At 76.2% G+C, this 111,898-nt stretch carries 114 protein-coding genes, 3 tRNA genes and 1 pseudogene (2 of these 118 only partly in view); 55 read left to right on the forward strand and 63 right to left on the reverse strand.

What is annotated here, in order from left to right:
* Window positions 1–3,354: the 5' portion of a transcription-repair coupling factor gene (gene mfd, locus ACFO3M_RS07275; protein WP_387987907.1), read on the reverse strand. Its footprint begins 177 nt before the window's first position; the window shows 3,354 of its 3,531 coding nt (coding positions 1–3,354); its start codon is at window positions 3,352–3,354; its stop codon lies beyond the left edge, outside the window.
* Window positions 3,355–3,508: 154 nt separating this feature from the next.
* A complete protein-coding gene (locus tag ACFO3M_RS07280; RefSeq protein ID WP_387987908.1) occupies window positions 3,509–4,927 on the reverse strand; it encodes a sugar transferase in 1,419 nt (472 codons plus the stop codon).
* Window positions 4,928–5,506: 579 nt separating this feature from the next.
* Here ACFO3M_RS07280 and ACFO3M_RS07285 point away from each other — a divergent pair.
* Window positions 5,507–6,676, forward strand: coding sequence for a YveK family protein (locus tag ACFO3M_RS07285; protein ID WP_387987909.1), 1,170 nt, complete (start codon window positions 5,507–5,509; stop codon window positions 6,674–6,676).
* A gap of 423 nt (window positions 6,677–7,099) precedes the next feature.
* On the opposite strand, the gene ACFO3M_RS07290 is transcribed toward ACFO3M_RS07285, so the two are convergent.
* From ACFO3M_RS07290 to ACFO3M_RS07365, 16 genes are all read right to left on the reverse strand, one after another.
* Window positions 7,100–8,335, reverse strand: a complete 1,236-nt coding sequence (locus tag ACFO3M_RS07290) for an O-antigen ligase family protein (RefSeq protein ID WP_387987910.1) — start codon at window positions 8,333–8,335, stop codon at window positions 7,100–7,102.
* Window positions 8,332–9,591, reverse strand: a complete 1,260-nt coding sequence (locus ACFO3M_RS07295) for a hypothetical protein (RefSeq protein ID WP_387987911.1) — start codon at window positions 9,589–9,591, stop codon at window positions 8,332–8,334. Before ACFO3M_RS07295 ends, ACFO3M_RS07290 begins: the two co-directional genes overlap by 4 nt.
* Window positions 9,592–9,600: 9 nt before the next feature.
* Complete coding sequence (locus tag ACFO3M_RS07300; protein ID WP_387987912.1) at window positions 9,601–11,718, reverse strand: acyltransferase family protein; 2,118 nt, start codon at window positions 11,716–11,718, stop codon at window positions 9,601–9,603.
* Complete coding sequence (locus tag ACFO3M_RS07305; protein WP_387987913.1) at window positions 11,715–12,488, reverse strand: polysaccharide deacetylase family protein; 774 nt, start codon at window positions 12,486–12,488, stop codon at window positions 11,715–11,717. Before ACFO3M_RS07305 ends, ACFO3M_RS07300 begins: the two co-directional genes overlap by 4 nt.
* Window positions 12,485–12,934 carry an FAD synthase family protein gene (locus ACFO3M_RS07310; protein ID WP_387987914.1) on the reverse strand — a complete coding sequence of 150 codons (450 nt, stop codon included), beginning with the start codon at window positions 12,932–12,934 and terminating at the stop codon, window positions 12,485–12,487. The genes ACFO3M_RS07305 and ACFO3M_RS07310 overlap by 4 nt, the downstream gene beginning before the upstream one ends.
* An 82-nt stretch (window positions 12,935–13,016) precedes the next feature.
* Entirely contained in the window at window positions 13,017–14,186 is a 1,170-nt protein-coding gene (locus ACFO3M_RS07315; RefSeq protein ID WP_387987915.1) for a glycosyltransferase, read from the reverse strand.
* Window positions 14,183–14,956, reverse strand: a complete 774-nt coding sequence (locus ACFO3M_RS07320; RefSeq protein WP_387987916.1) for a CDP-alcohol phosphatidyltransferase family protein — start codon at window positions 14,954–14,956, stop codon at window positions 14,183–14,185. The genes ACFO3M_RS07315 and ACFO3M_RS07320 overlap by 4 nt, the downstream gene beginning before the upstream one ends.
* Window positions 14,957–15,216: 260 nt before the next feature.
* On the reverse strand, window positions 15,217–18,768 hold the full coding sequence (locus tag ACFO3M_RS07325) for a PKD domain-containing protein (RefSeq protein WP_387987917.1): 3,552 nt from the start codon (window positions 18,766–18,768) through the stop codon (window positions 15,217–15,219).
* 278 nt (window positions 18,769–19,046) lie between these two features.
* On the reverse strand, window positions 19,047–19,712 hold the full coding sequence (locus ACFO3M_RS07330) for a hypothetical protein (RefSeq protein WP_387987918.1): 666 nt from the start codon (window positions 19,710–19,712) through the stop codon (window positions 19,047–19,049).
* Window positions 19,713–19,756: 44 nt separating this feature from the next.
* Window positions 19,757–21,016, reverse strand: a complete 1,260-nt coding sequence (locus ACFO3M_RS07335) for a DUF1972 domain-containing protein (protein ID WP_387987919.1) — start codon at window positions 21,014–21,016, stop codon at window positions 19,757–19,759.
* Between the two features lie 151 nt (window positions 21,017–21,167).
* Window positions 21,168–22,673 (reverse strand): sugar transferase, encoded by a 1,506-nt coding sequence (locus ACFO3M_RS07340; protein WP_387987920.1) that lies wholly within the window; start codon window positions 22,671–22,673, stop codon window positions 21,168–21,170.
* A 162-nt stretch (window positions 22,674–22,835) separates the two neighbouring features.
* On the reverse strand, window positions 22,836–23,399 hold the full coding sequence (pth, locus tag ACFO3M_RS07345) for an aminoacyl-tRNA hydrolase (protein ID WP_387987921.1): 564 nt from the start codon (window positions 23,397–23,399) through the stop codon (window positions 22,836–22,838).
* Window positions 23,400–23,491: 92 nt separating this feature from the next.
* Window positions 23,492–24,196, reverse strand: a complete 705-nt coding sequence (locus ACFO3M_RS07350) for a 50S ribosomal protein L25/general stress protein Ctc (RefSeq protein WP_387987922.1) — start codon at window positions 24,194–24,196, stop codon at window positions 23,492–23,494.
* A gap of 137 nt (window positions 24,197–24,333) precedes the next feature.
* Window positions 24,334–25,314, reverse strand: a complete 981-nt coding sequence (locus ACFO3M_RS07355) for a ribose-phosphate diphosphokinase (RefSeq protein ID WP_387987923.1) — start codon at window positions 25,312–25,314, stop codon at window positions 24,334–24,336.
* Between the two features lie 12 nt (window positions 25,315–25,326).
* Window positions 25,327–26,838, reverse strand: a complete 1,512-nt coding sequence (gene glmU, locus ACFO3M_RS07360; RefSeq protein ID WP_387987924.1) for a bifunctional UDP-N-acetylglucosamine diphosphorylase/glucosamine-1-phosphate N-acetyltransferase GlmU — start codon at window positions 26,836–26,838, stop codon at window positions 25,327–25,329.
* Between the two features lie 39 nt (window positions 26,839–26,877).
* Window positions 26,878–26,950: transfer RNA gene (locus ACFO3M_RS07365), tRNA-Gln, on the reverse strand.
* Between the two features lie 186 nt (window positions 26,951–27,136).
* Between ACFO3M_RS07365 and ACFO3M_RS07370 the strand changes: the two genes are divergently transcribed.
* Window positions 27,137–28,126, forward strand: a complete 990-nt coding sequence (locus ACFO3M_RS07370; protein WP_387987925.1) for an acyl-CoA desaturase — start codon at window positions 27,137–27,139, stop codon at window positions 28,124–28,126.
* A gap of 29 nt (window positions 28,127–28,155) precedes the next feature.
* Entirely contained in the window at window positions 28,156–28,743 is a 588-nt protein-coding gene (locus tag ACFO3M_RS07375; protein WP_387987926.1) for a TetR family transcriptional regulator, read from the forward strand.
* A gap of 3 nt (window positions 28,744–28,746) precedes the next feature.
* Here the strand turns inward: ACFO3M_RS07375 and ACFO3M_RS07380 are convergent, their stop codons facing one another.
* From ACFO3M_RS07380 to ACFO3M_RS07415, 8 genes are all read right to left on the reverse strand, one after another.
* A complete protein-coding gene (locus tag ACFO3M_RS07380; protein WP_387987927.1) occupies window positions 28,747–29,706 on the reverse strand; it encodes a 4-(cytidine 5'-diphospho)-2-C-methyl-D-erythritol kinase in 960 nt (319 codons plus the stop codon).
* Complete coding sequence (rsmA, locus tag ACFO3M_RS07385) at window positions 29,703–30,530, reverse strand: 16S rRNA (adenine(1518)-N(6)/adenine(1519)-N(6))-dimethyltransferase RsmA (RefSeq protein WP_387987928.1); 828 nt, start codon at window positions 30,528–30,530, stop codon at window positions 29,703–29,705. Before rsmA ends, ACFO3M_RS07380 begins: the two co-directional genes overlap by 4 nt.
* A gap of 48 nt (window positions 30,531–30,578) precedes the next feature.
* Window positions 30,579–31,670 carry a transglycosylase family protein gene (locus ACFO3M_RS07390; RefSeq protein ID WP_387987929.1) on the reverse strand — a complete coding sequence of 364 codons (1,092 nt, stop codon included), beginning with the start codon at window positions 31,668–31,670 and terminating at the stop codon, window positions 30,579–30,581.
* A gap of 322 nt (window positions 31,671–31,992) precedes the next feature.
* Complete coding sequence (locus ACFO3M_RS07395; RefSeq protein ID WP_387987930.1) at window positions 31,993–32,832, reverse strand: hypothetical protein; 840 nt, start codon at window positions 32,830–32,832, stop codon at window positions 31,993–31,995.
* 27 nt (window positions 32,833–32,859) lie between these two features.
* Window positions 32,860–33,750 carry a TatD family hydrolase gene (locus tag ACFO3M_RS07400; protein WP_387987931.1) on the reverse strand — a complete coding sequence of 297 codons (891 nt, stop codon included), beginning with the start codon at window positions 33,748–33,750 and terminating at the stop codon, window positions 32,860–32,862.
* Window positions 33,747–35,543 carry a methionine--tRNA ligase gene (gene metG, locus ACFO3M_RS07405; protein ID WP_387987932.1) on the reverse strand — a complete coding sequence of 599 codons (1,797 nt, stop codon included), beginning with the start codon at window positions 35,541–35,543 and terminating at the stop codon, window positions 33,747–33,749. The genes ACFO3M_RS07400 and metG overlap by 4 nt, the downstream gene beginning before the upstream one ends.
* Before the next feature lie 36 nt (window positions 35,544–35,579).
* Window positions 35,580–36,191, reverse strand: a complete 612-nt coding sequence (locus tag ACFO3M_RS07410) for a hypothetical protein (RefSeq protein WP_387987933.1) — start codon at window positions 36,189–36,191, stop codon at window positions 35,580–35,582.
* A gap of 101 nt (window positions 36,192–36,292) precedes the next feature.
* Window positions 36,293–37,789: an amino acid permease gene (locus ACFO3M_RS07415; protein ID WP_387987934.1), complete on the reverse strand. Its 1,497-nt coding sequence runs from the start codon at window positions 37,787–37,789 to the stop codon at window positions 36,293–36,295.
* A 121-nt stretch (window positions 37,790–37,910) separates the two neighbouring features.
* Here ACFO3M_RS07415 and corA point away from each other — a divergent pair, with 121 nt between their 5' ends.
* Window positions 37,911–39,005: a magnesium/cobalt transporter CorA gene (corA, locus tag ACFO3M_RS07420; protein WP_387987935.1), complete on the forward strand. Its 1,095-nt coding sequence runs from the start codon at window positions 37,911–37,913 to the stop codon at window positions 39,003–39,005.
* A gap of 72 nt (window positions 39,006–39,077) precedes the next feature.
* On the opposite strand, the pseudogene ACFO3M_RS07425 reads toward corA, so the two are convergent.
* Together ACFO3M_RS07425 and rsmI are read right to left on the reverse strand one after the other, a co-directional pair.
* A pseudogene (locus tag ACFO3M_RS07425) lies at window positions 39,078–39,245 on the reverse strand (endonuclease domain-containing protein); the annotation flags it as partial.
* Window positions 39,246–39,325: 80 nt separating this feature from the next.
* The gene (gene rsmI, locus ACFO3M_RS07430) at window positions 39,326–40,162 is read right to left on the reverse strand and encodes a 16S rRNA (cytidine(1402)-2'-O)-methyltransferase (RefSeq protein ID WP_387987936.1); all 837 of its coding nucleotides are present in this window, start codon (window positions 40,160–40,162) and stop codon (window positions 39,326–39,328) included.
* A 54-nt stretch (window positions 40,163–40,216) separates the two neighbouring features.
* Here rsmI and ACFO3M_RS07435 point away from each other — a divergent pair, with 54 nt between their 5' ends.
* The 4 genes from ACFO3M_RS07435 to ACFO3M_RS07450 are packed head-to-tail and all read left to right on the forward strand — an operon-like array spanning window position 40,217 to window position 44,379.
* Complete coding sequence (locus ACFO3M_RS07435) at window positions 40,217–41,749, forward strand: dolichyl-phosphate-mannose--protein mannosyltransferase (RefSeq protein WP_387987937.1); 1,533 nt, start codon at window positions 40,217–40,219, stop codon at window positions 41,747–41,749.
* 44 nt (window positions 41,750–41,793) lie between these two features.
* Entirely contained in the window at window positions 41,794–42,240 is a 447-nt protein-coding gene (locus tag ACFO3M_RS07440) for a MarR family winged helix-turn-helix transcriptional regulator (protein ID WP_387987938.1), read from the forward strand.
* Window positions 42,237–43,526 (forward strand): MFS transporter, encoded by a 1,290-nt coding sequence (locus ACFO3M_RS07445; protein WP_387987939.1) that lies wholly within the window; start codon window positions 42,237–42,239, stop codon window positions 43,524–43,526. The genes ACFO3M_RS07440 and ACFO3M_RS07445 overlap by 4 nt, the downstream gene beginning before the upstream one ends.
* A gap of 58 nt (window positions 43,527–43,584) precedes the next feature.
* Complete coding sequence (locus tag ACFO3M_RS07450) at window positions 43,585–44,379, forward strand: ArsR/SmtB family transcription factor (RefSeq protein WP_387987940.1); 795 nt, start codon at window positions 43,585–43,587, stop codon at window positions 44,377–44,379.
* Between the two features lie 76 nt (window positions 44,380–44,455).
* On the opposite strand, the gene ACFO3M_RS07455 is transcribed toward ACFO3M_RS07450, so the two are convergent.
* From ACFO3M_RS07455 to galU, 5 genes are all read right to left on the reverse strand, one after another.
* Window positions 44,456–44,529 (reverse strand) — tRNA-Ala (locus ACFO3M_RS07455).
* Between the two features lie 73 nt (window positions 44,530–44,602).
* A complete protein-coding gene (gene sepX, locus ACFO3M_RS07460; protein WP_387987941.1) occupies window positions 44,603–45,301 on the reverse strand; it encodes a divisome protein SepX/GlpR in 699 nt (232 codons plus the stop codon).
* A gap of 189 nt (window positions 45,302–45,490) precedes the next feature.
* Window positions 45,491–46,108 (reverse strand): GNAT family N-acetyltransferase, encoded by a 618-nt coding sequence (locus tag ACFO3M_RS07465; RefSeq protein ID WP_387988041.1) that lies wholly within the window; start codon window positions 46,106–46,108, stop codon window positions 45,491–45,493.
* A gap of 1 nt (window position 46,109) precedes the next feature.
* Window positions 46,110–47,504: a molybdotransferase-like divisome protein Glp gene (gene glp / locus ACFO3M_RS07470; protein ID WP_387987942.1), complete on the reverse strand. Its 1,395-nt coding sequence runs from the start codon at window positions 47,502–47,504 to the stop codon at window positions 46,110–46,112.
* Window positions 47,505–47,535: 31 nt separating this feature from the next.
* Window positions 47,536–48,453 (reverse strand): UTP--glucose-1-phosphate uridylyltransferase GalU, encoded by a 918-nt coding sequence (gene galU, locus ACFO3M_RS07475; RefSeq protein WP_387987943.1) that lies wholly within the window; start codon window positions 48,451–48,453, stop codon window positions 47,536–47,538.
* Window positions 48,454–48,510: 57 nt separating this feature from the next.
* Between galU and ACFO3M_RS07480 the strand changes: the two genes are divergently transcribed.
* Genes ACFO3M_RS07480 through ACFO3M_RS07495 form a run of 4 tightly spaced genes read left to right on the forward strand, consistent with a single transcriptional unit; the run spans window position 48,511 to window position 53,228 of the window.
* The gene (locus ACFO3M_RS07480) at window positions 48,511–49,104 is read left to right on the forward strand and encodes a 5-formyltetrahydrofolate cyclo-ligase (RefSeq protein ID WP_387987944.1); all 594 of its coding nucleotides are present in this window, start codon (window positions 48,511–48,513) and stop codon (window positions 49,102–49,104) included.
* A 4-nt stretch (window positions 49,105–49,108) separates the two neighbouring features.
* Window positions 49,109–50,512: an SLC13 family permease gene (locus ACFO3M_RS07485; RefSeq protein ID WP_387987945.1), complete on the forward strand. Its 1,404-nt coding sequence runs from the start codon at window positions 49,109–49,111 to the stop codon at window positions 50,510–50,512.
* 20 nt (window positions 50,513–50,532) lie between these two features.
* Window positions 50,533–51,711: a CaiB/BaiF CoA transferase family protein gene (locus ACFO3M_RS07490; protein ID WP_387987946.1), complete on the forward strand. Its 1,179-nt coding sequence runs from the start codon at window positions 50,533–50,535 to the stop codon at window positions 51,709–51,711.
* Complete coding sequence (locus tag ACFO3M_RS07495; protein ID WP_387987947.1) at window positions 51,708–53,228, forward strand: carboxyl transferase domain-containing protein; 1,521 nt, start codon at window positions 51,708–51,710, stop codon at window positions 53,226–53,228. Before ACFO3M_RS07490 ends, ACFO3M_RS07495 begins: the two co-directional genes overlap by 4 nt.
* Window positions 53,229–53,418: 190 nt before the next feature.
* Here the strand turns inward: ACFO3M_RS07495 and ACFO3M_RS07500 are convergent, their stop codons facing one another.
* Window positions 53,419–53,913, reverse strand: a complete 495-nt coding sequence (locus ACFO3M_RS07500) for a MarR family winged helix-turn-helix transcriptional regulator (RefSeq protein ID WP_387987948.1) — start codon at window positions 53,911–53,913, stop codon at window positions 53,419–53,421.
* A gap of 229 nt (window positions 53,914–54,142) precedes the next feature.
* Between ACFO3M_RS07500 and ACFO3M_RS07505 the strand changes: the two genes are divergently transcribed.
* The 4 genes from ACFO3M_RS07505 (at window position 54,143) to ACFO3M_RS07520 (ending at window position 59,038) form a co-directional block, all read left to right on the forward strand.
* Window positions 54,143–55,423: an aminotransferase class I/II-fold pyridoxal phosphate-dependent enzyme gene (locus ACFO3M_RS07505; protein WP_387987949.1), complete on the forward strand. Its 1,281-nt coding sequence runs from the start codon at window positions 54,143–54,145 to the stop codon at window positions 55,421–55,423.
* 125 nt (window positions 55,424–55,548) lie between these two features.
* Entirely contained in the window at window positions 55,549–57,630 is a 2,082-nt protein-coding gene (locus ACFO3M_RS07510; RefSeq protein WP_387987950.1) for a SpoIIE family protein phosphatase, read from the forward strand.
* Window positions 57,631–57,656: 26 nt separating this feature from the next.
* On the forward strand, window positions 57,657–58,064 hold the full coding sequence (locus ACFO3M_RS07515; protein ID WP_387987951.1) for a DUF1232 domain-containing protein: 408 nt from the start codon (window positions 57,657–57,659) through the stop codon (window positions 58,062–58,064).
* A 74-nt stretch (window positions 58,065–58,138) separates the two neighbouring features.
* The gene (locus ACFO3M_RS07520; RefSeq protein WP_387987952.1) at window positions 58,139–59,038 is read left to right on the forward strand and encodes an alpha/beta fold hydrolase; all 900 of its coding nucleotides are present in this window, start codon (window positions 58,139–58,141) and stop codon (window positions 59,036–59,038) included.
* 12 nt (window positions 59,039–59,050) lie between these two features.
* Here ACFO3M_RS07520 and ACFO3M_RS07525 read toward each other — a convergent pair whose 3' ends face one another.
* Entirely contained in the window at window positions 59,051–59,503 is a 453-nt protein-coding gene (locus tag ACFO3M_RS07525) for an SRPBCC family protein (RefSeq protein WP_387987953.1), read from the reverse strand.
* A 577-nt stretch (window positions 59,504–60,080) separates the two neighbouring features.
* On the opposite strand from ACFO3M_RS07525, the gene ACFO3M_RS07530 reads away from it, so the two are divergent.
* The 6 genes from ACFO3M_RS07530 to ACFO3M_RS07555 all read left to right on the forward strand — a co-directional run bounded on the left by ACFO3M_RS07530 (window position 60,081) and on the right by ACFO3M_RS07555 (window position 64,113).
* Entirely contained in the window at window positions 60,081–60,782 is a 702-nt protein-coding gene (locus ACFO3M_RS07530; RefSeq protein ID WP_387987954.1) for a DUF6544 family protein, read from the forward strand.
* Between the two features lie 11 nt (window positions 60,783–60,793).
* Window positions 60,794–61,471 carry an SRPBCC family protein gene (locus tag ACFO3M_RS07535; protein WP_387987955.1) on the forward strand — a complete coding sequence of 226 codons (678 nt, stop codon included), beginning with the start codon at window positions 60,794–60,796 and terminating at the stop codon, window positions 61,469–61,471.
* A gap of 153 nt (window positions 61,472–61,624) precedes the next feature.
* The gene (locus tag ACFO3M_RS07540) at window positions 61,625–61,789 is read left to right on the forward strand and encodes a hypothetical protein (protein ID WP_387987956.1); all 165 of its coding nucleotides are present in this window, start codon (window positions 61,625–61,627) and stop codon (window positions 61,787–61,789) included.
* Window positions 61,765–61,962 carry a 2-oxo acid dehydrogenase subunit E2 gene (locus tag ACFO3M_RS07545; protein WP_387987957.1) on the forward strand — a complete coding sequence of 66 codons (198 nt, stop codon included), beginning with the start codon at window positions 61,765–61,767 and terminating at the stop codon, window positions 61,960–61,962. Before ACFO3M_RS07540 ends, ACFO3M_RS07545 begins: the two co-directional genes overlap by 25 nt.
* 80 nt (window positions 61,963–62,042) lie before the next feature.
* Window positions 62,043–63,665 carry a hypothetical protein gene (locus tag ACFO3M_RS07550; protein ID WP_387987958.1) on the forward strand — a complete coding sequence of 541 codons (1,623 nt, stop codon included), beginning with the start codon at window positions 62,043–62,045 and terminating at the stop codon, window positions 63,663–63,665.
* Complete coding sequence (locus tag ACFO3M_RS07555; protein ID WP_387987959.1) at window positions 63,619–64,113, forward strand: CPBP family intramembrane glutamic endopeptidase; 495 nt, start codon at window positions 63,619–63,621, stop codon at window positions 64,111–64,113. Before ACFO3M_RS07550 ends, ACFO3M_RS07555 begins: the two co-directional genes overlap by 47 nt.
* Before the next feature lie 177 nt (window positions 64,114–64,290).
* Here ACFO3M_RS07555 and ACFO3M_RS07560 read toward each other — a convergent pair whose 3' ends face one another.
* Window positions 64,291–64,488: a hypothetical protein gene (locus ACFO3M_RS07560; protein WP_387987960.1), complete on the reverse strand. Its 198-nt coding sequence runs from the start codon at window positions 64,486–64,488 to the stop codon at window positions 64,291–64,293.
* Window positions 64,485–64,877 (reverse strand): hypothetical protein, encoded by a 393-nt coding sequence (locus ACFO3M_RS07565; protein WP_387987961.1) that lies wholly within the window; start codon window positions 64,875–64,877, stop codon window positions 64,485–64,487. Before ACFO3M_RS07565 ends, ACFO3M_RS07560 begins: the two co-directional genes overlap by 4 nt.
* 111 nt (window positions 64,878–64,988) lie before the next feature.
* Here ACFO3M_RS07565 and ACFO3M_RS07570 point away from each other — a divergent pair, with 111 nt between their 5' ends.
* The 3 genes from ACFO3M_RS07570 (at window position 64,989) to mscL (ending at window position 66,473) form a co-directional block, all read left to right on the forward strand.
* Window positions 64,989–65,327 (forward strand): FmdB family zinc ribbon protein, encoded by a 339-nt coding sequence (locus ACFO3M_RS07570; RefSeq protein ID WP_387987962.1) that lies wholly within the window; start codon window positions 64,989–64,991, stop codon window positions 65,325–65,327.
* Window positions 65,328–65,411: 84 nt separating this feature from the next.
* Window positions 65,412–66,029 carry a Flp pilus assembly protein CpaB gene (cpaB, locus tag ACFO3M_RS07575; RefSeq protein ID WP_387987963.1) on the forward strand — a complete coding sequence of 206 codons (618 nt, stop codon included), beginning with the start codon at window positions 65,412–65,414 and terminating at the stop codon, window positions 66,027–66,029.
* A 12-nt stretch (window positions 66,030–66,041) separates the two neighbouring features.
* On the forward strand, window positions 66,042–66,473 hold the full coding sequence (gene mscL / locus ACFO3M_RS07580) for a large conductance mechanosensitive channel protein MscL (RefSeq protein WP_387987964.1): 432 nt from the start codon (window positions 66,042–66,044) through the stop codon (window positions 66,471–66,473).
* On the opposite strand, the gene ACFO3M_RS07585 is transcribed toward mscL, so the two are convergent.
* Window positions 66,470–67,168, reverse strand: coding sequence for a YbaK/EbsC family protein (locus ACFO3M_RS07585; protein WP_387987965.1), 699 nt, complete (start codon window positions 67,166–67,168; stop codon window positions 66,470–66,472). The genes mscL and ACFO3M_RS07585 overlap by 4 nt on opposite strands.
* Before the next feature lie 89 nt (window positions 67,169–67,257).
* On the opposite strand from ACFO3M_RS07585, the gene ACFO3M_RS07590 reads away from it, so the two are divergent.
* The 3 genes from ACFO3M_RS07590 to ACFO3M_RS07600 are packed head-to-tail and all read left to right on the forward strand — an operon-like array spanning window position 67,258 to window position 68,851.
* On the forward strand, window positions 67,258–67,620 hold the full coding sequence (locus tag ACFO3M_RS07590) for a VOC family protein (RefSeq protein ID WP_387987966.1): 363 nt from the start codon (window positions 67,258–67,260) through the stop codon (window positions 67,618–67,620).
* On the forward strand, window positions 67,617–68,036 hold the full coding sequence (locus ACFO3M_RS07595) for a PaaI family thioesterase (RefSeq protein ID WP_387987967.1): 420 nt from the start codon (window positions 67,617–67,619) through the stop codon (window positions 68,034–68,036). The genes ACFO3M_RS07590 and ACFO3M_RS07595 overlap by 4 nt, the downstream gene beginning before the upstream one ends.
* Window positions 68,033–68,851 (forward strand): phosphotransferase, encoded by an 819-nt coding sequence (locus ACFO3M_RS07600; RefSeq protein ID WP_387987968.1) that lies wholly within the window; start codon window positions 68,033–68,035, stop codon window positions 68,849–68,851. Before ACFO3M_RS07595 ends, ACFO3M_RS07600 begins: the two co-directional genes overlap by 4 nt.
* On the opposite strand, the gene ACFO3M_RS07605 is transcribed toward ACFO3M_RS07600, so the two are convergent.
* The 5 genes from ACFO3M_RS07605 to ACFO3M_RS07625 are packed head-to-tail and all read right to left on the reverse strand — an operon-like array spanning window position 68,821 to window position 71,812.
* Window positions 68,821–69,783 carry an MSMEG_6728 family protein gene (locus tag ACFO3M_RS07605; protein WP_387987969.1) on the reverse strand — a complete coding sequence of 321 codons (963 nt, stop codon included), beginning with the start codon at window positions 69,781–69,783 and terminating at the stop codon, window positions 68,821–68,823. The two genes, ACFO3M_RS07600 and ACFO3M_RS07605, sit on opposite strands and share 31 nt — an antisense overlap.
* 31 nt (window positions 69,784–69,814) lie before the next feature.
* A complete protein-coding gene (locus ACFO3M_RS07610; RefSeq protein WP_387987970.1) occupies window positions 69,815–70,114 on the reverse strand; it encodes a biopolymer transporter Tol in 300 nt (99 codons plus the stop codon).
* Entirely contained in the window at window positions 70,111–70,965 is an 855-nt protein-coding gene (locus ACFO3M_RS07615; protein ID WP_387987971.1) for an NAD-dependent protein deacetylase, read from the reverse strand. The genes ACFO3M_RS07610 and ACFO3M_RS07615 overlap by 4 nt, the downstream gene beginning before the upstream one ends.
* Window positions 70,966–71,006: 41 nt before the next feature.
* Window positions 71,007–71,444, reverse strand: coding sequence for an SRPBCC family protein (locus tag ACFO3M_RS07620; RefSeq protein ID WP_387987972.1), 438 nt, complete (start codon window positions 71,442–71,444; stop codon window positions 71,007–71,009).
* Between the two features lie 44 nt (window positions 71,445–71,488).
* Entirely contained in the window at window positions 71,489–71,812 is a 324-nt protein-coding gene (locus tag ACFO3M_RS07625; protein ID WP_387987973.1) for a hypothetical protein, read from the reverse strand.
* Window positions 71,813–71,907: 95 nt separating this feature from the next.
* Between ACFO3M_RS07625 and ACFO3M_RS07630 the strand changes: the two genes are divergently transcribed.
* The 6 genes from ACFO3M_RS07630 (at window position 71,908) to ACFO3M_RS07655 (ending at window position 75,739) form a co-directional block, all read left to right on the forward strand.
* Window positions 71,908–71,980 (forward strand) — tRNA-Arg (locus ACFO3M_RS07630).
* A gap of 59 nt (window positions 71,981–72,039) precedes the next feature.
* Window positions 72,040–72,564: a hypothetical protein gene (locus ACFO3M_RS07635; RefSeq protein WP_387987974.1), complete on the forward strand. Its 525-nt coding sequence runs from the start codon at window positions 72,040–72,042 to the stop codon at window positions 72,562–72,564.
* A 75-nt stretch (window positions 72,565–72,639) separates the two neighbouring features.
* Entirely contained in the window at window positions 72,640–72,936 is a 297-nt protein-coding gene (locus ACFO3M_RS07640) for a hypothetical protein (protein WP_387987975.1), read from the forward strand.
* Between the two features lie 258 nt (window positions 72,937–73,194).
* On the forward strand, window positions 73,195–73,515 hold the full coding sequence (locus ACFO3M_RS07645; protein ID WP_387987976.1) for a GNAT family N-acetyltransferase: 321 nt from the start codon (window positions 73,195–73,197) through the stop codon (window positions 73,513–73,515).
* Window positions 73,516–73,563: 48 nt separating this feature from the next.
* Window positions 73,564–74,937, forward strand: coding sequence for a cryptochrome/photolyase family protein (locus ACFO3M_RS07650; protein ID WP_387987977.1), 1,374 nt, complete (start codon window positions 73,564–73,566; stop codon window positions 74,935–74,937).
* Complete coding sequence (locus tag ACFO3M_RS07655; protein WP_387987978.1) at window positions 74,930–75,739, forward strand: Fpg/Nei family DNA glycosylase; 810 nt, start codon at window positions 74,930–74,932, stop codon at window positions 75,737–75,739. The genes ACFO3M_RS07650 and ACFO3M_RS07655 overlap by 8 nt, the downstream gene beginning before the upstream one ends.
* 61 nt (window positions 75,740–75,800) lie before the next feature.
* On the opposite strand, the gene ACFO3M_RS07660 is transcribed toward ACFO3M_RS07655, so the two are convergent.
* The gene (locus ACFO3M_RS07660) at window positions 75,801–76,109 is read right to left on the reverse strand and encodes a putative quinol monooxygenase (RefSeq protein ID WP_387987979.1); all 309 of its coding nucleotides are present in this window, start codon (window positions 76,107–76,109) and stop codon (window positions 75,801–75,803) included.
* A 74-nt stretch (window positions 76,110–76,183) separates the two neighbouring features.
* Between ACFO3M_RS07660 and ACFO3M_RS07665 the strand changes: the two genes are divergently transcribed.
* Both ACFO3M_RS07665 and ACFO3M_RS07670 read left to right on the forward strand, forming a co-directional pair.
* Entirely contained in the window at window positions 76,184–77,590 is a 1,407-nt protein-coding gene (locus ACFO3M_RS07665) for an FAD-dependent oxidoreductase (protein WP_387987980.1), read from the forward strand.
* Window positions 77,591–77,619: 29 nt separating this feature from the next.
* Window positions 77,620–77,961 carry a VOC family protein gene (locus tag ACFO3M_RS07670; protein WP_387987981.1) on the forward strand — a complete coding sequence of 114 codons (342 nt, stop codon included), beginning with the start codon at window positions 77,620–77,622 and terminating at the stop codon, window positions 77,959–77,961.
* Here the strand turns inward: ACFO3M_RS07670 and ACFO3M_RS07675 are convergent.
* Complete coding sequence (locus ACFO3M_RS07675; RefSeq protein WP_387987982.1) at window positions 77,958–79,022, reverse strand: inositol monophosphatase family protein; 1,065 nt, start codon at window positions 79,020–79,022, stop codon at window positions 77,958–77,960. The genes ACFO3M_RS07670 and ACFO3M_RS07675 overlap by 4 nt on opposite strands.
* Window positions 79,023–79,089: 67 nt before the next feature.
* Here ACFO3M_RS07675 and ACFO3M_RS07680 point away from each other — a divergent pair, with 67 nt between their 5' ends.
* On the forward strand, window positions 79,090–80,049 hold the full coding sequence (locus ACFO3M_RS07680; protein WP_387987983.1) for a glycosyltransferase: 960 nt from the start codon (window positions 79,090–79,092) through the stop codon (window positions 80,047–80,049).
* On the opposite strand, the gene ppc is transcribed toward ACFO3M_RS07680, so the two are convergent.
* Complete coding sequence (ppc, locus tag ACFO3M_RS07685) at window positions 80,012–82,819, reverse strand: phosphoenolpyruvate carboxylase (RefSeq protein WP_387987984.1); 2,808 nt, start codon at window positions 82,817–82,819, stop codon at window positions 80,012–80,014. The two genes, ACFO3M_RS07680 and ppc, sit on opposite strands and share 38 nt — an antisense overlap.
* 57 nt (window positions 82,820–82,876) lie before the next feature.
* Between ppc and ACFO3M_RS07690 the strand changes: the two genes are divergently transcribed.
* Entirely contained in the window at window positions 82,877–83,779 is a 903-nt protein-coding gene (locus ACFO3M_RS07690) for an SMP-30/gluconolactonase/LRE family protein (RefSeq protein WP_387987985.1), read from the forward strand.
* Window positions 83,780–83,802: 23 nt separating this feature from the next.
* On the opposite strand, the gene ACFO3M_RS07695 is transcribed toward ACFO3M_RS07690, so the two are convergent.
* From ACFO3M_RS07695 to ACFO3M_RS07705, 3 genes are all read right to left on the reverse strand, one after another.
* Window positions 83,803–84,663: a tetratricopeptide repeat protein gene (locus tag ACFO3M_RS07695; protein ID WP_387987986.1), complete on the reverse strand. Its 861-nt coding sequence runs from the start codon at window positions 84,661–84,663 to the stop codon at window positions 83,803–83,805.
* Between the two features lie 105 nt (window positions 84,664–84,768).
* A complete protein-coding gene (locus ACFO3M_RS07700; protein ID WP_387987987.1) occupies window positions 84,769–85,941 on the reverse strand; it encodes an ABC transporter permease in 1,173 nt (390 codons plus the stop codon).
* On the reverse strand, window positions 85,938–86,867 hold the full coding sequence (locus tag ACFO3M_RS07705; protein ID WP_387987988.1) for an ABC transporter ATP-binding protein: 930 nt from the start codon (window positions 86,865–86,867) through the stop codon (window positions 85,938–85,940). Before ACFO3M_RS07705 ends, ACFO3M_RS07700 begins: the two co-directional genes overlap by 4 nt.
* An 85-nt stretch (window positions 86,868–86,952) precedes the next feature.
* Here ACFO3M_RS07705 and ACFO3M_RS07710 point away from each other — a divergent pair, with 85 nt between their 5' ends.
* On the forward strand, window positions 86,953–87,630 hold the full coding sequence (locus tag ACFO3M_RS07710) for a UdgX family uracil-DNA binding protein (RefSeq protein WP_387987989.1): 678 nt from the start codon (window positions 86,953–86,955) through the stop codon (window positions 87,628–87,630).
* Window positions 87,631–87,689: 59 nt separating this feature from the next.
* On the opposite strand, the gene ACFO3M_RS07715 is transcribed toward ACFO3M_RS07710, so the two are convergent.
* Both ACFO3M_RS07715 and pdxH read right to left on the reverse strand, forming a co-directional pair.
* The gene (locus ACFO3M_RS07715) at window positions 87,690–89,084 is read right to left on the reverse strand and encodes an MFS transporter (RefSeq protein ID WP_387987990.1); all 1,395 of its coding nucleotides are present in this window, start codon (window positions 89,082–89,084) and stop codon (window positions 87,690–87,692) included.
* Entirely contained in the window at window positions 89,081–89,728 is a 648-nt protein-coding gene (gene pdxH, locus ACFO3M_RS07720) for a pyridoxamine 5'-phosphate oxidase (RefSeq protein WP_387987991.1), read from the reverse strand. The genes ACFO3M_RS07715 and pdxH overlap by 4 nt, the downstream gene beginning before the upstream one ends.
* Window positions 89,729–89,890: 162 nt before the next feature.
* On the opposite strand from pdxH, the gene ACFO3M_RS07725 reads away from it, so the two are divergent.
* Window positions 89,891–91,021, forward strand: a complete 1,131-nt coding sequence (locus tag ACFO3M_RS07725; protein WP_387987992.1) for a citrate synthase 2 — start codon at window positions 89,891–89,893, stop codon at window positions 91,019–91,021.
* A gap of 40 nt (window positions 91,022–91,061) precedes the next feature.
* Window positions 91,062–92,177: a phosphoserine transaminase gene (gene serC / locus ACFO3M_RS07730; protein WP_387987993.1), complete on the forward strand. Its 1,116-nt coding sequence runs from the start codon at window positions 91,062–91,064 to the stop codon at window positions 92,175–92,177.
* Window positions 92,178–92,255: 78 nt separating this feature from the next.
* On the opposite strand, the gene ACFO3M_RS07735 is transcribed toward serC, so the two are convergent.
* Window positions 92,256–93,497 (reverse strand): osmoprotectant NAGGN system M42 family peptidase, encoded by a 1,242-nt coding sequence (locus tag ACFO3M_RS07735; RefSeq protein WP_387987994.1) that lies wholly within the window; start codon window positions 93,495–93,497, stop codon window positions 92,256–92,258.
* Between the two features lie 154 nt (window positions 93,498–93,651).
* On the opposite strand from ACFO3M_RS07735, the gene sepH reads away from it, so the two are divergent.
* Both sepH and ACFO3M_RS07745 read left to right on the forward strand, forming a co-directional pair.
* On the forward strand, window positions 93,652–94,545 hold the full coding sequence (gene sepH, locus ACFO3M_RS07740; protein ID WP_387987995.1) for a septation protein SepH: 894 nt from the start codon (window positions 93,652–93,654) through the stop codon (window positions 94,543–94,545).
* A 92-nt stretch (window positions 94,546–94,637) separates the two neighbouring features.
* The gene (locus ACFO3M_RS07745; RefSeq protein WP_387987996.1) at window positions 94,638–95,111 is read left to right on the forward strand and encodes a YflT domain-containing protein; all 474 of its coding nucleotides are present in this window, start codon (window positions 94,638–94,640) and stop codon (window positions 95,109–95,111) included.
* On the opposite strand, the gene ACFO3M_RS07750 is transcribed toward ACFO3M_RS07745, so the two are convergent.
* The gene (locus ACFO3M_RS07750) at window positions 95,108–95,908 is read right to left on the reverse strand and encodes a TrmH family RNA methyltransferase (RefSeq protein WP_387987997.1); all 801 of its coding nucleotides are present in this window, start codon (window positions 95,906–95,908) and stop codon (window positions 95,108–95,110) included. The two genes, ACFO3M_RS07745 and ACFO3M_RS07750, sit on opposite strands and share 4 nt — an antisense overlap.
* A 50-nt stretch (window positions 95,909–95,958) precedes the next feature.
* On the opposite strand from ACFO3M_RS07750, the gene ACFO3M_RS07755 reads away from it, so the two are divergent.
* The 4 genes from ACFO3M_RS07755 (at window position 95,959) to ACFO3M_RS07770 (ending at window position 99,179) form a co-directional block, all read left to right on the forward strand.
* Window positions 95,959–96,912 (forward strand): NAD(P)/FAD-dependent oxidoreductase, encoded by a 954-nt coding sequence (locus tag ACFO3M_RS07755; protein WP_387987998.1) that lies wholly within the window; start codon window positions 95,959–95,961, stop codon window positions 96,910–96,912.
* Between the two features lie 154 nt (window positions 96,913–97,066).
* A complete protein-coding gene (locus tag ACFO3M_RS07760; RefSeq protein ID WP_387987999.1) occupies window positions 97,067–97,792 on the forward strand; it encodes an ABC transporter ATP-binding protein in 726 nt (241 codons plus the stop codon).
* Entirely contained in the window at window positions 97,789–98,565 is a 777-nt protein-coding gene (locus tag ACFO3M_RS07765) for an ABC transporter permease (RefSeq protein ID WP_387988000.1), read from the forward strand. The genes ACFO3M_RS07760 and ACFO3M_RS07765 overlap by 4 nt, the downstream gene beginning before the upstream one ends.
* 53 nt (window positions 98,566–98,618) lie before the next feature.
* Entirely contained in the window at window positions 98,619–99,179 is a 561-nt protein-coding gene (locus tag ACFO3M_RS07770) for a TetR/AcrR family transcriptional regulator (RefSeq protein ID WP_387988001.1), read from the forward strand.
* Here ACFO3M_RS07770 and ACFO3M_RS07775 read toward each other — a convergent pair.
* The gene (locus ACFO3M_RS07775; protein WP_387988002.1) at window positions 99,176–99,991 is read right to left on the reverse strand and encodes a thioesterase family protein; all 816 of its coding nucleotides are present in this window, start codon (window positions 99,989–99,991) and stop codon (window positions 99,176–99,178) included. The genes ACFO3M_RS07770 and ACFO3M_RS07775 overlap by 4 nt on opposite strands.
* Window positions 99,992–100,019: 28 nt before the next feature.
* Here ACFO3M_RS07775 and ACFO3M_RS07780 point away from each other — a divergent pair, with 28 nt between their 5' ends.
* Window positions 100,020–100,988 carry an aldo/keto reductase gene (locus ACFO3M_RS07780; protein WP_387988003.1) on the forward strand — a complete coding sequence of 323 codons (969 nt, stop codon included), beginning with the start codon at window positions 100,020–100,022 and terminating at the stop codon, window positions 100,986–100,988.
* Here ACFO3M_RS07780 and thpR read toward each other — a convergent pair.
* From thpR to ACFO3M_RS07805, 5 genes are read right to left on the reverse strand one after another with little or no spacing between them, the layout of a single operon-like run.
* Complete coding sequence (gene thpR, locus ACFO3M_RS07785; RefSeq protein ID WP_387988042.1) at window positions 100,957–101,541, reverse strand: RNA 2',3'-cyclic phosphodiesterase; 585 nt, start codon at window positions 101,539–101,541, stop codon at window positions 100,957–100,959. The two genes, ACFO3M_RS07780 and thpR, sit on opposite strands and share 32 nt — an antisense overlap.
* A complete protein-coding gene (locus ACFO3M_RS07790) occupies window positions 101,538–101,936 on the reverse strand; it encodes a hypothetical protein (RefSeq protein ID WP_387988004.1) in 399 nt (132 codons plus the stop codon). Before ACFO3M_RS07790 ends, thpR begins: the two co-directional genes overlap by 4 nt.
* Before the next feature lie 35 nt (window positions 101,937–101,971).
* Complete coding sequence (locus ACFO3M_RS07795) at window positions 101,972–103,348, reverse strand: MFS transporter (protein ID WP_387988005.1); 1,377 nt, start codon at window positions 103,346–103,348, stop codon at window positions 101,972–101,974.
* On the reverse strand, window positions 103,345–103,779 hold the full coding sequence (locus ACFO3M_RS07800; RefSeq protein WP_387988006.1) for a MarR family winged helix-turn-helix transcriptional regulator: 435 nt from the start codon (window positions 103,777–103,779) through the stop codon (window positions 103,345–103,347). The genes ACFO3M_RS07795 and ACFO3M_RS07800 overlap by 4 nt, the downstream gene beginning before the upstream one ends.
* Before the next feature lie 29 nt (window positions 103,780–103,808).
* Entirely contained in the window at window positions 103,809–105,338 is a 1,530-nt protein-coding gene (locus ACFO3M_RS07805) for an NCS2 family permease (RefSeq protein WP_387988007.1), read from the reverse strand.
* Between the two features lie 109 nt (window positions 105,339–105,447).
* On the opposite strand from ACFO3M_RS07805, the gene ACFO3M_RS07810 reads away from it, so the two are divergent.
* Window positions 105,448–105,684, forward strand: a complete 237-nt coding sequence (locus tag ACFO3M_RS07810) for a DUF2530 domain-containing protein (RefSeq protein WP_387988008.1) — start codon at window positions 105,448–105,450, stop codon at window positions 105,682–105,684.
* A gap of 12 nt (window positions 105,685–105,696) precedes the next feature.
* Here ACFO3M_RS07810 and ACFO3M_RS07815 read toward each other — a convergent pair whose 3' ends face one another.
* Window positions 105,697–106,485: a DUF3027 domain-containing protein gene (locus ACFO3M_RS07815; RefSeq protein WP_387988009.1), complete on the reverse strand. Its 789-nt coding sequence runs from the start codon at window positions 106,483–106,485 to the stop codon at window positions 105,697–105,699.
* 100 nt (window positions 106,486–106,585) lie between these two features.
* Here ACFO3M_RS07815 and ACFO3M_RS07820 point away from each other — a divergent pair, with 100 nt between their 5' ends.
* Together ACFO3M_RS07820 and ACFO3M_RS07825 are read left to right on the forward strand one after the other, a co-directional pair.
* Window positions 106,586–108,268 carry an MFS transporter gene (locus tag ACFO3M_RS07820; protein ID WP_387988010.1) on the forward strand — a complete coding sequence of 561 codons (1,683 nt, stop codon included), beginning with the start codon at window positions 106,586–106,588 and terminating at the stop codon, window positions 108,266–108,268.
* A complete protein-coding gene (locus ACFO3M_RS07825) occupies window positions 108,265–108,762 on the forward strand; it encodes a DUF2771 family protein (protein ID WP_387988011.1) in 498 nt (165 codons plus the stop codon). The genes ACFO3M_RS07820 and ACFO3M_RS07825 overlap by 4 nt, the downstream gene beginning before the upstream one ends.
* Before the next feature lie 3 nt (window positions 108,763–108,765).
* Here the strand turns inward: ACFO3M_RS07825 and ACFO3M_RS22740 are convergent, their stop codons facing one another.
* Window positions 108,766–109,161, reverse strand: a complete 396-nt coding sequence (locus ACFO3M_RS22740; RefSeq protein WP_456901690.1) for a cold-shock protein — start codon at window positions 109,159–109,161, stop codon at window positions 108,766–108,768.
* A gap of 115 nt (window positions 109,162–109,276) precedes the next feature.
* On the opposite strand from ACFO3M_RS22740, the gene ACFO3M_RS07835 reads away from it, so the two are divergent.
* Together ACFO3M_RS07835 and ACFO3M_RS07840 are read left to right on the forward strand one after the other, a co-directional pair.
* Complete coding sequence (locus tag ACFO3M_RS07835) at window positions 109,277–109,645, forward strand: YidH family protein (protein ID WP_387988012.1); 369 nt, start codon at window positions 109,277–109,279, stop codon at window positions 109,643–109,645.
* Window positions 109,645–109,944 carry a DUF202 domain-containing protein gene (locus ACFO3M_RS07840; RefSeq protein WP_387988013.1) on the forward strand — a complete coding sequence of 100 codons (300 nt, stop codon included), beginning with the start codon at window positions 109,645–109,647 and terminating at the stop codon, window positions 109,942–109,944. The genes ACFO3M_RS07835 and ACFO3M_RS07840 overlap by 1 nt, the downstream gene beginning before the upstream one ends.
* On the opposite strand, the gene ACFO3M_RS07845 is transcribed toward ACFO3M_RS07840, so the two are convergent.
* Window positions 109,934–110,503: a nucleotidyltransferase family protein gene (locus ACFO3M_RS07845; RefSeq protein WP_387988014.1), complete on the reverse strand. Its 570-nt coding sequence runs from the start codon at window positions 110,501–110,503 to the stop codon at window positions 109,934–109,936. The two genes, ACFO3M_RS07840 and ACFO3M_RS07845, sit on opposite strands and share 11 nt — an antisense overlap.
* A gap of 70 nt (window positions 110,504–110,573) precedes the next feature.
* Between ACFO3M_RS07845 and ACFO3M_RS07850 the strand changes: the two genes are divergently transcribed.
* Both ACFO3M_RS07850 and ACFO3M_RS07855 read left to right on the forward strand, forming a co-directional pair.
* Window positions 110,574–111,341, forward strand: coding sequence for an endonuclease/exonuclease/phosphatase family protein (locus ACFO3M_RS07850; RefSeq protein ID WP_387988015.1), 768 nt, complete (start codon window positions 110,574–110,576; stop codon window positions 111,339–111,341).
* Window positions 111,342–111,383: 42 nt separating this feature from the next.
* Window positions 111,384–111,689 (forward strand): hypothetical protein, encoded by a 306-nt coding sequence (locus ACFO3M_RS07855; RefSeq protein WP_387988016.1) that lies wholly within the window; start codon window positions 111,384–111,386, stop codon window positions 111,687–111,689.
* Between the two features lie 12 nt (window positions 111,690–111,701).
* On the opposite strand, the gene ACFO3M_RS07860 is transcribed toward ACFO3M_RS07855, so the two are convergent.
* Window positions 111,702–111,898, reverse strand: partial view of an AMP-binding protein gene (locus ACFO3M_RS07860; protein ID WP_387988017.1) — the 3' end only. Its footprint extends 1,459 nt past the window's final position; 197 of the gene's 1,656 nt are visible here — the last part of the coding sequence; its start codon lies off the right edge, out of view — the gene reads right to left on this strand; its stop codon occupies window positions 111,702–111,704.

Here is a 111,898-nt window from a genome sequence, read left to right on the forward strand (position 1 = left end):
CGACTCCCGCAGCGGCACCGGCGAGACCCGGATGGCGCGGCCCTGCAGCGACACCTCGGTGATGCCCAGCGCCCGCATCGCCGCGCGGAAGCGGGCGACCGCGAGCAGGTTGAGCACCGGCGCCGGCGGGGCGCCGTACCGGTCGGTGAGCTCGTCGAGCACCGCCTGCGCCTGGTCGTCGTCCTGCACCGAGGCGACCTTGCGGTAGGCCTCCATCCGCAGCCGCTCGCCGGGCACGTAGTCGTGCGGCAGGTGGGCGTCGACCGGCAGGTCCACCCGCACCTCGAGCGGCTCGGCCGGCGCCTCCTCGCCGCCGACCTGCGCCTTGTAGTCGGCCACCGCCTCGCCGACCAGCCGCACGTAGAGGTCGAAGCCGACCCCGGCGATGTGCCCGGACTGCTCGCCGCCGAGCAGGTTGCCCGCGCCGCGGATCTCCAGGTCCTTCATCGCCACGGCCATGCCGGCGCCGAGGTCGGTGTTGTGCGCGATGGTGGTCAGCCGGTCGACCGAGGTCTCGGTCAGCGGCCGCGACGGGTCGTAGGTGAAGTAGGCGTACGCACGCTCGCGGCCACGCCCCACCCGGCCGCGGATCTGGTGCAGCTGGGAGAGGCCGAAGGTGTCGGCGCGGTCGACGATCAGGGTGTTGGCGTTGGGGATGTCCAGGCCGGACTCGACGATCGTCGTCGCGACCAGGACGTCGTACTCCTTCTCCCAGAAGCCGACCATGATCCGCTCGAGCTCGTGCTCCTTCATCTGGCCGTGGCCGACGGCGACGCGGGCCTCGGGCACCAGCCGGCGGATCTTCGCCGCGGCCTTGTCGATCGACTGCACCCGGTTGTGGATGACGAACACCTGGCCGTCGCGCAGCAGCTCGCGGCGGATCGCGGCGGCCATCTGCTTGTCGTCCCACGCGCCCACGTAGGTGAGCACCGGGTGCCGCTCCTCCGGGGGCGTGAGGATCGTCGACATCTCGCGGATGCCGGTCAGGCTCATCTCCAGCGTGCGCGGGATCGGGGTGGCCGACATCGACAGGACGTCGACCGCCGTCCGCATCGTCTTCAGGTACTCCTTGTGCTCGACGCCGAAGCGCTGCTCCTCGTCGACGACGACCAGGCCGAGGTCCTTCCAGCGGGTGGTCGGCTGCAGCAGCCGGTGGGTGCCGACGAGCACGTCCACCTCGCCGCGGGCCAGCTCCTCGAGGATCTGCCGGGTCTCGGCGTCGGACTGGAAGCGGGAGAGCACCTTCACCGTCACCGGGAACTGGGCGAACCGCTCGGAGAAGGTCTTGAAGTGCTGGTTGGCCAGCAGCGTCGTCGGCACCAGGACGGCGACCTGCTTGCCGTCCTGCACCGCCTTGAACGCGGCGCGGACGGCGATCTCGGTCTTCCCGTAGCCGACGTCGCCGCAGATGATCCGGTCCATCGGGACCGGGTTCTGCATGTCCGCCTTGACCTCGTCGATCGCGGCGAGCTGGTCGGGGGTCTCCTGGAACGGGAAGGCGTCCTCGAGCTCGCGCTGCCAGACCGTGTCGGGGCCGAAGGCGTGCCCCGAGGTCGCCATCCGGGCGGAGTAGAGCCGGATGAGCTCGGCGGCGATCTGCTTGACCGCCCGGCGGGCCTGGCCCTTGGTCTTCGCCCAGTCGGCGCCGCCGAGCTTGGACAGCGCCGGCTGCTCGCCGCCGACGTAGCGGGTGAGCTGGTCGAGGGAGTCGGTGGGCACGAACAGCCGGTCCGGCGGCTGGTTCCGCTTGCCGGGCGCGTACTCGACGATCAGGTAGTCGCGCTGGCCGCCGTGCACGGTGCGGCTGACCATCTCGACGTAGCGGCCGATGCCGTGCTGCTCGTGGACGACGAGGTCGCCGGGCTGCAGCTGCACCAGGTCGACGGCGTTGCGGCGGCGCGCGGGCATCTTCACCGCGTCGCGCATGGTGGTGCCGCGCTGGCCGGTGAGGTCGTGCTCGGTGACCAGCGCCAGCCCCACGCCGGGCAGCGCGAAGCCGGACTCCAGGCTGCCCTGGGTGATCGAGGTCAGGTTCGCCTCGGGCGCGGACTCGATGCCGGGCACCAGCCGCACGCCGAGGTCGGCGGCGCCGAACTGGTCGGCGGCGCGCTGCGCGGGGCCGGGGCCGGCGAAGGTGACGACGACCCGCCAGCCGTCGCGGGTCCAGCCGCGCAGCGTCTCGACGGCGCGATCGAGGTCGCCGGAGAAGCGCTCGACGGTGCCCGCCTGCAGGGTCACCGACGACTCGTCGTCGACGTCCAGCGTGAACGCGCCGGTGGTCCACCACGGCAGGCCGCGGCCCCGGGCGGCGGCCTCGACGTCGGCCAGCTCGCGGAACGACGACGCGCCCAGGTCCAGCGGCGCCTCGCCGGCCTCGGCGGCGGTGGCCCAGGACGCGGCGAGGAACTCCTCGGCGGTGCGCACCAGGTCGGCGGCCCGGCTGCGGACCCGCTCGGGGTCGGCGACGAGCACGTGGGTGCCGGCGGGCAGCAGGTCGGTGAGCAGCTGCAGCTGCCCCTCGACCAGCGCGGGGGTCAGCGACTCCATGCCCTCGACGGCGATGCCCTCGGCGAGCTTGCCGAGCAGCTCGGCCAGGCCCGGGTGCTGCGCGGCGAGCTCGGCGGCGCGGGCGCGGACGGCGTCGGTGAGCAGCAGCTCTCGGCACGGCGGCGCCCACAGCCGCTCGGGCCGCTCGTCGAGGGAGCGCTGGTCGGCGGCGGAGAAGTAGCGCAGCTCGTCGACCTCGTCGCCCCAGAACTCCACGCGGACCGGGTGCGGCTCGGTGGGCGGGAAGACGTCGAGCAGGCCGCCGCGGACGGCGAACTCGCCGCGCTTCTCGACCAGCTCCACGCGGGTGTAAGCGGCGTCGGACAGCGCGCGGGCGACGTCGTCGAGCTCGGCGGTGCCGCCGGCCTTCAGCTCGACCGGCACGAGGTCGCCGAGGCCGGGGGCCAGCGGCTGCAGCACGCTGCGCACCGGTGCGACCAGCACGTCGATGCCGGTGTCGCCGGGGTGGGTCAGCTCGCGCAGCACGGCCAGCCGGCGGCCGACGGTGTCCGCCCGCGGGGACAGCCGCTCGTGCGGCAGCGTCTCCCAGGACGGGAAGGTCTCCACGCGGCGGTCGGGCAGGAAGCAGCGCAGCACGTCCGCGGCGGCGTCGGCGTCCCGCTCGCCGGCGGTGACCAGCAGCACCGGGACGCCGGCACCCGGCTCCCGCGCGGCCAGGGCGGCGGCGACGAGCGGCTGCACCGGCGGCGGTGCGGTCACGGCGAGCTCGGCGGACCCGGCCGCGGCCACCACGCGCGCGACGCCGGGATCGGTGAGGACGACGTCGAGCACGCCGCGCAGACTCACGGGGGTCTTCCTCCTGGGTGGACGGCCCGCTCCGTGCCGCCGGGTGCGGCGCAGGCCCGGCATCCCAGGCTAGACCGCGGCGGGGACACCCGCCGGGGCCGGACCGGGAGGGCAGCGCCCGGACAGCCGATCCGGCCGGCGCACCGCCGACCGCTCAGTACGCCCCGTCGGCCCGGACCACGGCCCGGAGGGTCTTCCACAGGATCAGGAGGTCCAGCGCCAGCGACCAGTTCTCGACGTACCGCAGGTCGAGGCGCACGGCCTCCTCCCACGTCAGGTCGCTGCGGCCGGAGACCTGCCAGAGGCCGGTCAGCCCCGGCTTGACGAGCAGCCGGCGTCGGACCGAGTCGTCGTACCTCGCGACCTCCTCCGGCAGCGGTGGGCGCGGGCCGACCAGCGACATCTGGCCGAGCAGGACGTTGAGCAGCTGGGGCAGCTCGTCGAGCGAGTGCCGACGGAGGAACTGGCCGACCCGGGTGATGCGCGGGTCACCGGCGACCTTGAACAACAGCCCGTCGGCGTTCTGGTTCCGGGCACCCAGCTCCCCCCGGCGCGCCTCGGCGTCGGCGGTCATCGTCCGGAACTTGAGCATGGTGAACGGCTTGCCCGCGTGACCGATGCGCACCTGGCGGAAGAGCACGGGCCCGCGGCTGTCGAGGCGGACCGCGGCCGCGAGGACGACGAGGACCGGCAGTGCGAGCAGGACGAGCAGGACCGCCCCGATCCGGTCCAGCGACGCCTTGACCAGCCGCTTGGGGCCGGTGAAGTGCGGCTCCTCCACGTGCACCAGCGGCAGTCCGACGAACGGCCGCACGTGCATGCGCGGCCCGGCGACCTCCATGAGCCCCGGCGCGACGAGCAGCTCCACGCCCGTCCCCTCCAGCTGCCAGGACAACCGCCGCAGGTAGGTCGCGGCGGTGTCGCTGCTGCTGGTCACCGCCACCGCGTCGACCTGCCACGCCGAGACGACCTCCGGCACGTGCGCGAGGTCGCCCACGACCCGCACGCCCTCCGCGCGCAGCAGCGACGCGTCGTCGGGTCGCGGGACGCAGGCCGCGACGACGGTCATCCCGCAGTGGCGCTCGCGCCGCACCTGGCGGACGAGCTCGAGCACCGCCCGCTCGCGACCCACCGCGAGCACCGTCCGCATGCACCGGCCGCCGGCCCGGAGCCGGTGCACCCACCGGCGCAGCAGGTGCCGCCCGACCGCGCTGACCACGACCGTCGACGGCACGGCGATCACGACCAGGGCCCGGGACAGCTGCCAGTTCCCCGCGTAGGAGGCGAAGCCGATGGCGGCGAGCCCGGCGAGCCCCGCCTGGAGGATGCTGCGGAACTCCTCGTTGCCGGTGCCGATCGTCGCCGCGTCGTAGCCGCCGCCGAGGGCCACCACCGCCACCCACACCAACGGGAACACGGCCACCGCGACCTGGGTCGTCGAGCCGACCTCGGTGCCGAACCGGATCAGGTGGGCGCCGACCCCGCACACCGCGGCGGCGACGAGGTCGGTCGCGACGGCGGCCGTGACGTACCGGCGCACCCAGCGCAGCGGTCGGCGGCCGACACCGAGCACGCCGGCCGCCGTCGCACCAGGGGGGAGGGGGCCGGACGCCGCCTCGCGAAGCGGTGCCCGAGGTGCCGGGACGGCCGTCGCCCCCACGTCCGGCATGTCCAGCGCCACGTGCGTCGCCCCCCTCCCTGCCATCGCTGACAGGCGCGGACAGCGCTCGTGGACGCCCCCCGCTGCATCCGACGGCGGCCGGGATCCGTGGGGACCGGTCCGCCGCAGGCTGGGTCAGGCCACCAGACGCCGTGACGCAGCGCAACCCCTCCCGGCCCCGACGTCCCTAATTCGGGCCCTAGGTCCCGGATGGCTGGTGCCAGCCTGGTCACAGCGAGTCACGACGCACGAGGAGCCTGAACGATCAAGGACCTGCGCTCCCGGTGGGGAGGCCGAGAGGCGACGATGGTCGGCGGCCTGCGGCCGGACGCAGCGCCGGCCCCTCCCATGGGGTGAGCCGGTGCCGCCGGCCGGGTCCGGTGGAGTCCGGTGCGCCCTAGCCTCGACCGGGGCCACTCCGGGGAGGCCGGGACGGCGCGCTGGGCCGAGGGCCCCACGGGTGCGTCGGTGGGGCTCCAGAGGGTGGGCGAGATGGAACTCCGGGACTACGGGACGGCCCTGCGCCGGTACTGGGCGACGTGGGCGGCGATCGCGCTCACCGGGCTGTTCGTCGCCCTCGTCGTCGTGCTGGCCGTCCGGCCGACGTACACGACCACCGCGCAGGTGTTCGTGGCCAGCTCGGGCGACGGGACGAGCGGGTCGCAGTTCGTCAGCCAGCGCGTGACGACCTACCCCGACGTCGCCCGCAGCCAGACCGTGCTCGGCCCTGTCATCGACGAGCTCTCGCTCGACGAGTCCGTCACCGACCTCCGGGCGCGGGTCGCCGCGGTGAACCCGCCCGACACCTCGCAGGTCGACGTCTCCGTCACCGACGAGGACCCCGCCCGCGCCGCCGCGGTCGCCAACGCCGTCGCCGAGCGCTTCAGCACGGCGGTCGAGGACCTCGAGGAGCGGCAGGACGGCGTCTCGCCGGTGGACCTGACCGTGACCGACCCGGCCACCGTCCCCTCGTCGCCCGTCTTCCCCGTCCCCGGACTGGTGCTGGGCCTCGGCCTGTTCGTCGGCCTCACCCTGGGCGCCGCCGTCGCCGTGCTGCGCAGCCGCGCGGACACCCGGCTGCACACCGTGGACGACGTCCGCACCGCCTGGGGCGCCGGCGGGGACGAGCTGACCGTCCACGCCGTCGCCGCCCGGCGCAGCCGGCGCCGGCGCGGGACCGGCCGGCCCGTGGCGATGCTCGCCCGCCAGCTGGAGCCGGTGGACGACGACGGGTCCGTGCGGGCCGTCGTCCTCGCGGCCTCGCCCGACGAGTCGCAGGCCGCGCACGACCTGGTCACCGCGCTGGCCACCGAGCTCGTCGACGGGGGCACCCCGGTCGTCGTTGCCGAGCCGGGCGAGGACGCGGCGGCGCCCGTCCTGCCGGCCGGCGCCCGCCTGACCGTCGCGTCCGCCTCGGCCCCGGCCCGCGAGTGGCGGCGCCTGGCGCGGGAGAACGACGGCGCCGTGCTCGTCGTCACCGCCGGCCGGACGGAGGCCGCCGACCTGCGCGAGGCGCGGTCGCTGCTCGCCGCCGTGGGTGCGGGTCTCTTCTCGGTCGTCCTCCTCCCGTCCCGCCGGACGGGGCGGGCTGCCTCCGGCGACACCACGCCCGCCCGCCCGGCCGTCCCGGCTGCCGACGAGCGGGTCCCCGCCGGCCCCTGACCGGCCGGCGGTCCCCGCCGCCGCACACCGCGAACGGCCCCGCCCCGCGACCACCGGTCGCGGGGCGGGGCCGTTCCTGTGGGTCCCCACCCGCGGACGCCGCCCACCGCCGCACGACGGGACCGCCGCCGGCCCTGGCGGTACCCACGGGACGGCCCTCGAGGCCCCGCACGGTGCCGACCCCTCCCCACGCCGGGGCGGGTGCAGAGGCCCCGTCCCGGGGACGGGCGAGGGCGGCTCCCCGGGCGCCCGCGCCCGGGGAGGCAGGGACGCCCCCGGGTCCCGGGCCGCGGCCGGTGTCGGCCGGAGCCGGCCCCCGGGGACGTCCGCCGCCGGCGTGCACCGTGCCCGGGACGCCGACGACCCGTCCTCCGCAGGCGGAGGACGGGTCGTGGTGTGCGGTGGCCGGCGCACCGGCGGGTCCTACGCGGGGACCTCGGGCTCCTCGGCGCGCAGCCGATCCCGGGAGCCGCCCTCCGCCAGCAGCGAGACCGCCGTGAACAGCAGGAACGCCACGCTCGCGTCGAACAGCCCGCTCTCCAGCACGCTGCGGCCGAGCAGGAAGACCAGCAGGCCGAGGAACAGGACGCGGTGCTCGCGCGGCGCCTCGAGCACCCCGCGCAGGCTCCAGAGCACCCAGCCGCCGCCGAGGAGGACGCCGACCCAGCCGGCCTGCACGAGCAGCGAGACCCAGCTGCTGTCCAGCGGCTGGGTGTCCCAGTACTGCCCCTGGACGCGGATGATCTTGACCGAGAGGCCGCCGCCGACGGCGGTCTGCCACTGGGAGTCGGCCCAGTCCAGCGCGGCCCGCCAGGCGATGAACCGCGAGCCGAGGGTGCTGGTGCCGTCACCGCCACGGGAGACGAACCCGGCCACGGCCCCGGTGGAGACCACCGTGACGGCCGCGGCCCCGGCCAGCACCAGGCCGCCGACGACGAGGCCGACCCTGGGGCGCCGGATGTGGAGCGCCATGGCGGCCACCCCGAGCACGAGCATGAGCAGGGCCGTGCGCGAGCCGGTCGCCCACACGACGCCGGACAGGACCGCCGCGGTGAGGGCGGCCCGCACCCCCGCCCGGCCGACGACCGTGCGCCAGGCGACGTACAGGACCCCGGTCGAGGCCAGCAGCGCCAGCTCGTTGGGGTCGATGGCGGGCACGCCGCCGGCCAGCCGCCCGTCGGTGTACGAGGGCAGCCCGGTGACGGCGGCGACCAGCGCCACCGCCACGCACGCCCGCACGACCGCCGTCAGCACGTCCACCGCGGACACCGCCCGCAGCAGGAGGAGGACGGTGGCGCCCAGCAGGGCGACGCGGACCGCCACGACTCCCCCGGCGACCAGGTGACCCGCGGTGAGCGCGCCCAGGACCGTGCAGGCCAGCAGCAGGCCCAGCCACCACACCGTCCCGGTCCCCACCCGCCGGCGCGGACCTGCCTGGGCGAGGAGGAAGGCCAGGGCCAGGGCCAGGACGCTGACGCACGCCTTCGCGACGACGACGGGGTCCAGCGACCCGGTGAAGTACTCGCCGCGGCGCCACCCGACGCTGCCGACGACCACGAGCAGCGCGGCGAGGGTCACCAGGGACCGCGACCGGGTGCGCGGCGGGACCGCGGGCGGCCGGCGGTCGGGCCGGACCGGCGCGGGGACGACCGCGGTCACCGGGCGACCGCCCCGGCTGCGGCCCGCGGCTCCGCAGAGGCGGCGCGTTCCGCGCGGACCTGCGGCACGAGCAGCGTCCGGCGCACGGCGACGGCGGCCAGCACCGGCCCGAGCGCCAGGGCCAGGGGGCTCCACGGCACGGCGCCGTCGGCGATCGTCACCAGCAGCGCGACGGCGGCCAGCGACCCGAGCTCAACCGCGCGCAGCGCGAGCACCCGCCGCTGCCGCCCGTGGACCGACGCCAGGCTCGCGTACGGGAGCAGCGCGGCCGCGGCCGCGGCGTGGACGCTCCAGGCGGCCACCGCGCCCACCGGCACGTCGTACCCCCCGCCGGTGAGCAGCGGTCCCGCCCACGGCAGCGCGACGACGGCGAGCACGCCCAGCAGGCCGAGCAGGACCGCGAGGCCGGCGGCGGCGCGGTCGGCGGCGTCCAGGCCGGCGCGCGCACCCCGCGGGCGCAGCGCGACGAAGTGCGGCAGCAGGAAGGACCCGAGCCCGGCGACGAGGACCATCGCCGGGGCGGTGTAGACCCGCGCGGCCTCCAGCGGGCCGTAGGCCGCGGCGCCGGCCACCCCGACGACGAGCAGCCGGAGCAGCGTGAGCTGCGCCGGGCGGATCGTCTGCGCCGCCGCCCGCCAGACGCCGAAGGCGGCGACGGCCCCGAGCGCCGGGCGCCGCCACGGACCGTGCGGCCGCTCCCCGGCCGGGAGCAGCGCCCAGGCGAGCAGCGCCGCGCCGGCCTGCCCGGCGAGCAGGGCGGCGACGAAGGACGCGAGGGTGAGCTCCCCGGCGGACCGGGCGAGCACGAGGGTGGCCAGCGACAGGACGAGGGCGGTGACGTCGACGGCCGGCAGCGACCAGAACCGGCCCGCGGCCATGAGCAGCCGGCGGAGCGCGTCCTCGACGACGAAGGCGACGACGGCGGGCCCGGCGAGCAGCGCCGCCCACAGCGGCAGGGCCCCGCTGACGACGGCGAGCAGGCACCCGGCCGCGCCGGCGGCGCCCGCGACGAGCACCGCGCCCACGTGCAGGCCCGCGCGGATCCCGGGGTCGTGCCGGTCCAGCACGGTGAGCGAGTCGCCGACCAGGCCGCTGGACACGGCGGTGGCCAGGACGAGCGCGCCGTAGGCGAGCGAGAAGACCGCCAGCCCCGCGGCGCCCAGCTCGCGGGCGGCCGCGACCTGCAGGACGAGGCCGGCCAGCGCCTGGGTGCCCTGCCCCACGAGGGCCCCGGCGGCCCGGCCGCGCGGTCCCACGCCGGCCACCTACGCGGTCCCGAGGACGGCCGCCCCCACCTCGGGGGCGATCCGCTCGGCGTACTCGGCGGTCATGTGCAGGCCGTCGGCGTAGACCGGGGTGGACCCGACGACGGCCGGGCACAGGTCGTCGACGCAGAACCAGCGCTCGGGGTCGACGAACGTGGCCCCGGTCGCCTCCGCCACGTCCTCCTCGACGGCCACCTGCTGCAGGAAGCGCCGCGGCGGCTCCTGCACGCAGTCCGCCGGGGTGCTGACCGTGGTCGCGCAGGTCTGCAGGTTCGCGCCCGAGGGCGGGCCGGTCAGCACGACGACGCGCGCGCCGGACCGCTGGACCCGCTGCACCACCGAGGTCATCCCCTGCTCCCAGACGGCCGCCTTGTCGGCGTCCGGGTCGGCGAGCCGGGTGTCGTAGGTGTGGCTGAGGACGACGAGCTCGGGCCGCGTGCGGTCGATGAGGTCCAGGGCCCACTCGCGGTGCTCGGCGCACTCGGTGAACGGCCGGCCCTGGTAGAGGGTCACCGCGTCCACGTTCGGGCACTGGCCCATGGTCAGCGTCCGGATCGACCAGCCCTGCGGCTCCACGGCCGCCCGGAGCGCGGGCAGCCACGCGCCGGCGACCGAGTCGCCGAGCAGCACCGCGGAGTGCGGCGCGCCGGGGTCGCCGAACACGCACCGGTCGGCGTTCCAGTCACCGACGTCGAAGCACCCGCCGCTCCACTGCTCCTCGAGGTAGCCGGGGAGCTCGTCGAGGGCCGGCTGCAGGTCCGCGGGCCAGGCCACGAGGGCGGCCGACGCCCGGAGCTCGCGGGTCAGCGGGTCGCCCTCGGTGGCCGCCTGCGCCGCCGCGCCGGCCGCGGCCACCGCCTGCGCGTCCAGCCGGCCGGGCGGGAAGGCGACGGTCAGCCCGGCGCCGCCGACGACGAGCACGCTCGCCGTCGCGGCGGCGACGAGCCGTCCCCGGCGGCGCACGGCGGCGGCCCGGTGCTGCGGCCCCGGCGGCCGCCCGCCGGGCAGCAGCCAGCCCGAGTGCAGGACCGGCTGCTCGATCGCCGCGTACGAGACCGTGGCGAGGACCAGGGACACGACGATCGCGACGACCGCGGTGGTCGGCGTCCCGGCGCCGAGGACGGCGGCGGTGAGGACCACGACCGGCCAGTGCCACAGGTAGAGCGAGTACGAGATCCGGCCGAGGAACCGGGCCGGCGCGCTGCCCAGCACCCAGCGGGTGCCCGGCCCGCCGGGGGCGTCGCCGAAGGCCACGAGCAGGACGGCCGAGAGGACCGGCAGGGCGGCGACGGAGCCCGGGAAGGGGTCGGCCGAGGTGATCACGGCCGCCGACGCCAGGACACCGAGCAGCCCCGCCCAGGCCAGCGCGGCGCGGAGCACGCCGGGCAGCCGGCGCAGCTGCGTCGCCGTGACGGCGACCAGGGCGCCGGCCCCGAGCTCCCAGGCGCGGGTGAACGTGGAGAAGTACGCGGTCGTCGGTGAGACGGCGCTGGCGTGCACCGACCACAGGAACGACGCGGCGACGACGGCGAGGAAGGCCACGGCCAGCAGCGGCCGCGCGGAGCGCCCCCGTCCGGCGACGGCCACCACGAGCAGGATCAGCAGCGGCCAGACCAGGTAGAACTGCTCCTCGACCGCCAGCGACCAGAAGTGCTGGACCGGCGAGGGGGCCGCCGTCTGCTGGAAGTAGTCGGTGCCCTGCTGCGCGAAGTGCACGTTGGCGCCGAACGCCAGCGCCCAGGCCGCGTCGGTCAGGGTCTCCTGGAGGCGGCCGCCGAGGAACAGCAGCCAGGCCGCCAGCGACGTCGCCGCGAGGGTCGCCACCGCGGCCGGCAGCAGCCGGCGGGCGCGCCGCACGTAGAAGGCGCGGAAGGAGATCCGCCCGGTCCGCTCGCGCTCCCGGACCAGCAGCCCGGTGATGAGGAAGCCGGAGATGACGAAGAAGACGTCGACCCCGATGAACCCGCCGGAGGGCCGGCCGAGGACGTGGTCGAGCAGCACCAGGCCGACGGCGACGGCGCGCAGGCCCTCGACGTCGGCGCGGAAGCGGTGCGGCGACGCCGCCGGGCGCTCCTCCCGCGGCTGCTGCCCGGTGGGCCGCTCGGCGGTGAGGGTCACCGGCCGGCCCCCGCGACCGGGGCGGCCGGGCGCGCGGCGTCGCGGGCGACGGCGCGGCGCAGCCGCACCGAGTGCCGGACCAGGCGGGCGACGAGGTGCGCCCGGGTGTCCCGCGGGGACACGTAGCAGCGCGGCAGGGTGACGCGGTCGCCGGGCTCGTAGTCGCCGGTGACGCAGGCGTTGTCGTAGCCCGCGGCCCGGACGGCGTCGGCCGCGGCGTCGTCGTAGGAGCCGTAGGGGTAGCAGAACCCCGGCACCTCGGCCTGCAGGACGTCCTCGAGCACCCGCCGGCTCTCCCCCACCTCGGCGGCGAGCACCGCGGGGTCGGCCCCGGCGAGCCGGGCGTGGGTGAGGGTGTGGCTGCCGACCTCCTGGCCGGCCGCGGCCACCGCGCGGAGCTGCCCGGCGTCCATGATCCGGAACCGCGGGCCGGTGTCCCAGTCGTTGGTGCCGCCCAGCAGCCCCGCGACCGCGTAGACGGTGCCGGCCATGCCGTGCCGCCGCAGCACCGGGACGGCGTGGTCGAGGAAGTCGGTGTAGCCGTCGTCGAAGGTGAGGCCGACCAGGCCGGCGGCCGCGCCCCGCTCGGCGGCCCGCACCAGCTCGGTGAGCGGGACGCCGCGCAGGCCCAGCCGCCGCAGGAGGCCCAGGTGCCGGTCCAGCCGCGCGGGGTGGACGCGCAGGGCGTGCGGGTCGGGCTCGGCCGACGGGCTGATCGAGTGGTACATGAGGACCGGCGGCAGCGGCAGCCGGGAGCGGCCGCCGGTCACCGGAGGACGCCGCCGTCGACCGCCGTCTGGGCGTCGAGGGCCGCGAGCGCGCGCCGCAGCACCGTGCTCGAGGTGTGCATCGTGTACGGGAAGTAGCGGACCTCCACCCCGACGGCGGAGAAGTCGCGCTCGAGCCGGTCGCCCTTGGGGGTGCCGCGCCAGTCGTCGCCCTTGAAGATGACGTCGAACCCGACCTCGCGCCAGGTGTCGATCTTGTCCGGGACGACCTCGGCGTGCACGTCGTCGACACAGCGCAGGTTGCGCACGATCTCCAGGCGCTCGGGCAGCGGCACCACCGGCAGCCGGCCCTTGGTGAGCAACAGCATCTCGTCGGACACCACGCCCGCGATCAGCCGGTCACAGTGCGCCGCGGCGTGCCTGAGGATGTTCAGGTGCCCGATGTGGAACAGGTCGTAGGCGCCCGGCGCGTAGCCGATCACTGTCATGGCGAGATCCCCCTGGTGACGTTCTCTGCCCGGCGAGTGCACAGCGCGGGCTGACCGACCGTCATCACCCGTGCGGGTCCCGTCACCCGAAGGGAGGGGCGGCCACCGGCACCGGGACCGCCGCGGCGGGCACGCCGACCGCGGCCAGCAGCTCGGCGGTGAACCGCTCGGGGGTGTGCCGGCGGCGGGCCGCGGCGACGGCGGCCACCGCGGCCGCGCGGGCGGCGGGCCAGTCGGCCGCCACCCGGGCGACGGCGTCGGCCCACGCCTCCGGCCGGCCGGGGACGACGGCCTGCACGCCGGGGTAGCCGTCGACCGCCTCCCGCAACCCGCTGTGCGCGCTCACCACGAGCGGGCGGGCGGCGAGCACGGCCTCCACGGCCGTGTTGCCGAAGGACTCGTCCCCCACCGACGGCACGAGGACGACGTCGGCGTCGGCCAGGTGCGGCCACACGTCGGCGCGGAAGCCGGCGAAGGTGACCCGCTCCTCCAGCCCGGCCCCGGCCACGGTCGTCCGCAGCTCCGCCTCGAACCACTCGTAGCCGGGGAACACCGAACCGAGCAGCGTCAGGGAGGCGTCGACGCCGCGGTCGAGCAGGTCCCGCAGCGCGGCGACGGCGACCTGCGGGCCCTTGCGCGGCGACAGCCGGCCGACGTAGAGCAGCCGCACCGGGCCGTCGAGGGCCACCCGCGGGGGCACGACCTCCTCCGGCGCGCGGACGGCGTTGTGCACGACCGCGCCGCGCCGGGCCGGCCGCGGGGACACCTCGGCCAGCGTGTCCAGGGTGAACCGGCTGTTGGCGACCACGCGGTCGGACAGGGCCGGGCACAGCGCCATCCCCCGCCGCAGCAGCCGCGGCGCCGAGCGCTCGGCCTCGTGCACGTGGTCCACCGAGCGCCGGCCGGCCAGCCGCGCCAGCAGCGGCCACGACGGCAGGGTCAGCGTGCTGACGTACACGCCGGCGGGGTGCGCGCGCAGCAGCCTCAGCGCGGGCAGCGCGCCCCGGACGGCGTCGGCGACCAGCCGCAGGAACCCGCGCGGGCGCAGCGCGGAGTTGCGCAGCACCGGCATCGGGCACAGCTCGACCCGCAGCCCGCGGGCCTCCAGCTCGGCGACCAGCGGGCCGGGCCCGGGCAGGGCGACGGTGACGTCGAAGCGGGTGGCCAGCGCGGTCGCCGACTCCACCAGCATCCGGTCGGCCCCGTAGAGCTCCGCGCCGGGGTGCGCCACGAGCAGCCGCGGGCGGCTCATCGCGGCAGCCGGCCCATCTCCCGGAACCACTTCACCGAGGCCAGCGCGAGGAACCCGGCCGCGGCGAGGAAGAGGACCGTGTAGACCGGCACGAACACCGCGGTCCACCCGTAGAGCACGAAGGTGCAGGCCAGCAGGCCGTAGTCGGTCGGCAGCGTCAGCAGGGAGCGGCCGACGCCCACCCGCTGGGCGGTGGGCTGGGCGCGGGTGGCGACGCCGTGCTGCGCGCGCAGCGCCTCGTTGAGCATCGTGCCGAAGTAGGTGACCGCGTCGACGACGCAGTAGCCGAGCGGGACCAGGAGCAGCACCGGGTCGACGTCGGTGGACCGGTACAGCCCGACCAGCACGGCCAGGTGGAGGCCGGAGGCCTTGGCGGCGTCGACCATGTGGTCGAGCCACTCCCCCGCCGGCGAGCCGCCGCCGCGCAGGCGGGCGAGCTGCCCGTCGGCGGCGTCGAGCGCGTAGCCGAGGACGAGGCAGGCGGCGACCGCCAGCGCCGTCGGCACCGACGGCGGCGCGAGCGCGAGCAGGACGATGCCGGTGGCGGTGGTCGCCCCGCTGACCGCGGTGACGGCGTTCGGGGTGAGCCCGGCGTGGAACGCCAGGGCGGCGAACACCCGGCCCAGCGGGCGGTTGACGAAGCGCGAGTAGGCCGGCGCGCCGGCCGCCCCCTTCTGCGCGGAGGACAGCCGGCGCAGCGTCGCGCGCAGGCTCTCGCCGCCGGGCCGTCCCGGGCGCGGGACGACGAGTGCGGCGCTGGAGTGGTCCACCCGGGGGCCTCCGTGGTTCTGCGACCGGGACCGGTCGGGGGACGCCGGCACGGGTGCGCGGCGTCGTGGCTGCCCAGCAGCATCGCCGGGCCGGCGGGGCCGCCGGGAGGGCTGCGCGGGTGCCCTCACCCGCAGGGGGCAGGGCCGCGCGGTCTCCCCCTCCGAGGAGCGAGGCCCGTCACCGTGGGTGACGGGCCTCTGGTCGGACGGAGGGTCGGTCCCGGGCGGGCCGTCGCAGGACGGCCCGCCCGGGAGGGTGCTCACTGCCCGGCGGTCACCGAGTAGGAGGTGAAGCGCACCACCTGGGCGGCGGTCGCGGCGGACGGCCGGTAGGCCGCCAGGCTCACCGACCCCGGGGCCTGCAGGGAGGCCGTGGTGTCGGTGCGGGTCAGCTGCGGCGCGGCCGGCTCGGCGGTGCCCGCACCCCACACCGTCGCGCGGACGGTCGTGGTGCCGGTGCCGCTCACCTGGACGCGCACGTTGAGCGCGTTCCCGGCCGTCCAGGTGCCCGCCGGGAGCAGGACCTCACCGCCCGGCCAGGCCTCCGTGCCGCCGGCCAGCCGCGACAGCGTCAGGCCGACCCGGCCGTCGGGCAGCACCCGGACGCCCACGCGGTACTCGTCGGCGCCGACCCGCCGGCCACCGACGTACACGTAGGTGCCGTTGCCGGTGGGGGTGGCGGCCAGGGTGAAGGCGGTCCGGACGTCGACCGCCGTGGCGGAGACGCCGGCCAGCTGCGCGCCGGTGTTGTTGCCGGCCGCCGGCAGGTTCAGCGCCGCCGCGCCGGGGGTGACGGACAGCCGGGTCGCCCCCGCCGTCGCCGTCCAGGCGCCACCGACGTCGGCGCTGCCCCAGCCGCCGTTCACCGTGCGGGTGAAGGTGTCACCGGCCAGCACCGCCGGGCCGGCCGGTGCGGTGACCGTGACCTCGCGGGTGTTGGTCGCCGTCGCGCCCCGGTCGTCGGTGACCGTGAGCCCGACCGTGTAGGTGCCGGCCGCCGCGTAGGTGTGCGTGGCGGAGACGCCGGTGCCGGTGGCCCCGTCACCCCACTGCCAGGCGTACCCGGTCAGCGTGCCGTCGGGGTCGGTGGAGTCCGCCGCGCTCGCCGCCGCGGTCAGGCCGGTCGCCGAGGCGGTGAACGCCGCGGTCGGCGGCTGGTTGGCCGCCGGCGCGGTGACCGTGACCGTCCGCTCGGTGGAGCCGGTCGCGCCGGCCGCGTCGGTGACGGTCAGCCGCACCGTGTAGGTGCCGCCGGCCGCGTAGGTGTGCTCGGCCGTGGCCCCGGTGCCGGTCGTCCCGTCGCCGAAGGTCCAGTCGTACCGGGCGATCGTGCCGTCCGGGTCCACCGAGGCGCGGCCGTCGAAGGACGCGGTCAGCCCGGTGGCGGCCGGGGTGAACGACGCCGTCGGGGCGGCGTTGGCGCCACCGGTGCCGGTCCGGCCCACGGTCCAGTGCCGCTGCACCTGCGCCGCGGTCAGCTGGGTCCCGTAGACGGCGACCTCGTCGAGCCGTCCGTTGAACCAGTCGGTGCTGCCGACCCAGCGGCCGTCACCGCCGACCCGCCACAGGCCGCGGAAGACCTGTCCGGAGCGCGTGTCCGCCTTGGTGCCGACCAGGGCGCCGTCGACGTACAGGGCCATCCCGGCCGGGCCCATGGTCGCGACGGCGTGGTGCCACGCGCCGTCGTTGTACGCCTGGGTGCTCGAGACGGTGGCGACCGACCCCGGCCACACCGAGAACAGCAGCCGGCCGGAGGGGTCCAGGTGGATCATCCGGTCGTGCGCGCCGCCGGTGCTGCCGGTCTCGACGTTGGTGAAGTCCATGAGCACGCCCCCGGTGGTCGACCGGGTGCTGAACCACAGCTCGGCGCTCATCGTGTCCGGCGCCTGGCTGCGGGTGGACTGGGCACCGGTGCCCTGCTCGGTGCCGTTGAAGGTCGCCGACGCCCCGGGCACGGCGCCGCCCAGCGCCCCGGCGCCACCCTGGGTCACGCCGGTGCCGAACAGCAGGTCGTCGGTGCCGGCCTGGTCGGCGGAGCGGCGCGCACCGGCGGCCTCGTCGAGCCGCCAGTAGTGCCGCGGCGCGTCGGCGAGGACGGTGCCGGCGTAGGCGCTGCCGGCCGGGGCGGCCGAGGCGACCGTGACGGTGGCGTTCGTGCCGGACGCGGTGTTGCCGAACGGGTCGACCGCGACGATCCGGTAGGTGTAGGTCTGCCCGGGGACGACGTCCCGGTCCACCCAGGCCAGCCCCGGCCGGTCCCACCACATCGAGGCGGCGGTGGTCGTGAACACCGGCGCGGTGCGGTCCGAGCGCATGACGCGGTAGGTCAGGTTCGCGTTGTCCGGGTCGGACGTCGCCCGCCAGGCCACGCGCACGGTGCCGACGGCCGGCGACGTGACGGCCGGGTTGAGCACGGGGCCGACCTCGGGACCGATCCGGTTCGGCGCCGACGACGGGAGCGCGAAGCGCACGAGACCCTGCTGCGCGACGCCGTTGACCCGCTGGAACTCACCGCCGTAGACGACGTACTGGCCGTTGCCGCTGACGCTCCAGCCGGCCTGGTACTGACCGGTGTACGTGCCGCTGGGCATGCTCGGGAACCAGGCGAGCTGCGCCGGCGCCGGCTTGCCGACCCAGGCACCGCCGTAGAGCCGGTGCGCGGCGCCGCCGCTGCTGGCCGGGGCCAGCGAGACGGCCATGGCGAACTTGTTGACCCGCGGCGCCTGCTCGGGGAACCCGTCGATCTCGGCGCAGTGGTGCGGGTGGGCGGCGTGGTACAGCGCGCCGTTCATCGGGAAGCTCGAGTACGAGTCGCCGAAGCAGGTGCTCACCCAGTTGATCGCACCGTCGGTGGCGCGGACCGAGAAGGACCCCTCGAGGTTGCCCGGACCCCAGTAGTCGTAGGCGGTGCCGTACACGTTGGCGCCGTCGGTCGACAGGCTGTAGACGGCCGAGTTGATCCCCTGGTTGGTCAGGATCGTGTTGATCTGGTAGCCGCGGTTGGCGCCGGTGACCGGGTCGAGCGCGGTGATCGCCGTGGCGCGCACCCCGCCCATCGTGTCCCAGCGGCCGGCGGCGACGACCTGCGAGCCGTTGCCGGTCACGACCAGTGCCATCGCCGCGTTGCTCGTGGCGGTGTTGCCGTCGCGGTTCCACGGCCGGCCGGTCGGGCCGACGCCCGGCGTCGGCGCCCAGGGCAGCAGGCCGCCGTCGGACGCGCGGACGGCGGCCAGCCGGGTCCGGCTGACGCTGCCGACCGCGGTGAGGCTGCCGCCGAAGTAGACGGTGGTGTCGGTGGCGGCGATCGCGCGCACCTGGGCGTTGACGCTGGGCCGGAACGTGTCGACCAGCGCGCCGGTGCGGGTGTCGAAGGCCGCGATGCGGTTGCGGGTCACGCCGTTGACCGTGGTGAAGTCACCGCCGACGTAGAGCCGGGTGCCGTCCGGGGAGGCGGCCACGACCATCGCCTGCGCGTTGAGGCTCGGTGCGAAGCCCGCGACGAGCTCGCCGGTCCGGATGTCGTAGGCGAGCAGGTTGTTGCGCACTGTCTCGTTGACGCCCGGCGCCGACCCGGCGGGACGGGCCCGGGTGAACTGCCCGGCCGCGTAGACCGTGTTGCCGACGACGACCTGTGACCAGACGACGCCGTTGATCTGCACCGTCGGCAGCCCGTCGGCCGACACCGTGGTCGGGTTCGTCGCCGCCACCGGCGCCGGCGCCGAGTCGGCGTGCGCGGCGCCCGGGACCACGAGGGCCCAGCTGGCTGCGGTCACCCCCAGCGCCGCCATCGCCGCCATGGCGCGCGTGCGCACGCCTCTCCCCACGACTCGCATGAGTCCCCCCGCTCAGTTCCGCTGCGACCACGTCCGATGGGACGGTCGGCGAACACTGTCCGTGACGATCACGGCGGCAGCAAGGGGTGAAGGTGACACCCGATACGGTGGTCAGCTGCGTCTTCGCAGCCGGGACCCTCCCGGCTCGTCACCGAACGTCACCGGAGCTGACCCCGTGGGGGGAGGTCCCGGGAACGCCGACGACCCGTCGCCGCGGGTGCGGCGACGGGTCGTCGGGGTCGTGCGGGAGGCGCGGGTCAGACCGCGCCGGTGAAGAGCAGCAGCGGGGCGCCGGCCTGGTAGCCGACCTCGACGGTGACGGAGTCGCGGACGTCGGCCGGCACGCTGAAGACGTACACGCCCTCACCGGTCGACCCCGGCTCCACCGACCCCACGAAGGGCACCTGGGAGGGGTCGTCCAGCGGGGAGGCCGGGGTGCGCTCGGGGCCGTACGAGAGGTTCACCGCGACACCGTCGAGCGACACGGCCTCGGCGGTGCCGTTCTCGATGCGCACGGTCACCCGCAGCGCCGGGCCGGCGATGTTGCCCGGGCCGACCGCGGTCCCGTCGATCGCCTCGATCGCGCCGATGGTGGCGACGATGCCGTTGCCCACCGCCGCCGGGGCGTCCAGCGGCACCTCCGGCGAGGACGGCGGTGGCTCGTCGACGTCCTCGGTCGGGCCGGTCGGTGTCGGCGTCGCGGGCGGCGGGGCGACCGTCTCCCCTGGTGCCGTCGTCGTCGGCGCGGCGGGTTCGGCCGTCGTCGAGGCGCCCGGTGTGGCGGCCGTGGCCGTGCCGTCGTCGCCCCCGCCGCCGGTCAGCACCAGCACCAGCGCCACCAGGGCGACCAGCGCGGCGCCCCCGGCGCCGAGCAGCAGCCGCCGTCGCGACCGCGCGGTCCCCTTCCCTCCCGGGCCCGTCACGGCGTCCTCCCCCCTGCCCCGCCCGCGGCGGGCGTCGTCCCCGGTCACCGCTGCGCCGCCCGCAGCTCGTCCCACGCCGGCGACGGCGCGGGGACGGGGAGCGGCACCACGGTGCCGCGCGGCGGCTCGGGCGCCGGGCGCGCGAGCGGCCGGTCGGCGTCGGTCCCGGCCCGGCGGCCGCTGGGCCGGCGCGCCGGGAAGCGGCGGGCCGCCAGGTCCAGGGCCAGCCGCTCGTAGCCCTCGGCCACCAGGTCCCAGTCGTAGCCGGCGGCCAGCTCGCGGGAGCGGGCGCCGTCGCGCGCGACGCCGTCGGGGTCGGCCTCGGCGGCGGCCAGCTCGCGTGCGACGTCGGCCGGGGTCCGGAAGAAGCGGCCGGCGTCGGCGACGACCTCGCGGTTGAAGGACACGTCGAAGGCGGTGACCGCCGCGCCGGCGCCGATGGCGCGCAGCAGCGAGGGGTTGGTGCCGCCGACCGAGTGGCCGTGGAGGTAGGTCGCGCAGTTGGCGTAGAGCTGGTCGAGCAGCTCCTGGTCCCAGACGCCGCCGAGGAAGCGGACCCGCTCGTCGGCGAGTGCGTGCACCCGGCGCGTGTAGTCGTCGCTGTAGGGCGCCGAGCCGACGACGACCAGCGGCTTGGCGGCGTCGCTGGCGGCGTAGCCCTCGACGATGACGTCGACGTGGTTCTCCGGCTCGAACCGGGCCACCACCAGGTGGTAGCCGCCGGGCTCGAGGCCGACCTCGGCCAGCCGGTGCGCGCCCGGGGCGATCAGCGGGGCGCCGTAGGTGAGCAGCGTCGTCGGCGCGGCGAAGGCCTCGCGGTAGTACTCGGCGATGCCCTCGGCGTCGGCGATGAGGACGTCGGACCAGCGCACGGCCAGCGCCTCGGCGGTCCGGTAGTAGCGGCGGCCGGCGCCGCCCCACTTGGCGCGCTTCCACTCGAGGCCGTCGACGTGCGTGGCGACCGGGATGCGGGCGGCGCGCAGCAGCGGCAGCAGCGGGGCGTTGGCCGCGTTGAAGACGATCGCGGCGTCGGTGCGGTGGGCCAGCAGGTGCCGGACCGACAGGGCGGTGTGGCTGAGGGTCTCCAGCGACCGGCGGCGGGCGGCGGGCAGGTGCACCAGCTCCATGCCGAGGTGCCCGGCCGGCGGCGGCCCGGCAGCGCCGGGGACCGTGCGGCAGTAGACGACCACCCGGTGCCCGCGCTCGACGAGCCGGCGGCCCACCTCCTCGACCGCCGTCTCGAAGCCGCCGTAGCGGGCGGGGACGCCACGGGTCCCCACCATGGCGATGCTCGTGCGGGCCATCGGTCGGTCCTCCGGGGGTGCGGCGCCTCGCGGGCGCACGGTCGGTACGTCGGACCTCCGCAGGAGGTCCGACGTCGATGCTGGTGAGCGAGGGGGTCCGGGCTCGTCCCCCGACCGGGTGGGTCGGGGGTGAGGCGGGGGTGAGGACGGCTCAGTAGGCGCCGGAGCTGGTGACGACCGCGCGGACGGTCTTGGCGAGGATCAGCGTGTCGAGGGCGAGCGACCAGTTCTCCACGTAGCGGAGGTCGAGGCGCACGGCCTCCTCCCAGGACAGGTCGCTGCGGCCGGAGACCTGCCACAGGCCGGTCAGGCCCGGCTTGACCAGAAGCCGGCGGCTCACCGAGGAGTCGTAGCGCTCGACCTCGGCCGGCAGCGGCGGCCGCGGCCCGACCAACGACATCGACCCGCCGAGCACGTTGAACAGCTGGGGCAGCTCGTCGAGGGAGAACCGCCGCAACCAGCGCCCGACGCGGGTGACGCGGGGGTCGTCCCGCATCTTGAACAGCAGCCCGTCGCCCTCGTTGCGCTCGAGCAGCTCGCCCAGCCGGCGGTCGGCGTCGACGGTCATGCTGCGGAACTTGAGGATGGTGAACCTGCGGCCGTTCACGCCCACCCGCTCCTGGCGGTAGAGGACCGGTCCCGCGCTGTCCAGCTTCACCGCCACGGCCAGTGCGAGCAGGACCGGCGCGAGGAGCAGCAGCGCGACCGCGGCGGCGGCGCGGTCGACGCCGCCCTTGACCAGCCGGCCCCAGCCGCGGAACCGCGGCTGCTCGACCGACAGCAGCGGGAGCCCCTCGAAGGGACGGATGTGCAGCCGCGGGCCGGCGACCTCGATGAGGCCGGGCGCGACGAGCAGCTCGATGCCGGTCCCCTCCAGCTGCCAGGACAGCCGGCGCAGGTACTCGGCGGCGGTCTCGCTGGCGGAGGTCACCGCGACGGTGTCGGCCCCCAGCCGGGCAGCGGTGGCGACGACGTCGTCGAGCCCCGCGACCGGGACGCCCAGGGTGCCGGCGACCCGCGCCCGGCTGTCCGGGGTGACGCAGGCGCCCACCACCTCGAGCCCGGCGAAGCCCTGACGACGCACCGCGGTGGCCAGCTCGACCACGGCGCCGCCGCGGCCGACGACGACGACCCGCTTGGTGCACGCGCCGCGGGCACGCAGCCGGCGCAGTCCGCACCGCGCGGCGTACCGCCCGGCGAGCGTGAGGACGGTGAGCCCCGGGACGCCCAGCAGCACCAGCGCGTGGCTGGGCTGCAGCTGCCCGAGGAACGAGACGACGCAGGTCAGGGCCAGGAGCAGGAAACCCGCGCGGCCGACGCGGCGGTACTCGTCGCTGCCCGTGCCGAACACCCGCTCCTCGTGCGCGCCGGTGCCCACCAGCAGGAGGGGCCAGGCGAGGACGAGCGTGGCGGCGGTGAGGACCACGGGAGACGCGGGCGACGTGCCGGCCGGGTGGGCCAGCACGACGGCGCCGGTGGCCAGGACCGCCGCGGTGAGGTCGAGCAGGTGCAGGACGGCGGAGTAGCGCCCGGCCCAGCGGCGGGTGACGGGACGCCCGACGGCGCGCAGGACCTGCCGCGGTTCGGCGGCGCGGCGCGGGACGGGCAGAGCCCCCGTGACGGTCCCCGACCCGGAACCGGAGTGGTCCAGCAGCACGTCTCCCCCTGTCACTCTGGGTGCACGGGGAAAACGACCGTCACTGACGGTGCATCGTCACGACGCCTTGAGCCGCATCGTGTCCCCCGATACCCAAAGGACACTCACAGAGCGTCATGGAGGGGTCAATGCGGAGAGTGACGGTTCACTCGAAGGGGAGGGTCAGGTGCGCGGGTGGACGACGTTCTGCGCCGCCTCGAGACCGAGGGTGAGCAGCTCCTCGGTGGCGTCGGCCGCCTCGGCGACCAGCAGGTCGAGCTCCTTGCGCTCGGTGGCCGAGAAGTCGCGCAGCACGAAGTCCGCGGGGTCCTGGCGGCCCGGCGGCCGGCCGATGCCGACCCGCACGCGCAGGTAGTCCCTCGTCCCGGCGGAGCGGCTGATCGAGCGCAGCCCGTTGTGCCCGCCCTCCCCGCCGCCGCGCTTGAGGCGCACGGCGGCGAAGGGGATGTCGAGCTCGTCGTGCACGACGACGAGGTCGGTCACCGGCAGCTTGTGGTAGTCGAGCAGCCCTCGCACGGGGCCGCCGGACTCGTTCATGTACGTCGTCGGCCGGGCCAGGACGACGCGGCGGCCGGCCAGGCGCCCCTCACCGGCCAGCGCCCGGGCGCGGGCGCCCTTGCCGGCGGTGAGCTTCACGCCGGACCGGGCGGCGAGCTCGTCGAGCACCATGGCGCCGACGTTGTGCCGGTTGCCGGCGTAGGAGGGGCCGGGGTTGCCCAGCCCCACGACGAGGAAGGGCCCCTCGGAGGGTGCGGACGCCGCAGGGGCGCCGGCGGTGCCGGCGCCCCTGCGGGTCGTGCTCTCGGTCAGCGGGGACCTCAGCTGTTCTCGGTCGACTCGATCGACTCGCCGCTGCCCTGCTCGAGCGGCTCGGGGACGACGTCGCCCTCGCCGGCGGCCTCCTGGGCCGGCGCGGACTCCTCGCGCTCGATGCCGGCCTCGGCCTCGGCCTCGCTGAGCTCGGCGTCGAGCTGCTCGGCGGTCGGGGCGCCCATGACGTTGACGACGAGGGCCTCGGGGTCGGTCAGCAGGGTGGCACCGGACGGCAGCGGGAGGTCGCCGGCGGTCACGCCCTCACCGGCGCCGCGGCCGGTGACGTCGACCTCGATGGTCTCGGGGATGGCGGTGGCCTCGGCCTCGAGGGAGACGGTGTTCAGCTCCACGCTGAGCAGGGTCTCGGGGCCGGACTCGCCGACGGTGACGACGGGGACGTCGACGGTGACGCGCTCGCCCCGGCGGACGACCAGCAGGTCGACGTGCTCGTGCTGGCGGGTCAGCGGGTCGCGCTGCACCGACTTGGTGAGCGCCAGCTGCTCCTGGCCGTCGAGGACGACGGTGATCAGGGCGTTGGTGCCGCCGTTGCGCAGCACCGCGGCGAACTCGCGGGCCGGCAGCGACAGGTGGACGACGTCCTGGCCGTGCCCGTACAGGACGGCCGGGACGCGGCCCGCGCGGCGGGTCCGGCGGGCGCTGCCCTTGCCGAACTCGGTGCGGGCCTCGGCGACGAGGCGGAAGTCAGCCACGGTGGTGTGCTCCTCAACAGCGGGTGGGCCTGGGGCCGGCGGCCGGGCGCGGCACACCTCGCAGGAGCACACGCACGTCGATCACGGAGTACGGGCGACCGTCTCCCTCGCCGGGCGCCGACCAGCGTACCCGGTGCTCAGCTGGCGCCGCCGAAGAGGCTGGTGACCGAGCCGTCCTCGAAGACCTCCTTGATCGCCCGGGCCAGCAGCGGGGCGATCGAGAGGACGGTGAGCTTGTCGAACTGGCGGGCCGGCTCGATCGGCAGCGTGTTGGTCACGATGACCTCGCTGATCTTGCTGTTCTTCAGCCGGTCGACCGCGGCGCCGGAGAGGACGCCGTGGGTGGCACAGACGATGACGTCGGCGGCGCCGGCCTCGAACAGCGTCTCGGCGGCCTTCACGATCGTGCCACCGGTGTCGATCATGTCGTCGACCAGGATGCAGACGCGGCCCTCGACCTCGCCGACGACGCGGTTGGCGACGACCTCGTTGGGCCGCATCGGGTCGCGGGTCTTGTGGATGAAGGCCAGCGGGACGCCGCCGAGCTTGTCGCTCCACCGCTCGGAGACGCGCACCCGCCCGGAGTCCGGCGACACGACGGTGATGTCGCGGTCGCCCCAGCGCTCCTTGACGTGGTCGACGAGCAGGTCGAGGGCGAAGAGGTGGTCGACCGGGCCGTCGAAGAAGCCCTGGATCTGCGCGGTGTGCAGGTCGACCGTCATCAGCCGGTCGGCGCCGGCGGTCTTGAACAGGTCGGCGACCAGGCGGGCGGAGATGGGCTCGCGGCCGCGGTGCTTCTTGTCCTGCCGGGCGTAGGGGAAGAACGGCGCGACGACGGTGATCCGCTTGGCCGAGGCGCGCTTGGCGGCGTCGACCATCAGCAGCTGCTCCATGAGCCAGGTGTTGATCGGTGCCGTGTGGCTCTGGACGATGAAGGCGTCGCAGCCGCGGACGGACTCCTCGAAGCGCACGAACAGCTCGCCGTTGGCGAACTCGTAGGACGCCGTCGGCGTCGGCGTGACCCCCAGGTGCCCGGCGATCTCGGCCGTCAGCTCGGGGTACGCCCGGCCGGAGAAGAGCATCAGGCTCTTGCTGGTGGTCTGCCGGATCGCACTCATCGGCTCACTGCCTCACTGCTCGTGGGTGGCCTCGGGGTCCGCCGGCCGGTCCGGTGCGTCGCCCGCGGGCCGGCTCCCGGCCGGGTCCTCGGCCGCTGCTGCTGTCGCTGCCGCCGCGGCCTGCGCGGCTGCGGAGCCCGGGCGACGGCGTCCCACCCAGCCTGCCACATTGCGCTGCTTGGCCCGCGCCACACCCATGGCCCCCGGCGGGACGTCCTGGGTGATCACCGAGCCCGCGGCCGTGTAGGCACCGTCCCCGACGGTGACCGGCGCGACCAGCATCGTGTCCGATCCCACACGGACGGCGTCGCCGATCGTCGTGTGGTGCTTGGCCACGCCGTCGTAGTTGACGAAGACGGTCGCCGCGCCGATGTTCGCCCCGCGGCCGATCGTGGCGTCGCCGACGTAGGACAGGTGCGGCACCTTCGACCCCTCGCCGACCACGGCGTTCTTCGTCTCGACGAAGGCGCCCACCTTGGACCGCGCCGCCAGCCGGGTGCCCGGCCGCAGGTAGCTGAACGGGCCGACCGCCGCCCCGGGCCCGATCTCGGCCCCGGTGGCGTGCGTGCGCACCACGGTGGCGCCCTCCCCCACCGTGCAGTCGGTCAGCGTGGTGTCCGGGCCGACGGCGGCGCCGGCCGCGACCGTCGTCGTCCCGTGCAGCTGGACGCCGGGCAGCAGCCGGGCCCCCGGCAGGACGGAGGCGGTGACGTCGACCCACGTGGTGGCCGGGTCGACGACGGTGACGCCCGCGACCATGAGCGCGTCGAGGACGCGGTCGTTGAGGGTGCGCCGCCGCGCGGCGAGCTCCCGCTGGTCGTTGCAGCCGAGGACGTCGACCGGGTCCTGCGCCGCGACGGCGGCCACCGGGGCGCCCCCCTCGACCAGCGGCGCCAGCGCGTCGGTCAGGTACTGCTCCCCCTGGGCGTTGTCGGTGGACAGCCCGGCGAGGACCCGCCGCAGCGTGGCGGCGTTCGCGACGTACACGCCGGCGTTGACCTCGCGGATCGCCCGCTGCTGCGCGGTCGCGTCCTTCTCCTCGACGATGGCCCGCGGCGCGCCGTCCTCCCCCCGGACGATCCGGCCGAGGCCGGTGGGGTCCCCGACCTCGGCGGTCAGCACGGTGAAGACGCTGCCCGCCTCGTGGTGGGCCGCCACGAGCGCGGCCAGGGTGCCGGTGGTGAGCAGCGGCGAGTCGCCGTTGACGACGAGCACCGGGCCCTCGAGGTCGGGCACGGCCTCCAGCGCCACCTGCGCCGCGTGCCCCGACCCGCGCTGCTCCTCCTGCACGACGGCGCGGGCGTCCGGGGCGACGGCGGCCAGGTGCTCCTCGACCGCCTCGCGGCCGGACCCGACGACGACCAGCGTGGTGCCCGCCGCCAGTGGTGCGGTCGCGGCGAGGACGTGGCCGAGCATGCTGCGCCCGCCGAGCTCGTGCAGCACCTTCGGGGTGGTCGACCGCATCCGGGTCCCCTGACCGGCGGCGAGGACGACGACGGCGGCGACGGACTGCTGCGGGCTCACGGATCTCCTCGACGACGGGTGGGACCGGGTGGGACGTCGCTGGGGGACTCGGACTCGAACCGAGACCTCCCGGCTCCAAAGGCCGGCGGGCTGCCGATTACCCCATCCCCCACCGCGCGCCGTCTCCGCACGGCAGCGCGTGGGACGAGCCTAGGGGGCGCGTCCGAGGCGGGCACGGGAGCCGCCCGGACCGCGTCGTCCCCTCGGGGAGCGGCCCTCCCTACGGTGACGTAGGTTACGGCCCCGGAGCCGCCGGACGTCGAACCGCGGCCCGCGACGGACGACCCCTGGAGGCCACGTGTCCGCCCCTTCCCTCACCCGGCCGACGGCCTTCCGTCCCGCAGACCCGGACAAGGGCCTGCCGCCCAACGCGCTGGGCAAGGAGAAGGGGCACCTGGAGCAGGTCACGCTCTACGCGTTCGTCGTCGTGCCGTTCCTCGCGCTGGCGGCGGTCGTGCCGGCGGCATGGGGCTGGGGGCTGTCCTGGCTCGACGTCGGCCTGGCCGTCGGCTTCTACTTCCTCACCCTGCTCGGGGTGACCGTCGGCTACCACCGGTACTTCACGCACGGCTCGTTCAAGGCCCGCCGCCCGCTGCGGATCGCGCTGGCGGTCGTCGGCTGCATGGCCGTGCAGGGCCCGGTGGTGCAGTGGGTGGCCGACCACCGCCGCCACCACGCCTTCTCCGACCGCGAGGGCGACCCGCACTCGCCGTGGCGGTACGGCACCGACACCCGCGCGCTGCTCAAGGGCATGTGGCACGCCCACCTCGGCTGGCTGTTCGACCGGCGCCAGACCAACGCCGAGCGCTACGCCCCCGACCTGCTCAAGGACCGCGGCCTGCGGATCACCAGCCGGCTGTTCGTCCTCTGGGCGTTCCTCAGCCTGGCCGTGCCGACGGCGGTCGGCGGCCTGGTGACCGGCAGCTGGACCGGCGCCTGGACGGCGTTCTTCTGGGCCGGGCTGGTGCGCGTCGCGCTGCTGCACCACGTGACCTGGTCGATCAACTCGATCTGCCACGTGGTGGGCAGCCGGCCCTTCGCCTCCCGGGACCGCGCCACCAACTTCTGGCCGCTGGCGGTCCTGAGCGCGGGCGAGTCCTGGCACAACCTGCACCACGCCGACCCGACCTGCGCCCGGCACGGCGTGCTGCGCGGGCAGGTCGACATCAGCGCCCGGGTCATCTGGGTCTTCGAGAAGCTCGGGTGGGCGCACTCGGTCAAGTGGCCCGACCCGGTCCGGCTGGCGGCCAAGCGGCGGGTCCCGGCCGCCGGCGCCGTGTCGTCCTGACCGCCGGCGCGCCCCGGCGACGCGCGCGGATGGACCGCTCCCAGCGGCGCGAGCAGCTGGTGGCGGTCGGCCGGGAGGTGTTCGCGCAGCGCGGCTACGCGGCCACCTCGATCGAGGAGCTGGCCGCCCGCGCCGACGTGAGCAAGCCGGTCCTCTACGAGCACTTCGGCGGCAAGGAGCGGCTCTACGCCGCCGTCGTCGACCGGGAGATGGCGCGGGTGCTCGAGCGGTTCACCTCGGCCCTGGCCGCCGGCGGCAGCCCGCGGGCGCTGCTGGAGCGGGCGGCGCTGGCGCTGCTGGACTACGTCGAGGAGGACACCGACGGGTTCCGCGTGCTCTCCCGCGACTCCCCCGGTTCGTACTCGTCGCTGATCGGCGAGCTGGCCCGCCGGGTCGAGCACCCGCTCGGCGAGCAGTTCGGCGCGCGCGGCCACGACCCGCGGCTGGCCGAGCTCTACAGCCAGGCGCTGGTCGGGATGGTCGCGCAGGTGGGCCACTGGTGGCTGGAGACCCGCTCGCCGGGGAAGGCGGAGGTGGCCGCCCGGCTGGTGGACCTCGCCTACAACGGGCTCGCGCACCTGGACCCCGACCCGGCGCTGCGGCACCGGGACGGCTGAGGCTCAGCCGACCAGGCGGGCCCCCGGCACCGGCCCGTGCACCACGCGGACGGTGCGGAACAGGCCCTCCCCCGCCAGGACGGCGGCCAGCCGCACCGCCGCGTCCTCGTCGGGGGCCAGCGCGGCCACGGTCGGGCCCGACCCGCTGACCACCGCGGCGGCGGCGCCGGCGTCGACGGCCCCCCGCAGGGCGCGGCGCAGCGCCGGGCGCAGCGAGACGGCGGGCGCCTGCAGGTCGTTGGTCAGGGCCGCGGCGAGGGCGTCCACGGGGCCGCTGCGCAGGGCGGCCACCACCGGCTCGGGCGAGGGGAACGCGGCGCCGTCGGGCACCCGGCCCTGGGCGCGCAGCCGGTCGAGCTCGGCGTAGACGGCCGGCGTCGACAGCCCGCCCTCGGCGATGCCGAGCACCCAGTGCGACGGCCGCCGGGCCAGGACGGGGGTGAGCCGCTCGCCGCGGCCACTGCCGAGCGCGACCCCGCCGGCCAGCGAGAACGGCACGTCGCTGCCCAGCTGCGCGGCCAGCGCGGTGAGGTCACCGCGGGTGGCCCGGGTCCCCCACAGCGCGTCGAGGGCCACCAGCGCGGCCGCGGCGTCGGCGCTGCCGCCGGCCAGCCCCGCGGCGGCCGGGATGGCCTTGTCGACGGCGATGGCGGCGTCGGCGGCGACCCCGGCGTGCTCGGCGAGCAGCTCGGCGGCCCGCCACACGAGGTTGCGCCGGTCGGTGGGCACCGGGTCGGGGCCACCGGCGCCCTCGCCGGTCACCGTCACCGACAGCCCCTCGCCGGGGCGCACCGTCACCGTGTCCAGCAGGGAGACGGCGAGGTAGACCGTCTGCAGGTCGTGGAAGCCGTCCTCGCGCAGCGGGCCGACCGCCAGCGACACGTTGACCTTGGCGGGGGCGTGCGCGGCCACGGAGCCGTCGCCGCGGGTGTGCCCGGGGCCGCCCGGGGAGGACCAGCTCACGGAGCGGTCGCCGCCAGCCGGGCGAAGTCGGCCACCGACAGCTGCTCGCCGCGGGTCGCGGGGTCGATGCCCGCCGCCCGCAGCCGGGCCTCGGCGGCGGCCGGGCTGCCGGCCCAGCGGGCCAGCGCCGCGCGCAGGCCCTTGCGGCGCATCGCGAACGCGGCGTCGACGACGGCGAAGGTGGCGGCCCGGTCGCCGGGCGGCGGGTCGTGCCGGTCCAGCGCGACGAGCCCGGAGTCCACGTTGGGCTCGGGCCAGAAGACGCGGCGGCCGACGTTGCCGGCCCGCCGGGCGGTGCCGTACCAGGCCGCCTTCACCGACGGCACGCCGTAGGCGGCGCCGCCCGGCGGGGCCGCCAGCCGCTCGGCGACCTCCGCCTGGACGAGCACCAGCGCCCGGCGCAGGGAGGGCAGCAGCTCGAGCAGGTGCAGCAGGACGGGCACGGCCACGTTGTACGGGAGGTTGGCCACCAGCGCCGTGGGAGGCGGCCCGGGCAGCTCGGTCACCCGCAGCGCGTCGGCCTCGACGACGGTCAGCCGGCCGGCGAGGTCGGGCCGGCGGGCGGCCACCGTGGCCGGCAGGAGGGCGGCCAGCCGCGGGTCGATCTCGACGGCGGTGACCGCGGCGGCGGCCGGCAGCAGCCCGAGGGTCAGCGAGCCCAGGCCCGGCCCGACCTCGAGGACGACGTCGTCGGGCCGCAGCTCGGCGGTGCGCACGATCCGGCGGATGGTGTTCGCGTCGTGCAGGAAGTTCTGCCCCAGCGTCTTGGTGGGGCGCAGGTCGAGCTGCTGGGCCAGCTCGCGGATCGCGGCCGGGCCCAGCAACCCGTCGGCCTGCTCGTGAGGAGTGCTCAGCGGGGTGTTCTCCAGGGGTCAGAGGTGGCGACCGCAGTGCGGCCACGGCGAGGCGCCGCGGGCGGCGTAGAGCCGCTCCCCGATGTCGATCTGCTGCTCCCGGGTGGCCTGGTGCGGGTACTGGGCGTACTGGCCGCCGCCGTTGGACAGCCAGGTGCTCTGGTTGAACTGCAGGCCGCCGTAGTAGCCGTTGCCGGTGTTGATGGACCAGTTGCCGCCGGCCTCGCACCGCGCCAGCGCGTCCCAGTCCAGGCCGCTGGTGGAGGGCTCCGGGGCCGGGCGCTCCTTCGTGCCGATGCTGACCTGCTCGTCGACCGCCGGGCGGGTGACCGTGGTGTTCAGCTGCTCGCGGGCGGTCTCGACGCCGTCGGTGACGGTCACGCGGAAGGTGGTGGCCTGCTCCCCGTCGACGCCGGGCCGGGTGACGGTCTCGTCGCCCTCGAAGGCCTCCGGGTCGTCGGTGCGCACCGTCTGGTGCGGGATCGGGGCGGTGACCACCTGCTCGGTCACCTGCACACGGTAGACCTGCAGCCGCATGGCGTTGAGCAGCGGCTGGGTCGCGAACAGGCTGGTCCGGTCGTGCTCGCCGAGGGTCACGCCCTGCTCGGCGAGCAGGTCGCCGGCGGTGGCGGCGGTGGTGGTCACCACGCGGGTGGCGCCGTCGACGACGAGCGTGACGGCCTTCGGGGTGGTGATCGACAGCGCCATGCCGTCGAGCGGGAGCCGCTCGCTGCGGCTGGCCGACAGCACCATGTCCTCGGCGCGGTAGCCGAGCTGGTCGAGCGCCTCGTCCACCGACAGCGCGGTCACGTAGACCTCGCGGGTGACGCCGTCGACGGTGAGCTGCAGCGGACGGGCGCGGTTGACCACGACCGTGTCGCCGTCGGCCACCGCGGCCGCGGGGCGCGGGAGGACGACGTCGTGCGACTGCGTCCGCAGGCCCTCCTCCTCGAGGACCTCCCCGACGGTGTCGGCGTGGGTGCTGACCTCGCGGGCCTGCCCGTCGACGGTGAGCGTGAGCGACTTCTGCGCGGCGGACCAGGCCACGGAGCCGCCGACCAGCCCGAGCAGGACCAGGGCGAACAGGGCGAGCTTCAGCGTTCGGGGCACGACACTTCCACGGGGTCGAGGGACCGGGCAGGGGGTCGCACACCCGAGCGGCAGCCGACAGCACGGGGGCTCCCGGGACCGTCGGACGCCGTCCGGCGATCCCACCCCGGCTGTCAGTCACGACACGATAACGAGTGCGCCACGTCTAGCAACGGTGCGCAGGAAGTGAACCAGAGGGACGACACGTCGACATGCAGCCGCGCCGACACGAACCGTGAGGGACGCGCCGCGCGTGACAGCGGTGACGGATGCGGTGGGTGAGGTCAGCCGGTGACTGACGTCACGGTGTGACCGGTACCCCGGCCGGGCAGCGCAGCAGGCTTCAGCCGGCGAGCGCCCGCTCGTTCGCCCGCACCGGGCGCAGCCAGGTGAGCAGGAAGCCGGCGACGGCGAGGCCCGCGGCCAGGCTCGCGAACCCACCGGCGACCAGCGCGACCGGCAGCAGGTCGACGTTCTCGGTCACCCGGTCGCCCAGGTCGATGCCGGCGACCAGCAGCAGGGTGCCGAGGGGCAGCAGCGCGAGCACGCTCGTCGCCGCGCTGACCAGGTGCGCGGTCCAGGTGCGCAGCGCCTCGTCGACCGGCACGTCGGCGCCCTCGGCCGGCAGCGGGCGGACGAGGACCCGCAGCAGCGCCGTCTCGGCCAGCAGCCACGCCACGAGCGGGACCAGGAACGCGACCCAGGCGACGGTGTCGGCGAGCTCGCCGCGCTGCCACATCAGGACGGTCACGAGGACCTCCGCGAGCACGACGGCGCGCGTGGTCCACAGCAGCCACGGCGAGACCTGCTCGCCGCGCCGCGGCCGGCGGGCGGGGTCGGACAGCCGCCAGCGCGGCCGCGGGCGGGTCGCCTCCGCGAGCAGCACGCCGGTGAGCAGGCCGACGACGAGAGCGGGCAGCCAGAGGAACACCGACGCCTCGGCGAACATCACGACGCTGGCGACGATCCCCACGACGCCGAGCAGCAACCCCAGCCGGCGGACGCGGCGGCCGTGCTGGGCCTGCCGCTGCAGCGTCGCCACACCCCCGGGGGTGGGCGTGGCGAAGTCGATCGCCGCCGACGCGACGGCGCGGCGGCCGGCGGCCAGGGCCCACGCGCGGGCGAGCAGCACGCCGGGCACCAGGACGGCGATGAACAGCACGACGGCGATGAGGCGACCCACGCAGACCAGTGTGCAACGCCGACGGGGTCAGTCGCCCCGGCCGGTCTCCCAGGTCCCGAAGACCCGCTCGGCGTTCCGGGTCAGGGCGTCGCAGAGCTGCGCGACCTCCACGCCGGTGACCTCGGCCAGCGCCCGGACGGTGTGCGGCACCAGGCGCGAGGCGTTGGGCCGGCCACGGTGCGGCACCGGCGTGAGGAAGGGCGAGTCGGTCTCGACGAGCAGCTGGTCCAGCGGCGTGAGGGCGGCGGCCTCGCGGAGGTAGCCGGCGTTGCCGAAGGTGAGCGTCCCGGCGAAGGACAGCACGAAGCCGCGCTCGACGCACGCCGTCGCGAACGCGGCGTCGCCGGAGAAGCAGTGCATGACCACGTGCTCCGGCGCGCCCTCGTCGTCGACGACCCGCAGCACCTCCTCGTGCGCGTCGCGGTCGTGGACGACCAGCGCGACCCCGTGCTCCTTGGCGATCCGGACGTGCGCCCGGAAGGAGGCCTCCTGCGCCGCCCAGCCCTCGGGGCCGGTGCGGAAGCGGTCCAGCCCGGTCTCCCCCACCGCCCGCACCCGTGGCAGCGCCGCCAGGCGGTCGATCTCGGCCAGCGCGTCGTCGTCGGCGGCGCCCTCCCCGGCCTCGTTGGGGTGGACGGCGACGGCGGCCAGCACACCCGGGTGCCGGGCCGCCAGCTCCGCCGACCACCGCGAGGACGGCACGTCGACGCCGACCTGCACCAGCCGCGGGACCCCCACGGCGGCCGCGGCGGCGATCTCGGCGTCCACCGCGTCGTCGTCCGCGGGCTCGTCGGTGCGGAAGCCGTTCAGGACGATGTCGAGGTGGGTGTGGCTGTCGACCGCCGGGGCCGGCAGCGGCTCCGGGGACGGCGGCGGCTCGCCCCGCCGGTTGGCGCGGGACGCGGCCGAGCGACTCACTTCGTCCCGTCCTCCAGCCGCGCCAGCTCCTCGGCCACGATCGACTCGTCGAGCTTGCGGAACACCGGGGTGGGCGGGGACAGCGGCGTGCCCGACGGCAGCGGGCGGGAGGCCCACACCGCCTGCGCGTCGCCGTAGTCGCCGGTGATGACCGGGTACGGCGAGCCGTCGTCGAGGTCGGTGACCTCCTCGACGCGCGGCGCCGGCGACCACACGCCGGTGCCGCCGAGCAGCTCGTGCACCTTCTGCGCCGAGTGCGGGAGGAACGGCGTGAGCAGCGCGTTGCAGTCGCTGACCGCCTGCAGCGCGGTGTGCAGCACGGTGTCCCGGCGGGCCGGGTCCTCCTTGAGCTTCCACGGCGCCTGGTCGGACAGGTACTTGTTCGCCTCGCCGACCACCCGCATCGCCTCGGTGGCCGCCGCCTTCTGCCGGTTGCGGGCCAGCAGGTCGCCGATCGGCCCGAACGCCGACGACGTCGAGGCCAGCAGGGCGCGGTCGGCGTCGGTCAGCTCCCCCGGCGTCGGGACGGCGCCGACGTTCTTCGCCGCCATCGACACCGTCCGGTTGACCAGGTTGCCCCATCCGGCGACCAGCTCGTCGTTGTTCCGCCGGAGGAACTCCGCCCAGGTGAAGTCGGTGTCCTGCGTCTCGGGGCCGGCGACGGCGACGAAGTAGCGCAGCGCGTCGGCGTCGTAGCGGGCGAGGAAGTCGCGGACGTAGATGACCACCTGCCGCGACGAGGAGAACTTGCGGCCCTCCATGGTCAGGAACTCGCTGGAGACCACCTCGGTGGGCAGCGCCAGCCGGCCCAGCGAGCCGGGGCTGCCGCCCCTGTCGCCCTCGCCGTTGTAGCCCTGCAGCTGCGCGGGCCAGATCTCGGCGTGGAAGACGATGTTGTCCTTGCCCATGAAGTAGTAGGCGTCGGCGTCGGGCGACTGCCACCACTGGCGCCAGGCGTCGGGGTCCCCGGACCGGCGGGCCCACTCGATGGACGCCGACAGGTAGCCGACGACGGCGTCGAACCAGACGTAGATGCGCTTGTCGGGCCGGTCCCGCCAGCCGTCGAGCGGGATCGGCACGCCCCAGTCGATGTCGCGGGTGTAGCTGCGCGGCTTGAGGTCCTCGAGCAGGTTCTTGGCGAAGTTGAGCACGTTGGGCCGCCAGCCCCGGCGGCTGTCGAGCCAGTCGCCGAGGGACCGGGTGAAGGCGGGCAGGTCAAGGAAGTAGTGCTCGCTCTCGACGAAGCGCGGCGTCTCGCCGTTGATCCGGCTGACCGGGTTGATCAGGTCGGTGGGGTCGAGCTGGTTGCCGCAGTTGTCGCACTGGTCGCCGCGGGCGCCGTCGTAGCCGCAGATCGGGCAGGTGCCCTCGATGTAGCGGTCGGGCAGCGTGCGGCCGGTGGACGGGCTGATCGCGCCGAGCGTCGTCTGCGGGAAGACGTACCCGTTCTTGAGCAGGCCGAGGAAGATCTCCTGGCTGACCCGGGCGTGGTTGACCGTGGTGGTGCGGGTGAACAGGTCGTAGGACAGGCCGAGGGCCTGCAGGTCGCCCACGATCAGCCGGTTGTTCCGGTCGGCGATCTCGCGTGGGCTCACCCCCTCCGCGTCGGCGGCGACGGTGATCGGCGTGCCGTGCTCGTCGGTGCCGCTGACCATGAGGACGCGGTCCCCGGCCATGCGGTGGTAGCGGCTGAAGACGTCGGAGGGGACGCCGAAGCCGGAGACGTGGCCGATGTGCCGCGGGCCGTTGGCGTAGGGCCAGGCCACGGCGGTCAGGATGTGCCGATCACTCACGACACCGAGCGTAGTGAGCGGCAGCCACCCGCCCGGTCAGTGACCGGCCACGGTGCTCGCGGGCGGGAGCTCGCCGGCGACGGGCGTGCTCAGCGCGACGGCGCCGAGGGCGACGCCGATCACCGCGACGGTGGCCACGCGCAGCCGCGGGTGGCGCGCCGGGGCGGCCGGGCGGGTGCGCGGCGGGACCGCGGCGGCCCAGGCGAGGGTGGCCGGCGCCGAGGTGAGCAGCAGCTTGCCGACCGGCACCGCCAGCGCGAGCAGCGCGACGGCCGGCAGCGGCAGCGTCGTCGGCAGGTCGCCGACCAGCGGGGTGACCAGGCTGACGGCGAACAGGGCCGCCACGCCCACGATCTCCGCGCAGGCCAGGCCGTTCGCGAGACGCCGTCCGCCCTCGAGGGCCGCCAGGCCGCTGCCCGCGCACAGCACGATCCAGCCGGCCAGCCCGCCGAGCACCGCGACGACGACCGTCGCCGGCGGCCGCGACGCGGCGGCGAACAGCCCGTCGAGCCCGGTCAGCCCGGCCGCGAGCAGCGCCGCGGCCTCCAGCCCGCAGACGGCGGCCAGCGCGAGCACGGCCGCCGGCCACCGCCGGGGCGCGGACGGTGCGGGTGCGGGGAGGGGTGCGTCGAGGACGCTGGTCGCCACGGGTCTGCTCCTGGCCGGGGACGTCGGTCACCGGTCAGGTCGTCCCGCGCGGGCCGGCGCAGGAGGGACGGCGGAGCTCTCCTCACCCCCCGGGGTGAGCGTCAGAGGCGCTTGCCGGTCCCCGCCCGTGCCGAGCCGGTGGCGAAGCGGCTGCGCTGCCGTCCGTAGACGAAGTACATGACGACGCCGACGGCCATCCACACGAGGAACCGCAGCCAGGTCTCGGTGGGCAGGTTGGCCATGAGCCACAGGCTGGCCAGCGCCGAGACGATCGGCAGCAGCGGCACCAGGGGCACGCGGAACGAGCGGGGCAGCTCCGGGCGGGTGCGCCGCAGGATCCACACGCCGATGGAGACGAGGAAGAAGGCGAACAGGGTCCCGATGTTCACCAGCTCGGCCAGCTCGGAGAGCGGCACCAGTCCGGCCAGGACGGCGACGACGATCCCGGTGCCGATGGTGATCTTGTAGGGCGTGCCGTACCGCGGGTGCACGGTCCCGATCGACCGCGGCAGCAGCGCGTCGCGGCTCATCGCGAACAGCACCCGCGACTGGCCGAGCATCAGGATCATCACCACGGACGTCAGCCCGGCGAGCGCACCCAGCGAGATGATGCTGGAGAAGAAGGTGAGCCCGTTCGCGGCGAACGCCCCGGCGAGCGGCGCGCTCTCGCTGAGCTCCGTGTAGTTCTGCATGCCGACGACCACCAGCGACACGGCGACGTAGAGCAGCGTGCAGATGGCCAGCGAGCCGATGATGCCGCGGGGCAGGTCGCGCGCCGGGTTGCGGGTCTCCTCGGCGGCGGTGGCCACGATGTCGAAGCCGATGAAGGCGAAGAACACGATGGCCGCGCCGGCCAGGACGCCGCCCCAGCCGAAGGTGCCCTGGCTGAAGCCGGTGAGCACCGAGATCAGCGGGGTGTCCAGCCAGCTCTCGCCGCCGTCGGCCGCGTTCTCGGCGGGCGGCACGAACGGCGAGTAGTTGTCGGCGACGAGGTAGAACGCGCCGACCACGATCACCAGCAGGACGACGGCCAGCTTGATGGCCACGATCACCGCGGTGACCCGCGAGGACAGCTTGATGCCGAGCACCAGGACGGCGGTCATCGCCAGCACGATCACGATCGCCGGGACGTTGAACGACGCCGTCTCCCCCGCGATCGACGTCGGGAGCGCCAGGCCGACGTCGTCCAGGAGCTGGTTGAGGTACCCCGACCAGCCCACGGCGACCGTGGCCGCTCCCAGCGCCAGCTCGAGGACGAGGTCCCAGCCGATGATCCAGGCGACGAACTCGCCGAAGGTCGCGTAGGAGAAGGTGTACGCCGAGCCGGCCACCGGGACGGTGGAGGCGAACTCGGCGTAGCAGAGCGCGGCCAGCCCGCAGACGACGCCCGCGACGACGAAGGAGACCGCCACCGCGGGTCCGGCCTGGTTGCGCGCGACCACACCGGTGAGCACGAAGATACCCGTGCCGATGATCACCCCGACGCCGAAGACCGCCAGGTCCAGGCCGGAGAGGTTCTTCTTGAGCCGGTGTTCGGGTTCGTCGGTGTCGCGGATGGACTCCTCGACGGACTTGACCCGGCGCGAGTCTGCGGCCACGGCGTCCTCCTCGGGTGGTACCGGCGGCGGCCCCACGGGCAGCGTGGCACGAGGGCCGCGAGCCCGCACGCCTACGCTTCTGTCGCCCCGTCGCGGCGGCGGGACGGGAGGAGGCCCACCGGTGACCGACCAGCGGGAGGACGCCCCTCCCGGGCCGTTCGTGCCGACCACGCGGCCGCGGCCGGCCGGGGCGCCGCGGCCGGTGACGACGCGGTCGGCGGGCGTCGACGCGATCGTCGACTGCGCCGTCTACGTGCAGGGACGCCGGGAGCCGCCGGTGGACCCGATGGTGGCGCTGGAGGCCGCCGTCGAGCGGGGCGGCTTCGTCTGGCTCGGGCTGTTCGAGCCGACCGAGGCGGAGCTCGGCGCGATCGCCGAGCGCTACGGGCTGCACCCGCTCGCCGTCGAGGACGCCGTCTACGCCCACCAGCGGCCCAAGCTGGAGCGCTACGACGACGACCTGTTCATGGTGCTCAAGACGGCGCGCTACGTGGAGCACGAGCAGCTGACCGCGACCAGCGAGGTGGTCGACACCGGCGAGGTCATGGTGTTCGTCGGCCCGCGCCACGTGATCACCGTGCGGCACGGCGACCACAACGACCTGACCGAGCTGCGGCAGCGGCTGGAGGAGCAGCGCGACCTGCTGTGCCTGGGCCCGTCGGCGGTGCTGTACGCGGTGGCCGACCACGTCGTCGACACCTTCGTCGACGTCGCCGAGCAGGTGCAGGACGACGTCGACGAGCTGGAGGCGTCGGTGTTCAGCCCCGAGCGCACCGACGACATCGGCCGGCTGTACCAGCTCAAGCGCGAGCTCATGTCGCTGCGGCGGGCGGTCGGGCCGCTGGAGGTGCCGCTGCACAAGCTGGCCGAGCGGCAGGTCGAGTCGGTCCCGCAGCCGATGCGGTCCTACTTCCGCGACGTCCTCGACCACGCGATCCGGGTGCGCGACCAGGTGGCCGGGCTCGACGAGCTGCTGTCGTCGATCCTGCAGGCCTCGCTCGCGCGGACGTCGATGGCCGACAACGAGGACATGCGGAAGATCTCGGCGTGGGCGGCCATCGTGGCGGTCCCGACCGCGATCGCCGGGATCTACGGGATGAACTTCGAGCACATGCCGGAGCTGCACTGGCGCTGGGGCTACGCGATGGTCTGGCTGGTCATCCTCGTGACCTGCTCCCTGCTCTACCGCGGCTTCAAGCGCAACGGCTGGCTCTAGCGCTCCTGGTCGCGCCGGGTGCACACGGCGCGGGAACGACCGCGCCGGGAGCGCGTCGTGTGCACGTCCTGCTCATCGCCGCAGCGCCGCCCGGATCGTCGCGAGCAGCCGGACGGGATCCCGCAGGTCGGCCGCGGTCACGAAGACGACGGTCCACCCCGCTGCCTGCAGGGCGTTGAGCCGCCGCCGGTCGCGGGCGAACCGGCCGGGCTCGGCGTGCCACGCGCCGTCGTACTCGACCGCGACCCGCGGTGCCGGCCAGGCGAGGTGCCTGGGCGCCTCAGGACCCGCGGTGTGTGCACACGGCGCGGGTCAGCCCGTCAGGGCTTGGCGGCGACGACGGCGTCGTAGACGGTGCGGCGGGGCAGGCCGGTGCGGGTGACGACGGCGCGGATGGCGTCCTTGCGGGTGGCGCCCGCGGCCTCCTCCCCCGCCACCAGCGCGGCCAGCTCGGCGGGCGACAGCGACACCGGCTCCGGCGTGGCTCCCGCGACGACGAGGGTGATCTCCCCGCGCACGCCGTCGGCGGCCCACTCCGCCAGCGCGGACAGCGGCCCGCGCCGGACCTCCTCGTGCGTCTTGGTCAGCTCCCGGCACACCGCGGCCGGCCGGGAGTCGCCGAACGCGGCCGCGCAGTCGGTCAGCGCCTCGGCCAGCCGGTGCGGAGACTCGAAGAAGACCATCGTGCGGCGCTCGTCGGCCAGCGAGGCCAGGCGCGACCGCCGCTCCCCCGCCTTCCGCGGCAGGAACCCCTCGAAGCAGAACCGGTCGACCGGCAACCCCGACACGGCCAGCGCCGTCGTCACCGCGGACGGCCCGGGCACCGAGGTGACCTCCACGCCGGCGTCGATCGCGGCCCGCACCAGCGTGTACCCGGGGTCGGAGACCGAGGGCATGCCGGCGTCGGTGAGCAGCAGGACGGTCGCGCCGTCGGCGAGCGCCGCCATGAGCCCGGGCAGCCGCTGGCGCTCCACCGACTCGTGGAAGGTGACCACCCGGCCGGTGAGCGTGACCTCGAGGTCGGTGGCCAGCCGGTGCAGCCGGCGGGTGTCCTCGACGGCGAGCACGTCGGCCTCGGCCATGACCCGCCGCAGCCGCGGGCCGACGTCGCCGGGCTGGCCGAGGGGCGCACCACCGAGCACGAGCCGTCCGGTCACGACGACGAGCCTGTCACGCCGGGGCGCACCGCCGTCCCACATACCCTGAGGCGCATGGCGGTCCTGGCTCCCGAGCGCACGGGCGCCGGGGACCCGCCGGACGACGTCCCCGCCCGTCCCGCGCGCCGCTGGCCGGCACCCCGGCCGCGGGTGGACCGCGTCCCGCCGCTGCCCGGCGACCGGCTGCTGTCGTGGGTCCTGGCCGCGGTGCTCGGCGTCGCGACGCTGGTCAGCCGGCTGGTCGGCATCAGCTACCCCGACACGCTGCTGTTCGACGAGGCCTACTACCCGCCCGAGGCGCACGACCTGCTGGTCTGGGGCCACGAGTACAACCGCGGCTACACGTTCATCGTCCACCCGCCGCTGGGCAAGTGGCTGATCGCCGCCGGCGAGCAGGTGTTCGGCTACACGAGCCTGGGCTGGCGGTTCCCCTCGGCGGTGGCAGGCGCGCTCGCCGTCGTCCTGCTCACCCGGCTGGCCCGGCGGCTGACCGGCTCCACGCTGCTCGGCCTGGTCGCCGGGCTGCTGCTGGCGCTGGACGGCTTCGCGTTCACCGTCTCCCGCATCGGCCTGCTCGACGTCTTCCTGCAGGTGCTCGTGCTGGCCGCGGTCGCCTGCCTGGTGGTCGACCGCGAGCGGGTGCGCGCCCGGGTCGCCGGTTCGCGGCCGGTCCCGGCCACCGGGTTCCGCCTCGGTCCGCGAGGCTGGCGGATCGCGGCCGGGTTCCTCTTCGGCTGCGCCTGCTCGGTGAAGTGGAGCGGCATCTGGTTCCTGGCGTTCTGCGCCGTGCTGTCGCTGTGGTGGGACCGGCAGGCGTGGCGGGAGGCCGGGGTCCCGAGGCCGACGGCGACGGCGCTGCGCCGCGGCCTGCCCGGCGCGACCTGGGCGCTGGCCGCCGTCCCGGTGCTCACCTACGTCGCGAGCTTCGCCGGGTGGTTCCTCGGCGAGACGGCGCAGGGGCGCTGGTGGGCGCAGCGCAACCCGGAGACTGCGTTCCCGTGGATCCCCGACGTGCTGCGCTCCTGGTGGCACATGCACGCCGAGTGGTGGACCTTCCACAACGGCCTGTCCACGCCGCACCCGTGGGAGTCGGGCCCCTGGACCTGGCTGGTGAACGGCCGGCCGATCCTGCTGTGGAACCCGCAGGGCCTCACCGACGCCGCGGGCGACCAGGTGGTCCGCTACATCCTCATGGTCGGGACGCCGACGCTGTGGCTGGCGTTCGCGCCAGCGCTGGCCTGGACGCTCTGGCGGGTCGTCGCCCGCCGCGACCCGGCCGCGCTGCTGGTCGCCGTCACGGTCGCCGCCGGCTGGGGCACCTGGTTCCTCAACCCCGAGCGCACGATGTTCGTCTTCTACATGGCGCCGGTGCTGCCGTTCTTCGTGCTGGCCGTGACCCTGGTGCTGCAGGACGTCCTCGGCCGCCCGGGCGCCCCGGAGTGGCGGCGCAGCGCCGGTCTGGCCGCGGTCAGCGGCTACGTCGCCGTGGTGGCCGGCACCTTCGTCTTCTTCTACCCGGTGCTCACCGGGCGCCCGCTGTCGCACGCCGACTGGCTGCTGCGGATGTGGTTCCCGTCGTGGTTCTGAGGTGCCCGCACCGCGACAGATAGTTGGGGCGTACAACTGAACGCGTGAGCGCCCCGACCCTCGACGACCGGCTCGCCGACGTCGTCCTGCGGCTCGGCGTCCTCACCGACCCCGACGACGGCCTGTCCCGCACCGCCGCGGCGGCGCTGTCGCGCCTCGAGCGCCGGGGCCCCACCCGGGTCACCGAGCCCGCCGCCGCCGAGGGCGTCACCCAGCCCTCGATGAGCGCCCTCGCCGCGCGCCCGGCCGCGCAGGGCCTGGTGCGCCGCGGCGGTGACCCCGCCGACGCACGGGTCGTCCTGCTCGGCCTCACCGCCGAGGGTGCCCACCGCCTGGCGCAGCGCCGTGCCCGGCGGGCCCGTCGCGTGGACGCCGCCCTGGCCGCCCTCTCCCCCGACGAGGTCCGCCGCGTCGCCGACGCGCTGCCGGCCCTCGACCGTCTCGCCGGAGCACTGCGCCGGCACGAACCCACCCCGGAGGTGACCCGGTGAGCTCCGCCGCCGGATCCAGCACCTGGAGGCAGCCGAAGGCGGTCTACGCCGTCGCCTCCGCCTGCGTCGTGAGCTTCATGGGCATCGGCCTGGTCGACCCGATCCTGCCGGCGCTGTCCGAGCAGCTCGACGCGACGCCGAGCCAGGTCAGCCTGCTGTTCACCAGCTACCTGGTGGTGACCGCGGTGGCCATGCTCGGCACCGGCTGGGTGTCCAGCCGGATCGGCGCCAAGAGGACGCTGATCACCGGCCTCGCGATCATCGTGGTCTTCGCGGCCCTGGCCGGGCTGTCGGACTCCATCGACGGGATCGTCGGCTTCCGCGCCGGCTGGGGCCTGGGCAACGCCCTGTTCATCGCCACCTCGCTGGCGGTCATCGTCGCCTCGGCCACCGGCGGCTTCGCCGGCGCGATCGTGCTCTACGAGGCGGCGCTCGGCCTCGGCATCGCGGCCGGCCCGCTCGTCGGCGGGCTGCTCGGGAACGTGAGCTGGCGCGGTCCGTTCTTCGGCGTCGCCGTCCTCATGGCGGTCGCCCTGCTGGCCACCGTCGTGCTGCTCGACGAGACGCCGGGGCCCGCGCGGCGGACCCCGCTGTCCGCGCCGCTCAGGGCGCTGCGGCACCGCAGCCTGCTGACCATGAGCCTCACCGCGGTGCTCTACAACTGGGGCTTCTTCACGATGCTGGGCTACGCGCCCTACCCGATGGAGCTCGGCGCCATCGACCTGGGCAGGGTGTTCTTCGCCTGGGGCTCGCTCGTCGCGCTGTTCTCCGTGGTGGCCGCCCCCAGGCTGCAGGCCCGCTTCGGGACCGCCCCCTCGCTCTACGGCGCGCTGGGCTCCTTCGCCGTCCTGCTCCTGCTCATCGGCCTGTCCACCGACGTCCGCTGGGCGCTGATCACCTGCGTGATCGCCTCGGGCGCGGTCGTCGGCATCAACAACACACTGACCACCCAGGCGGTCATGCTCGTGGCGCCCGTGGAGCGGCCGGTCGCCTCGGCCGCCTACGGCTTCGTGCGGTTCATCGGCGGCGGGCTCGCCCCCTTCGTCGCCGGCGAGATGGTCGACGCCTGGGACATCCACGTGCCGTTCCTCGTCGGCGCGGGTGCCGTGGCCCTCGGCGTCGGCGTCCTGGCCACCGGCCACCGGATGCTGGCCGCCGCCGACGCCGGCCCGGTCGGGGACGCGCACGGCCCGGTCGACGACGTCGCCGGCGAGCTGGCCGACGAGTTCGGCGGCGCCCCGGCCGCGGTCGAACGCGAGGTCACCGCGGAGCGGGCCCGCGCCTGAGCGCCCCGGCGTCCGTGCGCGTTGACACGTGCAGGTAGATGCCTGCACGATCGGCGGCGTGCAGCCCGGAGGCGAGGACGCCGTCTTCAAGGCGCTGGCCGACCGCACCCGGCGACTCCTGCTGGACCGCCTGCGGGAGCGTGACGGGCAGACGCTCGGCGAGCTGTGCGCGGGCACCGGCATGGCGCGCCAGTCGGCCACGCAGCACCTCGACGTCCTCGTCTCCGCGGGGCTGGTCACCGCCGTCCGCCGCGGCCGGGAGCGGCTGCACTTCCTCAACCCGGTCCCGATCGCCGAGATCGAGCGGCGGTGGATCGCGGCTTTCGACCGGCCGCGCCTGCAGGCGCTGTCCGCCATCCGCACCGCAGCAGAGGAGCACGCCATGAGCGAGCGGGTCCCCACCTACGTCTACGTCACGTACGTCCGCGCCTCGGCCGCGCAGGTCTGGCGCGCCCTGACCGACGCCGACCTCACGGCCCGCTTCTGGGGCCACGCGAACGTCTCGGACTGGCAGCCCGGCTCGCGCTGGGAGCACCGGCGCACCGACGGATCGGGGATCGCCGACGCCGGCGGCCGGGTGCTCGAGACCGATCCCCCGCGGCGCCTGGTGATGACCTTCGGGGAGGCCGACGGGGTGGAGCCGCCGGGCGGGGACTCGGTCGTGACGTTCCTCGTCGAGGAGCACGGCGGCATCGTCCGGCTGACGGTGACGCACGAGAACCTCGCCGGGGAGACCGAGCTGGGCCAGGTCTCCCAGGGCTGGCCGGCCGTGTGCGCCAACCTCAAGTCGCTGCTGGAGACCGGCGAGGTGCTGCCCGAGGCGCCGTGGGAGATGGCGCCGACGCCCGCCTGACCGTCGTCCGGGTCCCGGAACGGCGGACGCCGCCGGGGCGGGTGCCCCGACGGCGTCGGCGGTGGTGCGGTCTGGGTGGAGCTGAGGGGATTTGAACCCCTGACCCCCTCGATGCGAACGAGGTGCGCTACCGGACTGCGCTACAGCCCCTGACTGCGGGCCCAAGACTACCGCCCGCGACCCCGGGCGCCACCAGCGGGGTGGCACCCGGGGGGTCGGCGCCTCAGCCGTTGACCACGCGCGGCTGGTACAGGTCGATGTCGGCGAAGCCGATGTCGTCGTCGTCCAGGCCGACGACGGCGCTGTCCTGCCAGCCGGCCGGCACCGGGCGGGCGGCCACCACGCGGGCCGGGCGCAGCGGGTGCACCGGCGCGAGCGGCAGGCTCGGGTGCGGCAGGCCGACCGTCGGGTGCAGCGGCTCGTCGGCCAGCACCGGCTCGGCGACCAGCGGCTCGACCACCCGGGGCGCCGGCTTCGGCGCGGGCCGGGGGGCCGGCCGCGCGGCCGAGCGGGCGGCGGTGCGCGCGGCCCGGCGGGCGGCGGCCCGCTCCCGGCGCACGGTGGCGCGCAGCACCACGAGGTAGCCGACCAGCGCGACGTCGAGCACCCCCTGGGCCACCCACAGCCACGGGGTGAGGGTCAGCGCGCCGACCAGCGCCAGCAGCGTCAGCGCCAGCAGCCCGGCCAGCGTGCGCCGCCGCACGGCGTGCACGTCGATCCGCAGCTCGCCGGTCTGCCGCAGCAGGTCGCGGTCCACCGCGACCCGCTCGGTCTCCGCCGAGCGGACCGGGTCACCCACGCGCCGGCGCTGCAGCGTCCGGCCCCGGGTGACCTCCGCGCGCGTCGCCGAGGAGTCGCCGCGGGTCACCACCATCGGCACCAGCACGACGAACCACAGCACGACCAGCGCGGCGAGAAGCACGCCTGACCCCATCGAGAACACCACCCGTCACACGAGTCACTTGCCGCGGCAGGTTATGCACGCGAATCCCCAGCTAGAGGGAGGTTCCTGGGCGTGTCGCGCGAGTGGTCGTGTGACGGAAGGGATTCGCCAAGCGGCGCGTCGATTCGTAGTCGACTGCTCACGAAGCGTGAATGGAATGTCGACGCGTCAGCGAGGTGAGCGAGAGGCCCAGAGCCCGAGCACGCCCTGCGGCACGTCCTCGACCAGCAGCGCGTACGCGAGGTGGTCGCGCCAGTCGCCGTCGATGTCGAGGTACCGGCGCAGCAGCCCCTCCCGGCGGAACCCCAGCCGCTCGACCAGCCGCTGGCTCGGCCCGTTCTCCGGGCGGATGTCGGCCTGCAGCCGGTGCAGCCCGCCGGGGCCGAACGCGTGGTCGCAGACCAGCGCCACGGCGAGCGAGGCCATGCCCCGCCCGGCCACCTCCCGGTCGATCCAGTAGCCCAGCGACCCCGACCGCAGCGCGCCGCGCACGACGTTGTCCACCGTGACCTGCCCGGCCAGCCGCCCGTCCACCCGGACGGCGAACGGCATCGCCGCCCCGGCCCGGGCGCGGTGGGCGACCGAGCGGCGCATCGCGCGGTAGGCCGCCGGGGTGTGCCGCACCGACCAGGCCACCCCCGCCGAGGGCTCCCAGGGCCGCAGCCAGGACTCGTTGGCCAGCCGCAGCCGGCTCCACTCGGCGGCGTCGCCGCGGCGGAGCGGGTGGAGCTCGACCGGGCCGTGGACGAGGCGGGCGGGCCAGCCCGGGTGCTGCGCCGGGTCCAGCTCAGCCGCCCAGCAGCAGCGGCATGACCGTCACGAGCCCGCCCTCGGCGACCTCGGTGACGTCCTCGTCGACGACGACGAGGCAGTTGGCCCGCGCCATCCGGGCGAGCATCGCCTCGTCGCCGTCGCCGAGCGGCTCGACGACGTAGCCGCCGTCGGGGTGGCGCATCACCTGGCCGTGCAGGTACTGCCGGTAGCCCAGCAGCGAGACCAGCCGCTCGGCCGAGATCGCCTGCACGGTGCGGCGGAACAGCTGCCGCTTGCCCAGCATCGAGCGGATCGCCGGGCGCACGAAGACCTCGAAGGACACCAGCGCGGCCACCGGCTCGCCGGGCACGCAGATGACCGGGACCTCGTCCCGGCCCAGCCGGCCGAAGCCCTGCACCGGTCCCGGGTGCATCGTCACCTGACGGAAGCGCATCGGGCCCAGCTCCGCGAGGACCTCCTGCACCAGGTCGCCCTCGGCGGCGAAGGTGCCGGCGATGAGCACCAGGTCGCTGCGCAGCAGCTGGCTCTCGAGCACCTCGGTCAGCCGGCGCCGGTCGGTGGGCAGGATCCCCCAGCGGTAGGCGGCCGCCCCGGCGTCGCGGGCGGCCGCGGCCAGGGCGTAGGTGTTGACGTCGACCACCTGACCGGGCGTGGGCTGGGCGGTGATGTCGACCAGCTCGCTGCCGGCGGACAGGACGGCGACCCGCGGCCGGGGCCGGACCTGCACCCGGTCGCGCCCGACGGCGGCGAGCAGGCTGATCTGCGCCGGGCCGATCGGTGTGCCGGTGCGGACGGCGACGGTGCCGGGCGAGACGTCGTCGCCGGCCCGCCGGACGTAGCTGCCGGCCTCGGGCGCGCCGTGCACCTGCACCCGGACCAGCCCGCCGTCGGTCCACACGGCCGGGACGACGACGTCGGCACCGGTGGGCAGCATCGCGCCGACGCCCACCTTCTGCGCCAGCCCCGGCGCGAGCGCGGTCGGGCCCGCGGCGCCGGCGACGGTCTCCCCCACCACGGCCAGCTCCACCGGCACGTCCGGGGTGGCCGCGGCGACGTCCTCGGCCCGGACGGCGTAGCCGTCGAGCGCGGCCTGGTCGAAGGCGGGCAGCGCGCGGGCGCTGACCACCTCCTCGGCGCAGAGCAGGCCCTGGGCGTCGAGGACGGCCAGCTCGATCGGCTCCGGCTGCGGCACCGCGGCGAGGATCTCGTCCAGGTGCGTCTCGACGGTGCGCAGCGCCGGCGTCTCGGGCTCGGCGGCCGCCGGCGGGGCCGGGAGCGCCGCGTCGGGGCCGATCGCGGCGGTGGTGTGCACCGGCAACCGCGAGGACGTCGGCGGGTCGAGGGTGGCCCCGCTGCGGAGGTCCAGCGCCGTGGTGTCCCGCGCCCCGGGCGTGCCGTTCTCGCTCATCGCTGTGATCGTCCCCCCTGCGGGGAGCGGGTCAGGCCTGCGACGCGCCCTCGGCGGGCAGGTCGGCGACGAACTCGGTCAGCCAGGAGCGCAGCGCGGGGCCGAGGTCCTCGCGCTCGGCGGCCAGCCGGATGACCGCCTTGAGGTAGTCGAGCTTGTCGCCGGTGTCGTAGCGGCGGCCGTCAAAGACCACGCCGTGCAGCGGCTCGCCGCGCTCGACCAGCGTGGCCAGCGCGTCGGTCAGCTGGATCTCCCCGCCGCGGCCGGGCGCGGTCTCGCGCAGCACCTCGAACACCTCGGGGGCGAGCACGTAGCGGCCGATGATCGCCAGGCTGCTCGGCGCCTCGTCGACCGGCGGCTTCTCCACCAGGCCGGTCACCGTCACCACGCCGTCGGACGAGCCCGGCTCGACCGCGACCGCGCCGTACTTGTCGATGTTCTCCCGGCCGACGTCGAGCAGGGCGATCACCGAGCCGCCGTGCTCGGCCTGGACGGCGAGCATCTGCTCGAGCAGGTGGTCGCGGGCGTCGATCAGGTCGTCGCCGAGCAGGACGGCGAAGGGCTCGTCGCCGACGAAGGCGGCCGCCTGGAGCACCGCGTGGCCCAGCCCGCGCGCCTCGCCCTGCCGGACGAAGTGCACCTGGGCGACCTCGGTGGACTCGTGGACGGCGGCCAGCCGGTCGGCGTCGCCCTTCTTCTCCAGCGCGGTCTCGAGCTCGGGGGTGCGGTCGAAGAAGTCCTCGATCGCCGCCTTGTTGCGGCCGGTGACCATGAGCACCTCGGCGAGGCCGGCCCGGGCGGCCTCCTCGACGATGTACTGCAGCGCCGGCCGGTCAACGACGGGCAGCAGCTCCTTGGGCACCGCCTTGGTGGCGGGGAGGAACCTGGTCCCCATCCCCGCGACGGGGATGACGGCCTTGCGCGCCGGACGCGGCGTCGGGGTCGACATGGGGTGGGAGCCTATCCAGCCGGCCGCGGCCCGGTCCCCCGCCTCTAACCTTCGCGGGTGACCTCCGCGCAGGACGGCGACGCGACCAACGCCGCGCTGCGCGCGGCGGTCGCCGCCCGCCGCCGGGCCCGTCCCGCCGCGGAGCGCGCCGGCGCCGCCGCGGCCGCCGCCGCGGCGCACGCCCAGCGCCTGGCCGGGGTCCGGCTGCTGGCCGCCTTCGTGCCCGACGAGACCGAGCCCGGCCACGGGCGGCTGCCCGCGGTGTTCACCCAGCTCGGGACCCGGGTGCTCCTGCCGGTGGTCCCGGACAGCGGCGCCGAGCTGCGCTGGGCGGTCGACACCGGCCGGCTGGCGCCGGGCCGCTTCGGGCTGCTGGAGCCGGTGGGCCCGCGGCTGGGGCCGACGGCGCTGGGGACGGCGGAGGTGGTCGTCGTCCCGGCCCTGGCGGTGGACCGCACCGGCGTGCGGCTGGGCCGGGGCGGCGGCTACTACGACCGCGCGCTGCAGCACGCCCGCCCCGGCGCGGTCGTCGCGGCGCTGGTCTTCGACGACGAGCTGGTCGACCGGCTGCCGGCCCTGGAGCACGACCGCCCGGTGACCGCCGTCGTCACCCCCTCCGGCGGCTGGCAGGAGATACCGGCCGGTAGGTGACACGGTGGGTCGACCCGTCAGCGCCGACGTCGAGGAGCTCCCCGTGTCCCCGGAGGTCGTCACGATCCTGGCGCTGGTCGCCATCTTCGCGATCGCCACGTTCCTGCCCATCAACATGGGGGCGCTGGCGTTCGTCGCGGCCTTCCTCGTGGGCACGCTGTCGGTCGGGCTGACCACCGACGACATCCTCGCCGGCTTCCCGGCCGAGCTCGTCGTCACGCTGATCGGCGTCACCTACCTGTTCGCGATCGCGCAGAACAACGGCACGGTCGACCTGCTGGTGCGCGGGGCCGTGCGGCTGGTCGGCGGCTACGTGGCGGCGATCCCGTGGATCATGTTCGCCGTCACCGCGCTGCTCACCGCGATCGGCGCGCTCTCCCCCGCCGCGGTGGCGATCGTCGCCCCGATCGCGCTGGGGTTCGCCTCGCGCTACGACATCAACCCGCTGCTCATGGGGATGATGGTCGTCCACGGCGCGCAGGGCGGCGGCTTCTCGCCGATCAGCGTCTACGGCGTCACCGTCAACGAGATCGTCGACGCCGAGGGGCTGCCCTCCAGCCCCGGCGCAGTCTTCCTGGGCAGCCTGTTCTTCAACCTCGCGATCGGCGTGGTGCTCTTCCTCGTGTTCGGCGGGCGCCGGCTGCTCGGCCGCCGGGTGGGTACGGCGGTGCCCACGCACGCCGAGCGCGCCGAGGAGCCGGTGGCCAGCGGGCACGGCGCTCCCCCCGGCCCCGCCGTCGGCCCCGACACCACCGGCGGCGGCGACGGCACCGGCGAGGGTCCGGACGACGGCGCGACCGCACCGCAGCCGGTCACCTTCGACCAGGTGCTCACGCTGGTCGGGCTGGTGACCGTCGCCGTCCTCGCGCTGGTGTTCGACCTCGACATCGGCTTCGTGTCGATCACCGTGGCCACCGTGCTCGCGCTGTTCGCCGCCGCCCGGCACAAGGGCGCGGTCAGCCAGATCAGCTGGTCGACGGTGCTGCTGATCGCCGGCGTGCTCACCTTTGTGTTCGTGCTGCAGGAGGCCGGCACGATCGACTACGTCGGCGAGGCCGTCATCGGCCTCGGGATCCCGCTGCTGATCGCGCTGCTGCTCTGCTACATCGGAGGGGTGGTGTCGGCGTTCGCGTCGTCGACCGCGATCATCGGCGTCGCCATCGCACTGGCGGTGCCGTTCCTGCAGTCGGGGGACATCGGCGCCGTCGGGGTCGTGGTGGCGTTGTCCGTGTCGTCGACGATCGTCGACGTCAGCCCGTTCTCGACCAACGGCGCGCTGGTCCTGGCCAACGCGCAGGGGGTGGACCGGGACCGCTTCTACAAGCAGATGCTGGCCTACGCCGGGATCGTCGTGGCCGCCGGGCCGTTCCTCGCCTGGCTGGTCTTCGTGGTCCCCGGCTGGCTCTAAACCCCGACGGGAGAGGGCTCGTGACCGGACCACTGGACGGCGTGCTCGTCGTCGACCTGACGCGCGCGCTGGCCGGGCCGCACGCCGCGATGATGCTCGGCGACCTCGGCGCCCGGGTGATCAAGGTGGAGAACCCCGGCGGCGGAGACGACACCCGCGGGTGGGGGCCGCCGTTCGTGCAGCCCGAGGCCGGCGACCGGGAGTCGACGTACTTCCTGTCGGCCAACCGCAACAAGGAGTCGGTGACCCTCGACCTGAAGGACGAGGGCGACAAGGAGCTGCTGCGCGAGCTCGTCCGCCGGGCCGACGTGCTGATGGAGAACTTCCGCCCCGGCACGCTCGAGCGCCTCGGCTTCGGCACCGCCGTGCTCGCCGAGCTCAACCCGCGGCTGGTCACCCTGTCGATCTCGGGCTTCGGCCACGACGGCCCCGAGGGCGGCCGCGCCGGCTACGACCAGATCGCGCAGGGCGAGGCCGGGCTGATGTCGCTGACCGGCCCCGGCCCGGACGACCCGCAGCGCGTCGGCGTCCCGATCGGCGACCTGCTGGCCGGCATGTACGGCGCCTACGGCGTGCTCGCCGCGCTGCACGAGCGGGAGCGGACCGGCCGCGGCCAGGTGGTGCGCACGTCGCTGCTGGCCGCCGTCGTCGGCGTGCACGCCTTCCAGGGGACGGCGTGGACGGTGGGCGGGCAGGTCGGCCGCGCGCAGGGCAACCACCACCCCTCGATCGCCCCGTACGGCCTGTTCCACTGCAAGGGCGGCAGCGTGCAGCTGTCCTGCGGGTCGGAGTCGCTGTGGCGGCGGCTGTGCGCCGAGTTCGACCTGGACCCCGAGGCGCCGGGCCTGGCCACCAACGGCGAGCGGGTGGGCAACCGGCAGCAGGTCATCGAGCTGCTCGAGCGCGCCTTCGCCGACGTCGACGCCGAGACGCTGCTGGCCCGGCTGGCCGCCGCCGGCGTCCCGGCGGGCAAGGTGCGCACGATCGACGAGGTCTACGGCTGGGAACAGACCCTCTCGCAGGGCCTGCTGGTCGACGTCGAGCACGCCACCCTCGGCCGGCTGCAGCTGCCCGGCCCGCCGCTGCGCTTCTTCGCCGCGGGTCCCGACGGCGAGACCGAGACCACCCGCCGCGACCACGCCGCTCCCCCGGTGCTCGGCGGGTCGGACGAGGCGGTCCGCGCCTGGCTGGCGCAGTGACGCGGAGGCTGGACGCCCGCTCCCTGCGCGACCTGGTCCTCGACCCCGGCTCCTGGACGAGCTGGGACGCGCCGATCGGCCCCCGCGACGTCGACCCGCAGTACGCCGCCGAGCTGCGCGCCGCGGCCGAGCGCAGCCGCCAGGACGAGGCCGTCGTCACCGGCGAGGGCCGGCTGCGCGGCCGGCGGGTGGCCGTCCTCGCCGGGGAGTTCGCCTTCCTCGCCGGCTCGATCGGGGTGGCCACGGCCGAGCGGCTGGTCGCCGGGATCGAGCGGGCCACCGAGGAGGGCCTGCCGCTGCTGGCCGCGCCGGTGTCCGGCGGCACCCGGATGCAGGAGGGCACGGTCGCGTTCCTGCAGATGGTCGGCATCACCGCGGCGATCGCCCGGCACAAGGCCGCGGGCCTGCCCTACCTGGTCTACCTGCGCGACCCCACCTTCGGCGGGGTGCTCGCCTCGTGGGGGTCGCTCGGGCACGTGACCATCGCCGAGCCCGGCGCGGCGGTCGGCTTCCTCGGCCCGCGGGTGTACGAGGCGCTCTACGGCGAGCCGTTCCCGTCGGGCGTGCAGACCGCCGACCACCTCGCCCGGCGCGGGCTCATCGACGCCGTCGTGCCGCACGAGGACGTCGCCGACCTCGCCGACCGGGCGCTGTCGGTGCTGTCGGCCCGGCGCACCTGGCACGCCGACGTCCGCGACGCCGAGCGCCCGACACCGGAGGACGGCACCGAGGACGACGACCCGGAGGACGGCCGCAGCGCGTGGGACGTCGTCACCGCGTCCCGGCGGCCCGACCGGCCGGGCGTGCGGCGGCTGCTGCGGACGGCGGCCACCGACGTCGTCGGGCTCTCGGGCACCGGTGCCGGCGAGAAGGACCCCGGCCTGCTGCTGGCGCTGGCCCGCTTCGGCGGCGCGCCGTGCGTCGTCCTCGGGCAGGACCGGCGCGGGCAGTCGCTGTCGGCGCCGCTGGGTCCGGCGGCGCTGCGCGAGGCCCGGCGCGGCATGCGGCTGGCCGCCGAGCTGCACCTGCCGCTGGTGACGCTCATCGACACGCCGGGCGCGGCGCTGTCGGTGGAGGCCGAGGAGGGCGGGCTGGCCGCGGAGATCGCCCGCTGCCTCGAGGACTTGGTGACGCTCAAGGCCCCGACGCTCGCGGTGCTGCTCGGCCAGGGCACCGGCGGCGGCGCGCTGGCGCTGGTGCCCGCCGACCGGGTGCTCGCCGCGGCCAACGGCTGGCTGGGCCCGCTGCCGCCGGAGGGCGCCGCGGCGATCGTGCACCGCACCGTCGACCGGGCGCCGGAGATGGCCGCCGCCCAGGGCGTGCGGGCGACCGACCTGTGGCGCGCCGGGATCGTCGACCGCGTGGTGCCCGAGCGGCCCGACGCCGCCGACGAGCCGGTCGAGTTCTGCCGCCGGCTGGGGCGGGTGCTCGGCGAGGAGCTGGCCGGGCTGCTCGGCCGCGACGACGCCGAGCGGCACCGCAGCCGCCTGCACCGCTACCGCCGGCTGGGCCGATAGGCCGCGGTGGCCTCCGGGACCAGCGCCCAGGCCGCCGCGACCAGCTTCAGGCTGCGGACCCGCTCCGCGACGCCGTGGGTGGACGCCGACAGCACCGGCTCGTCGGCGCCGGTGGCCGCGGCCGGCTCGGGGGCGCGGTCCCGGACACCACCGCGCGCAACGCCGCCGGGACCGGCCCGGCCTCCCTCGCTCAGCCGGGGGCGTCCGCGCCGTGCGGCACCCGGCGGGAGCGGTCGGGGTCGAGGTGCTCGACGACGGTCTCCAGCACCTCGCGCAGCAGCTCCGTCTGCTCGGCGGTGAGCGGGTCGAACAGCGCACCCCGGACGGCGTCCACGTGCCCGGGCGCGACGCTGCGGACGAGGTCCCAGCCGGCGTCGGTGAGCACGGCGACGTTCCCGCGGCCGTCCTCGGGCGAGCGCTCGCGGCGGACCCAGCCGCGGTCCTCCAGCCGCGCCACGGTGTGCGAGAGCCGGCTCTGCGACTGGTTGGCCCGCCGCGCGAGGTCGCTCATCCGCCGGCTGCGGCCCGGTGCCTCGGACAGCATCGCGAGCACGACGTAGGCGGCGTGCGAGAGGCCGGCGTCGCGCTGCAGCTGCGCGTCGAGCTCGCGCGGGAGCAGCTCGGCGAGGGTGAGCCAGGCACGCCAGGCCCGCTGCTGCGTGTCGTCGAGCCAGCGCGCGGTCACGGCGGCGACGGTACCGGCGCGTCGTCACCCGGATGATCCTCCCGCCACCGGATCCGGTGGTACGCACTGTGAGCGGCCGACCACCGCATGACGCCTGGCCGGGGGACGGGTGTCACCCGCCCGGACTGTGAGCTGATGCACCGTTGACGGAGAGTCACCGGCCACCGAGGGTGGGCAGCGGCCGACGGACCGGCCGGTTCCTGAACGGCACCACCTGAACGGAGACCTCGTGCCCCACGGCGAGAAGCCCGCACCGACCCCCGCGACCGGGCGGCGCGACGCCTTCGCCCCCCTGCTGGGCAACCCCCTCGCCGCCCTGCTGCGCGAGCACGACCGCGCCGGGGTGGGCACCCACGGTGTCCCGACGGCGGGCGCCCCGGAGCCGGTCACCGTCTACGACGACGGCGTCCCGCGGGTGAACCTGGGCAGCAACAACTACCTCGGCCTGGCCGGTGACCCGCGGGTCGTCGAGGCGGCCGTGGCCGCGGTCCGCCGGTTCGGCACGAGCACCTCGGGCAGCCGGGTCCTCAACGGCACCACCCGGCTGCACCTGCAGCTGGAGGAGGAGCTCGCCGACCACTACGGCGTCGAGGCGGCCGTGCTGACCTCCTCCGGGGTCAACGCCAACGTCGCGCTGCTGTCCACCGCCTGCGGTCCCGACGACGCGCTGCTGGTCGACGCGCACGCGCACGCCAGCGTGCACGCCGGGGCGGCCGCCAGCCGCGGCACCGTGACCCGGTTCCGGCACAACGACCTCGAGTCGCTGACCCGGCGGCTGGACCGGCTCGACCCGCGGGCCGGCGCGGTCGTCGTCGTCGACGGCGTGTACTCGATGACCGGCGCGACCGCGCCGCTGGCCGGCCTCGCCGACCTCTGCGCCGCGTACGGCGCGCGCCTGGTGGTCGACGAGGCGCACGGCCTCGGCGTCCTCGGCGAGCACGGCCGCGGCGCGGCCGAGCACTGCGGCGTCCTGGACCGGGTCGACGCCGTGACGCTGGCCTTCAGCAAGTCGCTGGCCAGCGTGGGCGGGGCGGTGCTGACGTCGAGGGCGGTGGCCGACGGCATCCGCGCCAGCGCCGTGCCCTACGTCTTCAGCGCCGCCAACGAGCCGGCCGGCGTCGGCGCGGCACTGGCCGCGCTGCGCATCCTCCGTGAGGAGCCCGAACGCCGGGACCGGCTGCAGGAGAACGGCGCCCGCCTGCGCGTCGAGCTCTCCGTCGCCGGCACCCCGCCCCTGCCCGGGAGCGGCGCGGTCATCGCGGTCCCGACCGGCAGCGAGGAGGCGACCGCCGCCGCGTGGCGGGCCGCCTACGAGGCGGGGGTCTACTGCAACGCCGTCGCCTATCCCGCCGTCCCGCGCGGCAAGGGGGTGCTGCGGCTGTCGGTGATGGCCACGCACACCGCCGAGCAGCTGCAGGCCGCCGCGGGCTCGGTGGCCGCCGCCGTCCGGTCCACCCGGGACGTCGGGACCGCAGGTCGGGAGCTCGGCGGGGAGCTCGCCGTCGCCTGACCCGGTCCGCCGACCGGTCGCGACGATCACCCCTACCGCTCCGGCCGCGCACCTGCCAGGGTCGTGCCCGAGGCTGCCTCCGTCGAACCAGGCGCGCGGGGCCCCTCCACTGGTCGGAGGCCGGGATGACGCGCCTGCCCGTGCCCTGGCGGCTCGTCCTCGCCGTCGCTGCGGGGTACACCGCCGGGTCGCTCACCTCGTTCCTGCTGTTCGAGGCGTCGAGCACCGGCGCCGTCCTGTTCCTGCCGGCCGGGGTCACCCTCTCCGCGCTGGTGCTCAGCGACCGGCGCCGGTGGCCCTGGGTCCTGGCCACGGCCGCGCTGGTCGAGGTGGTGATCGACCGGGCCATGGGCATCGGCCCGGTCGCCGCGTGGGGGTTCGCCCTGGCCAACACCGCCGAGCCCCTCGTCGGCGCCCTCCTGCTGCGCCGGTTCGCGCCGGTCCCGGACCTGGGCCGCCGCCGCGACCTGACGGCGTTCCTGCTCTGCGGCGTGCTGGCCGGCCCGCTGGTCGGCGGGCTGGTCGGCTCGCTGACGATCCACCTGTCGCAGGGGCCCGCGGTGCTCGACGGCCTCGTCCCGTTCTGGGCCGGCGACGGGCTCGGCGCGCTGACCGTGGGCGGGGCCGTGCTGACCTGGCGGCTGGGCCGGGGCCGGCCGGCCCCGGCCCGGCGGGCGGCGCTGCTGCTCCTGACCGCCGCGGTGACGGCGGCCGTCTTCTGGCCGGTCGGCGTGCCGGTGGCCTGGCTGACCATCCCCTGGCTCACCTGGCTGGCGGTCCGGTACGGGGTCGCCGTCGTCACCGAGGCCGGTCTGGTGGTCGCGGTCACCGCCAACGTCATGACCGTGGTCGGGCGCGGGCCGTGGGCCCCGTTCCACGACACCCCGCAGGTGGAGGCCGCCGTCCTGCAGGCGTTCATCGCCGTCGCGGTCCTCGGCGCCTGGCTGCTGGCCGTGGAGATCGGCGAGCGGGACCGGGCACGGTCGGTGTCCCGCCGCGAGGCCGCCGCCCGCCGCCGGGTGGAGGCGCTGCAGCGGGTGACCGCCGGGCTCGCGACCGCCGCGACGACCGACGCGATCGCCGCGGTGCTGGTCCGCTCCGGTCTCGCGCTGCTCGCCGACTCGGGCACCGTCGGGGTGGTCGACCGGGAGGGCGGACGGCTGCGCGTGTGGACCACGGACGGGGACGGGGAGGCCGGGCTGCCGCTCGCCGACCCGTCCCCGCTGGCCACCGCCGCCCGCCGCGGCGCCGCCGTCCGGACCCGCTCCCCCGCCGGGCTGGCGGTGCCGGCGCGGGTCGCCGGCACGACGTTCGGAGCCCTCGGCTTCCGCTTCGCCGACGACGAGGTCGACGACGACGTCGAGGCGATGGCGCGCACGCTGGCCGAGCTCATGGGCCCCGCCCTGCACCGGGCCCGGCTGTACGAGGAGGAGCGGGACGCCGCCCACCAGCTCCAGCGGGCCTTCCTGCCCGCCGTGCCCGACGAGCTGCCCGGCGCGGTGCTCGCCGGCCGCTACCGCCCCGCCGACCAGCAGCACGACATCGGCGGCGACTGGTACGACGCCTTCCCGCTGCCCTTCGGCCGGGTCGGGTTCGCCGTCGGCGACGTCGTCGGCCACGACCTGCGGGCCGCGGCGGCGATGGGCCGGCTGCACTCGGCGCTGAGCGTCCTGGCCGCCGCGCCGCACGACGGGCCCGCCGCGGTCCTCGAGGCGCTGGACCGGGCGTCGGCGGCCGTCCCCGGCGCGGCGCTCACCACGATCGGCTACGGCGAGTACGACCCGGTCACCTGCCGGCTGCGCTACGCCTGCGCGGGCCACCCGCCCCCGCTGCTGGTGACCGGCCGCCAGGCCCGGTACCTCACCGGCGGGCGGTCGCGGCCGCTGTCGGCCGCCGCCGGGCCGCGCGCGGAGGACGAGGTCGAGGTCCCGCCCGGCTCGACGCTGCTCTGGTACTCCGACGGCCTCGTCGAGCGGCGCGACGCCGACCTCGACGCCGGCCTCGCCCGCCTGGCGTCGGTCGCCGCCGGGCTCGACGGCGTCCACCCCCGGGGCTGGTGCGACGCGGTGATGGCCGAGCTCACCGGCGGCCAGCGGCTGCACGACGACGTCGTGCTGCTCTGTCTGCGGCTGCAGCCGGCCGTGCCCGTGCCGGCACCGGGGACGCCCCGCCCGTCCGCGGTGGTGGAGCCGCAGCCGGCGACGTAGCGTCGCGCCGGCGCGAGGAGGACGCGGTGCCCGGGTGGGCGTGGACGCTGGTCGGGATCGGCGGGGGCCTGCTCCTGTGCTGGCTGGCGCTGGTCGCGGCGCTCTGGGTGGCCCGGCCCGACGAGCTGCGGGCGCGGGAGCTGGTGCGGCTGCTGCCCGACGTGCTGCGGCTGGTCCGCCGGCTGGCCGCCGACCGGTCCCTCCCCCGCGGGGTCCGCGTGCGGCTGTGGCTGCTGCTGGGCTACCTGGCGCTGCCGGTCGACCTCGTGCCCGACGTCGTCCCGGTGATCGGGTACGCCGACGACGCGGTCGCCGTGGCCCTCGTGCTGCGCTCCGTGGTCCGCCGCGCCGGCGCCGACGCGGTGCGCCGGCACTGGCCGGGCACCGACGCCGGCCTGGCCGCGGTGCGCCGGGTGGCGCGGCTGCGCGGCTGAGCCGCGGTCGCGCCGGTTGCCCTCCGGACCGGCCGGCGAGGACGCTGGGCTGCCCGCGGGACCGAGGAGCGGGCATGGTCGGGATCCAGGCACCGGGCAGCGGGTTCGGGACGCTGCGGCACGTGACGGTCGACGGGGCGTCGCTGGCATACCGGGAGGTGGGCACCGGCGAGCCGGTGGTCCTCGTCCACGGCGGCCTCGGTGACCTGCGCACCTGGGCCGCCCAGCTCGGGCCGCTCGGCGCGCGGTGCCGGGTCGTCGCCTACAGCCGCCGCTTCGCCCGCCCCAACGCGCCGCTGCCCGCCGGCGCGCCGGACCCGATGCCGGTGCACGTCACGGACCTCGTCGCGCTGCTGCGGGCGCTGGACGCCTCGCCGGCGCACCTGGTCGGCAACTCGTGGGGCGCGTACGTCTGCCTGCTCACCGCGCTGCAGCACCCGGACGTCGTCCGCAGCCTGGTCCTCGAGGAGCCGCCGCTGCTGCCGCTGGTGCTCGGCCCGGGAGCCCGCCCGCGGCCGGCCGACCTGGCGCGCGCCCTGCGCCGCCGGCCCCGCGCGACGCTCGCGGTGCTCGGGTTCGGGCTGCGCACCTCCGCACCCGTGGCCTGGGCGTACCGGCGCGGCGACCCGGAGCGGGCGCTGGAGCTGTTCGCCCGCGGCGTGCTCGGCCGGCGGGCCCTGGCCGCCATGACACCCGAGCGCCGGCAGCAGATGCGGGAGAGCGCGGACACGCTGCAGGCCGAGTTCCGCGCGGGGTTCCCGCCGGTGACCGAGGCGGAGCTGCGCACCGTGCGCGCCCCGGCCCTGCTGCTCACCGGCGAGCGGAGCCCGGCGGTGAACCGGGCACTCGGCGACTGGCTCGCCGACCTGCTGCCCTCCGCCGAGCAGGTGGTCGTGCCGGGCGCCTCCCACCTGGTGCACGAGGACGCCCCCGCGGTCGTGAACGACGCCGTCCTGCGCTTCGTCGGCCGCTGAGCGCCGAGCGCGTCAGGACCGCTCCGCCGCGGCGGCGAGGTCGGCCAGGTCCGCCTCCAGCGCCCGGGTCACCGCGCGCCGGCCCAGGGGGCCGGTGACCGCCCCGAGGACCCGCGTCACCGTGGACGTCGGCCGGGCCCCGAACGTCATCACCAGGTCGCTGCCGCCGTCGCCGGCCGGCGTCACGGCGACCGTCGACAGGTACCGGACGCCCGGCCGCACCGCCTCGGTGGTGTACGACCGCTGCGGCTCCACGGCGGTGACCGTCATCTCCTCGGTGGCCGAGCGCCCCAGCACCGTGCGGGTCTCCCGCCACCGCGTCCCGACGCCGAACTCCCCCGGTGTCAGGACCTCCACCGCGTGGATGCCCCGGACCACCTGCGGCGAGCCCGCGAGGTCGGTGACCACCGCCCACACCCGCTCCGCCGGCGCCGCCACGTGCCGGCGGACCTCCACGTCCCGCATGCCGCCTCGCCCCCTCGCGTTGCTGCCGCCACCCCGGCGGCACCGGCACCCTGCCACCGGGGGACGACGGATCGGCCCGCCGCGCACCCACGCGGACGTGACGCTCGCCGACATCCGTTGTCGGCGAGCGTCACCTTTGCGTACGCGATGAGGACGACCGCAATCGGTGTGTGCCTCCGGTGTGCGGTCGCGAGTGCGGGATCGCGGTTGCACGAGTGCTCGCTCTGCGTCGGGGAGTGTCAGATGGCGGCCAGTTCGGCGATGGGCGTCTGACCCGGCGGCCGCGAACGCGGATGGCCGTCACACTGCTGCGCCCCTGCCCACGGGAGGCCGGGGACGCAGCCGGCCGCCGCTGCTGGAGGCGGAGGTTCAGCCCGGCACAGGACCGTCAGGCCTTGCTGCTGCCCGGGTCCTCCGAGACAGTCTGATCGGACCAGGCACCGACTCCTGGCAGGTCAGACGGGGGAGCATGTCGACATTCACGCCTGAACGGGCCACCGCCGTCCGGCCACCGCCGGCGTTTCGCCGAAGCCTGGCCGCCGCGAGGCTGCCTGGCCGGCCGGCGACCGCCGCCCCGGTGACCGAGGACGACTTGGCCGGGCTGCTACCGGTGGTCGCGCGGTACCTGCGGGCGATGGGCGTGGTCGGCCGGCCGCGCAGCTGGTCGCTACGGGCCCACTTCATCGGCCGCTTCCGTCGCGGACCGGATCAGCCGTGGCTGCCGCTGAACGCCTGGCAGTACAACTCCGGCGTTGAGGTGGCCCGGCTGTTCCGGATGCGACTGCTGGTCGCCCGCGTGCTACCGATGTGGGGCTGGGACACCTACCGGGCGGGCGCGGGGCGGATGATGGGCAAGGCGCTGGGCCTGGTGACCGTCGCTGACGGGTCCGGACCGGAGTTCGACATCGGCGAGCTGACCACCTGGCTCAACGACGCGGTGCTCCTCGCCCCGGGCATGCTGCTGCACCCGCGCACCGCCTGGGAGGCCGCCGGCGACCACAGCTTCCGGGTCGCGGTGACCGACGCCGGCCACACGGTCAGCGCGGAGGTGTTCCTCGACGAGGCGGGCCGGCCGCGGGACTTCCGCAGCGAGGACCGTTGGGCCGACCTGCCCGGCGGCCCGGTACGGGCGCCGTGGAGCACTCCCGTGGCCGGCTGGACCGTTGTCGACGGCCGGCCGCAGATGACCGGCGGAGCGGCGGTGTGGCACCTGCCCGACGGGGAGTACCGCTACGCCGAGATGGCCCTGCAGAACCTCGACCTCGACGTGTCGCCGTAGAGGTGACCCGCATGCTGCGTCCGCTTCTCCTCGCCGCCGGCGCGGCGGCGGTCGGCCTGCAGGTCGTGCACGCCCGCCGCCACTGGGGCGCGACCGCCGACGAGGTGGCCGCGGTGCTGCCCGGCGACGAGCTCGTGCCCCCTCCGGCCGAGAACACGACGCTGGCGGTGACCGTCGCCGCCCCTCCCGTGCAGGTGTGGGCCTGGTTGGTGCAGATGGGCCAGAACCGCGGCGGCATGTACAGCTACGACTGGCTGGAGAACCTCATCGGGCTGCACATCCACAGCGCCGAGGAGATCCGCGGGGAGTGGCAGCACCTGGCCGCCGGCGACCGCGTCGTGGTCGTTCCCGAGGGCTACGGCCCGATGCCGGCCGGGTACGCCTTCACCGTCGCGCGGGTCGACCCGCCGCGGGCGCTGGTGTTGCGTCAGGCGCCGCCGGAGCACCCATGGAACGGCGTGTGGTCGTTCCACATCGTTCCGGTCGGCGACGGGCGGTGCCGGCTGCTGGCCCGCTCCCGCACCGAGGTCGCCCCGCAGCCAGGGCTGCGCATCGCCACCCGGATCGGTGAGCCGGTGACGTTGGTCATGACCCGGCGGATGCTGCACGGCATCCGGCAGCGGGCCGAACGGCGGACCGCCACCGCCGGCTGGCGGGTGCGGAGCAGGCCGGAGCAGGCCGGCACGTGACCCGGCTGCAACTGTCGGGCAGGTCGACGTGATGCCCGGTCCGGTGACCGGCCCCGGCCGCTCCCGTGGCGTGGAGGTGCTGCCGTTCCCGTCCAGCCGGCGGGCGGTCACCGCCGCGGTTCGGGCCGGGCGGCGGAGGGGTCGTTCCCGGCGATGTACGCGGTGATGCGCCGCTCGGTGCAGGCCCACCAGCTCACCGGCACCGTGCAGGTGACCGAGGTAGGCATCTTCGCCGGCGCCGGCGCCGGCGCCGGCGCCGGGGCCTTCGCCCTCGCGCCCCCATGCTCGCGTCGGTGCTGGTCGTCGTCGGCGGCCTGAGCAGGCGCCCCCGGGTCGTCGGCGAGCAGATCGCCGTACGCGACGTCCTCGACCTCACGGTGACCGTCGACCACAACTTCGTCGACGGCGCCCCCGCCACCCGGTTCGGCGCCGACCTCCGCCGCCGCCTGGAGAGCCCGGCCACGGAGGTCGGGCTTGAGGCCGGCCCCTGATCAACTCGTGGGGGGGCGCCGCCCCGGCCAGCGTGTGACGCTGACCCGCGGACCGCGCCGGACGACGCCGGAGGTACACCGTGGAAGCACTCCACCCTCCCGGCGCCACCGACGGGCACCCGTCCCAGGAAGCGGCGGCGTTCGCGCCGCCCCACGAGCGGGACGCCGCCCCACCGACCGCAGGAGGCCAGCGCTTGCAGCCACCCACCCTGACCTTCGCCTGTGAGCTGGACGTCACCCGGCTCACGGCCCTGTTCGACGAGCCCGCGGTGCTCGCCGATCTGCAGGCTCTGCGGGCCCGCGTCGTGCTCATGCTGTCCGACTACCACCCCAAGCGGGCCGAGGTCGTGACGCAGTTGAACGACGCCGGGATCCCGGTCGTCGGCGTGCCGCTGCTCCCGGCCGATCAGGGCTACTACTTCACGCCGGACAACGTGCCGCAGGCCCGGGCCAGCTACGCCCGGTTCACCGCCTGGACGAAGGAGCACGGCCTGGCCTGGGATGCCGTCGGCCTCGACATCGAACCCGACGCCTCCTTCTACCAGCAGCTGATGCGCAATCCCTGGGGGGTGATCCCGCTGCTGGCCCCGCGGCTGACCGACCGCTCCCGGCCGGCCCGGGCGGGGGCCGACTACGCCGCCCTGGTCGAGCGCATCCACGCCGACGGCTGGCCGGTGGAGAACTACCAGTTCCCGCCGATCGCCGACGAGCGCCGGGCCGGCTCCACCCTGCTGCAACGCCTCCTCGGCCTGGTCGACGTGCGCACCGACCGCGAGGTGTACATGCAGTACACCTCGTTCATGCGCGGGATCGGGCCTGGGCTGCTGTGGAGCTACGGACCCGAGGCGGCCGCCATCGCAGTCGGCACCACCGGCGGTGGCCCGGACATCCCCGGGCATCCGCAGATGCCCACCCAGAGTTGGGACGAGTTCGCCCGCGATCTGCGTCTGGCCCGGCGCTTCACCGACCAGATCTACGTGCACAGCCTCGAGGGCTGCGTCTGGCAGGGCTTCCTCGCGCGGCTGCGGACCTTCGACTGGACGCCGGCGGACGCACCGCCCGCCTCGGCGCGCCAGGCCGACCTGCTGCGCCGTGCCCTGCGCGCCGCCCTCTGGGCCAGCGCCCACCCGTGGCCGGCGCCGCCGGCGGCGCGGCGCTGCTCCGCCGTCGTGGTGCTTCGCGGGGCGCAGCCGGCGGGTGACGCCGGACCTGTGCGGAGTTCGGTTCGTGCTGCAGCGGGGTCCGGTCGGGTGAGGATGACCGGCGATGAGCGGGTGGATGCGGCGGCGGCCGGTGACCGCGTACGTGGTGTCGGCGGTGGGGTTGTCCTGGGCGGTGTGGCTGCCGCTGCTCGCCCAGACACAGGGCTGGATCGGCGGCGGTCCGTGGCCGGTGCTGCACCTGCTGGGGAGCCTGGGCCCGGCCGTCGCGGCGGTCGTGGTCACCGCCGCGGTCACCGGCCGCACGGGGCTAGCCGCTCTGGGGCGGCGCCTGGTCGCGTGGCGCGGCCGGGGCCGGGCGTGGGCCTTCGCGGTCGGCGTGCCGCCGGCGCTGCTGCTGGTCTGCGGCAGCGCCGCGGCGTGGGCGACCAGTCAGTCCCCGACGGACTTGAACTGGGCGGCGTTCGGGCGGTCGGAGGAGTTCGCCGCGCTGCCGGTGGGCGTGTTCTGGGTCGCGAACCTGGTGTTCTTCGGCTTCGGTGAGGAGATCGGCTGGCGCGGGTTCCTGCAGCCACAGCTGGAGCGTCGCTACCCGCTGGTGACCGCGGCCAACGTCGTGGCGATCGTGTGGGCGGGCTGGCATCTGCCACTGTTCGGCATCACGCCCAGCTACCGGGCGATGCCCGCGGTCGGGTTCGTCGGGTTCGCCGCGAGCATCTGGGTGGCGTCGTGGATCTTCGCGTGGCTGTCCGGGATTGGCCGCGGCAGCCTGCTCGTCGTCGCGGTGTTCCACTCCTGGTTCGACATCGCGACCACGTCCCCGCTGGGTCCCGACGTGCTGCCGACCGCGATGGGAGCGGGGGTGACGCTGATCGGGCTGCTCCTGTTGCGTCGCCTGCTCCGTGCCCAGGAGGCGGATACGCCGCGCCCCGCGGCACCAGGGACACCGGATGGGCCGACGTCCGACACTGCCGGCCGGTCCGCCGTGTGACCGTGCCGCGCCGCCCCCTACGGAAGCGGCTACGGGCGGAGTGCCGTGCCGGACGCCGTAGGAGGTCATCTCGTCGACGGCCATGAGGAGGCTCCCTGAGCTCGTCCGACGGTCCGGAACACGTCACGGGCGGTGTGGCGCGTCGGTGGGCACGGACGGGATGACGCCGCCTGTGGCTCAGTACCGGAGCAGCGCCGAAGGCGCGGTCGGGGAGCCGTCAAAGGTGAGCAGCTGATCACTGGGTCGCTGCCCGACGATGCAGGCGTGCAGCCGCTGCCGCAGCAGCGCGGCGCCCAGCCGGTGTGGGACCGCCACGGTGTGCCCACCGGGGACGGCGAGCTCTGAGGCGTCGGCGGCGAGGTCGCGGACCTTCACGCGGGCCTGGGGCCGCTCGTCGGTGAGGCCGAGCTGGTGAAGTGCCCGGATGCCGGCTGCACGGTGGCCCGGGTGTACGCGTCCTCCAGCGCCCAGGCGGTGGCGGGGGTGGCGTCGCGGGCGCCTCGACGATGGCGTGGCGGGGCGCGGTCGGGCTCGAGACGTCGGGTGGTCAGGCGGGCCCGCAGGGTCGACCGCGGGCGGGGGGCAGCCGGCTGCGCACGCCAGTGGTCGGTCGCGGTGGTCAGCGGCAGCCACGGGTCGCAGTGGGCGCGCAGGAGTCCGGTGAGGTCGTCGGCCGGGTCCTCGCCAAGCACCGACCAGAGCCGGTGGTCCGCGCCCGCCGCAATCCCGTGCTCGCGCGCCGCAATCGTGACGCTCGCCGACATCCGTGGACGGCGGGTCGCGGCGTGGCGCATCATTGGCAGTCGAGGGTCCCGAGTGCCAGCCTCCGCCGGCGTCGGCCCGTCCCACCCCCGCTCGACCAGGAGTGCCACGCCGTGCCCACGTACCAGTACGTCTGCACCAACCCCGAGGGCAAGCACCAGTTCGAGGTGGTGCAGTCCTTCACCGACGCGGCCGTGGCCGAGTGCCCGACCTGCAGCGCCCCCGTGCGCAAGGTCTACGGCTCCGTCGGCGTGGTCTTCAAGGGCTCGGGCTTCTACCGCACCGACAGCCGGTCCGGCTCGTCCGCCGGCGACTCGTCGAAGAGCACCAGCCCGTCGTCCTCGGACTCGTCGTCCTCCTCGACGTCGTCGTCCGGCAGCGGCTCGTCGTCGTCCTCGTCCTCGTCCTCGTCCTCGTCCTCGGGCGGCGGGAGCAAGGCCGCCGCGAGCTGAGCCGGGCCGTCCACAGCCGGACGGCCGCTCCACAGCTCCCCCGTCCCGGCCCCGCCGGGGCCGCCGGGCGGCGAGCCTGGGCCGGTGGTCCGCCTCCGCCGTCCCCGCTCCCCCGCCCTCCTGCTGCGCCGGTGCCTGGCGGCGGCGCTCGCCGTCGGCGCGCTGCTGCTCGCCCTGCGCCCGCCGCCCGCCCCGGTCGCGGCCCCGCCCGCCGGCACGCCGGTGGTCACCGCCGTCGGCGCCCTGCCGGCCGGGACGGTCCTGGGCGCCGACCTGCTCGCCGCCGCGGCGCTGCCGGCCGGCACGGTCCCGGCGGGCGTCGTGGCCGACCCGGCCGCGCTGGCCGACCGGCTGGCCGCCGCGCCGCTGCGCGCCGGCGCGCCGGTCACCGACGTCCGGCTGCTCGGCCCGGGCCTGACGGCGCTGCTGCCGGCGGGCCAGGTGGCCGCGCCCGTCCGGCTCGCCGACCTGGCCGTCGCGGGGCTGGCCGCCGCCGGGGACCGCGTCGACGTGCTGGCCACCGCCCCGGGCGCGGTGCGGGCCGAGGCGGTGGCCCGCGGCGCGCTGGTCCTGGCCGCACCCCGGTCCGGCGGGGACGACGGCGGGCTGCTCGTGCTCGCCGTCGACGAGGCCACGGCCGCCACTCTCGCCGCTGCGGCCACCACCGCCACGCTGACGTTGAGCCTGCCGCGGTCGCCGTGAGGGGATGGCCGCGTGCTCAAGGGCTTCAAGGACTTCCTGCTGCGCGGCAACGTCGTCGAACTGGCCGTCGCGGTGGTCATCGGCACCGCGTTCACCGCGGTCGTCACCGCGTTCACCGACGCGTTCCTCACCCCGCTGATCGCGCTGGTCACCGGTGGCGGCGGCGTCGGCGGCGAGTTCACCGTCGACGGCGAGACGTTCACCTACGGCGCGTTCGTCAGCCAGGTGGTCACGTTCGTGCTGACCGCGGCGGTCGTCTACTTCGTCGTCGTGGTGCCGATGAAGCGCATCACCGAGCGGCGGCGGCGCGGCGTCGAGGCCGGGCCCGCGGAGCCGACCGAGGTGGAGCTGCTCGCCCAGATCCGCGACCTGCTCCGGAACGGCCCCGTCCCGGACACCGCCCCGAGCGAGCGGGGGGTGGGGAGGACGACGTCCTTCGACTAGTCGGAGCCCCAGTGCGGCGGCCGGTCCTCCAGGTACCGGCGGTCCGGGTCGCGGTCGTCGGGGCGCTCGCCCCAGCCGAGGTCGCGGTCGTCGGGCGCCCGCTCGGCCGGGGCCGCCGGCGCCGGCGGGGGCGCCTCGGCCACCGGCACCCCGAGCCCGTCGAGGACCTCCGCCGAGGGCAGCCCGGCCAGCACCGGCCCCGGGACGGCGAGCTTCGCGCCACGGGTCCCCGAGCCGACGACGACGAGCCCCGCGGCGGCCACCGCGGCGTCGACCAGCACCGGCCACGACGCGGGCAGCCCGATCGGGGTGATCCCGCCGTAGGCCATCCCGCTCTCGGCGACGGCGACGTCCTGCGGCGCGAACGACGCCTTGCGCGCGCCCAGGTGCCGCCGGACCAGGCCGTTGACGTCGGCGCGGGTGGTCGCGAGGACGACGCAGGCCACCAGCGTCGTCTGCCCCGCCCGGCGCGCGGCCACGACGACGCAGTTGGCCGAGGCCTCCGGCGGCACCCCGTACGCCTCGGTGAAGGCGGCGGTGTCGGCGAGCGCGTCGTCGACGGGGGCGACCCACGCGGGCCCGGGCAGGCCGGGAAGCGCGGCCGCGACCGGGCCGGCGAGCAGGTCGGGGCGCGAGGCGGCGGGCACCCAGGTCAGCGAGCCGAGGGCGGGGGGCTGGTCGGTCGGGTCGGGCACGTCCCGATCCTGCCCCCTGGCCGGATCCCTGCGACGGACGGCCTGATCACGGGCGGTGGGGACGGCGCCGACCGGCCAGGATGGGGCCCATGATCGGTCAGTTGCACTCCGTCGTGATCGACGCACCCGACGCGCACGCGCTCGCCACCTTCTACGCCGAGCTGCTGGGGCTGGAGGTGAGCAAGGGCGGCCCGGGCGACGACTGGGTCGTGGTCAGCGGCCGCGGGCACCGGCTGGCGTTCCAGCAGGCGCCGGACCTGGTCCCGCCGGACTGGCCGGACCCGCAGCGCCCGCAGCAGTTCCACCTCGACGTCTACGTGACCGACGTCGACGAGGCGGAGCCGAAGGTGCTCGCCCTGGGCGCGCGGGAGCTGCCCGGCGGCGGGGGCGACTTCCGCGTCTACGCCGACCCGGTGGGTCACCCGTTCTGCCTGGTGTGGGACGCCGCGTGAGCGCCGAGGTGCCCGACGTCGACCGCAGCGCCGCCAGCGCGTTCGTCGCGGCCACCGGGTTCGACGTCGCCGAGGTCAGCGGCACCCGGGTCACCGGCACCGTCGAGCTGGGGCCGGACCACCACACCCCGTGGGGCGTCGTGCACGGCGGCGTCTACTGCGCGGTGATCGAGTCGGCGGCGTCGATCGGCGCCAGCACCGCCGTCGCCGACCGCGGCCAGTTCGCCGTCGGGGTGAACAACAGCACCGACTTCCTGCGGCCGGTCACCGCCGGCCGGCTCGACGTCGTCGCCGAGCCCGTGCAGCAGGGCCGCACCCTGCAGCTGTGGCTGGTGCAGCTCACCCGCGCCGAGGACGGCAAGCTCGTCGCCCGCGGCCAGGTGCGCCTGCAGAACGTGCCGTTCCCGGGGGCGTGAGCGACCGGGCCGGGCGCGCGGCGGCCGCCGCCACCGCGGTGGCCGCCGCGCACGGCCTCCGGTCGGCCTGGACGCGGGTGCTGCACGACGGCGTCAACGTCGTCGTGCACCTGGCCCCGGTGCCGGTCGTGGCGCGGGTGGCGACGCTGACGCCGCTGCTGCGCCCCGACCCGGCCCGCCCGTCCGGCCGGGAGGTCGCGCTGGCCGGCGCCCTGGCCGCGGCCGGCGCCGCCGTCGTCCCGCCGAGCGACCTGCTGCCGCCCGGGCCGCACGTGCACGACGGGCTGACCCTCACCTTCTGGACCCGCGTGGAGGTGCTGCCGCGGACGCCGACCCCGGCCGAGGTGGCCACCGCGCTCGCCGGCCTGCACGAGGTGCTCGCCGGCCTGCCGGTGACCGGGCGCCCGCTGGACACCCCGCTCGACGACCTCGCGGTCTTCAGCGAGCGGGCGGGCGCGTGGGGCGTCGAGCCCGCCGTCCGCGCGCGGACGGCGGAGCAGGTGGAGGTCCTCCGTCCCCGGCTGAGCGGGCGCGTGCAGGTGCTGCACGGCGACGCGCACCCCGGCAACCTGCTGGCCACCCCCGACGGCTGGCGGTGGGCCGACCTCGAGGACACCTGCGCCGGGCCGCCGGAGTGGGACCTCGCCTGCCTGCAGCTCACCTCCCGGCTGGACGGGCGGGCCGCACTCGACGCGGCCGGCGGCCCGTCCGACGCCGAGCTCGCGCCGTGGCTGGAGCTGCGCCGGCTGCACGCGCGGGCGTGGACGAGCGTCGTCCGCGCGGGTCACACGAGCGGCAGCGCGGACTCCCGGTAGGTGGTGCCGGCCAGCGACGGCGGCAGCACGTCGGGGTCGAGCACCACGGAGAACAGCGCGCGCGGGTCCTGCAGCGTCGCGGGCGGGCGGGCAGCCGCGCGCGGGACCACGTGGTCCCAGCGGGCCGGGCGGCGGTGCGGCAGCAGCTCGCGCCCCTCGAACAGGTAGTCGCCGAGCACCTCGCCGACCAGCAGGCCGGCGCCGTGCTCGATCGGCAGCGCCACCGGGTCGCCGGGGCGGATCTCGTCGAGGAAGGTCGACAGCTGGCGCAGGTCCTTGCTCGGCCGGCGCCCGGAGATCTCCTTGGCCAGTGCGCGCAGCTCGGCCGGCGACAGGCCCGTGGCGTCGACGTCGATCCCCGACTGGGTGCCCAGCCCCACGACGCCCGCGGCCAGGCACGCGCCCAGCTCGTTGTGCGCCCGCGGCCGCACGACCCACACCCGGGTGCCCTCGGGCTCGGCCGCCGGCGGGACGTCGTCGGGACCGGGCCAGACGTAGGGCAGGTCGTCGGGCTCGTCGCCGAACAGCGGGGCGAACCGCGGCCGGTAGAAGTCCGGCTCCTTGGCGAGCAGGTTCGACCGGTGGGACAGGTGCAGCGCCTCGTCGCCGACCCAGGAGGGCAGCATCCCGGCGCGGGCGAGCTCGTCCTGCGTGGCGCCCTCGACGTCGGGGGCGAACTCGGCGATCAGCGTGTGCGTGCTGTCGGCGAACCCGCGCTCGCGCCAGACCCGCACCATCGCCAGGCCGTAGACGACCAGCGCCGCCGTCCGCCCGCGCCACATGTGCACGACCGGGTGCGAGGACCAGCCGTAGTCGGGCAGCTCCAGGGCGCGCAGCACCTGCAGCGTCTCGACCCGCTGCTTGCCCAGGCGCGGTGAGTCCAGCAGCCGCGCGCTCTCCTCGAAGTCGGCCACCGGCAGGAAGGTCTGCATCGCGGCGGTTCCTGCCCGGTCGGGCGCGCGGTCAACCGCCGAGCGCCTCCAGCGCCGCCTCCCAGCGGGCGCGGCGGGCGTCGCCGTCCTGCTCCCACCAGGCGGGACCGCGCTCCCCCAGCCCGGTCTTGGCCAGCTGCACCCGGTCCCGGGCGGCCCGGACGGCGGCCGGGTCCGGGGCCGTGCGCACCGCCGCGCGCGCCGCACCCAGGTGGGACAGCAGCCGGGCGCGGACGTCGTCGGGCAGGGACGGGTCCGCCTTCCGCCACCGCCGCCCGTCGACGACGACCCAGCGGCCGTCGTCGGTGTGCTCGACCTCGCGGCGGGTCACGCGCCGCAGCGGCGGGCGAGCTCCGGCAGCACCTCGCCGAGCGGCGCGTCCACCTTCACGTCGACCTTGGCGTCGCCGCGCGTGGGGCCGAGGTTGACCACCGCCACCGGGATGCCGAGCTCGGCGGCGCGCAGCACGAACCGGTAGCCGCTCATGACGGTCAGCGAGGAGCCGAGGACGAGCAGGCCGGCGGACTCCTCGAGCATCCGGAAGCAGGTGCCCACGCGGTCGCGCGGCACGGTCTCGCCGAAGAACACGACGTCGGGCTTGAGCGGCCCGTCGCCGCACGCGGTGCACCCGACCATCACGAAACCGTCGAGCACCTCGTCGGGCAGCTCGGCGTCGCCGTCGGGGTTGACCTCGTCCGCGCGCGGGCCGAAGGCCGGGTTGGCGGCCCGCAGCCGGCGGTGCAGCTCGTCCCGCCGGGCGACGTCCCCGCAGGCCAGGCACACCGTCCGGTCCAACCCGCCGTGCAGCTCGACGACGTCCCGGGCGCCGGCGGCCTGGTGCAGCCCGTCGACGTTCTGCGTGACGACGCCGGCGAGCAGGCCGGCGCGCTGCAGCCGGGCGACGGCGGAGTGCCCGGCGTTGGGGCGGGCGGCGGCCATCTGCGGCCAGCCGACGTAGCTGCGCGCCCAGTAGCGGTGCCGCCCGCGCGGGTCGCGGCGGAAGGTCTGCCACGTCATCGGCGTGTGCCGGCGCAGGGAGCCGGTGGCGCCGCGGTAGTCGGGGATGCCGGAGTCGGTGGACAGGCCGGCGCCGGAGAGGACGAGGACGTCTCCGTCGGCGACCAGGCCGGCCAGCTCGTCGAGGCCGTCCGCGGTCTGGACGGCGGGGAGGGCGGCGGTCACCGGCCCATCGTCCTCCGTGGCCGCACGCCGCGCCGCCGTCGTCAGGTGAGCCGGCCCTCCAGTCGGCCGAGCAGGTCGTCGTACACCCGGCGCAGGCCCCTGGGGGCGAAGGTCCGCTCGAAGAAGCCGCCGATGCCGCCCGCGCCGGTCCAGGTGGTGCGCACCCGCACGGTGCTGCTGCCGGAGTCCGCCGGGGTGACCGTCCACGTGGTGACCATCGAGGAGCGGGTGTCGCGCTCGACGAGGGTGCCGTCGGGCTCGGTGACCTCGACGTCCTGCTCGCGCACCCGCTTCGACGTCGCGGCGAACCGCCAGTGCACCCGCGTGCCGGAGCCCTGGCCGCCTGCCTCGACGCGGTAGTCGCTGAACTGCTCGGGCAGCACCTCGCGCCGGGTGCCGGTGTAGTCGGCGAGGGCCGCCCGGACCCGCTCGGCGGGGGCGTTGACGACGCGTTCGGCGGTGGCCACGACCTGTCCCATGCCCGCCATCCTGCCCGCGTTCGCACCGGCCGCGCCGCGGGGGCTCAGCCGGCGGAGTCCTCGGCGTCCAGGTAGGAGCAGCGGAACCGGGCGCCGGCCATCGCCTCGGTGAAGCGGGCCTCCCAGGCGGGGTCGTCGGCCGGGAAGGCGGCGAACACGCGGTCCTCGAGCACGACCGGCACCCCGTCGGGGCCCGGGTACGAGCGGCGCAGCAGCACCCGCGTCCGCCCGTCGACCTCGTCGTGCGCCGGTGCCCACCGGGCCCGCGGCGGGGCGGCCCGCCGTCCCGCCGTCCAGACGCCGAGGCCGGAGAGCAGCAGGGCGACGAGCACCAGCAGCAGCACCATCTCGACCACTGCGAGCAACACGCACAGACGGTAGACACCGGGGACGCTCCGCGGGCCCCTCCCGGGCGTCCCGGTAGCCTCGGTTCCGCACACCCCGGTCGGCGCTGCGCCGACGAGCCCCCGTAGCTCAGGGGATAGAGCATCGGTTTCCTAAACCGTGTGTCGCAGGTTCGAATCCTGCCGGGGGCACCCGTCCCGGGACGTCCGGCGTACCGGTCGCGGCCGGACGCCCTCTACCGTTCCGGACCATGGTGGACGACGCGGAGTCGGTGGGACCTGCAGCGCCGTCGGACGCGCTCCTCGTGCCGCTGTCCTGGGACGGGCCGCGGGGCCGCTGCGAGCAGCGGGAGGGCGTCCTCCAGGAGACGGCCCTGCTGTACGCGCGGCTGACCGCCGGGGACCCGGCCGGCCAGTGGGTGGTCTACCGCTACCTGGAGGCCTGGCGGGAGCACCTCCGGCTCTCCCTGCTCGGGGTCCTCGAGGACCTCCCGGCCCTCACGGGAGAGCCGCTGACCCTCGACGGGGACGACGTCTTCGCGCACTGGAGCGTGGTGCAGGAGGTGCTGGTCGGGCTGTGGCCCGACGCGGCCGAGGACACGGCGGTGACGTCCCGCGCACTGATCCGGCTGCAGACCGCGTTCGGCTCCGACCGCGTCGACGTCGCCGCGGTCCACCGCGAGATGCTCACGGCGGCGGCCTTCTTCGACGGACTGGAGGCCCGGGCGCAGGCCCACCTGGAGTTCCTGCAGGACCGGCTCGACCACCTGAGCTGACCCGCCGCGGCGTCCGCACCCGCAGGTCCGCCGGTCGGGGTGGGCCCGACGGTGCGCCGCGGGTACAGGGGACGCATGGCACTCCGCAACGCCGCGGTCGCGGCCGCCGGCCAGTGGACCGACCCCGACGACGGCATCCGCTACCCCAGCGGCGAGGTGCACGCCTGGGAGCGCGGGCGCAACGAGACGGTCTGCGGCCTGTCGCTGTCCCGCTCGCGGCTGGCCCGCTTCCCGCACGTGAGCTGGTCCGACGTGCAGCCCGAGTCCGGCCGGCACGCCGAGGAGGTGCAGGCCGTCTGCCGCCGCTGCCGCGCCGCGCTCGGCGCCCGCCGGGACGACCGCGGGTGGACGCGCACGAACCCCCGCCCATGACGCCCGGTTCACGGTGCACCCGTGTCACCACGCCTCCGCGCCGGACGACCCGTGGGGCCCGAGCCTGCTCCGCCCCGCTCCCCCTCGCGCCGGTCGCAGGCACCGTCCTGGCGCCGGGGGCCGGCACCGGTCGAGGAACTCCTCCGGCGGACACTGGTTCGAGAAGGAAACCTTCTCGGCTGCGAGGCGTTACCGTCTCAGGTGCACGTCGTGTCCCCGGCAACGGCGCCGGGGCATAGCGGAGGTGGGAACGCAACGATGGAGACCACGGTGGTCGACGTCCCCGAGCGGGGACGGTTCGAGGTGCGGGTCGGCGAGCGCGTCGTCGGACTGGCCAGCTACCACGTCGAGAACGGCACGATGGCACTGCCGCACACCGAGGTGGACCCCAGCATGGGGGGTCGCGGACTCGGCAAGGTCCTGGTGGCCGGTGTCCTCGACGCAGCCCGCGAGCGCGGACTGCACGTCCTGCCCTACTGCTCCTTCGTGCGCCACTACATCCAGCAGCATCCCGAGACGCTGGACCTCGTCGCCGACGAGGACAAGCCCCACTTCGGTCTGGCCACCGCCGACCGCTGACCCGGCGCTGACCTGCGGCCCCGCGCCGGGCGACCTAACCTGGCGCGGGTGCCGACCGCCCTGCTCTGGTTCCGTCGCGACCTGCGGCTGCGCGACCACCCGGCGCTGGTCGCCGCGGTCGGGGCGGCCGGCCGGGACGGCACCGTGGTGCCCGTCTTCGTCGTGGACCCGCGGCTGTGGGAGCCGTCGGGCCGGCCGCGGCGGGAGTTCCTGCGCGGCTGCCTGGCCGACCTGCGCGAGCAGACCGGCGGGGCGCTGGTCGTCCGCTCCGGGGACCCGGCGCGCGTGGTGCCCGACCTCGTGCGCGAGACGGGCGCGGCGAGCGTGCACGTGTCCTCCGACGCCGGGGTGTACGGGCGGGCGCGGGACGCGGCGGTCGAGCGGGCGCTGGGTGAGGTCCCGTTCGTCCGCACCGGCTCGCCCTACGGCGTCACGCCCGGCCGGCTGACCAAGGACGACGGCACGCCGTACCGGGTCTACTCGCCCTTCGCCCGGGCCTGGCGGGCGCGCGGGCTGCACTCCCCCGCCCCGTACCCGGACGACGTCGCGTGGGCCGACGGCGTCCGCTCCGAGGACCTGCCCCCGGCGCAGGACCTCGGCGGCACCGTGCTGCCCCCGGCCGGCGAGCGCGCCGGGCTGGACGCGTGGGCGCTGTTCCGCGACCAGCGGCTGCTCGGCTACGCCACCGGCCGCAACACCCCGGGCTCCGACGGCACCAGCCGGCTGTCGGCGCACCTGAAGTACGGCACCGTGCACCCGCGGACGCTGCTCGCCGAGGCGCAGGCGCTCGCCGACGACCACGCCGAGGCGGTGGAGAAGTTCACCGGCGAGCTCATCTGGCGGGACTTCTACGCCGACGTGCTCTGGCACCGCCCCGAGACCGCGCGGGAGCCGTTCGACCCGCGGATGGCGCGCATGCGGTACGACACCGGCCCGGAGGCCGACGAGCACTTCGCCGCCTGGGCCGAGGGCCGCACCGGCTACCCGATCGTCGACGCCGGGATGCGTCAGCTGCACGGCGAGGCCTACGTGCACAACCGGGTGCGGATGGTCGTGGCGTCCTTCCTCTGCAAGGACCTGCACGTCGACTGGCGGCGCGGCGCCCGCTACTTCCTCGACCACCTCGTCGACGGCGACCTCGCCAGCAACCACCACGGCTGGCAGTGGGTGGCCGGCACCGGCACCGACCCCTCGCCGTACCACCGCGTGTTCAACCCGACCCGGCAGGGCGAGCAGTTCGACCCCGACGGCGTCTACGTGCGGCGCTGGGTGCCCGAGCTGCGCGACGTCCCCGACCGGTACGTGCACGAGCCGTGGACCCTGCCCGGCGGACCGCCCGAGGGCTATCCCCTGCCGATCGTCGACCACGCGGAGGAGCGCCAGGTGGCGCTGGCCCGCTACCAGGCGGTGCGCGATGCCTGAGGGCCACACCCTGTACCGGCTGGCGAAGGAGCAGTCGGAGCTGTTCGCGGGCCGGCCGGTGCACGTCACCAGCCCGCAGGGCCGCTTCGCCGCCGGCGCCGCGCTGCTCGACGGCCGGGTGCTCGAGGAGGTCACCAGCTACGGCAAGCACCTGTTCGCCGACTTCGGCGGCGACGTGCTGCACGTCCACCTGGGCCTCTACGGCACCTACACGACCGGCGTCGGCGACCCGCCTCCCCCGCGCGGCGCGCTGCGGATGCGCTGGGTGGCCGACGGGCCGAAGGGCGAGGGCGTGTGGACCGACCTGCGCGGGGCGACGGCGTGCGACGTCCTCACCCGGCCCGAGGTCGACGCGATCCTCGACCGGCTCGGCCCCGACCCGCTGCGCACCCGCCGGGGCGGCCCGCTGTCGTACGCGAGGGTCGGCCGCAGCCGGACGGCGGTCGGCGCGCTGCTGATGGACCAGGCGGTGCTGGCCGGCGTCGGCAACGTCTACCGCGCCGAGATCCTCTTCCGGCACCGGATCTCGCCGTTCCGCCCGGGCCGCGACGTCGGCGAGCAGGAGTGGCAGGCGCTGTGGGACGACCTGGTGGTGATCATGCGCGCCGGTGTCCGGATGGGCCGGATCGTGACGACGCAGCCGGCCGACCGCTCGCGCCGCTCGGGTGCGGTGCGCCGGGAGGACGCGCACTACGTCTACCGGCGCACCGGCCTGCCCTGCCGGATCTGCGGCACCGAGGTGCGCACCGAGGAGATGGCCGGCCGCAACCTCTACTGGTGCCCCGTCTGCCAGGCGGTCTGACGGCCCCTCTGCAGGGGCCCACCGCGAGCGTGCGAGCGGTGGGGGCGGAGGGGTCCTTCGTCTAGAGGGCGCCCTTGGCGGGGTCGCCGGTGGGGTGGGCGGTGAGCACCTGGACGGCGGGGCGCTCGGTGAGCTTGCCCTCGAGCCTCGCCGACAGCGCGGTCAGCGGCTCGGCCTTGCCGTGGGTGGCCAGCGCCTCGGGGCTCTCCCACTGCTCGACCATGACGAACACCCCGCGGCCCTCGTGCAGCGCGTACCGCTCGCAGCCGGGCTCCTCGTGCACCTGCGGCACCGTCTCGAGCACGGCCTGACGGACCTCGTCCACGTGCTCGGGCTTCGGGCTGATGGTGGCGACGACGACGACGGACACGGGCGGTCCCCTCTGCGGTGGGCGGTTGTCGGCCGGGGCGGTGATCTGGCGCACGACGCCCCGGCCGGGCCAGGATGCCAGTCGTGGCCGACGACGGATCCCCCGCCCCGGACGGCGAGCGGCCGCTGCGGGTTGCCGTCGTCGGCGCGGGCCCGGCGGGCATCTACGCCGCCGAGACGCTGACCCGCCGCGCACCGGTCCCGGTGACCGTCGACCTGCTCGACCGGCTGCCCACCCCGTTCGGCCTGGTCCGGCACGGCATCGCCCCCGACCACCCGAAGATGCGGGCGATCCGCGACACGCTGCACCGGGCGCTGGACCACCCCGGCGTGCGGTTCGTCGGCAACGTCGAGGTGGGCACCGACGTCTCGCTCGAGGACCTGCGCGCGCACGTCGACGCCGTCGTCTACACCTACGGGGCGGCGCTGGACCGGGCGCTGGCGATCGAGGGCGAGGACCTGACCGGCAGCCTCGCCGCCACCGACCTGGTCGCCTGGTACTGCGGCCACCCCGACGCCGACCGCGCGACGGTCGAGGCGGCGCTGCAGGGCGTGCGGCGGGCGGTCGTCGTCGGCGTCGGCAACGTGGCCCTCGACGTGGCCCGCGTGCTCTCCCGCGCCCCGCGGGAGCTCGAGTCCACCGACATGCCCCAGCACGTGCTCGACACCCTCGCCGCGACGCCGGTCGAGGAGGTCACCGTGCTCGGCCGCCGCGGCCCGGCCCAGGCGTCCTTCACCACGATGGAGCTGCGCGAGCTCGACGGCCTGGAGCGGGCGACCGTGCTCGTCGACCCCGCCGACCTCGACCTCGACCCGGCCGCCGAGGAGCGCCTGGCCGGCGACCGCAACGCCAGCCGCAACCTCGCCGTCCTGCGGGAGTGGGCCGGCCACCGGCCCGAGCCCGGCCGCGGCCGGCTGTGGCTGCGCTTCTACCGCCGGCCGGTGCGCATCCTCGGCACCGGCCGGGTCACCGGGATCGAGGTGGAGCGCACCGCCGTCGACGGCGACGGGCGGGCCGTGGGCACCGGCGAGACCGAGGTGCTGCCCACCGACCTCGTCGTCCGCTCGGTCGGCTACCGCGGGCAGGGCCTGCCCGGCCTGCCGGTCGACCCGCGCACCGGCACCGTGCCCAACGAGGAGGGCCGGGTGCTGCGCGACGGCGCCCGATCCCCCGGCGAGTACGTGGCGGGGTGGATCAAGCGCGGGCCCACCGGCGTCGTCGGCACCAACAAGCACGACGCCCGGGAGACGGTGGCGTCGCTGCTGGCCGACGCCGAGGCCGGGGTGATCGGCGCGCACGGCGACCGCGACGACCTGGTGCGCACGCTGCGCGCCCGCGGCGCCGAGCCGGTGCTGCTGGAGGACTGGCGGGCCATCGACGCCGCCGAGGTCGCCCTCGGCGCCACCCGCGGCCGCGCCCGGACCACGCTGCACGAGCGCGAGTCCCTGCTGGCCGCCGTGCGGGCCGCCGCGGACCGATGAGTTCCGGCTCACCGTCCGGTCGATCCCGCATGCACCCCAGCAACGTCCTCGCCGTCCTGCCCGTCGACGACTTCCCCGCCGCCGAGTCCTGGTACCGCCGGCTCTTCGACCGCGAGCCCGACCGCCGGCCAATGAGCTCGTGCGCGGAGTGGCAGCTCACCGACGGCGGCGCCGTGCAGGTCATCGCGCTGCCCGACGCGCCGCGCGGCGTCACCGTGGTCCTCGGTGCGGACGACGCCGACGCCCGAGCCGCCGAGCTGACCGCCCGGGGCATCGAGCCCCGGCTGTTCACCACCCCCGACGGGCAGTTCCGCCTGGCATCGTGCGGCGACCCGGCCGGCAACACCGTGGTGCTGGGGCAGACCCTCTAGCCGAGGACCGCGGCGGCCAGCTCCCGGGCGCCCTGCCCGGAGGCCGCCGCCACGAACCGGATCAGCGTCTCGGTGTCCGGCCGCAGGGAGAGGGGGTCGCCGTCCGGGGTCAGCGCGACCCCGCCGGCGGCCGCGAGCACGGCCAGCCCGCCGGCGACGTCGTGCACGTGCGTGCCGCTGCGGTCCAGGTCGTGCCAGGCGCCGGCCGACCCGTCGGCGACCAGGCACAGGTCGACGGCGGTGCAGCCGGTCACCCGCACGCGGTGCGCCGTCCCGGGCACCCGCACGGTCCGGCCCGACGGCGCGACGACGGTGCTGCCCTCCCGCACCCGCGCCGGCACGCCGTCCCGCTGCGCGCCGGTGTCGACGGTCCCGGCCCAGCGGCGCCCCGACGACAGGTCGACGACGAGCCCGGCGACAGCCCGCCCGCGGTGCACCAGCGCCGCCGAGAACGCCCACGGCGGCAGGCCGGCGCGGAAGTTGCCGGTGCCGTCGAGCGGGTCGAGCACGATCCACGCGTCGTCGTCGGACACGGCCGGGTCCGGCCGCTCCTCCGACAGCACGGGCACGCCGAGCGGGGCCAGCGTCCCGGCCGCGGCGGCGTGCGCGGCCTCGTCGGCGGCCATCGACCAGCTGCCGTCGTCCTTGCGGCGGTCGAGGCCGGTGTCGCGGGCCAGCGCCACGGCCACCTCGACCCGCGTCGCGGCCAGCGCGGCCAGGTGCGCGAACCGCGCGGTCAGCGGCGCGTCGTCCGGCGGGGCCGCCACCTCGACCACCCGGCCGGTGCCCGCGTCGCGGACCTGCGAGCAGCCCCAGGCCGCGGCGACGGCGAGCAGCGCCGAGCGGCCGGTGACGTGCGTGGAGCGGTGCACGACGACGGCCTCGGTCGTGCCCTCGTCGGTCCAGCGGCGGCGCAGGTGCGCGGCGGCGTCGTCGCCGACCAGCAGCCGCGCGCCGGGGTCGAGCAGCTCGGGCGCCAGGGCCGCCGGGCCGACGCCCAGCAGCCGGGCCGCGGCGCGCAGGTCCTCCCCCGACGCCGCCACGCGCATCGTGTCCGCCACGGTCCCCCCGCCGTCAGTGCTCCCCCGGCACGGTAGGCCACCGGCGCGCGCGGGGTAGGGCGCCACGGTGACGGCCCCCGCGCGCACCTCCCTCGACGACGTCGACGTCGTGTTCCTCGTCCACCGGGAAGCGCCGGAGATGCTCGCCCGGCACCACGCCGCGGTGTCGGCGGCCACCGGCCCGGGCTGGCGGGGCCGGGCGCTGCTGGTGGAGAACGCCGCCGCGCCGGCGACCTCCGCGGCCGCCCGCGCCCTGCTGCGCGACTGCCACCCCGACGCCGACGCCCGGGTGCTGTCCTCCCCGCGCAACCTCGGCTGGGCGCGCGCCATGGACCTCGCCCTCGACGCCTGCGCCGGCCGCTACGTCGCGCTGGTCAACTCCGACGGCGAGCCCGGCCCGGACGTGCTGCGCCGGCTGGCCGCGGTCCTCGACGCCGAGCCACGGGCGGTCTGGGCCGCGCCCGCGGTGCACGGCCCCGGCGAGGACGACGACCCGCCCGGCCCGCCGTTCCCGGCCGAGGAGCTCGGCGGCACCGCGCTGCTCGTGCGCCGGGCGGAGTTCCTCGCCGCCGGCGGGTTCGACCCGCTGTACTTCTTCTACAACGAGGACCGCGACGCCTCCCGGCGGCTGCGGGCGGCCGGGCACCTGCTGCTGCGGGTGCCCGACACCGTGTTCCGGCACGGCAAGGGCGGCCGCACCGCCCGCGGGGTGTTCCTGCGGGAGTGGCACTACGCCCGCACCGTCCAGGTGCTCCGCCCGCAGCACGCCGACCGGCCGGTCCGGGAGACGGCGGCCTTCCTCGCCGGGCGGGGACGCGCGGTCCTCGACCACGTCCGCGACGGCGACGCCCCCGGCGCCGCGGGCATCGCGCTGGCACTGGCCGAGCTGCCGCGCGGGCTGGTGATGGCCGCCGCCCGGCGCCGCCGCCCCTGGGACGGCGCCCGGCTGGCCGCCTGGCTGGACCGCAACCGCCTGCCGGTGAGCGGGCTCAGCCGGAGTTCCGGAGCGCCGTCGCGATCCCGTTGATCGTCAGCTGGATGTTGCGCCGCACCAGCTCGTCGTCGTCGCCGGTCCGGCGCCGGCGCAGCATCTCCACCTGCAGGTGGTGCAGCGGCTCCAGGTAGGGGAACCGGTTGCGGATCGACCGGGCCAGCGACGGGTTGTCGGCCAGCAGGTGGTCGTCGCCGGTGACCGCGAGCAGCACCCGGCAGGTGCGCTCGTGCTCGGCGGTGATCTGGTCGAACACCCGCGCCCGCAGCTCCTCGTCGGGCACCAGCCCCGCGTAGCGGGCGGCGAGGTCGAGGTCGGTCTTGGCCAGCACCATCCCCATGTTCGACAGGACCGTCCGGAAGAACGGCCACCGCCGGTGCAGCTCCTGCAGCCGGGCCAGCCGCGCCGGGTCGTCCCCGATCCAGGACTCCAGCGCCGTCCCGGTGCCGTACCAGCCGGGCAGCATGATCCGCGCCTGCGACCAGCTGAACACCCACGGGATGGCCCGCAGGTCGGCGATCCGGTCGCCGGCCTTGCGCGAGGGCGGGCGGCTGCCGATGTTCAGCTCCGCCAGCTCGCGGATCGGCGTCGCGGCGCGGAACCACTCCACGAACCCCGGGGTCTCGTGCACGAGCGCCCGGTAGGCCGCCTGCGCGCGATCGGCGAGGTCGTCGAGCAGCGCGTAGGCGTCCTCCGCGCCGTCGCCGAGGCCCTCGACGTCGAGCAGCGTGGCCTCCAGCGTCGCCGCCACCAGCGCCTCGAGGTTGCGACGGGCGAGGTCGGGCTCGCCGTACTTGGCCGCGATCACCTCGCCCTGCTCGGTGAGCCGCAGCGCGCCGGCCACCGCGCCGGGCGGCTGGGCGCGGATCGCCTCGTAGCTCGGGCCACCGCCGCGGCCGACCGTGCCGCCGCGGCCGTGGAACAGCCGCAGCCGGATGTCCTCGCGCCGCGCCACCTCGACCAGCGCCAGCTCGGCCCGGTACAGCGCCCAGTTGGCGGCGAGGTAGCCGCCGTCCTTGTTGCTGTCGGAGTAGCCGAGCATGACCTCCTGCGCGTCGCCGCGGTTGGCGACCAGCGCCCGGTACACCGGCTGGGCGAGGACGGCGGTCATCGTCTCGCCGGCGCCCTGCAGGTCGGCGATCGTCTCGAACAGGGGCGAGATGCCGACCGGGCAGGTGGGGCCGTCCTCGCCGTCGGGGTCGAGCAGGCCGACCTCCTTGAGCAGGACGGCGACCTCGAGCACGTCGCTCACCGACTCGCACATGCTGATCACGTAGTTCGGGATCGCCCGCGGCCCGAGCAGCGCGACCTGCCCGGCGGCGGCCTCCAGCAGGTCCAGCTCCCCGCGGGCCAGCTCCGACAGCTCCGCGCCCGGCCGCACCAGCGGCCGGCGCATCTGCAGCTCCCCGGCCAGCAGCTCGACCCGGGCGGCCTCGTCGAGGGAGGCGTAGTCGGGGCAGACGCCGGCCCAGGCCAGCAGCTCGGCGAGGACCTCCTCGTGGACCGAGGAGTTCTGCCGCATGTCCAGCCCGGCGAGGTGGAAGCCGAACACCTCGACGGCGTCGCGCAGCCGGGCCAGCCGGTCGTCGGCCAGCGCGCCGGCGCCGTGGCTGCGCAGCGAGGCGTCGACGACGGCGAGGTCGGCGAGCAGCTCGTCGGGGGTGTCGTAGGGGTCGAGCTCGGCGACCGGCGGCACGCCGGGCACCCGCCCGAGGACCCGCTTCGCGGTGGCGGCCAGCCGGGCGTGCACGCCGTTGAGCGCCCGCCGGTAGGGCTCGTCGGCGCGGAACGGCGAGTCGTCGCGGGAGGCGTCGGCCAGGTGCGCCAGCTGCGGCGTCGGCGTGACCAGCCGGTCGGACATCGACAGCTCGCGGTACAGCTGCACGAGCTCGCCGAGGTGGTGGGCCAGCGCCGTCTCGGCCTGCCGGGTGCTGGCGCGGCGGACGGCGTCGGCGGTGACGAACGGGTTCCCGTCGCGGTCGCCGCCGATCCACGAGCCCGGCTGCAGCACCGGCTGGGTGGGCAGGCCGGCGTGCGGCCAGCGCTCCTGCAGCGCGCGGCGCAGGTCGGCGTTGATCTCGGGCACCACCCGGAACAGCGACAGGTCGTAGTAGCGCAGCGCCTCGTCGATCTCGTCGGCCAGCCGCAGCCGGGACAGCCGCAGCAGCGCCGTCTGCCAGAGGGTGAGCACCGCCCGCTCCAGCTGCGCCGACCAGGCGGCCTCGTCGACCTCCCCCGGCGCCATCCGGTCGCGCTCCCGGATCAGCTCGGTGACCTGCTGCTGCACCTGCGAGATCGTCTTGCGGCGCACCTCGGTGGGGTGCGCGGTGACCACCGGGACCACCAGCGCGCCGGCCAGCTCCCGCGCGACGACGTCGGGGTCCAGGTCCGCCCGGTCCAGCAGCGCGAAGGTGGCCGCGAGGCTGCCGGGCTGCGGCGGCGAACCGGCCCGGCGGTGGTGCCGGCGGCGGCGCTCGTGGTGCAGGTCCTCGGCCAGGTTGGCCAGTAGCGAGAAGTGGCTGAACGCGCGGATGACGTGGTTGGCCGCGCGGACGTCGAGGTCGCCCATGCGGGCGGCGACCTCCGCGCGGTCGGTCTCGGAGCGGCGGACGGCGAAGGCCTGCACGCGGGTGGACTCGACCAGGTCCAGGACGTCGTCGCCGCTCTGCTCCCGGATCACCTCGCCGAGGACCCGGCCGAGCAGCCGGATGTCCTCGCGCAGCGGGGCGTCGTCGGCCCGGCCGTCCCCCTCCGGGTCGCGTCCGGGCAGGCGCAGGTCGGCGACGTCGACGGTGGCTTCCGACATGCGGGCAGTATCGGCCCCCCATGTGACGGGCGGGTGTCCCGGGGGAAGGTCCCCCGCGTGCTGACGCTGCGCGCCACCCCCGCCGCCCCCGCCCCCGCCGACCACGGCGAGGGCCCCACCTGGGACGACGCCCGCTCCGAGCTGCTGTGGGTCGACATCAGCGCCGGGCGGGTCCGCCGGGCCGCCCTCGACGGCGACACCCTGACCGACACCGGCTCGCTGTCCGCCGGCGACACCGTGGGCGCCGTCGTCCCGGCCGCCGGCGGCGGGTGGCTGGCCGCCGCCGGCGCCGGGTTCACCCACCTCGCCGACGACGGCACCGCGCGGGTGCTGCTGGAGCTGGCCGGCGAGGGCGGCGGCCCGGACGACGGCGGCACCCGCATGAACGACGCGAAGTGCGACCGCGCCGGGCGGTTCTACGCCGGGACGATGGCCTTCGACGAGCGCCCCGGCGCCGGCACCCTCTACCGGCTGGACACCGACGGCACCGTCACGACCGTCCGCGAGGGGCTGACCGTCTCCAACGGGCTGGGCTGGTCGCCCGACGACCGCACCGTCTACCTCGCCGACTCCGGCCCCGGCCTGGTGCACGCCGTCGACCACGACCCGTCCTCGGGTGCGTGGGGCCGCGGGCGGGTGCTGCTGGAGACCGGCGGCGCCGACGGCGTGGCCGACGGGCTCACCGTCGACGACGAGGGCTGCCTCTGGACGGCGATGTGGGGCGGCGGGCAGGTGCGCCGCTGGTCACCGGAGGGCGAGCTGCTCGCCGTCGTCGAGGTGCCGGTGGCCAACACCTCCAGCTGCGCCTTCGCCGGGCCGGACCGCGGCCTGCTGGTCATCAGCACCGCGCACGGCGACGCCGACGAGGCGGAGGCCGGGCGGCTGTTCACCGTGCGGCCCGGCGTCACCGGCCCGCCGGCGAACCCCTACCGCGGCCCGCTCGCCGGCCTCCGGCAGTAGGAGGACCCCGCCGCAGGGGCCGGTCAGCTGCCCTGGAGCAGCGCGAGCGCGGCGGCGGCGAGCTGGTCGCCGGCCGCGGCGCCGCGCTCGAACTCCTCCGCCGCGCCGGGGAGGTCGCCGCGGTCGGCCAGCAGCACGCCGAGGTTGTGGTGGCAGTACGCGTCGCCGGCCTGGATCCCGGCGCGGTACGCCTCCTCGGCGGCCTCGTCGTCGGCGAGCAGCTCGCGGTAGAGGTTGCCCAGCGGCAGCCAGGCCACCTGCTCGCCGAGCTTGGCGCCGCGCTCGAGCACCGCGCGGGCCTCCTCCGGGCGGCCGGTCTGCAGCAGCAGCGCGGCCAGGTCGGCGCGGGCGGCGGCGAAGTGGGCGGCGCCGGTGCGCAGCCGGTCCTCCAGCGCCGGGTCGAGGGTCGCGCACCACTGCCAGCAGGCGGCGACGGCGTCGGCCTCGGCGTCGCCGCTCGCGGCCAGCTCCTCGGCGACGGACAGGGCCTGCTCGCGCTCCCCCTGCTCGCGCAGCAGGAAGGCCAGCTGGAGGCCGCCCTCGGTGTCGCCCGCGTCGGCGGCCCCGCGGTAGGCGGCCATGGCCCCCGCGAGGTCGCCGAGCTGCTCGAGCACCAGCCCGAGGTTGCGCCAGGCGTCGGCCTCGCCGCCGGCCAGGGCCACCTCGTAGGCCTCGACGGCCTCGGTCCAGCGCTCCTGCGCGGCGAGGCTGTTGCCCAGGTCGTAGTAGCCGGTGACGTCGCCGAGCTCCGCCGCGCGGCGGAAGCACCACTCGGCGTCGGTCTGCCGGCCGGCGTCGGCGAGGTCGCAGCCCAGCTCGATCAGCTCGTCGGCGTCCTCGGAGGCCTGCAGCCGCCAGAGGCGCGCGTCCAGGTCCTCGGTCATGGCGCCGATGATGGCCGCGCCGACCTGGGCGCACGCCCTCCGCAGGGGTGAGGTCACCCCAACGTGTCCGCTGCTCGACCGGGCGGGTGTCCCCCCGCCCGGCGCTCAGGCCCGCCCGGCCCGCAGGGCCTCCCGCAGCTTGGTCTTCCCGCTGGTCCGGAGCAGGGCGCCGGAGTACACCCGGCCGCCCAGCCGGACCACCAGCGCGATCGCCACGAGCATGAGGACGACGGCCGCGCCGACCTCCCAGAGCGCGACGTCCCCCGCCGCCTGGCGCACCGGCATGACCATCGGCGAGAGCCCCGGCACGTAGGAGGTGACCACGGCCAGGCTCCCGTCCGGGTCGCTCGCCGCCTGCACGGCGACGACGAAGCCCGCGACCAGCACCAGCGACGCCGGGGTCAGCACGCTGCCGAGGTCCTCCTGCCGGCTGACCAGCGAGGCGGCGACGGCGAACAGCGAGGCGTAGAGCGCGTAGCCGAGGACGAACCAGAACAGCAGCCACAGCACCGTGCCGACCAGCTCGCCGGGCAGGTCGACGACGTCGAAGGCGAGCGCGCCGCCGATCCCGATCGCGGCGATGACGGCGATCTGCGCGAGGCCGAGCACGCCGAGGCCGAGGATCTTCCCGGCCAGCAGCTGCCACGGCTTCATCGTGGCGAGCAGCAGCTCCACCACCCGGCTGGACTTCTCCTCGACGACGCCCTGCGCGACGAACTGGGCGAAGAGGATGAGCAGGCTGTAGAGCACGACGACGCCGACGATCGCGACCACGACGTTCTGCTGGTCGCCGTCGTCGTCGAGCGCGGTCACCGACAGCGTCGGCAGGTCCGCGGGGTCGACGCCGGCCCCGGCGAGCGCGTCGGTGAGCGCCACGGCCCCCACCGCGCCGGACACGACCGCCTCCAGCGTCGTGTCGGGCTCGCGGACCACCAGCTCGGGAGCGGTGGCCGCGCCGACCAGGGCGCCGTCGACGTCCTCGGCCTCGACGGCGGCGCGGGCGGCGTCGTCGGTGTCGAACCGGACCACCTCGACGTCGACGCCGAGCGCGTCGCCCTGGGCCTCGAGGGCCTGGCCGACCTGCCCGGGCTCGCCGACGACGCCGACCCGGCTGGTGTCCCCGCCGGAGTTGACGACGACCTGGAAGACCAGCACGCCGAGGATCAGCACGATCATCAGCACCGAGCTGGCGATGAACGTCTTGTCGCGGATGCGGGTGGAGACCTCGCGGGCGGCGACCAGGCGGACCAGCCGCCCGCTGGACAGCGGGGCGCTCACGCGGCCACCTCCTCGCGCGCGGCGGCCTGCTGCGCCGGGTCGGCGACGGCCTCGCGGAACAGCTCCACCAGCGTGGCCTCCCGCCAGGCGAAGTGGGTGACCCGGCCGGTGCGCAGCGCGGCGGCGAGGACCTGCTGGTCGTCGGCGCCCGCGGCCAGCTCCAGCAGCGTGTCGCCGGCCTGCTCGGAGACGACCCGGACGCCGGGCACGGCGGCGGCCCAGCCGGGCGCGGCGTCGGGGACGACGACCCGCAGCAGCCGGCCGGCCTCGCGGCGGCGCAGCTCCGCGACGGTGCCGGTGGCGACCATGCGGCCGCGGGCGAGGATGCCCACCGAGTCGCACAGCCGCTCGACCAGGTCGAGCTGGTGGCTGGAGAACACGACCGGCACCCCGCCGCGGCACTGGTCGAGCAGCGCCTCGGCCAGCGCGTCGACGCCGACCGGGTCCAGGCCGCTGAACGGCTCGTCGAGGATCAGCACCTCGGGCCGGCTGACCAGCGCGGCGGCCAGCTGCACCCGCTGCTGGTTGCCCAGCGACAGCTTCTCGACGGGGTCGCCGCGGCGCTCGCCCAGGCCCAGCCGCCCGGACCACTCGTCCGCGGCGCGGGCCGCGGCGGCGGCGTCCACGCCGTGCAGCCGGGCGAAGTAGGTCAGCTGCTCGCCGACCCGCATCTTCGGGTAGAGCCCGCGCTCCTCCGGCATGTAGCCGATGCGCCGCCGGGTCCCCTCGTCCAGCGGCCGGCCGCGCCAGCGCACCTCGCCCGCGTCGGCCCGGGCCAGCCCCATGGCGATGCGCATGGTCGTCGTCTTCCCGGCCCCGTTGGACCCGCAGAAGCCGAACATCGAGCCGGGGGCGACGGTGAACCCGACGCCCTCCAGCACGCGGTTGTCGCCGTAGCTCTTGTGGAGCCCGTCGAACTCGAGCACCGTTCCTCCGTCCGCTGTCCCCGTGCGCGCCGACGCTATCGGTCCCCGCCTCGCGGACCGTGCTGACCTGCGGTGTCATCGGGACATGAGCCAGGAGAACGTCCCCGCCCGCCCACCGTCGGGCGTCGGGCTGGACGGGCTGCGCCGGGCGGCGGCCGGCTGCCGGGCCTGCGAGCTGTGGGAGCCGGCGACCCAGACCGTGTTCGGCGAGGGGCCGGAGACCGCGCGGATCGTGTTCGTCGGCGAGCAGCCGGGCGACCAGGAGGACCGCAGGGGCGAGCCGTTCGTCGGCCCGGCCGGCCGGCTGCTGGACCGGGCGCTGGCCGAGGCCGGGATCGAGCGGAGGGACGCCTACGTCACCAACGCGGTCAAGCACTTCCGCTTCACGCCGACGCCCAAGCGGCGGATCCACCAGTCGCCGGGCGCCGAGCACCTCCGCGCCTGCCGGCCCTGGCTGGAGGCGGAGTTCGAGGTGCTCAAGCCCGAGGTCGTCGTCTGCCTGGGCGCGACGGCGGCCAAGGCGCTCATCTCGCCGTCGTTCCGGATCACCAAGGAGCGCGGGAAGCTCATGCCGTGGACGCCGCCGGGCGTCGCGCGCGCCGAGGCCGGCGACGACGAGCCGGAGGAGGACGAGCCGGCGCAGACCTGGATGCTCGCGACCGCGCACCCCTCGGCGATCCTGCGGACGCCGGACGAGGCCCGTGCCGCGGCCTTCGACGCGCTGGTCGCGGACCTCCGCGTCGTCGCCGGCGCGTTGGCCTAGACGGAGGACCTCCCTGCCCCCGCCACTCGCGGGCCCGCGGCGGGACCCTGCGGGGAGGCCTAGGCGCCGGCCCTGGAGGCGCGGAACAGCCGGAACGAGGGCACCAGCAGCGCGACCACCGCCATCGCGACGACGACGACGACCCCGCCGGAGACCATGGCGACGCCGACGCCCGCCGCGCTGGCCACCGCGCCGGCGCGCAGGTCGCCGAGCCGCGGCCCGCCGGCGACGACGACGATGAACACGCCCTGCATCCGCCCGCGCATCTCGTCGGGCGCGGCGGTCTGCAGCATCGACGAGCGCAGCACCGCGCTGACCATGTCCCCGGCCCCGGCGACGGCGAGGAAGAACACCGCCATCCACAGCGACTGCGCGAGGCCGAACCCGATGATCGCCACGCCCCACACGACGATCGCGGCGAGCACCACCGCGCCCTGCCGGTCGACCCGCGACACCCAGCCCGAGGTCAGGCCCATGAGCAGCGCGCCGATGGAGATGCCGGCGAACAGCCACCCGTAGGCGTTGGCCGAGCCCGCGTAGCGGTCGGCGGCGAGCTCGGGGAACACCGCCTGCGGCCAGGCGAACAGCATCGCGACGACGTCGACGACGAAGGTCATGAGCAGCACCGGCTGGGTGCGCAGGAAGGTGAAGCCCTCCCCCACCCCGCGGACGGCGGCGCCCAGCCGCAGCGGCCCGGTGTTCCCGCCCGGCGGCAGCGGCGGCAGGCCGCGCACCAGGAGCACGGCGACCAGGAGCGTGGCGGCGTCGACGGCGTAGGCGACGAACAGGTCGCCCAGGCCGATGAGCAGCCCGGCGACCAGCGGACCGACGATGACGCCGACCTGCCGCACGGTCATCGCCAGCGCGTTCGCCGCCGCCACGCCCTCCGGCCCGACCAGTGCGGGGATCACCGCGCTGCGCGCGGGCTGGTTGACCGCGGTGAAGCCGGAGACCGCGGCCACGAGCGCCCACAGCAGCCAGAGGCTCCCGCCGCCGGGCAGCAGCGCCTGCAGGGCCAGCAGCGCGCTGGTCACCGCCGAGCCGACCCCGGTGACGAGCATGAGCCTCCGCCGGTCCATCGCGTCGGCGATCGCCCCGCCGAGCAGGCCGAAGACCACCAGCGGCACCAGCGAGACCATCGACGTGACGCCGACCAGCAGCGAGTCCCGGGTGATCGCGTACACCTGCACCGGGACGGCGACCAGCGTCATCTGCTGGCCGACCATCGTCGAGGTCAGCCCCCAGAACAGCCGCCGGTAGCCGGGGTTGCGCAGCGGGCTGGTGTCCAGCGCCCAGCCGCGGCGGCGCGGGACGGGCGCGGGCTCGGCGACCTCCCCCGGCTCGACCGGGTCGGCGGGCAGCTGCCCGCCGGGAGGTGACGTACCGGAACGGCCCTGCTGCAGGGACCCGCGCCGGGCGTGCGAGGGGCGGGGGGCAGCGGGGTCCTCCGTCACGGGGCGAGCCGCTGGAGGACCCAGCCGCCGCCCTCCTCGTCGTCGCGGACGAACCGCAGCCGGTCGTGCAGCCGCCCGGGCCCGCCCTGCCAGAACTCGACGGTCCGCGGCACCACGCGGTAGCCGCCCCAGGCCGGCGGCCGCGGCACCTTCTCCGTCGTCGTCTCCTCGTCGAGCAGCCGCACCCGCTCCTCGAGCTCCTCCCGGGAGTCGACGACGGTCGACTGCACCGAGGCGACCGCGGCCAGCTGCGCCTCGCGCGGGCGGGGGTCCCACAGGTCGTCGGAGGCGGCCTCGCCGACGCGCTCGACGGTGCCGGTCACGCGGACCTGCCGCTGCAGCGCGTGCCAGGGGAAGACCAGCGCCGCGCGGGGGTTGACGGCCAGCTGCGCGCCCTTGGCGGAGGCGTAGCTGGTGCCGAAGACGAAGCCGGCCTCGTCGTAGCCCTTGAGCAGCACGATCCGCGCGTCCGGGGCGCCGTCGGCGTCGGCCGTGGCCACGACCACCGCGTTCGGGTCGGGGACGTCGGCGGCGACGACGTCGCGGAACCAGGCGTCGAACTGCTCGACCCAGGTGGGCGCGAGGTCCTCCTCGCGCAGCCCCGGGCGGTCGTAGTCCCTGCGCATGCGGGAGAGGTCGGCCACCCCGCCATGCTGACACCGCGCCGGGGAGCGGGCGCCGGGCGGCTCCCGCTGGGCGGCAGCCCCGGATGGAACGGAGGCGGCCGCTGGGCCTAGTGTCGCGGTGCAGTCGTGCGCCGCTGAACGTGCGGGCACGAGGTCCGCGCGCGCAGAGGAGCATGCGAGATGGCCGACGACTTCGTACCCGGCCTCGAGGGCGTCATCGCCTTCGAGACCACGATCGCGGAGCCCGACAAGGACGGCGGGTCGCTCCGCTACCGCGGGGTCGACATCGAGGACCTGGTCGGCAAGATCACCTTCGGCAACGTGTGGGCGCTGCTGGTCGACGGCAAGTTCGGCCCCGGCCTGCCCCCGGCCGAGCCGTTCCCGATCCCGGTGCACAGCGGCGACGTCCGCGTCGACGTCCAGGCCGCGCTGGCGATGCTCGCCCCGTTCTGGGGCTACCGCCCGCTGCTGGACATCAGCGACGAGGAGGCCCGCGACCAGCTGGCCCGCGCCGCGGTCATGGCGCTGTCCTACGTCGCCCAGTCCGCCCGCGGCATCGGCATCCCGGCCGTGCCGCAGAGCCGCATCGACGAGGCCTCCACCATCGTGGAGCGGTTCATGGTCCGCTGGCGCGGCGAGCCCGACCCCCGCCACGTCGCCGCCGTCGACGCCTACTGGACGTCGGCCGCCGAGCACGGCATGAACGCCTCCACCTTCACCGCCCGCGTCATCGCCTCCACCGGCGCCGACGTCGCCGCCGCGATGTCCGGCGCGATCGGCGCGATGTCGGGCCCGCTGCACGGCGGCGCCCCCTCCCGGGTCCTGCACATGCTCGACGGCGTCGAGCAGGCCGGCGACGCGGAGAAGTACGTCAAGGACCTGCTCGACCGCAAGGAGCGCCTGATGGGCTTCGGGCACCGGGTCTACCGGGCCGAGGACCCCCGCGCCCGCACGCTGCGCAAGGCCGCGAAGGAGCTCGGCGCCCCGCGCTTCGAGGCCGCGCTGGCGCTGGAGAACGCCGCGCTCAAGGAGCTGCGCGAGCGGCGCCCGGACCGGCCGATCGAGACCAACGTGGAGTTCTGGGCGGCGATCGTCCTCGACTTCGCCGAGGTCCCGAGCCACATGTTCACGTCGATGTTCACCTGTGCCCGCACCGCCGGCTGGTGCGCGCACATCCTGGAGCAGAAGCAGACCGGCCGCCTCGTGCGCCCGTCGGCCCGCTACGTCGGGCCCGCCGCGCGCAAGCCCGAGGAGGTCGAGGGCTTCGACACCATCACGGTCAAGGCCGTCGACGAGGTCTCCCCGGCGTAGTCCCGGCCCGCCCGACCACCCGTCGAGGAGCACCCCCGGCATGAGCACCACCATCCCCGCCGACCTGCTGCCCGCCGACGGGCGGTTCGGCTGCGGCCCGTCGAAGGTCCGCCCGGAGGCGCTGCGGGCGCTGGCGTCCGAGGGCGCGGCGCTCATGGGCACCTCGCACCGCCAGGCCCCGGTCAAGGGCCTGGTCCGGCAGGTCCGCGAGGGGCTGGCCCAGCTGTTCGACCTGCCCGAGGGCTACGAGGTCGTGCTGGGCAACGGGGGCTCCACGGCGTTCTGGGACGCCGCCGTCCTCGGGCTGGTGCGGCGGCGCAGCGCCCACGGCACCTACGGCGAGTTCTCCGCGAAGTTCGCCTCCGCGGTCGCCGAGGCGCCGTTCCTCGAGGAGCCGGTCGTCACGCGGGGCGAGCCGGGCACGCTGGCGCTGCCGACGGCGCAGCCCGGCGTCGACGCCTACGCGTGGGCGCACAACGAGACCTCGACCGGGGTCATGGCGCCGGTGGTCCGCCCGCACGGCGCCGACGACGACGCGCTCGTGCTGATCGACGCCACCAGCGGCGCCGGCGGCCTCCCGGTCGACGTCGCCGAGGCCGACGCCTACTACTTCGCGCCGCAGAAGTCCTTCGCCTCCGACGGCGGGCTCTGGATCGCGCTGATGAGCCCGGCGGCGCTGGAGCGGGTGGCGGAGGTCAAGGCGTCGGGGCGGTGGATCCCCGGGTTCCTGGACCTGTCGATCGCCGTCGACAACTCCACCAAGGACCAGACCTACAACACCCCCGCCGTCGCGACGCTGTTCCTGCTCGCCGACCAGGTCCGCTGGATGCTCGGCCTCGGCGGGCTCTCCGGCGCGGTCGCGCGCAGCCGGGAGTCCTCGAGCCGGCTCTACGGGTGGGCGGAGAAGACCTCCTACACGACGCCGTTCGTCGCCGACCCGGAGCAGCGCAGCCTCGTCGTCGGCACGGTCGACTTCGACCCCTCCGTCGACGCCGCGCAGGTCGCGAAGGTGCTGCGGGCCAACGGCGTGGTCGACGTCGAGCCCTACCGCAAGCTCGGCCGCAACCAGCTGCGGGTCGGCATGTTCCCCGCCGTCGACCCCGACGACGTCAGCGCGCTGACCGCCTGCATCGACTTCGTCGTCGAGCGCCTGTAGAAGGACCCTCTCGCCCCCCACCGCTCGCCGGCTCGCGGCGGGACCCTGCACGGGGGCCGTTCCAGCACGTGGCCGGGGTCAGCGGGCCTGCTCGCCGTCGGCCGGCTGGACGGCGGTGCTCGGGAAGTCCCGCAGGTCGCCGGTCGGACGGCGGTCCCAGCTGCGGAAGGTCAGGTCCGTCTGCAGGTAGAGCGCGACCAGCTCGGCGGTGCTGCGGATGCCCTCGAGGTGGGTGCGCTCGTTGCCGTGGCTGCCGTCGATGCCGAACCCGATGAGCGCGGCGCGGGTGTTGGCGCCGGCCTCCAGCGCCGAGGCGGCGTCGGAGCGGTAGTACTTGTAGACGTCGCGGCGGTGCGGCACCTCGTGCACCCGGCACAGGTCGATCAGGTGCCGGGTCAGGTGGTAGTCGAACGGCCCGGTCGAGTCCTGCATCGCGATGTTGACGCACTGCTCGGAGGACGCCTGCCCGGGCGCGACCACCGAGGTGTCGATGGAGACGAGCTCGGCGACGTCGGCGTCCAGGCCGTGGCTGGCCCCCAGGCCCACCTCCTCGGCGATGGTGACCAGCAGGTGCGCGGTCACCGGTACCTGGATGCCGGAGTCGATGATCGCCTTGAACGCGCCCAGCGCGGCGGCGATGCCGGCCTTGTCGTCGAGGTGGCGGCTGTTGACGAACCCGCTGGGGGTGATCACCGGCTGCGGGTCGATGGCCACGAAGTCGCCGACCTGGATGCCCAGGCGCTCGAGGTCGGCGCGGCTGTGCACCACCTCGTCGACGCGGACCTCGACGTGGTCCCAGCCCACGCCCTGCTCGTCGACCTCGTCGCCGAAGCGGTGCCCGCTGGCCTTGTTGGGCAGGATCGTCCCGGTGTGCCGGTAGTCGCCGGACACGTCGTCGGAGAAGATGATCACCCGGGCGCCCTCGGCGAAGCGGGCGCTGTGCGTGCCCACCGGCACGATCGCCAGCCGGCCGTTGTCCTTGAGCCCGCTGACCATGCAGCCGATCGTGTCGGCGTGCACCACCACGGTCCGGTCGGCGCCGGGCGAGGCGCTGGGCAGCTCGGCCAGCAGCGCGCCGCGGCGGGTGACCTCGAAGTCCATGCCCAGGCTCCGCAGCTCGCCGCCGATGAGCTGCATCACGTGGTCGGTGCGCCCCGAGGGGCTCGGGATGTCGAGCATCTGCAGCAGCACGCGCTGGACGTAGTCCATGTCGATGGGCAGGCGCTTCTGTCCCGCGTCGACCGGGCTCGGCAGGAAGCGGGGGTTGAGCTCGCCGTCGTCTCGGACGAGGCCGGTGTCGTCCCGGGGGCCGGTCAGCATGGGGGTCGAGTCTAAGACGGACCGGGCGGGCGCCCGCGCGGCCCGCCACGCCGGAGGACATCCGGCACGGACCCGGCTGCCGCGGATAGCCTCGCGCGTGGTCCCCTGTCACCCAGGGGATCCCGTCGTCCCGCCGTCCGTCCGAGGAGGTCCCGTGCGCTCGCTGCGTCTCGTGGGCCTGTCCGACGACGGCCGCAGCCTGGTCCTCGCCCTCGACGGCGGGGACGGTGACGAGGGCGAGCGCTTCGAGCTGCCGATCGACGACCGGGTGCGCGCCGCGGCTCGCGGGGACACCCGCCGGCTGGGCCAGATGGAGTCCGACGGCGGCCTGTCGCCGCGGGTCATCCAGGCCCGCATCCGCGCCGGCGAGACCCCGGAGCAGGTCGCGTCCGCCTCGGGCACCCGGGTGGAGCGGATCATGCGCTTCGCGCACACGGTGCTTCAGGAGCGCGCCCGCATGGCCGAGCAGGCCCGCCAGGCCCGGGTCCGGCTGTCGGAGGGCACCTCCGGCGAGCCGCTGCAGCAGTTCATGGCCGAGCGGCTGCGGCTGCTCGGCGCCGACCTCGATGCCGTCCGCTGGGACGCCGCCCGCGCCGAGGACGGCACCTGGGTGGTCACCGCCGCCTGGCGCGCCGGGACCAAGGAGGGCACCACGCAGTGGGCCTACGACCTCGCCGGCCGCGCGGTCAGCCCCTTCGACGCCCCCACCCGCGACTTCGCGGAGGGCACCCGGCTGGTCCGCGTCGTCCCCGGGGTGCCCGCCGAGCGGCCGGCGCTGCCCATGCACCGCAGCGCCGCCGTCCCCGAGCGCCCCACCCCGGAGCGCCCCACGCCCGAGCGGCCGGCGTCCGAGCGGCCCGTCCCGCCGGCCGACGAGCCGCGCACCGGCCCGGGTGAGCGGCGCACCGACCCCGCCGAGGACGAGGACGTCTCCGAGCACGACACCGTCGTGCTGCGCACCGGCGAGTCCGACGGCGAGGACGAGGACCCGCGCGCCCGCGTGCCCGCCTGGGAGGACATCGTCTTCGGGGTCCGCCGCAACCGCTGAGCAGTACGCTCGCCACTCCGGACCGACGTGTCCGTCCGGGGGGCCGCGGGTACGTCGTCCACAACCGAACGAGTGCGGGAGTGGAGCGCAACATGTCGATGTCCGTGTCGATGCCCCTGGGCGGAGTCCAGGTCGGGTCGTACGACAGCTACCAGGCGGCGCAGGCCGCGGTGGACCACCTCTCCGACGAGAGGTTCCCGGTCGAGAACGTCACGATCATCGGGTCGGACCTGCGGATGGTCGAGCGGGTCACCGGGCGGCTCACCTGGGGCCGCGCGATCGGCGCGGGTGCCGCGGGCGGCGCCTGGTGGGGTCTGTTCGTCGGCCTGCTGCTGGGCATCTTCGCCCCCGACGGCACCAGCTGGATCAGCTCGGTGCTGACCGGCCTGCTGATCGGTCTGCTGTTCGGTGCGCTGTTCGGCGCCATGGGCTACGCGGCCACCCGCGGTCAGCGCGACTTCACCAGCGTCTCGCAGGTCACCGCGAGCCGGTACGACGTCATGTGCGACCCCTCCCGCGCCGAGGAGGCCCGCGCCATCCTGGCCCGCTGGTCCCTGCGCAACTAGCGGAGGGTCGCGAACGCGACGGCGGCCGCGGCGGCGACGCCGAGGGAGTCGACGCCGGCGCGCATGGGGATCCGGGCGCGCACCCGGGCGGCGGCCTGCGCCTCCCGGGTGAGCCCGGGTCCCTCCGCGCCGAGCAGCACCGCGGTGCGCGGGTGCGCCCGCGGGTCCACCTCGTCCAGGTCCACCGCGTCGGCGGCGGGCGTGAGCGCGACGGTGAGGTAGCCGGCCGCGTGCAGCCGCTCGAGCCCGGCCGGCCAGTCGGTCAGGACGGCGAACGGCAGCGCCAGCACGTGCCCCATGGAGACCCGCACCGCGCGGCGGTAGAGCGGGTCGGCGCAGCGCGGGTCCAGCAGCAGCCCGTCGACGCCGAGGGCCACGGCCGAGCGGGCGATCGAGCCGAGGTTCTCGGCGTCGTTGAGCGCCTCGAGCACCGCCAGCCGCCGCGGCGCCGCCGGGTCGGGCCCGGCCAGCAGCGCGCCGACGTCGGCCGGCGGGCGGCGGTCGGCCGATGCCAGGACGCCGCGGGTCAGCCGGAAGCCGATCAGCTCCGACAGCGCCCACTTGTCCATCTCGTAGGCGGGCACGCCCTCGGGGAGGTCCAGCTCGGCCAGCCGCCCGGGCACACCGAGCACCGCCCGCACCCGGTACGGCGAGGCGAGGAGCCGCTGCACGGCCGGGACGCCCTCGACGATCACCGGGCCGGTCCCCCGCACCCGCCCGGCGGGACGGTCGCCGGCGTGCAGGTCGCGGAAGTCGGCCACCCGCTCGTCGGCGACGTCGGTGATCTGCACGCTCACGCCCCGATCCTCCCCGAGCGGTCCGCGCCCCCTGCCCGCAGGATCCAGTGGTGACCGACAGGACCGTCGTCGTCGGAGCCGGGATCGCCGGCGTCGCCTGTGCCCGCGCGCTCGCGGACGCGGGCGTGCCGGTGCTGGTCCGCGACCGCGGCTGCCGCCCCGGGGGCCGCATGGCGTCCCGGACGCTGGCCGGCCGGGTCACCGACCTCGGCGCCTCCTACCTGACCGCCGAGCCCGGCTCGCCGTTCGCCGCCGTGGTCGGGGACTGGGTGGCCCGGGGGCTGGCCCGGCCGTGGACCGACACGTTCGCCGTCGCCGGGCCGGACGGGATCCGCGACAGCAGCAGCGGTCCGGTCCGCTACGCCGCGCCCGGCGGGCTGCGCTCGCTGGTCGCCGACCTCGCCGCCGGCCTCGACGTCGTCCAGGAGTCCTCGGTGGAGCGGGTGGAGCCCGGCGCCCGGGTCGACGGCGCGGAGGCGCCCGCCGCCGTCCTGGCGCTGCCCGACCCGCAGGCCCGCCGCCTGCTGCCGCCGGACCTGGCCGCCCGCCTGCTCGGCGACGAGGGCGCGCGGCCCTGGCAGCCGACCCTGGCCGTGGCGCTGGGCTGGGACGAGCGCCACTGGCCGGCCGACCTGCACGGCGCCTTCGTGCACGACGACCCGGTGGTCGAGTGGGTCGCCGACGACGGCGACCGGCGCGGCGACGGCGCCCCCGTGCTGGTGGCGCACACGACGCCGGGCACCGCCGCCGAACACCTCGACGACCCCGGCCGGGCGGCGCCGGAGGTCACCGCCGCGGTGTGCCGTGCGCTGGGCATCGACCGCCCGCCGGCCTGGACGCACGTGCACCGCTGGACCTTCGCCAAGCCGGCGGCCCCGCGCGAAGAACCGTTCGGCCTGGTCGACGGCGTCGGCGTCTGCGGCGACGGGTGGCGGGCGCCGTCGAAGGTGGGGAGCGCCTGGACCAGCGGGCACCTGCTCGGCGCCGCACTGGGCGGGCGCTGAGCGCCCGCGGGCCTCGCCCCTCCCCCGGCCCGGCCGACGCCGCGGCCCGCCGCCGCTGACCCCTCCCCGCGCACCGGGCCGTTGACGCCGCCCGCAGAACTCATCTAGCGTTGAGTTCATCAGGCGTTGAGTTCTCGCCACTCGGGAGGCCGACATGACCGACGCCGTCACCGTCACCGACCTCGTCGTCCACCGCGGGCGCCGCCGGGTGCTGCACGACCTGTCGTGCGCGGTCCCCGCCGGGCGGGTCACCGGCCTGCTGGGACCCAGCGGCAGCGGGAAGACGACGCTCATGCGCGCGCTGGTCGGCGTGCAGAAGGTGCGCTCGGGCACGGTGACCGTGCTCGGCGAGCCCGCCGGCTCCCCCGGCCTGCGCCGCCGGGTCGGGTACGTCACCCAGGCGCCGAGCGTCTACGCCGACCTCACCGTGCGGGAGAACGCCCGCCACTTCGCCGCCCTGTACGGCCGGGGCGCCCGGGCCGCCGACGACGCGTTGGCCGCCGTCGGGCTGGCCGACGCCGCCGGGCAGCTGGTCGGCGACCTCTCCGGCGGCCAGCGCGGCCGGGCGTCCCTGGCCTGCGCGCTGGTGGGCGAGCCGGAGCTGCTGGTCCTCGACGAGCCGACCGTCGGCCTGGACCCGGTGCTGCGCGTGGAGCTGTGGGACCGGTTCCACGCCCTCGCCGCGGCCGGCACCACCCTCGTCGTCTCCAGCCACGTCATGGACGAGGCCGGGCGCTGTGACCGGCTGCTGCTGCTCCGGGAGGGCCGGCTGCTGGCCGACTCCACGCCCGCGCGGCTGCGCGCCGACTCCGGCACCGACGACCTCGAGGAGTCCTTCCTCCGCCTCGTGCGGGCCCAGCAGCAGGAGGTGGCGGCGTGAGCGCCCCGGCCGCCGTCCTGAGCCCCCGGCTCACCGGCGCGATCACCGCCCGGGTGCTGCGGCAGCTCCGGCACGACCACCGCACCATCGCGATGATGGTGCTGCTGCCCAGCCTGCTGCTCGGGCTGCTGTACCTGCTCTGGCGGGACGTGCCGACGCTGCCCGGTCAGCCGAGCGTCTTCGACCGGGTCGGGCTCACCATGCTCGGCGTCTTCCCGTTCGTGGTGATGTTCCTGGTCACCAGCATCGCGATGCTGCGGGAGCGGACCTCCGGCACCCTCGAGCGGCTGCTCACCACGCCGCTGTCCCGGCTGGACCTGCTGCTCGGCTACGGCGTCGCGTTCGGCCTGGCCGCCGCGGTGCAGGCGCTGGTCACGGTCACGGTGGCCACCACGCTCTACGACCTCGACATCGCCGGGTCGCCGTGGCTGGTGGTGCTCATCGCCGTCGCCAACGCCGTCCTCGGCGTGGCGCTCGGCCTGCTGGCCAGCGCGTTCGCCCGCAGCGAGTTCCAGGCCGTGCAGTTCATGCCGGTCGTCGTGCTGCCGCAGTTCTTCCTCTGCGGGCTGCTCGTCCCCCGCGAGCAGATGGCCGGCTGGCTGCAGGCGATCAGCGACGTGCTGCCGCTGACCTACGCGGTGGAGGCCCTGCAGGAGGTCGGGCGGTCGGCCGCCGAGACGGGGACGATGTGGCGGGACGTCGGCATCGTGGCCGGCGCGGCGGTGCTCGCCCTCGCCCTGGCGGCGGCGACCCTGCGGAGGAGGACCAGCTGACGGCAGCACGGCGCTCCGGACGGCGCCCCGGCAACCCCGACACCCGGCAGGCGGTGCTGGCCGCGGCCCGCACCGCCTTCGCCGAGCGCGGCTTCGACGCGACGTCGATCCGCGCGGTCGCCACGGCCGCCGGCGTGGACCCCGCCCTGGTGCACCACTACTTCGGCACCAAGGACAAGCTCTTCCTCGCCGCGATCGAGGCACCGGCCGACCCCGAGGCCTTCCTCCCCGAGGTGCTCGCGGCCGGGCCGGAGCACCTCGGGGAGAACGTCGTCCGCATGCTGCTGCGGGTGTGGGACGGCCCCATGCGCCCGGCCGGCCTGGCGCTGGTCCGCTCCGCGGTCGGCAACGAGTGGACCGCGCGGCTGCTGCGCGAGTTCCTCGTCTCGCAGGTGCTGCGGCGGGTGCTCGGGACCCTCGACCTGCCGGCCGCCGAGGGCGAGGCCCGCGGCGCGCTGGTGGCCTCCCAGCTGGTCGGCGTGGTGATGACCCGCTACGTGCTCCGCGTCGAGCCGCTGGCCTCCGCGCCGGCCGAGGAGCTGGTCGCGGCCGTCGGGCCCACCCTGCAGCGCTACCTCACCGGGGACGTCGCCCTGCCCGGCCGGCGGGACTAGCGCGCGACGCGGGCCAGCTGCCGGGCCTGGGCGACCAGCCGGCCGGTGGAGTCCCAGATCCGGCACTCCTCGTCCGACCAGCCGCCGGTGACCTCGGTGGACCGGGACTCGACGACGCACCAGCCCGGTGCCGGGAGCGCGCGCACCAGCACCTGCAGCTGCACGGTGGGCGCCCAGCCGGGCTTCCCGACGGCGAACGCGGTGGGCGGCAGCGCGTCGGCGAACAGCAGCAGGGCCAGCGGGTCGGGCTCGCGGCCGTCGGCCAGCCGGATCCAGGCGCGCAGCAGCCGGCGGTCCGAGGGCCGGCCGGCCACCCAGCCCGCGGTCGCCGGGTCCAGCCGGGTGTCCAGCTGCCGGGCCAGGCCCACGGCCGGGCCGCCCTCGGTGGTGCGGGTGGCCACGCACTCGTCGGGCGCCGGGAGCTCCGGCGCCGGGTTGACCGTGTAGTCGGCGACGGCGTCGGCGCCGAGGGTCGCCGTCGTCACCTGGACGGCGAGGGAGGGCCCGGCCGCCCCGGCGAGCAGCACCGAGGAGTGCGCGAGCGTGCGCCCGGCGGGCCCGGCGGTGACCGCGAGGTCGGCCGGCCCGCCCGGGGTGGCGCGCAGGTAGCTCGCCGACAGCGCCACCGGGTGCGGGTGCGGGCTGTCCAGCAGCGCCGCCCGCGCCACGACCGCGAGCAGGTAGCCGCCGTTGAGGACGCCGCTGCCGACGTCCCAGCCCGGGTCCAGCTCGGCCCGGACGCCCCCGCCCTCGGTGCGGGTGACGGCGGTGGCCCGGTCGAAGGCGGACTGCGCGGTGTCGGTCTGCGGCACGGCGGACAGGGTGCCAGGGTGGTCCCCCGTGGAGTACACGCACCTCGGGCGCAGCGGTCTGTCGGTCTCGCGGCTGTGCCTCGGCACGATGAACTTCGGCTGGAAGACCGAGGAGGCCGACGCCCACGCGATCATGGACCGGGCGCACGACGAGGGCGTCAACTTCTTCGACACCGCCAACGTCTACGGCTTCGACGCCGGCAAGGGCCGCACCGAGGAGGTGCTGGGCACCTGGTTCGCGCAGGGCGGCGGCCGCCGGGAGCGCACGGTCCTCGCCACCAAGGTCTACGGCTCGATGAGCGAGTGGCCCAACGACACGTTCCTGTCCGCGCGCAACCTGGTGCGGTCGGCCGACGAGTCGCTGCGCCGGATGCAGACCGACTGGATCGACCTCTACCAGTTCCACCACGTCGACCTCGAGACGCCGTGGGACGAGATCTGGCAGGCCTGCGAGACGCTCGTCGCCCAGGGCAAGGTGCTCTACGTCGGGTCGTCCAACCACGCGGCCTGGCAGCTGGTCGCGGCCAACGAGGCCGCCGCCCGGCGGCACTTCCTCGGGCTGGTGAGCGAGCAGTCGCACTACAACCTGCTCACCCGCCACGTGGAGCTCGAGGTGCTCCCGGCGGCGCGGCACCACGGCATCGGCGTCATCCCGTGGAGCCCGCTCGCCGGCGGTCTGCTCGCCGGCGCGCTCGGGCAGCCGGAGGGCACCCGCCGCACGGAGGACCGCCAGCAGCGGCGCATCGAGCGGCACCGCCCGGCCCTGCAGGCCTACGAGGACGCCTGCGGCGAGTGGGGGCTCGCCCCGGCCGACGTCGCGCTGGCCTGGCTGCTGCACCGGGACGGCGTCACCGCGCCGATCGTCGGTCCGCGCACGATGGAGCAGTTCACCGGGTCGCTGGCCGCGCTCGACGTGCGGCTGGAGCAGGCCCAGCTCGACCGCCTCGACGAGGTCTTCCCCGGCTTCAGGCCCGCTCCGGTGGAGTACGCGTGGTGACCGTCGCGAAGGTGCCGAGCGTCTCGTGCCGGCCCGCGGTGCTGCGCACCAGGGCCACCTCCGTCAGGGTCCAGTCCGGCCCGCGGTAGCCGGCCAGCCGGGCGGGCAGGTCGCCGTCGGCGGGCCGGCGGGGGTGCCAGCGGCCGAGGGTGAGGTGCGGGCGGAACGGCCGGTCCTCGACCGGCAGGCCCAGCCCGCGCGCGGCGCGGGCCAGCCGCCCGGCCAGGGCGGTGACGACGGCGACGTCGCCGTCCAGGCCCGCCCAGAACACCTGCGGCCGCCGGGCGGACCCGAACCGGCCGGCGCCGGCCAGCCGCAGCACCGCCGGCGGCGTGCCGGCGACCGCGGACCCCACGGCGGCGGTGAGCGGCTCCAGGAGCGCCGCCGGGACGGCGCCGAGGAACAGCAGCGTGAGGTGCCAGCGGGCGGGGTCCCCCCAGCGGGGCGCGCCGGGGGCCTCGCGCAGCGGCGCGACGGCCGCTGCGAGGGAGTCGCGGGCCGGCGCCGGCGGTGCCACCGCGACGAACAGCCGCAGCGGCGCCGGCGCGCTCAGCGCACCACCAGGCCGGCCCTGGCCAGCGCGGTCTCCACCCGCAGCCGCTCGGCGTCGCGCGCGGTGCCCGGCGGCGTGCCGAGCAGCGTGGTCGGGATCTCGAGGAGTTCCGCCGCCTCGGCGAGGAGGTCGTCGTAGGCGGCGAGGATCCCGCGGCGCCGGGCCATGGGCACCCCGGCGGGGACCTGGGCGACCTGGCGGGACAGCCGGCGCAGGTCGGTGGCGACGACCTCGAGCGGCCGGTGGGGCGGCTCCACCGGCTCCGGGCTCCGGCGCCGCAGCGGCGCCGGCACCTGCGCCGACCCGAAGACCACCCTGGCGAGCCAGCCGATGAGCGCGACCGACCCGACCACGCCCGCGACGATCGATCCGAGTTGCAGCAGCGCAGCAGGCATGTCGCCTCCACGGACGACGCGGGTCGTGACGTGTGTCACGGTACGTCCTGAGAGGCCGTCCGGCCTCCCCCGGCGTCCGCCGGCGCCAGCGACGGGACGGCCCGCGTCCCCACGTGCAGCCGCAGCCGCGGCGGGAGCACGTGCGCCTCCAGCCGGACCCGCCGCCCCCGGGCCAGCCACAGCCCCGCGACGGCGCCGGCCGCGACGACGACCAGCCCGCCGAGGATCAGCCCCCACGGCGCGCCGAGGTGCTCGGAGGCCCAGCCGATCAGCGGGGCGCCCAGCGGCGTGCCGCCCATGAAGGACGTGAAGTACAGGGCCATCACCCGCCCGCGCATCTGCGGGTCGGCGCCCAGCTGCACGAAGCTGTTGTTGGCCACGCTGAACACCAGGGCCGCCGCGCCGGTGGGCACCAGCAGGACGGCGAACGGCCAGAAGCCCGGCATGAGGCCGCAGGCCACGGTGAGCAGCCCGAACACGACGGCCGAGGTGACCAGGAACCGCTGCCGCGGGCGGGCGCTGCGGCGGGTGGACAGGAACGCGCCGGTCAGCGAGCCCACGGCGAACGTCGTCGAGAGCAGGCCGAACGCCTCGGCACCGAGGTCGAACACCTCGCGGGCCATGAGCGCGATCGTGACCTGGAAGTTGAACCCGAAGGTGCCGATGACGAAGGCCAGCACCATCGCCAGCCGCAGGTCCGGCCGCGACCAGGTGTAGGCCAGCCCCGCCCGCAGCTGCCCGCGGGCGCGCGCGACCGGCTCGCTGCGGCGCAGCTCCCCGGCCCGCATGAGCAGCAGCGCCCCGATGGTGAACACGAAGCTGGCGGCGTTGACGAGGAACGCGGGCGCGGTGTCGCCGCCCGAGGCGCCGATGAGCAGGCCGGCCAGCGACGGCCCGACCAGCCGGGCGCCGTTGAAGATCGTCGAGTTGAGCCCGACCGCGTTGGCCAGCAGGTCGCCGCCGACCATCTCGGAGACGAACGCCTGCCGCACCGGGGCGTCGACCGCCGACACGCACCCCAGCGCGCCGGCCAGCACGAACACGTGCCACAACGCGACGGCGCCGGTGGCCACGAGCGTGCCGAGGCCCAGCGCGAGCAGGCCCATCAGCGCCTGGGTGACGACGAGGACGCGGCGCTTGTCGTAGCGGTCGGCCAGCACCCCGCCGTACATGCTCAGCAGCAGCGTCGGGCCGAACTGCAGGGCGGTGATCAGGCCGAGCGCCACCCCGCTGTCGCCGGACAGCTGCAGCACCAGCCAGTCCTGGCCGATGCGCTGCATCCACGTGCCGGTCAGGCTGACCAGGTTCGCCGACGCGTAGAGCCGGAAGTTGTGCACGCGGAGCGACCGGAACGGGCTGCGCCCGCTGGTGGCCGGTCCCCCCGAGCCGGGTTCAGCAGGCGTGGACGTCACCCACCGGCGAGCTCCTCCATGATCTCCGCGGCCTCGCGCAGGGTCGCCCGCTGCTGCGGGGTGAGCCGCTGCAGCTGGCTCGACAGCCACGCCTCCCGGGCCCGGGCCTCCTCGGCCAGCAGCGTCTCGGCCGCCGGGGTCAGGTCGATGACCACCTGCCGGCCGTCGGTCGGGTGCGGCGTGCGGGTGACCAGGCCCATGCCCTCCAGCGCGACCACCACGCGGGTCATCGACGGCGGCTGCACCCGCTCGTGCGCGGCCAGCTCCCCCGGGCTCATCGCGCCGTGCCGCTTGATCGTGGACAGCGCGGCGAGGTGGGTGAGGGTGACCGAGGTGTCGACCCGCTGGTTGCGCAGCCGGCGGGAGAAGCGCATGACCGCCAGCCGCAGGTCGTGAGCCAGTGCCGCGGTGTCCAGCGTCGACCGGGTCACGGCCCCAGCCTACCGGTCGTTAGCGCCGCTCAGAACACCTGCTGGAGCGGCTCCAGCGCGAAGTAGACGAGGAACAGCGCCGTGACCACCCACATCAGCGGGTGGATCTCGCGGCGCCTGCCCACCGCGGTCCGCAGCAGGACGTAGGTGACGACGCCGGCGCCGATGCCGTTGGTGATCGAGTAGGTGAACGGCATGAGCGCGATGGTGAGGAAGGCCGGGATGACCAGGGACATGTCGTCCCACTCGAGGTGGCGGATCTGGCTGATCATCAGCGCGCCGACGACGACCAGCGCCGGGGCCGCGGCCTCCGAGGGCACGATCTGCACCAGCGGGGTGAAGAACATCGCGACGAGGAACAGCACGCCGGTGACCACGCTGGCCAGGCCGGTGCGGGCACCGTCGGCCACGCCGGAGGCGGACTCGACGTAGGTGGTGTTCGACGAGACGCTCGCCGCGCCGCCGGCCGCGGCGGCCAGCGAGTCGACCAGCAGGACCGGCTGCGAGCCGGGCAGGTTGCGCTCCTCGTCGAGCAGGTCCCCCTCGGCGCCGACGGCGGTGACCGTGCCGACCGTGTCGAAGAAGTCGGCGATCATGATCGAGAACACGATGAGCAGCGCCGCGACGACGCCGATCCGCTCGAACCCGCCGAACAGCGAGAAGTCCCCGATGATCGACAGGTCGGGGGCGCTGATGACCTCGTCGGGCCACCGCGGCAGCTGCAGGGCCCAGCCGCGCGGGTTGTCCTCCCCCACGCGGACGCCGACGTCGGCGATCTCCTCGACGACGATCGCCAGCACCGTCGAGACGACGATGCCGATGAGCAGCGCGCCCCTGACCCGGCGGACGACGAGCAGCGCGGTGAGCAGCAGCCCCACGACGAACACCAGCAGCGGCCACCCGGCGAGCTGCCCGTTGATGCCGAAGCTGATCAGCGGGGTGCCCGGCCGGATGACGCCGGCGTCGGCCAGGCCGATGATCGTCAGGAAGAAGCCGATGCCGACCGCGATCGCCGTCTTGAGCTGCGGCGGGATCGCCTCGAACACCGCCCGGCGGAAGCCGGTGAGCACCAGCACGGTGATCAGCAGGCCCTCGAGCACGACCAGGCCCATGATCTCCGGCCAGGACAGCTGGGTGGCGGCGAAGACCGCGACGATCGCGTTGATGCCGAGGCCGGTGGCCACCGCGAACGGGTACCGCCCCACGACGCCCATGAGCACGGTGAGCGCGCCGGCGACCAGCGCGGTGACCGCGGCGACGGCACCGAAGGGCAGCGAGGCGCCCGTGACGTCGGCGCCGGACAGGATGATCGGGTTGAGCACCACGATGTAGGCCATCGTGAAGAACGTGGTCAGCCCGCCGCGGACCTCGCGGCCGACCGTGCTGCGCCGGGCGCTGATCCCGAAGTAGCGGTCCAGCCCGTTGCGCGGCCGGACCTGCGGACCGGCACTGCGGCGCGGCCGCGGCGCCTCCACCGCGACGTCGGCCGGCGTGTCCCCCGTGGGGGCGGCGGCGCGGGCTGCGCGGGCACCGCGGGCGGGACGGGACTTCTCGGGCATGCGGGCTCCTGCGGACATGCGGCTGCCGGGCGGTGAGCCGCGACAGCGTGCCACACCGCACGCGCGCCTCCCCGCCGGTCTCCGGGGGACGCCGCCTAGTGTCGGCGGTGTGTCCCGCCCCGCTGCACCCGGCCCCCTGAAGCAGGCCCCTCCCCCGCTGCGCGTGGACACCGCCCGCGTCGTCCTCGCCCTGACGGCGCTGTGGGCGCTCGCCCTCGTCGTCCTGCTGCTCCTCGGCGACCGGGTGGACCGCGTGTGGACGTGGACCTGCGTGGCCGGGATCGTGCTGGCCGGGGTGGGCCTCGCGGTCATGCGACGGCAGGGCCAGCTGGGACCCCGCCGCTGAGGGGCGGGGCCGCTAGTCGGTGAGGACGTCGAACTCCGCGGTGTCGTAGCGGGCCGACGTCACGACCTCGGCCGGCTCCCCGGCGGCCAGGGTGGCCTGGCTGTGCGCGCCGCAGCCGTAGTCGACGGCGACCACCCGGCCGTCGGCGGGCGCGTACTCGTTGCCGCACGCGCCGAGCAGGTTCCGCAGCGACCCGGCCAGCGGGAGGAAGAAGCCGCAGGTGCCGCACGGGCCCGGGGCCTGGCGGGCCATCGGCGCGCGCGGGCCGAAGTCCCCGGCCAGCCAGCGGGCGGCCGCGGCGCTGCGCCCCTCGCGGGACATGACCCGCTCCCGGCCCAGGCCGAGCTCGCCGGCCAGCGCCTGCGCCTCGGGGTCGGCCGCGGCGTCGTCCTCGGTCGTGTAGGAGGGCACCAGCCGCGGGTCGTCCTCGGTGGCCGGCAGGACGTCGCCCACCGACAGGTCACCCGGGCGCAGCCGCTCGTGCCAGGGCACCCAGGCCGGCGCCAGCAGCGCGGCGTCGCCGGGCAGGAGCACGACCTCGTCGACGGTGGCGCCGTCGTCCCCCGGGACGTGCGCGAGGGTGACCGCCCAGTGCCAGCCGACGTAGCCGGGCAGCCGGCTGGCGAACGAGTGGGTGACCACCTCGCCGAGGACGGCGGCCGGGGCGTCCCCGGGCCGCTCCGGGGTGGCGCCCAGGTGCTCGCCGACCACCGCGGGGTCGCCGGCGGTCTCCTCGGCCGCGGCGCGGGCGAGGTCGACCGCGCCGGTCAGCACGTCGCTGGGGGCGGGATCGGGGGTCACGGCCCCATGTTCCCAGACGGCGGTGCCCACGACGCGCACGCGGGGACCCCCGTGATCACGCCCACCCCGGACTGCCGGGCGGGTGCGGCACCATGGGGGCGTGCCGTCGTCGCGTCCGCCCGGGTCCCGCCGCGGCCCGCTGCGCCGGTCGCGGCCGGAGCCGGTCCCGCCCGACCGCCTGGACACCACCCCGCTGGACCTGCCCCGCCCGGGAACCCAGCCGCAGGCCGCGGCGCCCCCGCCGGGGTACGGCCCGCCCCCGTACGGCCCGCCGACCGCCCCGCCGCCCGGGTACGGCGCGCCGCCGCAGCCGCTGCCGCCCGGCTACGCCCCCCCGCCGGTCCCGCCGCCGGCCGCCGCGGTGCCGCCCCCGGCCGAGCCGCCGACGGCGCCGCGGGCGCAGTCGCGGGTGACCGTCACCCGGGTCGCCGTCGCCCGCACCCGCGAGCTCACCGGCGCGGCCGTCGCCCGGGTGCGCGCCGCCAGCCGCGCCGACGGCGCCGCCGAGAGCGGCCTCACCCAGCTGCTGTGGGTCAACGCCCTGCACATGGCCGGGGACGCGATGGTCGCCGTCTCGCTGGCCGGCACCCTGTTCTTCGCCGCGGCCGCCGACGCGCAGCGCGGCAACGTCGCGCTGTACCTGCTGGTCACGATGGCGCCGTTCGCGGTGGTCGCCCCGGTCATCGGCCCGCTGCTGGACCGGCTGCAGCGCGGCCGGCGCTGGGCGCTCGGCGCCGCCTCGCTGGGGCGCGCGGCGCTGGCGCTGGTGATGGCCGCGCACCAGACCGACTGGCTGCTCTACCCCGCGGCGCTCGGCGTGCTGGTGCTGTCCAAGGCGCACAACGTGCTGCGCGCCGCCGTCGTCCCGCGGGTGCTGCCCGGCGCCATGTCGCTCACCTCGGCCAACGCCCGTCTCTCGGTGTTCGGCCTGCTCACCGCCGGGGTCTTCGGCGGCATCGGGGCGGGCCTGGCCTGGGCGTCCGGCTTCGAGCCGCTGCTGTGGGCGACCGCCGCGGTGTTCGCCGTCACCGGCGTGCTCGCCGTCCGGCTGCCCCGCCACGTCGACGTCCCCGCCGGCGAGCAGCCCGCCGACGTCCTCAGCACCGGGCCCGTGCCCGTCGCCGGCCGCCGGCGCCGGCCGGTGAACCCGCACGTGGTGCTCGCGCTGCGCGCCAACGCGGCGCTGCGCGGGCTCGGCGGCTTCCTGACGATCTTCTCCGCGTTCCTCGTGCAGGCCACGGTCGACGGCGGGTGGGAGGCCAGCCTCGCGCTGGGCGCCATCGCCGGCGCGGCCGGCGCGGGCAGCGTGCTCGGCACCGGCATCGGGTCCCGGTTGCACCACGCCGACCCCGACCGGGTGGTCGTGTGGTCCGCCGGGGCCGCCGCCGCGGTCACCGTGCTCGCCGCGGTGTTCTTCGGGCTGGCCACCGCGGCCGCCGTCGCCGGCGTCGCGGCGGTCGCCAACGCCCTGGGCAAGGTCGCCCTCGACGCGATCATCCAGCGCGAGGTGCCCGAGAGCCTGCGCGCCTCGGCGTTCGCCCGCTCCGAGACCGTCCTGCAGCTGGCCTGGGTCTCCGGCGGCGCGCTCGGCATCGCGCTGCCGCCGATCGGCTGGCTCGGCTTCACCGTCGCCGCCGCGCTGCTCGTGCTCGCCGTCGGGCTGGTGCTGTGGACGCCGCGCCGCCGCCGGTGGGCGCCGGTCGACCCCAACGCCCCCACCGTCCCGGGCGCCGTCCCCGCCGCGCCCGACGCCCCGACCGTGCCGGAGGCACCCCGCCCGTGAGGACACCCACCCGCGCCGCCGCAGTCCTGCTGGCCGGCGCGCTCCCCGTCGTGCTGGCCGGCTGCGGCGGCGCGGCCTCGTCGGACACCCCGCCGGAGATCACGGTCACCGCCGGGCCGCAGGAGGTCACCGCCCGGCCCACGCAGTACTGCGGGGAGGGCGAGGGACAGCGCTACGACGTCACGCCGCCGCTGGTCGAGGTCTCCCCCGACACCCCGATCGAGCTGACCGTGCCCGACGACGTCGCGGCGAACGGGTGGAGCGTGCAGGTGTTCGACGAGCGCCTCGAGGAGCGGCTCGGCGAGGTCGACGTCGACCCGGGCACGACGACGTTCGACGGCATCAACAGCTCCGACGTCGTCCCGCCGGCGTACTACCTCGTCGTCGTCGAGGACCGGCACGACGACTGCCTGCTCACCGGCTCGTGGCCGGTCGGCTTCCTGCGCGCCGGCGGCGAGGTGGGCACCACGCCCACCCCGACGCCGGCCGGCTGAGCCTCAGGCCTCGAGGTCCCCGGCGACCGCCCGCAGCACCGCCGCGACCTTGCGCGACTCGGCGCGGTCGGGGTGCCGGCCGCGGCGCAGGGAGTTCGAGACGTCGTCGAGCAGCTTGATGAGGTCCTCGATGATGGGGACCAGCTCGTCGGGCTTCTTCCGCCGGGCCTCGGCCACCTTGGCCGCCACCGAGGGCAGCGGGTCGAGCACCCGCACCTGCAGCGCCTGGTCGCCCCGGCGGCCGGCGACGATGCCGAACTCCACCCGCTGGCCCGGCTTGAGCTCGGCGGTGCCCGTCGGCAGGGCGTCCTTGTGCACGAAGACGTCGGGCCCGTCCTCGCGCGAGAGGAAGCCGAAGCCCTTCTCGGGGTTGAACCACTTGACTCTGCCGGTGGGCACGTTGATCCCTCGGGTCGCTTCTGCTCGCGGGTGTCCCGGCACGGGGCCGGCGGACGGCGGCGCGGGCGCACCGCTCGCTGCCAGGTTAGCCGTCCCGCACACCTAGATTGGCCGGGTGCCGCCCGCGTCCGAGTCCGCCGCGCACCCGGGCCCCCCGCACCCGGACTACCGGTTCACCCTCGCCAACGAGCGCACCCTGCTGGCCTGGCTGCGCACCGGGTTGGCGCTGGTCGCCGGCGGGGTGGCGGTGGCGGCGTACGTGCCCCGGCTCGGGGCCTCCTGGGGCGGCGGCGCGGTCGGGCTGGCCCTCGTGGCGACCGGCCTCGGCACCGCGTTGGCCGGCTACGGGCGGTGGCGGCGCAACGAGCGGGCGATCGCCACCGACGCCCCGCTGCGCGCCGGCTCCGAGGTCCCGGCGCTGGTCGCGCTGGTCACCGCGGTGGTGCTGCTGGTGGCGGTGCTGCTGGTCGTCGAGGTCGCCTGATGACCGCCCGCGAGACCCAGCCGCAGCGCACCGTCCTCTCCTGGCAGCGCACCGGGCTCGGCCTGCTCGGCGTCGCCGCGGTGCTCGGCGCCCACGCCGTGCTCGACGAGCGGGTGCTGCCCCTGGTCCTCGCGGCCGCGGTGGCCGTGACCGGCCTCGGCGTCCTCGGCGTCCTCGCGCGGCGGCGGGCCCGAGCGCTCGCCCGGACCCCGGCGGCGGCGCCGGCCGCGGCCGCGCTGGTCACCGCCGCCGTCGCCGGAACGGCGCTGGCCGCCGCCGCGACCCTGCTCAGCCGCTGACCGCCTCGGGGTCGACGACGCCGAGCCGGCCGAGCAGGTCGAGGAACACGACGGCGAAGTCGTTGCCGGCGACGTCGCGCCGGACCGACTGCCAGTCGACCTGCTCGCGCAGCGCCCGGGCCACCGGCAGCAGCCGGGAGAAGTCGCAGTAGTGCTCGTCGAGCGCCATGAGCTTGGTGGTGAGGATGTCGGTGGCCGCGAGCACCGGCATGTGCACCGACAGCACGGGGAGGTCCTCGGCGCGGTCGATGAGGTCGGTCTCCACCGGCACGCCGCAGGTGCGCCAGAGCACGTCGACGAACGAGTTGCCCTGCACGACCTTGGTCAGCCAGTCCTCGGCCGGGTCCTCGACCTGCAGGCCGGCGTCGGCGAGCACCTTGGCCGCCCGCTCGGACTCCCCGGCCGGGACGAGGAAGTCGGCGTCGTGGTCGGGCTCGGGGGCGCCGCGCACCCACGCCGCGTAGCCGCCGCAGAGGGCGAAGGGCACCCCGCCCTCCTTGAGGGCCACGGCGGTGCGCTTGAGGAGGTCACGGATCTCGTCGCGGTCGGAGGGCAGCACGGGGTGCGTCTACCCGGCGTCCGGCCGGTCACGCACGGTTGAGTCCCGCCCGCGGGGGCACGGGAGTCCCGTGCGCATCGCGACCTTCAACATCCTGCACGGGCGCTCGCCCGAGGACGACCGGGTCGACGTCGACCGGCTCGCCGCGGCGGTGAAGACGCTGGACGCCGACGTCCTGGCGCTGCAGGAGGTCGACCGCGACCAGCCCCGCTCGATGAACGCCGACCTCACCGCGGTGGCCGCCGAGGCGATGGGCGCGGTCGACCACCAGTTCGTGGCCGCGCTGTCGGGGACGCCCGGCGGCACGTGGATGGCGGCCACCGGCGACGAGCAGCCCGGCGCGGCCAGCTACGGCGTCGCGCTGCTGTCGCGGTACCCGGTGGTGTCCTGGCGGGTGGTCCGGCTGCCGACGCTGCGCGGGCGGGTGCCGGTGTGGTTCCGCGGCACGCGGGCGCCGCAGCTGGTGAGCGAGGAGCCGCGGGTCGCCGTCGCCGCCGTCATCGACGGGCCGACCGGGCAGTTCACCGTCACCTGCACGCACCTGTCGTTCGTGCCGTACTGGAACACCGTGCAGCTGCGCCGGCTGGTGCGGTCGCTGCGGGGGACGCGCGAGCCGCTCGTGGTCCTCGGCGACCTCAACATGGAGCCGCCCAAGGCCGCCCGGGTGAGCGGGCTGCGGCCGCTGGCCGCGGGCCTGACCTTCCCCGCCGACGTCCCAGTCCGGCAGCTGGACCACGTACTGGCCCGCGGGTCGGTGTCCGTCACCGGCCAGGCCGAGGTGGTGCGGCTGCCGTTGTCGGACCACCGCGCGCTGGTGGTGCCGTGCGCGGTCGGGTGAGGCGGTTGGCGTCGTGACAGCGACGGGTGTCACGATCAGCGCATGGCTGCGTCCCGCGTCGGCACCCGCGCCTTCACCCTGGTCGCCTCGGCGGTGCGACTGATCGCCTCGCTGGTGGCGGTGGTGATCGTGGTCCACGCGGTGTTCACCTTCTTCGAGGCAAACCCGGCGAACGCGCTGGTGTCGGCCGCGGCGGACGTGCGCCGCGACCTCGGCTGGTTCACCGTCGACCTGTTCCGGCCGTCGGACCCGCGCGTCGGCGAGACGGTCAACGCCGCGATCGCGGCGCTGGTCTGGGTCGTCGTCGGCAACCTGGTGTCCAGGCTGCTGGTGAAGCTGGCTCCCTAGGCGTCCCGGCCCTCAGGCGTTCCTGACGGCGGCCGCGGCCTCCAGGCCCAGCTCCCTCACCGACACCTCGCGCATCTCGACCTTGCGGACCTTGCCGGTCACCGTCATCGGGAAGCCCTCGACGACCTTGACGTAGCGGGGCACCTTGTAGTGCGCCAGCTTCCCGGCGCAGAACTCCCGCAGCGCCTCCGGCGTGAGCGGCTCGGCGC

Source organism: Geodermatophilus arenarius (genome assembly GCF_042654585.1).
GTDB classification, from domain to species: Bacteria; Actinomycetota; Actinomycetes; order Mycobacteriales; family Geodermatophilaceae; genus Geodermatophilus; species Geodermatophilus arenarius.

Coding starts and splice junctions, on each gene's coding strand:
- ACFO3M_RS07285 (WP_387987909.1), top strand. CDS start 5,507: ATGGAACTCCGGGACTACGGGACGGCCCTGCGCCGGTACTGGGCGACG.
- ACFO3M_RS07310 (WP_387987914.1), bottom strand. CDS start 12,934: ATGACAGTGATCGGCTACGCGCCGGGCGCCTACGACCTGTTCCACATC.
- ACFO3M_RS07315 (WP_387987915.1), bottom strand. CDS start 14,186: ATGAGCCGCCCGCGGCTGCTCGTGGCGCACCCCGGCGCGGAGCTCTAC.
- ACFO3M_RS07335 (WP_387987919.1), bottom strand. CDS start 21,016: ATGGCCCGCACGAGCATCGCCATGGTGGGGACCCGTGGCGTCCCCGCC.
- ACFO3M_RS07355 (WP_387987923.1), bottom strand. CDS start 25,314: ATGAGTGCGATCCGGCAGACCACCAGCAAGAGCCTGATGCTCTTCTCC.
- ACFO3M_RS07375 (WP_387987926.1), top strand. CDS start 28,156: ATGGACCGCTCCCAGCGGCGCGAGCAGCTGGTGGCGGTCGGCCGGGAG.
- ACFO3M_RS07435 (WP_387987937.1), top strand. CDS start 40,217: ATGGCGGTCCTGGCTCCCGAGCGCACGGGCGCCGGGGACCCGCCGGAC.
- glp (WP_387987942.1), bottom strand. CDS start 47,504: ATGAGCGAGAACGGCACGCCCGGGGCGCGGGACACCACGGCGCTGGAC.
- galU (WP_387987943.1), bottom strand. CDS start 48,453: ATGTCGACCCCGACGCCGCGTCCGGCGCGCAAGGCCGTCATCCCCGTC.
- ACFO3M_RS07510 (WP_387987950.1), top strand. CDS start 55,549: ATGACGCGCCTGCCCGTGCCCTGGCGGCTCGTCCTCGCCGTCGCTGCG.
- ACFO3M_RS07520 (WP_387987952.1), top strand. CDS start 58,139: ATGGTCGGGATCCAGGCACCGGGCAGCGGGTTCGGGACGCTGCGGCAC.
- ACFO3M_RS07525 (WP_387987953.1), bottom strand. CDS start 59,503: ATGCGGGACGTGGAGGTCCGCCGGCACGTGGCGGCGCCGGCGGAGCGG.
- ACFO3M_RS07535 (WP_387987955.1), top strand. CDS start 60,794: ATGCTGCGTCCGCTTCTCCTCGCCGCCGGCGCGGCGGCGGTCGGCCTG.
- ACFO3M_RS07540 (WP_387987956.1), top strand. CDS start 61,625: ATGTACGCGGTGATGCGCCGCTCGGTGCAGGCCCACCAGCTCACCGGC.
- ACFO3M_RS07565 (WP_387987961.1), bottom strand. CDS start 64,877: ATGTCGGCGAGCGTCACGATTGCGGCGCGCGAGCACGGGATTGCGGCG.
- ACFO3M_RS07590 (WP_387987966.1), top strand. CDS start 67,258: ATGATCGGTCAGTTGCACTCCGTCGTGATCGACGCACCCGACGCGCAC.
- ACFO3M_RS07605 (WP_387987969.1), bottom strand. CDS start 69,783: ATGCAGACCTTCCTGCCGGTGGCCGACTTCGAGGAGAGCGCGCGGCTG.
- ACFO3M_RS07620 (WP_387987972.1), bottom strand. CDS start 71,444: ATGGGACAGGTCGTGGCCACCGCCGAACGCGTCGTCAACGCCCCCGCC.
- ACFO3M_RS07635 (WP_387987974.1), top strand. CDS start 72,040: ATGGTGGACGACGCGGAGTCGGTGGGACCTGCAGCGCCGTCGGACGCG.
- ACFO3M_RS07640 (WP_387987975.1), top strand. CDS start 72,640: ATGGCACTCCGCAACGCCGCGGTCGCGGCCGCCGGCCAGTGGACCGAC.
- ACFO3M_RS07645 (WP_387987976.1), top strand. CDS start 73,195: ATGGAGACCACGGTGGTCGACGTCCCCGAGCGGGGACGGTTCGAGGTG.
- ACFO3M_RS07655 (WP_387987978.1), top strand. CDS start 74,930: ATGCCTGAGGGCCACACCCTGTACCGGCTGGCGAAGGAGCAGTCGGAG.
- ACFO3M_RS07665 (WP_387987980.1), top strand. CDS start 76,184: ATGCCAGTCGTGGCCGACGACGGATCCCCCGCCCCGGACGGCGAGCGG.
- ACFO3M_RS07670 (WP_387987981.1), top strand. CDS start 77,620: ATGCACCCCAGCAACGTCCTCGCCGTCCTGCCCGTCGACGACTTCCCC.
- ppc (WP_387987984.1), bottom strand. CDS start 82,819: ATGTCGGAAGCCACCGTCGACGTCGCCGACCTGCGCCTGCCCGGACGC.
- ACFO3M_RS07695 (WP_387987986.1), bottom strand. CDS start 84,663: ATGACCGAGGACCTGGACGCGCGCCTCTGGCGGCTGCAGGCCTCCGAG.
- ACFO3M_RS07710 (WP_387987989.1), top strand. CDS start 86,953: ATGAGCCAGGAGAACGTCCCCGCCCGCCCACCGTCGGGCGTCGGGCTG.
- ACFO3M_RS07725 (WP_387987992.1), top strand. CDS start 89,891: ATGGCCGACGACTTCGTACCCGGCCTCGAGGGCGTCATCGCCTTCGAG.
- serC (WP_387987993.1), top strand. CDS start 91,062: ATGAGCACCACCATCCCCGCCGACCTGCTGCCCGCCGACGGGCGGTTC.
- ACFO3M_RS07735 (WP_387987994.1), bottom strand. CDS start 93,497: ATGCTGACCGGCCCCCGGGACGACACCGGCCTCGTCCGAGACGACGGC.
- ACFO3M_RS07745 (WP_387987996.1), top strand. CDS start 94,638: ATGTCGATGTCCGTGTCGATGCCCCTGGGCGGAGTCCAGGTCGGGTCG.
- ACFO3M_RS07760 (WP_387987999.1), top strand. CDS start 97,067: ATGACCGACGCCGTCACCGTCACCGACCTCGTCGTCCACCGCGGGCGC.
- ACFO3M_RS07790 (WP_387988004.1), bottom strand. CDS start 101,936: ATGCCTGCTGCGCTGCTGCAACTCGGATCGATCGTCGCGGGCGTGGTC.
- ACFO3M_RS07805 (WP_387988007.1), bottom strand. CDS start 105,338: ATGCCCGAGAAGTCCCGTCCCGCCCGCGGTGCCCGCGCAGCCCGCGCC.
- ACFO3M_RS07840 (WP_387988013.1), top strand. CDS start 109,645: ATGACCGCCCGCGAGACCCAGCCGCAGCGCACCGTCCTCTCCTGGCAG.
- ACFO3M_RS07855 (WP_387988016.1), top strand. CDS start 111,384: ATGGCTGCGTCCCGCGTCGGCACCCGCGCCTTCACCCTGGTCGCCTCG.